Here is a 112956-nt window from a genome sequence, read left to right on the forward strand (position 1 = left end):
TTTCGCCGGCATGCCTGGCGCCTGCTGCTGTCGGCGCTGTTGGTCCTTGTCACCATGCTGGCCGGCGTGGGCTTGCTCGGCGTGTCCGGCAGTTTCCTGACCGCCGCTGCTTTGGCCGGTGTCGCCGGCATGGGCAGCGGCTTCAATTTCTTTTCGCCCTCGGCCGGCATTCGCGCGCTGACCTTCGCGCGTATCGTCTCGCGTTATGGCGAAAAATTGATCGGCCACGACGCCACGCTGCGCATCGCCCGCGATCTGCGCGTGTGGTTCTTCCGCCGCGCGTTGCCGCTGGCGCCGGGCCGCCTGTCGGCCACGCGTACCGGCGATCTGCTGGCGCGGCTGATGTCCGACATCGGCGAGGTCGATGGCGTGAGCGTGCGCGCGTTGGCGCCGTTGAGCGCATTGCTCGGCATCTGGGTGGCCGGCGTGGTGGCAGCGGCGCTGATCTATCCGCCGGCTGGCGTGTTGCTGGTGGTGCTGGGCGTGGTCATCGGCGGTGTGGTGCCGTGGCAGGTGGCGCGCGGCGGTGCGCAGCGCGAACAGCTGCGCGCCCGGCAACGCACCGCCTTGCGCACGCAGGCGTTCGAGGGCCTGGAAGGTGCGGCCGATCTCGCTGCGGTGGATGCGCAAGGTGCCTGGCTGCATCAGGTCGATGCAACGGCGGCGGCGGTGGTCGATGGCGATCGCCTGCAGCGCCGTCGCCTGATCGGCGGCAACCTGCTGCATGCGGTCTGCGGCGGTATCGGTCTGGCCGGCATGTTGTGGCTTGGGTTGAGCGCGGCAGAACGTGGATTGATTGCTGCGGAAATGGCGGCTGGGCTGGTGTTCCTGACCATGGCATTGCTGGAGGTCTGGGCCGGCGCCGGGCTCGCCTTGCAGGCGCTGCAGAGCGCGCGCGTTGCGGCCAGGCGCTTGCAGTCCATCGTCGACCAGGCGCCGTCGGTCGTCGATCCGTCGCAGCCAGTGGATGCGCCACGCAGCGGCACGCTGCGCCTGCAACAGGTCAGTTTTGCGTGGCCGGGCAGTGGACGCCCGCTGCTGCAGGCGCTCGATCTGAGCCTGGCGCCTGGCGAGCGCATCGCCATCAGCGGTGACAGCGGCAGCGGCAAGAGCAGCTTGTCCGCAGTGCTGTTGCGGCTGTGGGACCCGCAGGCCGGGCAGGTGAGCTACGCCGATATCGACCTGCGCCACTTCGCGCAGGCGCAATGGCATCAACGCATCGCCTGGCTGCCGCAGAATGCCCCGGTGTTTGCCGGCACGGTGCGCGACAACCTGCGCATCGGCGATGCCGGCGCAGGCGATGCGGCCATGTGGAACGCGCTGGACCAGGTGCGCCTGCGCGCCTGGGCCACCGCGCAGAACGGTCTGGACACCTGGGTCGGCGAAAACGGCGCCACGCTCTCGGCCGGCCAGGCGCGCCGGCTGGCGCTGGCGCGCGCCTTGCTGCGCGAGGCGCCGATCCTGCTGCTGGACGAACCCACCGACGGCCTGGATGTGGATACCGCACACGCCTTGCTGCTGGATCTAGCTGCCGCGCTGGGCGAGCGCAGCCTTGTGATGATCACCCACGACAGCGTGCCCGATGGCGTGGTGCAGCGACGTTATCGCCTGCGGGCCGGTGCGCTGGAGCCGTTGGCCTGAGGATGCTGTTGCCGGTTCGCACTGACCGGTTGCGCGCATGTATCACGCATGCGCCGCTTACCCCAGCAATGCGTGGAGTGCTGCCAGCAGCGCAGGTTGGCGGCATGCCCAATACAAGGCGGCGACGTTCGCTACGACAGTGATCCAGAACCGCAGCTGGAAGGCCGCCTTGCTGGATTTATGCCGGAACAGCGCCTGCGCCAGCAACGCGCCCGGCCAGCCGCCGAGCAGTGCGATGAGGTGCAGGGTGGCTTCCGGTGTGCGTTGCCGGCCGCGTTGGGCTGCGCTCTTGTCGAGCCGGTAGACCAGCATCGCCAGCAAGCTTGCAGCCGCGTACCACAGCGCCAGCAGCGCCGGCAGGCGGCCTGCAACCACCATGGCAGTCATGCCGATCAGGAACAGCAGGGCGAGCGTCTTGCGCGGCAGGCTCTGCTGCTGGGACGTGCCGCGACGCCGTTGCGCAGGTCTGGAAATCAGCAAGCGTCCAGGAAGTTGCGTACCGCCGGCCCGAAGCGTGCGAAATCGACCAGAAAGGCATCGTGGCCTTGTGGCGAATCCAGCCCGATGAAGTGTGCCTCGGCACCGCCGGCGCGCAGGCCTTCGGCGATCTGTTCCTGTTGCTGCACCGGGAACAGGATGTCGGTGTTGGCACCGATCGCCAGCGCCCGCGCGATGCGGATCTGCGCCAGTCCGGCCAGCACCGTGGCGTCGGTCGAGATGCCTGTATCCGGCCTGGCGGCGACCGCAGCGTTGTCGGCTTGCGTGCCATCGACCCGCGCGTCGATGGACGGGCTGTTGTCGACATACTCGGCCAGATCGAACCAATCCATCGAGCGGCTCAGATACAGATAGCAGTTGGGATCGAAGAAGCGCACGAAGCGGCGCGCATGGCCTTCCAGATAACTTTCGACCTGGAATTCCAGGCCGAACGGATCGTCGGCGGCCTGTTCGGAATCCAGCCGCACGCGGCCGAAGCGGCCGTCCCATTCCAGTGCCGAGCGGTAGGTGATCACGCCGAGTTTGCGCGCCATGCGCATGCCCGATTCCGGGTAATGCGTGTCGTCGTAATGGCCGCCGTTCCAGTGCGGATCCAGGCGGATGGCTTCGCGCTGCAGCGAGCGGATCGCGATCGAGAACGGCAGCGCCTGCGCACTGCCGGAGATATTGATATGGCTGCGCGCGATGCCGGGGTGGCGCAGCAACAACGCCAGTGCGGTCATGCCGCCCATCGAGTTGCCGATCAGGCAGGCCAGTTGTTCGATGCCCAACGCGCGCACCACGTCGGCTGCGGCATCGGCCACATCTTCGATCGACAGTTCCGGGAAACCCAGGCGATACCGCGTGCCGGTGGCAGGGTCGATCGACGCCGGGCCGGTCGAGCCCTTGCAGCTGCCCAACGAATTGACGCAGACCACGAACCAGCGTTCGGTATCGATCGGCTTGCCAGGCCCGAGCATTGCTTCCCACCAGCCCGGCTCGGGATTGGCCGGATTTGCCGCGGCATGCGCATTCGGCGACAGACCGGTGACGATCAACACCGCATTGCTGCGATCGGCTGCCAGCGTGCCCCAGGTTTCGTAGGCGACACGCGCCTGCAGCAGCACACCACCGCGCTTCATCGGAAACGGCGAGGGCAGCGCGTGGAACAGCGTGCCGGGGGGAATGAATTCGGTCATGCGGCAATTCTATCTGCCATGGCAGGTGCCGGGGGCAGGATGGGATTCGGGATTGGGGATTCGGGAATTGGGAATCGGTTTGAGTCGTTGCTCTGTGTGATGCCACTCTGCAGAGCGGCGGATCTGCGGTTTGGTTGCAGGGCCTTTGCCCGCCCACCGTCGCAGGACACGCCGCAAGTACGTCCTTGTAGGCTCTTACGCGGCATCCATGCCGCGTAAGGTCCCGCGACGATGGGCGGGCAAGGACCAGTGGAGATGTTGGGTGTGCATGGTTTTTAACACCGCGGCCGACTCACTCCGATGCGGCGTCATCATTGATTGCGTCGCGTCGACACGTGGCGGGCAATCAGCGACCGATTACCAGCTCCACCGGCGCGGCAGTGGGCAGTTCCACCATCACCGGCACGCTTTCGACGTCATCGGCCTGGCGCATTGCGTTGCCGCTGCGCGATAGCCGTGCCAGCACCTGCACGGTGTCCAGCGACGACAGCCGGCGCGTCGGCATCGGGCTGTCGCCGTCGTCCAGGGTGATGGTCAACGGCAGCTCGCGCAGCGCGTGTTTTTCCACCGCCACCGGCATCGGCGTGTCGGCGGCGCGCGCAATCACGAAGACGCTGGTGTCGCCCGGCAACCCGGCGCGTTTGGCGAACTCGGCATCCAGCGTCACGCGTACCTGGATGCGTTTGCCGCTGGCTGCATCGGCGGCAGGCGTAGCCGGCGTCTGGATCGGCGCCAGCCTGGCTTCCTGGCGCGCGGCGTTGATCTGTTCCAGCAGGCCGGGGCGGGTAGAGGCATCCACCACGCGCAGCAACGGCTCCCAGGTCTCGCTGGCCTTGGCCGGCTGACCGGCCTGGCGCTGCACCACGCCCAGGAACCAGCGTGCGCGTTGATGGTCCGGTTGCACCGCCAGCGCATGTTCCAGCAGGCGCATGGCCTGCGGATCCGGGCGCCCGCTGTCGTCGGCGAGCATGCGCGACTGCGCGGCAGCTACCAGCACATCCGGCTCGTCCGGACGCAGCGCGACCGCGCGCGCAAACGCATCGCGCGCTTCGGCGAATTTCTGTTGGCTGGACAGCGAGCGTCCCAGCAATACCCAGCCTTCGGCCTGATCGGGATTGCGCGCCAATGCGGCGCGCAGTTGCACGATGGCCTCATCCAGCGAGCGTGGCGTGGCCGGCCGCTCGGCCGGCGTCTGAATCGCGCTCGGCGTACCGACCAGCCAGTACAGCGCCGCGCTCGCCGCCAGCAGCAACACCGCGATGCTGGCGGTCAGCCCGCGCGCTTCGCGCCACAGCGGCCGCAGCGCCACGCCGAAGACGAGCAGGGTCAGCACCACCACCGCACTGACGAAGCCGACCATCACCACTCCTGCTCATCGGCGGGCAGGGCGGGCGCAGCCACGCTGCGTCGGCGCACCAGCAGCACAATGGCGCCAGCACCCAGCAGCAACACCAGCAGCGGGCCGAACCACAGCAGCCAGGTGCGCGATTCCACGCGCGGGCGGTACAGCACGAACTCGCCATAGCGCGCGACCAGGAACTGGCGGATCTGCGCATCGCTGCGGCCTGCGTGCATCAGCGCCAGCACTTCGCGGCGCAGGTCCTGGGCGATCTGCGCATTGGAGTCGGCCAGCGACTGGTTCTGGCACTGCACGCAGCGCAGCTCGGCGGTGAGCGCATGGAAGCGCGCTTCTTCTTCGGCCGAGGCATAGCGCAGCGGCGCCGGGTCGCCGACCGGCTGGGCCAGCGCCAGCCAGGGCAACAGCAGCAGCGTCAGCAGCCAGGCGCGCATCATTGCTTGGCGTGCAGGTCCGGAGCGGCACTGGGCGAGCGCTCGATCTTGCTCAGCACCGGAATCAGCTGCGTGTCGATGATGGATTGGGTGAGCATGCCGCTGTACTTCCAGCGCACCACGCCGCGCCCGTCGACCAGAAAGGTCTCCGGTGCCGCAGCGATGCCGAAGTCGATCGCGGTACGGCCGTCTTTGTCGGCGACCACCAGCAGGTAGGGGTTGCCCAGCTGTTCGAGCCAGCGCAGCGCATCGTTGCGCTCGTCCTTCCAGTTGTAGCCGATCACGCGCACGCGCTTGGTCAGCGCAAAGCGGCTCAGCACCGGGTGCTCCTCGCGGCAGGCCGGGCACCAGCTGCCCCACACGTTGATGATGTACGGCGCGCCGCGCAGTTCGCGCGCATGCACCACGATGCTGGGGTCGTGCAGCAGCGGCAGCGCGAACTCCGGCGCCGGCTTGCCGATCAGCGCAGAAGGCAAAGCATCGCGATCGTCCTGACCGGAGCGCACCACCGCATAGACCAGCAGCGCTGCCAGCGCGAGCAGCAGCACGATGGCACCTACCAGAACCGCTGTAGGTAGGCGGGGTGAACGTGACTCAACCATCTTGGATCTCCGGAGAACGACGAAAACGCCGGTCGGCCGCGGTGACCAAGCCGCCAAGCGCCATCAGCAGCGCCCCCAGCCAGATCCAGCGGACGAACGGTTTGAGGTGGACGCGGACCGCCCAGGCCTGATTGCCCAGGGGTTCGCCAAGCGCGACATACAGGTCGCCGAACGGGCCGGGACGGATCGCCGCCTCGGTCAAGGTCTGCCCGCCGCTGGCGTAGCGGCGTTTTTCCGCATGCAGCAGGCCGACCGGCGCATCGTCCTTGAACACCTGCAGATTGGCACGGTCGGAGACGTAATTGGGCCCGCGCAGCTCTTCGACATTATCGAAGTGCAGCGCGTAGCGGCCGATCTGCATCTGCTGCCCGGGCGCCAGTGCGACCTCGCGCTGCAGGCTCAGTGATTCCACCAGCAACGCACCGGCCAGGAACACCGCCACGCCCACGTGCGCCAGCAGCATGCCAAGCATTTCGGCGGTGAGCTTGCGGCCTTTGGCCGCGCGCCGCGTCCACAGGAAGCGCAGCGTGCCCAGCAGCACCCAGGCCGCGCCGGCCACGCCGAGTGCCGCTTTCCACTCGCCCTGCGGCGCGGCGAACCAGGCCAGCACGCCTGCGGCAACCGCCAGACCTGCCCACGGCGCGAGCATCGCCAGCGGGCGCGAGGCCTGCTCGCGCTGCCAGCGGGTCAGCGGGCCGAACGGCAACAGCGCCACCAACGGCGCCATCAGCACCAGGAACAAGGTGCCGAAGTAGGGCGGCCCCACCGACAGCTTGCCCAGGCCCAAGGCGTCGGCCAGCAGCGGATACAGCGTGCCCAGCAACACCATCGCGCAGGCGCAGGCGAGCAGCAGGTTGTTCAATAGCAGCAAGGTTTCGCGCGAGCTGCCGGCGAACGCGCGGCGCGGGTCATCGACCAGCGACAGGCGCGGCGCACGCAGTGCGTACAGCAGCAGCGAACCACCGACCACCGCCAGCAGGAACACCAGGATGAACAGGCCGCGCGACGGGTCGGCCGCAAACGCATGCACGCTGGTCAGCACGCCCGAGCGCACCAGGAAGGTGCCCAGCAACGACAGCGAAAAGGCGGCGATCGCCAGCAGCAAGGTCCAGCTGGCGAAGCTGCCGCGCTTTTCGGTGACCGCCTGCGAATGCAGCAAGGCGGTGCCCACCAGCCACGGCATGAAACTGGCGTTTTCCACCGGGTCCCAGAACCACCAGCCGCCCCAGCCCAGCTCGTAATACGCCCACCAGCTGCCGAGTGCGATGCCGACGGTGAGCATGGCCCAGGCCACATTGGTCCACGGCCGCGTCCAGCGCAGCCAGCGCGCATCCATGCGGCCTTCCAGCAACGCGGCGATGGCGAAGGCGAACGGCACCGCAAAGCCGACATAGCCGCAATACAGCATCGGCGGATGGATGATCAGCCCCGGGTCCTGCAATAGCGGATTCAGATCGGCGCCTTCCAGCGGCACCGGCAACAAGCGCGCGAACGGATTGGAGGTGAACAGCAAAAACGCCAGGAAGCCGATGCTGACCAGCGCCATCACCCCGAGCACGCGCGCCACCACCTGCGCGGGCAACTGCCGCGACCACAGCGCCACCGCCCCGGTCCACAGCGCCAGCACCAGCGTCCACAGCAGCAATGAGCCTTCGTGCGCCCCCCACACCGCCGAGTAGCGATACATCACCGGCAGCAGGCTGTTGGAATTCTCGGCGACATAGCGCACCGAAAAATCCTGCACCAGGAAGGCATGCGTCAGCAGCGCGAAGGCCGCTGCGATCAGGCCCAGCTGCAGCAACGCGGCCGGCCGCGCGACCGCCATCCAGCTGCTGCGCCCACGCTGCGCACCGGCCAGCGGCAGCGCGGCCTGCACCAGGGCCACCAGCAAGGCCAGAATCAGCAGGAAGGTGCCGAGCTCAGGCAGCATCGGGTTGGCGCGTTGGCGGGCAGGCAGTGGTGCGACGCTTGCCGGCGCAATGCAGGGGCGGCCGCCGGGCAGCGTCTGTATGCGCCTGCCCAGGCATCGCGACATCGTCGGCCACGCAGGCAAGCTGCAAGCGATCACAGCGCAGCAAGGCGAACGTTTTGACCCCTGCCATCAACGCAGCGCTCCGGCCTGGTCTGCGGCCGCCGGCACATCGTGCTTGCGGTGCGCGCTGCCCATCTTGTCGGCGACTTCCTTCGGCATGTAGGTCTCGTCGTGCTTGGCCAGCACATCTTCGGCAACGAAGACGCCGTTCTGCATGCGTCCGGTCGCCACCACCGCCTGTCCCTCGCGAAACAGGTCCGGCAGGATGCGGTCGTAGCGCACCGGCAACTGTGCATCGCCATCGGTGACGCGGAACTGCGCTTCCAGCGAACCGGACGCACGTTGGAACGAGCCTTTCTCCACCATGCCGCCGAGCCGGAAGCGCGCATGCTCGCCGGCGTCGCCGCGCAGCACTTCCGACGGTGTGTACAGATAAGCCACATTGCGCTGCAGTGCCATCGCCACCAGCGCGGTCGCCAGGCCACCGGCCAGCACCAGCGCGATCACCAGCCAGATCCGGCGGCGCCGTTGCAGGTTCACCGGATCAGCTCCGCATCGCTGGGCACCGCGCGCTTGCGCTCGCGCAAACGCCGCGCCTGCGCGATCTTCAACGCGCGGCGCAGCTGCCAGCGGCCGGCAATCAGGTCCCACAGCAGCACCAGCACGAATACCGCGTAGGCGGCGATGACGTAGGGCAGGTAGCTCATGCCGCGCGCTCCGGCGCATCGTGCACGATCCAGGCCTTGCCAGCCTCGCGGCGCAGGTTGTCGGCGCGCGCACGCGTCAGCAGCGAACCGGCGAACCAGAACTTGGTGCCGATCACCATCAGCCACAGCGGCAGCAGCATGCTGGCATCGATGCTGGAGGGGCCGAGCAGGCGGATGCTCTGGCCCTGATGCAGCGAATTCCACCACACCACCGAATAGCGGATCACCGGCAGCAGCGCCACGCCGACGATCGCCAGCAAGGCGGCCGCGCGCGCGGCCTGACGGCGATCGTCGATGGCCTGGTACAGACCGATCACGCCCAGATACAGGAACAGCAGGATCAGCTCGGTGGTCAGGCGCGGGTCCCAATCCCACCAGGCGCCCCACATCGGCTTGCCCCAGATGCTGCCGGTCAGCAGGGTGATCACGGTGAACGCCGCGCCGATCGGCGCGCAGGCCATGGCAAGGATTTCGCAGATCTTGATGCGCCAGATCAGCGCGATCGCCGCGTACACCGCCATCAGCCCGAACACGAACAGGCTCATCCACGCGCTCGGCACATGGATATACAGAATGCGGAAGCTATCGCCCTGCTGGTAGTCGGCCGGGACCGCAAACAAGGCCTGCCAGATGCCCACGCCCAGCAACACCGCGGCCAGCGCGTAGCACCACGGCGCCCAGCGCGCAGTGAAACGGTCGAAGATCGGAGGCGAGGCGAGTTGGTGGAACCAGCGGGCGACGACGTTCATGCGATGGCAGCAGCCTTTGGAATGGCATTGGCTCTCGAAACAGCAACAACGCAATGAGTGGAGCGTCTTGTCGACAGCGCATCGACCGCAGGGCTCAACTCAAGGAAATCCGGATTGCGGCAGCCGCAGCCAGCGGTGCCAGCGCCACGCCGATCACCAATCCGGCGCCCAGCAACAACAACGCACCCACCGCATCCTGCCCTTGTCCGCTGGCCGCGACACTGCCGGCACCGAACACCAGCACCGGCACGTACAACGGCAACGCCAGCAACGCCACGAGAATACCAGAGCGTTTCATCGTCACCGTCAGTGCCGCGACCACGGCACCAAGCAGACTCAGAAGCGGTGTGCCCAGCGCCAACGATGCCAGCAGCACCGGTAGTTGGTCATGTGGCAGGTGCAGCAATTCGCCCAGCAGCGGCGTCACCGCGATCAACGGCAGCGCGCTGGTCGCCCAGTGCAGTAGCACGCGCACCGCGATCAGCCACGCCAACGGCACCGGCGCCAGCAGCCATTGCTCCATCGAGCCGTCTTCCACGTCGCTGCGGAACAGCGCATCCAGCGACAGCAGGCCGGCCAGCAGCACCGACAGCCACAGCACCGCCGGTGCGGCCTGCGCCAGCAGGTCCGGGCGACCGCCCAGGCCCAGCGCGAACAACACCACGATCAGCAGGGCGAACAGCGCTGGCTGCAAGGCATCGCTGCGACGGCGCCACAGCAGCTGCAGGTCGCGGCTGAGCAGCGCGCGCGCGGCCTGCCACAGCGAGGGTTGTGGCGAATGCAGGCTCATGCTGCCGCCTCCAGCGTGAGCATGCGCGTGCGTACCGGCGGCGCCGCATAGGCGCCGTGGGTGGTGACCAGCGCCGCGCCACCGCCGCGCAGGTGCGCGGAGATCATCCGGTTGACCAGGGTGATGCCGTCCAGGTCCAGGTTGGCGTAGGGCTCGTCCAGCAGCCACAGCGGGGCCGGCGACAACCACAGCCGCGCCAGCGCCAGGCGCTTGCGCTGGCCGGCCGACAGCTGCCGCACCAACGCATCCTCGTAGCCGGCCAGGCCGACGATGGCCAGCGCACTGCCGGGCATCTGTTTGGCGCGGCGGCCATGCAGGCCGCACAGGAAGTGCAGGTTCTCCAGCGTGCTGAGATCGGCCTTCAGCCCCGGCAAATGGCCCAGATAGGCCATGAAGCGGCTGCGGTCGCCGCGCCGCGCGGTCTTGCCGTCGATCTCGATCTGCCCGCGCTCCACATGCAGCAGCCCGGCCAGCACCCGCAGCAGCGTGGTCTTGCCGGCGCCGTTGTCGCCTTGCACCAGCAGCGCCTCGCCGGCATCGACATGGAAATCCAGCGGGCCGAACACCGGCTCCTCGTTGCGGCTGAAAGCCAGCGCGCGCGCCGCCAGCAGCGGTGGCGCAGTGTGCAGCGGTTCGATCATCGGCGCAGCGGGCTCCCGTCGCAGGACGGCATGGGGTGGGCGAGGCAGGGCGCGCATTGTAGCGACGATGGCGCGCTGCCGGGGGCGCGTTCGGCGGCGTGATGTGTCCGGGAACGCTGTTTTGCATCGCCTCGGCGCAACCGCCTGGCGGCTTTGCGTACACTCGCAGTCCCCCCGTTTGTTGCCCGGACAGGCCCGATGCCCCTCACGACCAAGCTGCCCAAGGTGGGCACCACCATCTTCACCGTTATGTCGCAGCTGGCGGCCGAACACAGTGCGGTGAATCTGGGCCAGGGTTTTCCCGATTTCGCGGTGCCGCAGCGGCTGGTCGATGAACTGGCCAAGGCCATGGCGGCCGGCCACAACCAGTACCCGCCGATGACCGGCGTTGCGGCCTTGCGCCAGGCCATCGCCGGCAAGGCGCAGCGCTGTTACGGCGCGCAGGTCGATGCCGACAGCGAGATCACCGTCACCAGCGGGGCCACCGAGGCGATCTTCAACGCCATCCACGCGGTGGTGCGCGCAGGCGAGGAGGTCATCGTGCTGGACCCAGCCTACGACTGCTACGAGCCGGCGATCGACCTGGCCGGCGCGCGCGCCGTGCACGTGTCGCTGGACCCGCAGACCTTCGCCATCGATTGGCCGGCGCTGCGCGCGGCGATCACGCCGAAGACGCGCCTGCTGATGATCAACTCGCCGCACAATCCCTCCGGCGCGATGCTGTCTGCCGATGACATGCAGCGCTTGACCGAGCTGCTGCGCGGCAGCGACATCTTCCTGCTCTCGGACGAGGTGTACGAACACATCGTGTTCGACGGCCGCCGCCACGAATCGGTGTTGCGCTGGCCGGAACTGCGCGAGCGCGCGTTCGTGATTTCCAGCTTCGGCAAGACCTATCACTGCACCGGCTGGAAGATCGGCTACGCCATCGCGCCGCCGGCACTGAGCGCCGAGTTCCGCAAGGTGCACCAGTACAACACCTTCACCAGCTTCGGTCCGGCCCAGCACGCATTCGCCGCGATGATTCGCGACGAACCCGAACACGACGAACACCTCGGCGCGTTCTACCAGGCCAAGCGCGACCGTTTCCGCGAACAGTTGCTGACCACGCGCCTGAAGCCGTTGCCAGTGCCCGGCGGCTATTTCCAGCTGGTCGACTATTCGGCGATCAGCGACCTGCCCGACACCGAGTTCGTGAAGTGGCTGACGGTGGAAAAGGGCGTGGCCGCGATTCCGCTGTCGCCGTTCTACGAGACCGCGCCACAAGGGCAACGACTGGCGCGGCTGTGCTTCGCCAAGAACGATGCAACCCTGGATGCGGCGATCGCGCGGTTGCAGCAGCTCTGAAGAGCTGGGAATCGGGAATGGGGATTCGGGAATCGTAAAAGCGGTTGGTCGCTTTTCGATCTGAATCTGCACTTGGCCCGATGACATAACGCGCTCACCAAACCGCTGTCCGATTCCCGATTCCCCATTCCCCATTCCCGAGCCTTTAATGCACGACCTGCGCATCTCCCTGATCCAAGGCGACACCCGCTGGCATGACCCGGCCGGCAATCGCGACTATTACGGTGCGTTGCTGGAGCCGTTGGCCGGGCAGACCGATCTGGTGATCCTGCCGGAGACCTTCACCAGCGGGTTCTCCAACGACGCCATCGACAAGGCCGAGGACATGGACGGGCCGACCGTGGCCTGGGTGCGTGCGCAGGCGGCGCGGTTGGGTGCGGCCGTCTCCGGTAGCGTGCAATTGCGCACGCCCGAAGGCGTGTTCAACCGGCTGCTGTGGGCCACGCCGGACGGAGCGCTGCAGTATTACGACAAGCGCCATCTGTTCCGCTTCGGCAACGAGCACCTGCGCTACGCGGCCGGGCGCGATCGCCTGACGGTGGAGTGGAAGGGCTGGCGGATCAATCCGCAGGTCTGCTACGACCTGCGCTTTCCGGTGTTTTGCCGCAATCGCTTCGATGTCGAGCGGCCGGGCCAGCTGGATTTCGATCTGCAACTGTTCGTCGCCAACTGGCCGTCCGCGCGCGCCTATGCCTGGAAGACGTTGCTGCGCGCACGCGCGATCGAGAACCTGTGCTTTGTGGCAGCGGTCAACCGCGTCGGCGTCGACGGTAATCAGCTGCACTACGCCGGCGACAGCGCCGTGATCGATTTCCTCGGCCAGCCGCAGGTGGAAATCCGCGAGCAGCCACAGGTGGTCACCACCACCCTCAGCGCTGCCGCCCTGGCCGAACACCGCGCACGCTTCCCGGCGATGCTGGATGCGGATGAATTTGTGATTAGGGATTAGGGATTAGGGATTAGGGATTGGTGCAAGCAGGCAAGGCACAGCTCTTTGCTTGCCCGCCGTTGCGAATCCCCAATCCCGAATCCCCAATCCCGGCTACTCACCCAACTTGATCTCGTAGATCTTCGGCCACCGCTTGCCGGTGACGAACAGACGATCGTGCTCGGCGTCGTAGGCGATGCCGTTGAGTACATCGTTGCTTGGGTCGCTCAGGGTGTCGGCGTCCGGCACCAGCGCCTTCAAGTCGACCCAGGCGATGACCTTGCCGCTGGCCGGGTCGATGCGTGCGATGCGGGTGGTCAGCCAGACGTTCGCCAACAGCTCGCCGTTGACCCATTCCAGCTCGTTGAGATTGTCCAGCGCCCTGCCGCCGGCAGTGACCTTGATGCTGCCGACCTGCTGCAGCGTCTGCGGATCCAGCCGTCGAATGCGGGCAGTGCCATCGCTCATGTACAGGCTGCTGTCGTCGCGGGTCAGCGCCCAGCCCTCGCCGGAATAACTGAACTGCGTGCGCGGCGTCAGCGTGGCCAGGTCGTAGACAAACCCGCGCTGGTTGCGCCAGGTCAGCTGAATCAGGCGGTCGTGCCAGGCCACGATGCCTTCGCCGAAAAACGGCGCCGGTGTCGAGGCCTGCTGCAGGACGCGGCCGGTCTCCAGCTCGACCTTGCGCACGCTGGACTGGCCCAGTTCGCCGGTGCTCTCGTACAGGTAGCCGTCGAGATAGAACAGGCCTTCGGTAAAGGCGGCGGTGTCGTGCGGATAGGTGCGCACGACGGTATAGCCCTGGGTCGGGATGGTCTCGCCGCAGTGGGCGAGGGTGGGCAGCAGCAGGGCGGCGAAGAGCAGGCTGTAGACGGTGCGTGGCATGCCGCAATCATCCCATGCCGCCATCGCAGACTGTGGCGGCGCAGGCCGCCGGCCGGCGAAATAATGATTCGCTGAACGGTCGCATGCGCGGTGCCGGCATGTTGTCGCGGCTGCCACATCGGCGCTGATAGGCTCGGCGCCACGTTCACCAACCGGAATGCCCGCATGATCAAGTCCCTTTCCCTGTTCGCGCTGCTGGGCGCCGCAACGCTTGCACCGCAGGCGCAGGCCGCCGGTAACATCGACTGCCAGCTGTCGTTCAACCTGTCGGGCTGGTCGGTGTTCTACAAGACCGCCAGCGGCACCGGCACCATCAAGTGCGACAACGGCGCGGTGATCCCGGTCAAGATCTCCAGCAAGGGCGGCGGCCTGACCGTCGGCAAGTCCAAGATTGTCGGCGGCCGCGGCACCTTCTCAGGCGCCTACAGCCTCAATGATCTGTTCGGCACCTACGCGGCGGCCGAAGCGCATGCCGGCGTGGTCAAGTCCAGCACGGCACAGGTGGTCACCAAGGGCGACATTTCGCTGGCCCTGGCCGGCACCGGCGAGGGCGTCGATCTGGGCGTGGCGGTGGGCAACTTCGTCATCGAGCGTCGCAAGTAAGACGCTGTGCATGCAGCGCAGGCGTCGCCAATGGTCGACGCCTGCGTGAACGCGCAGCGCCCCCAGACAGTGGGCTCTGCGCTGTTGCCGTACGAACTCGGTGTCGCTGCTGTTTCCAGCAACTGCGATGCCGGGCGCGAACGGAAACACCAATAAAAAACGGCCCTTTGCAGGGCCGTTTTTTATTGCGCGTGCCGCAGCTTAGCGACCGCGATTACCGCCGCCCGGCGGGCGACCACCCGGTCCACGCGGCGCGCCGCCCGGACCACCGGGACCGCGATTGCCGCCCGGACCACGGTTGCCACCGGGGCCACCCGCACGTGCGCCGGTCGGGCGACCGGCCGCAGGACGTGCCGCGCCATACGGGCTGAAACCCGGGTTGGCGTGATCGGACGGGAAGCTCGGTGCGTTGCCCGGATGGCCGTACGGATGCTTGCGCTGACCCTGGCCCTGCGACTGGCCCTGTCCGCTACCGGCGCCGCCACGTCCCGCGCCGCCCGCGCCAGGGCGTGCATTGCCCGCGCCGCCACCTGGGCGTGCACCGCCCGGACCCTTCTTCGCGTACGGGCGCGCCTGGCCGGTGCCAGGGCCACCGGGGCCGGCATTGCGGTGGCCGCTCGGGCCGGTGCTCACGCCATCGGGCACGTACCAGCTGCGGAACGCGGCCGGGTTGCCGTCCGGAAGGCCGCGGTCGCCCTTGGCGGAGGCGCGTTGCTTGAATGGGCGCTGCTGCGACTGCTTGGCCGCCGCTTCGCCGCTGACGGTGAGGCCGCCGCGGAAACCGCCCGGCTTGCCACGGCCACGGCCGCCGCGATCTTCGCGCGGGTTGTCGAAGCGGCGCAGTTCGCGTCCTTCGTCGGCGCCGGAGGTCTGGCCGTTGACGTAGGCATTGCTTCGGCCATCGCGCGAGACGTGCACGGTGGACTTGGCGGCGCGGCGCTGGCCGATCACCGGCTGCAGCGTCAGCGCCGACGGCGCGCCTTCTTCCAGCTTGAGTTCGGCACGCAGGCTGTCGACCTTGTCCTGCGCCACTTCGATGGACTGCCCACGCAGCAATTCGCGCGGCAGCGAGATCTTGCCGTAGCGGCTGCGCTTGAGGCGACTGACCTGGCAGCCCTGCGACTCCCACAGGCGACGTACTTCGCGGTTGCGGCCTTCCTTGACCACCACGCGGAACCAGTCGTGCGAGTCGGTGCCGCCGATGCGTTCGATCTCGTCGAACTTGGCGCCGCCGTCTTCCAGCAGCACACCGCGCGACAGGCGCTCGATGATGGCGTCGGAGACCTTGTCCTCGCCTTCCGGGGCGCGTACGCGCACCACGTATTCGCGCTCGACCTCGTAGGAGGGATGCATCATCGCGTTGGCCAGCTCACCGTCTGTGGTCAGCAGCAGCAGGCCGGTGGTGTTGATGTCCAGGCGGCCGATGGCGATCCAGCGCGAGCCCTTCAATGCCGGCAGCGACTCGAACACGGTCGGGCGGCCTTCGGGGTCTTCGCGGGTGGTCACTTCGCCTTCGGGCTTGTTGTAGATCAGCACGCGCGAGGGCTCGGTCAGCGCGCTGGCCACGAAACTGCGGCCATCCAGCTCGATCTTGTCGCCGCTGCGCACCGACATGCCGGTCTGCGCGACGGCGCCATTGACCTTGATCAGGCCATCGGCAATGCGCTGTTCCAGCGCGCGGCGCGACCCCAGTCCGGCTTGGGCCAGCACCTTGTGCAGGCGCTCTTCCAGCTTGGGCGCTTCGGGCGCGCTGTCGCGCTTGAGGGAAAGCTTGTTCAACGACAGCTTGCGGGGGGTGTCACTCATGTGTCTGGCTCCGGCCGACGCGTTCTGGGTCGGCCTCTGGGTCGGAATCGGCTTCGTCAACAGCCACGGTCGTCGTCGCGACGGCGTTGTCTTCGTCTTCGTTCACTGCGCCCGCGCGCGTTCCCGGCGCGGTGTCGGGGGCGCCCTCACGGGCGTCATCTGGGTTCAACGGTTTTGGGTCCTGCGCCGAGGCATGCTCGGGGTGTTGCGGTGTGTCGTTACTCGATTCATCGGCGCTGGCCTGGTCATCGACCGCGTCGGCGTGGTGTTCGTGTTCGTCGTCGACTGCAGTGCCTGGGCTGGCGATCTGGTCGCTGTCGTCTACATCAACATCGGTATCGCCATCGCCATCGGCATCAACGGCCAGCTCGGCATCGGCATCGGCGTGCGTTGCGTCGTCGCTGTCGCTGGTTGCGTCGGTGGTGCTGTCCGATGCCGGCAGCACCTCCTCGGCATCGCGCTGTTCCTGCGCGTCGTCGCCCGGGTCGGCATCCACGTCAGCATCTGCATCCGCCGCCGCGTCAGTCCGGGCGGCAATCGCCGCATCGGCGCCGGCGCCGTCTGCATCCGCCCTATCCGGGTCTGGATCCGTATCCGGACCCGCTTCAGCATACTCCGTACCCATCGCCGCCGACGCCGGCACCGCGCCATCAAGTTGGCCGTCGCGGTCCAGCGGCAGCTGCGGTTCCAGCTCGGCAATGTCCTTCAACTCAGACAATGGCGGCAGCTCGTCCAATCGCTTGAGCCCGAAGTAATCCAGAAAGCCCTTGGTGGTACCGAACAGGGCCGGCTTGCCGGGCACGTCGCGGTGGCCGACCACGCGGATCCACTCGCGTTCTTCCAGCGCCTGGATGATGTTGCTGCTGACCGCCACGCCGCGCACCTGCTCGATCTCGCCGCGGGTGATCGGCTGCCGGTAGGCGATCAGCGCCAGGGTTTCCAGCGTTGCGCGGGTGTACTTGGTGCGGCGCTCGGTCCACAGCCGGGAGACCCAGCCATGCACGTCCGCCTTGACCTGGAAGCGGAACCCGGAGGCCACCTCGACCAGCTCCACGCCGCGCTCGGCGCAGCCGTCGCGCAGCAGTTCCAGCGCGCGCTCGACGCTGCCGGGCGGCGCCGGTTCTTCTTCCGGAAACACGCCCTGCAGCTGCGCCAGCGTCAGCGGCTGGCTGCTCGCCAGCAGGGCGGCTTCGATAATGCGGGTGATCAGCGCTTGATCCATTCGGTGATCGGCTTCAGAGGGGTTCGTTGGCGGCATCGCTGTCGTCGAATTCGCTGGAGAATTGCAGCGGCGCATTGGTATTGCCCAAGGCCAGCGACTTCACGTAGATCGGCGCCAGCGGCGCCTCCTGCACGATGTCCAGCAATTGCTCCTTGGCCAGTTCGAGCAGCGCCAGGAAGGTGACCAGCACGCCGAGCTTGCCTTCTTCGGCCGTGAACAGCGATTCGAAACGGTAGAACCTGCCATCGTCCAGGCGGCTCAGCACATCGCCCATGCGCTGGCGCACGCTCAACGCCTCGCGCTTGATCGCATGGCCGGTAAACAGTTCGGCGCGTTTGAGCACGTCGTACAGCGCCATCAGCATTTCTTTCAGTTCCACCGGCGGCGGCAGCTTGACCGCAGCGCGCTCGGGAAGATGCGCCTGCACCGGCGCGCTGTCGCGGCCCATGCGCGGCAGCGTGTCCAGATCCTCGGCAGCCTGCTTGAAGCGTTCGTATTCCTGCAGCCGGCGCACCAGCTCGGCGCGCGGATCGTTTTCTTCGCCTTCCTCGCTGGGCGGGCGCGGCAACAGCATGCGCGACTTGATCTCGGCCAGGATCGCGGCCATCACCAGATATTCCGCCGCCAGTTCGAAGCGCAGCTCCTGCATTACGTTGATGTAATCCACGTACTGCCGGGTGATCTCGGCGACGGGGATATCCAGGATGTCCAGATTCTGCCGGCGGATCAGATACAGCAGCAGGTCCAGCGGACCTTCGAAGGCATCCAGGATGACTTCCAGCGCGTCCGGCGGAATATACAGATCCTGCGGGATCTGCAGCACCGCTTGCCCATGCACCACCGCCAGCCGCATTTCCTGCTGCTGTGGCGGCGCGCTCGTGGCTGGCGGATTCGCGTCGTGCGCGAGTTCGGAATTCATCAGGTCGACATCGGGTCTTACGGTCGCCGGCCACGGTCGGAGCCGCGCCTGCAGGGCTTTGCCTTGAGTTATTGCGATCAATGTCGTGCCCGTGCCGGCACGATCCTACAAATCCACATACAACGTGCGCCGCGTGGCATGCGGCGACGGAACAGCGAGGAGGTCGTCTACGCGGGTCGGCGGTGGGCAGCGAATCGGTCGTCGAGGAGGCGTGGGGCCTGGGCCGACGGGCCGCTGCGTCCGATTGCGTGTGCAGTGGTGGCAAGGGTAATGCGTGCGCGGGGGCGGTGTCCAGCGCCGAGGCGGCTAGAATCCCGGGGCTGTTCTTCACGTCTTGGGCGAGGTGGCCTATGTGGTACGTAATCGAGGGGTATGACCGGGCCGACGCACTGGCGGCCCGGCAGCAGGCGCGACCGGCGCATCTGGCCCGTTTGCAGACGCTGGCGGCGGCAGGGCGCCTGCTGGTGGCCGGGCCATGTCCGGCGATCGATGCCGAGGATCCGGGCCCGGCCGGTTTCAGTGGCAGCGTGGTCATCGCCGAATTCGACGCGCTGAATGACGCCCACGCCTGGGCCGATGCCGATCCGTATGTCGAGGCGGGCGTCTACGTGCGCACCGAGGTGCGTCCGTTCCGCCGGGTGCTGCCATGAGCCGGGTCGAGCGGATCCGCACCGCGCTACAGGCGGCGCTGGCGCCGACCGAGCTGGAGGTGGTGGACGACAGCCATCGCCACGCCGGGCATGCCGGCGCGCGCGACGGCCGTGGACATTTCAATGTGCGCGTGGTCAGCGCCGCCTTCGCCGGCAAGCCGCCGCTGGCGCGGCACCGCGCGGTCTATGCCGCGGTGGGCGAGATGATGCAGACCGATATCCACGCGCTGTCGATCGAGGCGATCGCGCCGGGCGAGGCGGGCTAACAGGCCAATCAAGCCGCCGTCGTAGGAGCGCACCCGGGCGCGACGGATTTATCGGTAAGGCCTGTCGCGCCCGGGTGCGCTCCTACGGGCGGCGATCGTTCCCAGCAGTGCGCCGAACCGCCCCAACCGTGATCGCGGTCGACCTTCATCCGTGGACACATGAGCGGTATTTGTTGCGTCGCAACACATCGCTTCACGTATTCATCACTTGCAGATGCTTGATCTGTAAGCGTTTTCACGGGCGTGAAGACAGGGGTTTACGCCTTCGTATGAAAACGCTTACAGTCCGCGCCAGTTTTGGGAACTCGGTCGCGGAGGGCGACACGAATGGCCAAGGGTGCGGTCACCATCAAAGATGTCGCCAGGGAAGCACAGGTCTCCGTTGCAACGGTGTCGCGTGCGCTCAATGGGCATGACAACGTCGCCGGGCCGGTGCGCCAGCTGGTGCAGGACGTGGCCGCGCGCCTGCGCTACAGCCCGCATGCGGCAGCCCGCAGCCTCAGCAGCCGACGCACCCAGACCCTGGGCGTGGTGCTGCCGGACCTGTATGGCGAATTCTTTTCCGAGCTGATCCGTGGAATCGATGGTGCGGCGCGTGCCGCCGGCCAGCATCTGCTGGTGTCCAGTTACCACGGCGACCCGGAGGCGCAGGGCAGGGCATTGCAGTCCATGCGCGGGCGCGTGGATGGTCTGCTGGTGCTGTCGCCGTATGCCGAGCAGCCCGGGTTCCTCACCGACAACCTGCCGCAGGCGCTGCCCACGGTATTGATCAACGCGCATCTCCCCGGCGACGCCTATCCGGTGCTGAGCATCGACGACCATGCCGGCGCGATGGCGATGACCGAACATCTGTTGTCGGCCGGACATCGGCGCATCGCCTTCATCGGCGGGCCAGCGCTGAATTTCGATGCGCGCGAACGCCTGCGTGGCTTCCGCGATGCGATCGCCGCCCACGGCGATACCGCGCAGGGCATAGAATTCACCGGCGACTTCGACGAGGCCTCAGGCCACCGCGCCGGCCAGGCGATGCTGGCCGGCGGCACGCTGCCCGACGCGGTCTTCGCCGCCAACGACATGACCGCGCTGGGCTGCCTGTACGCGTTTGTCCAGGCCGATGTCTCGGTGCCCGGCGATGTGGCACTGGCCGGTTTCGACGATATTCCGCTGGCCCGTTTCGTCCATCCGGCGCTGACCACGATGCGGGTCAGCATCGCGCGCCTGGGCGAGCAGGCGATGTCCCGGCTGATGCGGCTGGTGGACCAGCCCGGCCGCGACGACGGCATCCGCCAATTGCTCACGCCCGAGCTGGTGATCCGCGCCTCCTGCGGCGCCGGCGAGCCCGGCCCCTGAGGTTTCCTGCCCGCTGACCCTTTTCGCGGACGTTCTGTCCGCTCCCGCTGCCCCCCGCAGCGGTCGTTCCTGCAAGTCGCAACGCCACAACAACAATCTGTACCGATCCCTGGAGGGACCAATGCGCCACCACTACCCCCATTCCGCCAGTCCGGCGCGCAAGCTGCTCAGCTGCGCCCTGGCCAGTTGCCTGTTGCTTGGTGCTGCACCGGCCTTTGCGCAGAGTGCTGCGGCGACCATCCGCGGCCAGGTCACCGTCGACTCGGCGCCTGCCAGCCAGGCCCAGGTCACCGCGACCAATCTCGCCACCGGCCTGACCCGCACCGTGCAGGTCAGCAACGGCGGCTACTCGCTCGGCGGCCTGCCGCCGGGTTCGTACCGCCTGGACGTCACCGCCAACGGCCAGACCACCTCGCAGAACGTCACCGTGCAGGTCGGCCAGACCGCGACCCTGAACCTGGGCGTCGGCGGCGAACCGGCCACGGCTGACGGTGGTAACGCCACCACGCTGGACGCGGTGCAGGTCAAGGCCCCGCCGGTACTGGTGGAAACCCGTACCTCCGAGAACGCCACCTATATCTCCAACGTGCAGATCCAGAACCTGCCGCGTGCCACGCGCAACTTCCTGGAACTGGCCGACACCGTGCCGAACGTGCAGTTCACCCGCGAGGCCAACGGCACCACCAAGGTGCGCTCGGGCGCTACCTCGGCCGAAGGCACCAACGTCTACATCGACGGCGTGAGCCAGAAGAACTACGTGCTGACCGGCGGCGTCAGCGGCCAGGATTCCAGCCGCGGCAATCCGTTCCCGCAGTCGGCGATCGGCGAATACAAGGTCATCACCTCCAACTACAAGGCCGAGTTCGACCAGGTCAGCGGCGCGGCCATCGTGGCCTCGTCCAAGTCCGGTACCAACGATTTCCACGGCAGCTTCTTCTGGGATACCAGCAACGACAGCTGGCGCGAAGAAAGCCCGCTGGAAAAGCGCGCCGGCGTGCGTGACGACTTCGAGGAAACCCAGTACGGCGCCACCTTCAGCGGCCCGATCCTCAAGGACAAGGCGCACTTCTTCGTCGCCTATGAAGCCAAGGAATACACCACCCCGAACGTGGTGATCCCCGGTTCGATCTATTCGGACCGCGTCGATCAGCTGCCCACGCAGTTGCAGCCGCTGGTCGCCACCTACAGCACGCCGTTCAAGGAAGACCTGTACTTCGCCAAGATCGACTGGACCATCGGCGACAACAGCCTGTTCGAGCTGAGCGGCAAGTACCGCAAGGAAGACGAGCTCAACGACGTCGGCGGCACCTCGACCCTCGAGCACGGCAGCATCAACGGCCAGGAAGAAAAGCGCGCCAACCTGCGCTGGCAGTACAGCGGCGCCAACTTCCTCAACGAAGCCAACCTCAGCTACGAGAGCGCGTTCTGGAACCAGGCGCCGATCAACAACGGCAACGGCTACATCCTCAGCTACACGCCCAACCGCGGTAACGAGACCGACGTGCTTGCCGCAGGCGCCGGCAGCAGCTTCCAGCGCAAGGGTCAGAAGGGCTGGACCTTCCAGGACGACCTGACCCTGAACAGCCTGGAATGGCACGGCGCGCACACCGTCAAGATGGGCGTGAAGTTCAAGAGCATCGATCTGGATTCCACCCAGTTCAACCCGGCCAACCCGCAGTACTACTACAACATCCTCAGCGATGTCGAAACGCCGTACCGGGTGCGCTTCGGTGCGCCGCTGGTCGAAGGTGGCGGTTCGGTGGTGTCCAAGAACAAGCAGTACGGCATCTACCTGCAGGACGACTGGGAGGTCAACGAGCACTGGACCCTGAACCTGGGCGTGCGCTACGACTACGAAGAAACCCCGGCGTTCCTGGACTTCGTGACCCCGTCCGACGTCGCCGGTGCGCTGCAGAACTGGACCAACCTGCGCAACGCCAATTACGACATCAACAACTTCATCAGCACCGGCAACAACCGCAAGGCATTCAAGAATGCCTGGCAGCCGCGCCTGGGCGCCTCCTATGACCTGTTCGGCGATCAGGCGCATGTGATCTATGGCGGTGCCGGCCGTGCCTACGACCGCAACATCTTCGATTACCTGGCGCTCGAGCAGCTCAACAACTCATTCAACTCTTACAGCTACTACTTCACCAGCGCCAATAACCCGGCCTGCCTAGGCGACCCGTGTACCGCATGGAATCCGGCCTACAACACCCAGGAAGGCCTGAACACGCTGACAGCCAGCAGCACCGGCGGCGGCGGTCGCGAGGTCTACCTGATCGACAACAACATCAAGACCCCGTACTCGGATCAATTCAGCATCGGCATGCGCAACATGGTGCCGCTGTGGGGCCAGGACTGGTTCACCGACGTGACCCTGAGCCGCATCGAAAGCCATGACGGTTTCGCGTTCGTGCGCGGCAACCGTCTGCCGGATGGGTCGTTCTTCCAGCCGGGCACCACTTCCGGCTCGCCGACCGACGGCCCGGATGGCTACAGCGCCATCGTGCTGGGGACCAACGGCGTGGAAACCCGCAACAACCAGCTCGCCCTGCAGGTCGAGAAGCCGTTCGACGAGGAGTCCGGCTGGGGCCTGACGGTGGCCTACACCTATTCCGATGCCAAGGAGAACCGCCAGTTTGGCGAGCATTACGCCCTGGATCGCGAACGCATCGAGGACTACGGCTGGCGCGAGGCCGGCGGCATTCCGAAGAATCGCCTGGTGGTCACCGGCATCTACGAGCTGCCGTACGAGATCAAGCTGTCCGGCAAGCTGTCGCTGGCCAGCCAGACCGCGCGTTATGGGCAGAACTGCCTGGCCGGCAACGACCAGTGCTACATCGTGCAGTTCAAGCCGGACGGCACGCTGGGCTACAAGGAGTTCAGCATCGCCGCCAATAAAGAGTGGGATACCGGCGCAGGTGTCAAATTCAACGTGCGTGCGGATATCCTCAACGTGTTCAATTGGGTGAACTACGCCAACTTTAACGGCGAGACCGGGACACTCGGAGACTTGAACACGGCTTACGGCACCCCGACCGGTGTGCTGGCGTCGCCGATGCGTACCTTCCGTCTGGCCTTCGGCCTGAACTGGTGAGGTACTCGACCGCCCCGGCAGTTGCCGGGGCGGTCGAACTCGGCGCTTGGATAGGGTAGGTTGGCGTGCGAGATGTAATCGATTACACACGTGGGGGGCGGATGAACAGGGGCAGGACTTCGTATTGGTTGACGATTCCACTATTGCTGGGTGCGCTGGTGCTGGCGTCCTGCAAGCAGGCCGAGGAACCCAAAGTGGCCGAAAAGAAGGCGCCGGTGAAAGTCATCCTGGTGGAAGCGCAGCTGCCACCCAAGCCGGTCAAACCCGCGCTGCCACCGCTGTTCTCGGACATCGAGCGCCGCACCTTCCAGTTTTTCTGGGACACCACCAACGAACTCAATGGGCTGTCGCCGGACCGGTTTCCGTCACGTCCGTTCGCCAGCATCGCCTCGGTGGGGTTCGCGCTGACCGCGTACCCGATCGGCATCGAGAACGGCTGGGTCAGTCGCAATCAGGCGATCGACCGCACCTTGACCACACTCAAATTCTTCCGCGATGCGCCAATGGGGCCGCAGCGGACCGGTAGGGCCGGGTACAAGGGCTTCTACTATCACTTTCTGGACATGCAGCAGGGCAACCGTTACGACAGCTGGGTCGAGCTGTCGAGCGTGGACACCGCGCTGCTGATGATGGGCGTGTTGTTCACCCAGTCGTATTACGACGGCGACGACCCGCGCGAAAAGGAGATCCGGCAGATCGCCGATGCGCTTTACAAGCGCGTGGACTGGCGCTGGCTGCAGCAGCGCGCGCCGCTGATCTCGATGGGCTGGTTCCCCGAGAGCGGCTTCATCGACCACGACTGGATGGGCTACAACGAGGCGATGATGCTGTACATCCTCGCGCTGGGCTCGCCGACCCATGGCGTGGACGTGGATGCCTGGACCAGCTGGACCCGCACCTACAACAATGACTGGGGCGTCTACCAGGGCCAGGAATATCTGTCCTTCGGCCCGCTGTTCGGTCACCAGTACAGCCATGTCTGGATCGATTTCCGCGATATCCAGGACCAGTACATGCGCGAACGCGGTATCGACTATTTCCTCAACAGCCGCCGCGCCACCCTGGCCCAGCGCGACTACGCCATCGACAACCCGATGAAGTGGAAGGACTACGGCGAGAACGTCTGGGGCCTGACCGCCGGCGACGGCCCGCAGAACACCAGCCAGGAATACCGTGGCGAGCAGCGCCAGTTCCGCCACTATTCCTCGCGCGGCGCCGGCCTGCGCGAGAACTTCGACGACGGCACCATCGTGCCGTCGGCGGCGATCTCCTCGATCGTGTTCGCCCCGGAAGTGGTGATCCCGGCCACCGAGGAAATGCACAAGCGCTATGGCGACTTCCTGTATTCCAGCTACGGCTTTCTGGACTCGTTCAATCCCAGCTTCAACTACGACATCCCGCTCAAGACCGGGCGCATGGTGCCGGACCGTGGCTGGGTGGCCAGCGACTACATCGCCATCGACCAGGGCCCGATCCTGGCGATGATCGCCAACTACCAGAACGAATTCGTCTGGACCGTGATGAAGAAGAACCCCTACATCCGGGCCGGTCTGGAACGCGCCGGCTTCACCGGCGGCTGGCTCACCCCCGAAGGCGAGCCGCAGCCGGCGCCACAGAAGGATGAGCAAAAGGCCGCCGCCCGCGCGCTGGGCATGGCCGAGTCGCGTGCCGCCGCCGCCCAGGCCCAGCAAGACCCCTCGCAACGCCAAAAACCCGAGTAATCCGTGCGCCTTTTGAAACTGTTGATGATCTCCGCCGCACTGTGTCTGGGTGTGGCGGGATGCGAACGCTCCGACCCCGGCAAGACCACCGTGCGCTTCTGGGCCATGGGCAAGGAGGCCGAAGTGGTCGCCGAGCTGGTGACCGACTTCGAGAAGCAAAACCCCGACATCCACGTGGATGTGCAGAACATCCCGATGACGGCGGCGCACGAAAAACTGCTGACCGCCTTTGCCGCCGATGGCTTGCCGGACGTGTGCCAGCTCGGCAACACCTGGCTGCCGGAGTTCGCCCTGCTGGACACGCTGGAACCGATGCAGCCGTATGTGGCGCGTTCCAGAATCGTCGACCCGCAGGATTATTTCCCCGGCGTGTGGGACACCAATCTGGTCGACGGCACCCTGTATGGCGTGCCGTGGTATGTGGACACCCGGCTGCTGTTCTATCGCAAGGACCTGCTGCGCGAGGCCGGCTATAGCGAGATGCCCAAGACCTGGGCCGAGATGGAACAGGTGATGGCGGCGATCAAGCGCAAGGTCGGCCCGGACCGCTACGCCATCCTGATGCCGCTCAACGAGTTCGAGCAGCAGCTGTCGTTCGCGCTGCAGCAGGACGACCGCCTGCTGCGCGACCATGACAACTACGGCAACTTCCGCGGCGAGGGCTTCCGCAAGGCGCTGGGCTTCTACGACACCATGTATCAGAAAGGCTGGGCACCGAAGGTCTCCGAGACCCAGGTCTCCAACGTCTGGTACGAGTTCTTCAATGGCTATTACGCGTTCTACCTGTCCGGCCCGTGGAACGTGCGCGAGTTCAAGCTGCGCCAGCCGCCGGGCATGGAAGGCAAGTGGGGCACTGCGCCGCTGCCGGGGCCCAACGGCCTGGGCGCGGGCATTGCCGGCGGTTCCAGCCTGGTGATCTTCAAGTCGTCGCAGCACAAGGACGCCAGCTGGAAGCTGATCGAATACCTGTCGCAGCCGCAGGTGCAGGCGCGCTTCCACGCCATCATCGGCGACCTGCCGCCGCGTCGCAGCACCTGGAAGTTGCCCTCGCTGGCCAACGACGAACTGGCGCATGCCTTCGGCGACCAGCTGGAGCGGGTCAAGGCCACGCCCAAGGTGCTGGAGTGGGAGCGCATCGTGCAGGAAATGCGCCTGGTGACCGAGCGCGTGGTGCGTGGCGGCCAATCACATGAGGCCGCCGTGCAGGAACTGGATAAACGCGTGGACGAGATTCTGGCCAAGCGCCGCTGGATCTTCGAACAGGAGGGCGGGCATGTCGGTCCGGCCGGTGAAACGGCAACGCCTGCGGCGACACCTGCCGCAGCGCCTGCAGCGGGCGAGGGGGCGGCACGATGATGAAGCGTAATTCCGTCGCCGGCTGGGTGTTCGCCGCGCCGTCGATCCTGGTGCTGGGCATGTTCTTCGGCGTGCCGGTGTTCGCCGCGCTGGTGCTCAGCGTCACCGACTTCGATCTGTACGCACTGGCCGACAGCGGCCATTTGCGCTTCGTCGGCCTGGGCAACTACATCGACCTGCTGCAGACGCCCCTGTTCTGGAAGTCGTTGTGGAACACCACGTATTTCGTGCTGCTGGGCGTGCCGATGTCGATCGGGGTGTCGCTGGGCGCCGCATTGCTGCTCAATGCCAAGGCCTCGCGCTTCAAGGCGTTGTTCCGCACCGCCTTGTTCGCCCCGGTGGTGACCACGCTGGTGGCGGTGGCGGTGATCTGGCGCTATCTGTTCCACATCAAGTACGGCTTGGTGAACTTCGGCCTGAGCCATCTGGGCATCGCCCCGATCGACTGGCTGGGCGACCCGCGCTGGGCGATGCCGACCATCATGCTGTTCGCGGTGTGGAAGAACTTCGGCTACAACATGGTGATCTTCCTGGCCGGGCTGCAGGCGATCCCGCAGGACCTGTATGAGGCCGCGCGCATCGATGGCGCCTCGCGCTGGAAGCAGTTCCTGCATATCACCCTGCCGATGCTCGGCCCGGTGCTGATGGTGGTCGGGGTGATCACCATCTCCGGCTATTTCCAGCTGTTCGCCGAGCCCTACGTGATGACCCGCGGTGACCCACTGCAAAGCACCGTGAGCGTGCTGTATTTCATGTTCGAGGAAGGCTTCAAGTGGTGGAACCTCGGCCGCGCGTCGGCGGTGGCGTTCCTGTTGTTCCTGATCATCCTGGCGGTGACCACCGTGATGCTGCGCTTTGGCCGCAAGAGGGATTTGATATGAGTCGTGATGTCGGCCAATCGCGCTGGAACGGCGTGCTGATCAACGGTGGCCTGCTGGTGCTGGCGCTGGTCAGCCTGGCGCCGCTGTTGTGGATGCTGTCGGTGTCGTTCATGCCCACCGGCGAGGCCAGCCGCTTCCCGCCGCCGATGCTGCCCTCGGCGTTCACCACCGCCAACTACCACGAGCTGTTCGCGCGTACCGGCATGGCGCGCAACTTCGCCAACAGCCTGATGGTGTCCGGGCTGATCACGCTCGGCTCGCTGCTGATCAACACCATGGCCGGCTATGCGTTCGCCAAGCTGCAGTTCGTCGGCCGCGAGCGCATCTTCAAGATCCTGATGGCGGCGCTGGTGATCCCGGCGCAGGTGGCGATGCTGCCGCTGTTCCTGTTGATGAAGCAGCTGCATCTGGTCAACAACATCGGCGGGGTGGTGGTGCCGGCGCTGGCGACGGTGTTCGGTATCTTCCTGGTGCGCCAGTACGCGCGCAGCATTCCCGATGAACTGATCGAGGCCGCGCGCATCGACGGCGCCAGCGAAATGCGGATCTTCTTCCAGATCGTGCTGCCGATGCTCAAGCCGGTGCTGGTCACCCTGACCATCTTCACCTTCATGGGCTCGTGGAACGATTTCATGTGGCCGCTGATCGTGCTGACCGACCAGGAGCAGTACACCTTGCCGGTGGCGCTGGCCGCACTGTCGCGCGAGCACATCATGGACGTGGAGCTGATGATGGCCGGCGCAGTGGTGACGGTGATTCCGGTGCTGCTATTGTTCGTCGCGCTGCAGCGCTACTACATCCAAGGTCTTCTGCTGGGGAGTGTGAAGGGGTGAAGCCAATGTTCCTGCGATTGTTTGCCATGACCGCTGTTGCCACCTCTGCGGTCACGGCGCAGGCGCAGGAACGCGTGCTCGACGGCTTCAACGACATCGGCGCCTGGCGCCTGGTGGTGTCCAACCAGGTCAGCGGCTCGCTGCGGCCGGTGGCCACCAGCGCCGGCGGGCATGCGCTGTGCCTGGACTACAACTTCAACGGCGTGTCCGGCTATGTCGGCATCCGTCGCAACCTACCGATCGACTATCCGGACAATTACCGCATCAGCTTTGCGCTGCGCGGCGACTCGCCGTCCAACGACCTGCAGGTCAAGCTGATCGATGCCAGCGGCGACAACGTATGGTGGGTCAACCGGCCCGGCTTCAACTTCCCGAAGAACTGGACCACCGTCGGCTATCGCAAGCGCAACATCGAAAAGGCCTGGGGCCCGGGCCAGGACAAGCAGCTGCGCAGTAGCGCGGATGTCGAGTTCACCATCTACAACAAGGTCGGCGGCAAGGGCACGGTGTGCTTCGACCGCCTGACGCTCACGCCGCTGCCGCCGGAAGACACCTCGCCGTTGAAGGCCGAGGCGATCACCGACACCGCGCCCGCCCTGGAACAACGCCTGGCCGACGGCAAGCCGGAGACCTTCTGGCTCAGCGGCGCGGTCAAGCAACAGACCGTCACGCTGGACCTGGGCAAGGTGCGCGAATTCGGCGGCGCGGTGGTGCAGTGGGTCCCCGGCCTGCAGGCCTCGCAATACGTGGTGCGCGCGTCCAGCGATGGGCGCGGCTGGCGCGACCTGCGCACCGTCACGGCCGGTGCCGGCGGCACCGATTGGCTGGCGCTGCCGGACACCGAGGCGCGTTACCTGCGCTTCGATCTCAAGGACGGCCCCAACTGGCGCTACGGCATCAAGGAAGTGCAGCTGCAGCCGCTGGCGTTTGCGGCGACCCCGAACGACTTCATCAAGTCGCTGGCCGCGCAGATGCCGCGCGGCAGCTATCCGCGCGGTTTCTCCGGCGAGCAGCCGTACTGGACCATCCTGGGTCTGGATGGCGGCACCGAGCAGGGCCTGATCGGCGAGGACGGTGCGGTGGAAGTGGGCAAGGGCGGCTTCAGCATCGAGCCGTTCGTGGTCACCGGCGGCAAGCTGCTGCACTGGTCCGACGTCAGCAGCGAACAGAGCCTGCAGGACGATTACCTGCCGATTCCCAGCGTCGACTGGCACCACGACCTGATGAACCTGCGCGTGACCGCATTCGTGCAGGGCACCCCGGATCAGGCGCAACTGGTCGCACGCTATCAGCTGCACAACACCGGCAAGGAGGCGCGCGACTTCACCCTGGCGTTGGCTGTGCGGCCGTTCCAGGTCAACCCGCCGGCGCAGTTCCTCAATACCCTGGGCGGCGTCAGCCGGATCGAACAACTGGCGGTGGAGGGCGCGCAGGTCAGCGTCAACGGCAAGCCGCGGGTATTTGCCGCACAACGTCCGGATGCCGGCTTTGCCAGCGCCTTCGACAGCGGCATGGATGTCAGCCATCTCACCGCCGCCACGCCGCCGACGATCACCCAGGTCAAGGACGACACCGGCCTGGCCTCGGGCGTGCTGCTGTATCGCTGGAAGCTGGAGCCCGGCCAACAGCGCGAGGTGGCGCTGGTGATTCCGCAGACTGGCACCGCGCAACTACCGGCCGGCTTCGATGCCGACAAGGCGCAGCAGCAGGTGGCCCAGCAGTGGCGCAGCAAGCTCGATCGCGTGCGCATCAGCGTGCCGGCCGAAGGCAAGCCGGTGGTCGACACCCTGCGCACCGCGTTGGCGCATATGTTGATCTCGCGCATCGGCCCGCGCCTGCAGCCGGGCACGCGCTCGTATTCGCGCAGCTGGATCCGCGACGGCGCGATGATTTCCGAAGGCCTGCTGCGGCTCGGCCGCGAAGACGTGGTGCGCGAGTACGTCGACTGGTTCGCCCCGTATCAGTTCGCCGACGGTATGGTGCCGTGCTGCGTGGACGACCGCGGCAGCGACCCGGTGCCCGAGAACGACAGCCATGGCGAGCTGATCTTCAACATCGCCGAGTACTACCGCTACACCGGCGACAAGGCGTTCCTGGAAAAGATGTGGCCGCACGTGACCGGCGCCTACGACTACATGGAAAAGCTGCGCGCCAGCGAACGCACCGAAGACAACTTCATGCGCAATCCGGCCTTCTACGGAATGATGCCGGTGTCGATCAGCCACGAAGGCTATTCGGCCAAGCCGGTGCATTCGTACTGGGACAACTTCTGGGCGCTGCGCGGCTACAAGGATGCGGCGATGCTGGCCGGCGCGCTCGACAAGCCCGACGAGGTCGCCCGCTTCAGCGCCGCACGCGACGAATTCAGTGGCGACCTGGTCGCCTCGCTGGGCGCGGCGGTGCGCCAGCACAGTCTCGATTTCCTGCCCGGCTCGGCCGAGCTGGGCGACTTCGATGCGACCTCGACCACCATCGCGCTGGCCCCGGGCGGCGAGCAGCAACGCCTGCCGCAGGACCTGTTGACCAATACCTTCGAGCGCTACTGGAAGGAGTTTTCCGATCGCCGCGACGGCAAGCGCGCATGGAAGGACTACACACCCTACGAATGGCGCAACGTGGCCGCGTTCGTGCGCCTGGGCTGGCGCGACCGCGCCTGGGACGCCACCGCGTTCTTCTTCAAGGACCGTGCGCCGCAACCCTGGAACCAATGGGCCGAAGTGGTCTCGCGCACGCCGCGTACGCCGTTCTTCGTCGGCGACCTGCCGCATGCCTGGGTTGCCTCTGATTTCGTGCGCTCGGTGCTGGACATGTTCGCCTACGGACGCGAATCCGACGCCAGTCTGGTCATCGCTGCCGGCACGCCGACGCGTTGGTTCGAGGGCAAGGGCATCGGCATTGCCGAGCTGCGCACACCGTACGGGCGCCTCAATTACACCTTGCAGCGCACCGACAAGCAGCTGGTGCTGCAACTGCAGCCGGGCCTGATCCTGCCGCCGGGCGGGGTGGTGCTGCCGTGGCCGTACCAGGGCACGCCGGGCAAGGCCAGCATCAACGGTGAATCTGCCGAATGGCAGAACGGCGAATTGCGGATTCAACAGCTGCCGGCCAACGTGCAGATCGATGTGCCCAGCGCGGTGCGGCGGGCCGAGCGCGCCTCGCAATGAACGACGCGGCTCGACCGACCCGGGCAGCGCCGGCGCGGCGCGGCGGCGGGGGGCCGGTCGTGTGGGTGGCGCTGCTACTGTGCTTTGTCGCTGTACACGCCACGCAGGCCGCGCAACCCGCACAACTCGAGCAGACCGATCAGGCAGCACACGCATCCCCGGCAGTGCAGTCGCCGGGCGCGGCGCAGCGCGAGATGACCCTGGTCACGCTCAACCTGCATCACGACCGCGAAGACTGGCCGGCGCGTCGCGCCTATATCGCCAGACAGCTCAAGCAACTGGCGCCGGACGTGATCGCGCTACAGGAAGTGATCGAGCGCCGCGGCAGCGTGGAGAACCAGGCCGCCTGGTTGGCGCGCAAGCTGGATTACGACTACACCTTCGCCTCGGCAGATCCGGTCGGCGCGCCCAAGCGCTACGGCAACGCGTTGCTGAGCCGGCGCACGGTGCTGGCCCGGCATCAGCGCCTGCTGCAGCCGCTGGACGACTACCGCGTAGCCGCGCATCTGCAGGTCGATGTCGACGGCCAGCCGATCAATGTCTACGTCACCCACCTCAACGAACGTGCCGATGCGCGTGGCACGGCCACACGCACGCGTCAGGTCGCCGACCTGCTGGACTTCATTGCCTCCAACAGCGAGCAGGCCCCGGTCGTGATCGCCGGCGATTTCAACACCGCCGCCGACGCCCTGGATCTGGAAGCGCTACGCAAGGGCTACGGCGACAGCTACGGCAGCGTGCATCGCAACAGCGATGCCACCGTCAGCACCTTGAACCTGCATGTGTTCGACACGCCGGCGCGGATCGACCACGTGTTCTTCCAGCAGAACCGCCTGCTGGCGCGCGAAGCGCGCATCCTGTTCGACACCCCGTATGCCGAAGGGCGCTGGGCATCGGATCACTACGGCGTCTGGGTACGCCTGCAGCTCGCGCCACAGGCGCAGTCCGCGCCGTAGCCGCGCGCAAGCGATCGAATGCCGTAGGAGCGCACCCGGGCGCGATGGGGCATTACCGGTAACGCCCCATCGCGCCCAGGTGCGCTCCTATGAGCAGCAGATTGCAGCGCCGCCACGCTCACCCATGCAGGCGATTGAAGATCTGCACACCGGCCAGCCACACGCCGGCCATGCTGCCGACGTTGGTCAGCAGGAAGGTCAGCACCACGCGCGAGACGCGATTGCGGTACCAGCCGCGCAAGGTCTGCGCATCGTCGCGCAGCGACAGGAAGTCGCCATAGGCCGGCTTGCGCATATGCACTTCGACCAGGGCGGCGAATGCACCGGTCGGCACGCTCAGACGGAATGGCTTGAACGGCGCCACCACCGCCGCGGTGAGGATGCTCAACGGGTGGCTGCCCGCCAGCAGGCAGCCCAGCGCGGCCAGTCCTCCGGTATACATCGCCCACTGCAACAACAGGTCCGCGCCCATGCTCAGGCCGCCGCGCCAGAAGCCGATGCCGATGCCGGTGATGATGATCGCCAGGATGCCCAGCGTGATCCACGGAATGCGCTTGCGCTGCTGCACGAATTCCAGCGATTCGCGCAATGGGCCGGGTGCGGCGGTGTCCTGTTCCAGGTGGCGTGCAAGACCTGCCAGGTGTCCTGCACCGACCACCGCCAGGATCTCGCGCTGATCGGTGGTGGCTTCCTCGCGCAGGCGCGTGGCCATGTACTGGTCGCGCTCGGCAATCACGGTCTCGTACAGCTCCGGGCTTTCGCTGGCAAAGTCGCCGAAGCTCGCCTCCAGCATGTCGCCCTGCTTGAGCTTTTCGATTTCCTCTTCGCCCACCTCGTCAGCCGCGAACAGACCGCCGAGCAGGCCGCCGGCCAGTTTCATCTTGCCGAAGAATCCCAGCCGCCCGGACGCGCGCTTGAAGGTCAGGCCGACCTCGCGATCGATCAGGTGCACCGGCAGGCCTTGCGCGCGCGCCAGGTTCACCGCTTCCTTCAATTCCGCGCCCGGCTCGATACCGAGCTGCTTGGCCAGGCGGCGCTGGTAGGCGGCCAGGGCGAGGTTGGCCGCAAACAAGGCCACCCGGCCCTTGCGAATCACCTGCACCAGGTCCAGGCGGGCGAGGGCATCGGGGTCGCTGAGCGCCTGCAGGCGCTGCGCGTCCAGTTCCACCGCCACCGCATCGTAGCGGCCGCTGCCGATCGCCCGCTGCACCGCAGCCACGCTGGCCAGCGAGACATGCGCGGTGCCGAGCAGGGTATAGCGCACGCCATCGCGTTCAACGATGCGATGCGGCTGGCCGGACAGCGCATCGTCCAGAACGTGGGTGGTTTGCTCAGTCATGGGGTCATTCATCAGAAGGAGGGGCGGTGTCACCGGAGCCGAGCGCGCGTTGCATCTGCACGCCGTCCAGCCAGCGACCATGCTTGCGGCCGATACCGGTGAACACTCCGACCGTGCGAAAACCAAAACGTTCATGCAGCCGTCGCGATGCCAGGTTGTCGGCATCGCCGATCACCGCAATCATCTGTCGATAGCCGCGCTGTTGGCAGCGTGCGATCAGCTCGCCGAGCAAGGCCTTGCCGATGCCGTGGCCCTGCGCGGCGCTGGCGAGATAGATCGAATTCTCGACGGTCCAGCGGTAGCCGGCGCGTGCGCGATAGGCGCCGACGTAGGCATAGCCCACCACCACGCCATCGCGCTCGGCAACAAGATAGGGGTAGCCGGCATCCACGCTCGCGCGCACCCGTGCAGCCATCTCATCGCGCGATGGTGCGCTGTATTCGTAGCTGTTGACCCCGGCAATCTGCTCCGCATAGATCGCGGTGATGGCCGGGATGTCCGCGTCGCGGACTTCGCGCAACTCCACTGGCATGCGGTCAGTCGATGTAGCGCTTGAGCAGGTCGCCATACGCATCGATACGGCGATCGCGCAGGAACGGCCAGATGCGGCGCACGTGTTCGCTACGCTGCAGGTCGACGTCGCAGACCAGCACCGTCGGGTCCTGTCCGGCTTCGGCGATAAATTCGCCCTGCGGCCCCAGCACATGGCTGTTGCCCCAAAACTGGATGCCCGACGCGCCCAACGGCGAGGGCTCATGGCCGACGCGGTTGCACGACAGCACCGGCACCCCGTTGGCGACCGCATGGCCGCGATGGCTGAGCACCCAGGCATCGCGCTGGCGCTCCTGCTCCGGTTGCTGGTCATCCGGATCCCAGCCGATCGCGGTGGGGTAGAGCAGCAGCTCCGCACCGGCCAGCGCCATCAGGCGCGCCGCTTCGGGGTACCACTGGTCCCAGCACACCAGCACGCCGAGGCGGCCGACCGAGGTATCGATCGGCGCAAAGCCCAGATCGCCCGGCGTGAAATAGAACTTTTCATAGAAGCCCGGATCGTCCGGGATATGCATCTTGCGGTACTTGCCGAGCAGGCGGCCGTCCTTTTCGAACACGACCGCGGTGTTGTGATACAGCCCGGCCGCGCGGCGCTCGAACAGCGAGGCCACCAGCACCACGCCGTGCTGCTTGGCCAGCGCGCCCAGCCGCTCGGTGCTGGGGCCGGGGATCGGCTCGGCCAGGTCGAATTCGTCCACCGACTCGTGCTGGCAGAAATACGCACCGTTGTGCAGTTCCTGCAGCAGCACCAGCTTGGCGCCCTGAGCGGCGGCTTCGGCCACGCGCGATTCGATGATGGCCAGATTGGCCGCGGCGTCGCCGTGGTTGCGCTCCTGGATCAGCGCGACGGGAAGGAGATGACGGGTCATGGCGATTCGTCCAGCGAAGTGGCGCACTAAGGTAGCGCGCGATGGTGTAACACCGGCCTGCCGGCCGGAACAGGAGTGACTCAGGCAGCCAGCAGACCGGCGGGCAGCTGCATGGTCAGACAATGCAGGCTGCCGTTCTGCCAGATCAATGGGCGGCACGGCACCGGCACGATGACGTGCTGCGGAAACGCCTCGGCCAGTACCGCCTGCGCGCCCGCATCGGCCTTGTCGCCGTAAGCCGGCATCAGTACCGCACCGTTGACGATCAGGAAATTGGCGTACGAGGCGGCCAGACGCCGGCCCTGGTCCAGGATCGGCTCGGCCCACGGCAACACGAACAGCCGATACGGCTGCCCATCGGCCTTGCGCAACGCAGCCAGTTCGGCGCCCATCGCCTGCAGTTCGGTGTAATGCGAATCGCTGGCCACATCGCAGCCCTGGTAGACGATCGCATCCGGGCCGGCGAAGCGTGCCAGCGTATCGATATGCGCGTCGGTGTCGTCGCCTTCCAGATAGCCGTGATCCAGCCACAGCACGCGGTCCTGCGCCAGCCACGCGGCAAGATCGGCACTCAGCGAATCGCGTGTGCGCTGCGGATGCCGCTCGTGCAGGCACTTCCAGGTGGTCAGCAAGGTGCCCGCACCATCGGTCTCGATCGCGCCGCCTTCCAGCGCGAAGTCCACCGTCTGCACCTGCGAGGGCACAAATACCTGCGCCGCATCTAGCGAGGTGACCAGCTGATCGTCCAGGCTGGCCTCGAACTTGCCGCCCCAGCCGGTGAAGCGGAAATCCATCAGGCGGAAACCGCCGTCCTGGCGCAGTGTGATCGGGCCCGAATCGCGCAGCCAGGTGTCGTTGTAGGCCGCAACCACGAAGCGCACCTGCGCCATGTCCACCCGTGCCGAGCGCAGCCGCGCTTCCGCATAGATCTGCAGGTCGTCATCGGCCACGCACACGATCACCGGCTCGAAGCGGGAAATCGCCGTGACCAGCGCGATATAGGTCTCTTCCACCTCGGCAAGACGCTCGGCCCAATCGGTGCCCGCATGCGGCCACGCAATCAACACGGCGGACTGAGATTCCCACTCTGCAGGAAAGCGAACACTATCGGTCATAACTTGCAACTACCTAATCAATGCCAGGCAACGCCGGGCCGTTAATTCAATCCCCGCACATGGATGTGCGGGCTCTTGCGAGGGACTCGCCTTAAGTTGGCTCTTGCGAGGGACTCGCATCAAGTCGGCTCTTGCGAGGGACTCGCGTTGAATCGGCTCTTGCGAGGAATTCGCGTCGAATCGCCCCTTGCGAAGGACTCGCCTTACCGACTCGCAGCGATCGCTTCCCGCACACCATTGGATCAAATCACTGTTGCAGTCACCCTCCGATGGAACCCGAACAACCCGCGATCACTTGATCGGCGGCTTGGGCCCGATCTCGTTGGCATCGGCCTGGTTGGCCACCACGTCGATCACCCGGCTCTTTTCGAAGTACACGGTGAAGGCCGGATATACCCAGCGATGGATCGTCGGCCACTGGCGCTTCTGGCCACCGCGCGGCGCCAGCTTTTCCTGCGGCGCGCCATAACGGCCTTCGACCTGGCTCATGCTGTCGCCGCGCAAGGGCAGGGCAGCGGCAGGCTTCTGCTGTGCGCGGTCGATCAGCAGCGTATCGGCCGACGCAGCGGCACTGATCCCCATCAGCGCGATCAGCGGCAGGACAAACAAACGGTTGCGCATGTCATCTACTCCCCAGTGGACAAGATTCGGATGGTGATTACAGCAAAACCAGGGCCGGCGTGCTTGCTGATCGGTGGTACCCAACGCCGCGGCGTATGCCTGCCAGCGCAACCGTTACGCGGAGCCGGGCGGGCATCCGCGCAGTCCAGCCTGCATCAGGCAATCGTCGGCGCGAGCATCGGCCAAGAAAAAGCCGCCCGGAGGCGGCTTTCTCGGGTCTTGCACGCGCGGCGAAAGCTTAGCGCTGACGCGCCTTGAAACGCGGGTTCGACTTGCAGATCACGAAGACCTTGCCGCGGCGGCGGACCACCTTGCAGTCGCGGTGACGGGTCTTCGCAGACTTCAGGGAGGACAGGACTTTCATGGCACACCTCGGCGTAAACGGTTGGATTCGATGGAAGAGTGCCCGCAATCGAGGGTGCACCCGGAATTAAGCCGGCAATTCTAACCGGCTTTTCGTCGTGCTTTCAAGTGGTTGCATCGCAATCCCCGCGAGCGGCGCTACACTACCGCCTGATGACCTTCCGGAAACCTGAATGACCGACCTTTCGCCCGTCCTTACCATCGATGGTCCCTCCGGCGCCGGCAAGGGCACCGTGAGCCGGATCGTGGCCGCCCGGCTGGGCTGGCATTACCTCGATTCGGGCGCACTGTATCGCGCGGTGGGCGTGGCAGCGAGCTGGGCCGATCTGGATGTCTCCGATCCGGCTGCGCTGGTGCGCTGCACCTTCGACACCAAGGTGGAGTTCGATGATGCCGGCGAGGCAGGGCTGCGGGTGCTGGTCAATGGCGTGGACGCCACCGGCGAACTGCGCCTGGAGACCACCGGCGCACTTGCCTCGGCGATTGCGGCCATTCCCGAGGTGCGCAGTGCGTTGAAGGAACGCCAACGCGCATTCAGGCAGGCCCCCGGCCTGGTCGCGGACGGGCGCGACATGGGCACGGTGATCTTCCCCGATGCCGCCTTCAAGGTGTTTCTGACCGCCAGTGCCGAAGAACGTGCGGGCCGTCGCCATAAACAGTTGATGGAAAAGGGTGTTTCGGTTATCTTTGACGACCTGCTGCGCGAGATCATGGCTCGAGATGCCCGTGATGCGCAGCGGGTGGTGGCGCCATTGCGGCCGGCCGAAGACGCCGTGCTGATCGATACCAGCGGAATGGGGATCGAGGATGTCGTCCAGCGTGTGGTCGGGTTGTTAGCCGTTCGCACGTCGTCGTAAGCGTTCCGCAAGCGGGCATGTCCCGCCGACCGTAAGGCGTTCCAAGGCTCCGTCGCACATCCCGTGTGGCGGTTCTACTACTACTTAACCGACTCGCTGTCCGGAGTCGACCAACAGGCTGGGCGCTTGGCATCTGTCGCAATCGACGATCAACGCCCGTGTGTTCAACTGAGTAAAATTCAAATGACAGAATCTTTTGCTGAACTGTTCGAAGCCAGTCAAGCCAATCTGGCGAAGCTGAAGCCGGGCTCCATTGTCACCGGTACCGTCGTGGAAGTGCGCGGCGACGTGGTGGTGATCAACGCTGGCCTGAAGTCCGAAGGCATCGTGCCGATCGAGCAGTTCCGTAATGACGCTGGCGAGATCGATGTCGGCGTAGGCGACCAGGTCAAGGTTGCCCTCGATTCCATCGAGAACGGCTTCGGTGAGACCGTGCTGTCGCGCGAGAAGGCCAAGCGCGCAATGGTGTGGGACGAGCTGGAAGAGGCGTTGGAAAAGAACGAAACCATCACCGGCCGCATCAGTGGCAAGGTCAAGGGTGGTTTCACCGTGGACATCAAGGATGTCCGCGCGTTCCTGCCTGGTTCGCTGGTGGATGTGCGCCCGGTGCGCGACCCGGCCTACCTGGAAGGCAAGGAACTCGAGTTCAAGCTGATCAAGTTGGACCGCAAGCGCAACAACGTGGTGGTCTCGCGTCGTGCCGTGGTCGAGAGCGAGCACTCGGAAGAGCGCGAGCAGCTGATGGACAAGCTGCAGGAAGGCGCGATCCTGAAGGGTGTCGTCAAGAACCTGACCGATTACGGCGCGTTCGTGGACCTGGGCGGTATCGACGGCCTGCTGCACATCACCGACATGGCCTGGAAGCGCGTGCGCCATCCGTCCGAAGTCGTCAACGTCGGCGACGAGCTGGACGTGCGCGTGCTGAAGTTCGATCGCGAGCGTAACCGCGTCAGCCTCGGCCTGAAGCAGCTGGGCGAAGATCCGTGGGACAACATCGCACGTCGTTACCCGGCCAACAGCCGCGTGTTCGGCAAGGTCTCCAACGTCACCGACTACGGCGCATTCGTCGAGATCGAGCCGGGCGTCGAAGGTCTGGTGCACGTCTCCGAGATGGATTGGACCAACAAGAACGTCAACCCGTCCAAGGTTGTGCAGGTGGGTGACGAAGTCGAAGTGATGGTGCTGGATGTCGACGAGGAGCGTCGCCGCATCTCGCTGGGCATGAAGCAGGTTGCCGCCAATCCGTGGGAAACCTTCGCTGCCACCCACAAGAAGAACGACAAGGTGTCCGGCCAGATCAAGTCGATCACCGACTTCGGCATCTTCATCGGTCTGGACGGCGGCATCGACGGCCTGGTCCACCTGTCCGACATCAGCTGGAACACCACCGGCGAAGATGTCGTGCGCAACTACAAGAAGGGCGACACGCTGGAAGCCGTTGTGCTGGCAGTCGATCCGGAACGTGAGCGCATCAGCCTGGGCGTCAAGCAGCTGGAGCAGGATCCGTTCGGCCAGTACATGGCGTCCAACCCGAAGGGTTCGAAGGTCGAAGGCGTGGTGCGTGAAGTGGATGCCAAGGGCGCCACGATCGACCTGGCCGACGGCATCGAAGGCTACGTCGCTGCACGCGACATCGCCAACGAGCGTGTGGACGACGCGACCCAGCACCTGAAGGTCGGCGACAAGATCGAAGCCAAGTTTGTGGGCATGGACCGCAAGGGCCGCACCCTGCAGCTGTCGATCAAGGCCAAGGACGATGCCGAAATGCGCGAAACGCTGGAGGAATACCAGTCTTCGGCCGCATCCGGTGGCATGACCCAGCTGGGCGCGCTGCTGCGTGCACAGTTGAACAGCAACAAGTCCGAGTAAGCGCGTAGCGCTCGCAAGAGCGTGATGGATCGGCCCGGGCTTGCCCGGGCCGATTCCGATGTGTCAGTCGAAAAAAGCAAGTCTTCCCATGACCAAGTCCGAATTGATTGAAATCCTGGCGCGACGTCAAGCGCATCTGAAGGCGGACGACGTGGATCTGGCAGTCAAATCGCTGCTGGAAATGATGGGGCAGGCGCTCTCCGATGGTGATCGGATCGAAATCCGCGGGTTTGGCAGCTTCTCGCTGCATTACCGCCCGCCACGTCTTGGCCGTAATCCGAAGACCGGCGAGTCGGTCGCGTTGCCGGGCAAGCATGTTCCGCATTTCAAGCCTGGCAAGGAATTGCGCGAGCGTGTCAGCTCCGTGGTCCCGGTCGATCTGCTGGATGCGGCTGACTGAGGTCATTCTGCCGCTGCGTTTATGTCGGCTCGGTTAAGCTAAGCCTCTTTTGACGGAGTCTGGCCATGAAGGTGTTTCGCTTGCTGGTGATGTTGGCCTTCCTGCTGGTCGGTCTGATCATTGGTGCGGTCAATTCCCAGGACGTCACCCTCGACTTCCTTTTCTCCAGTGTGCACACGACCTCCGGAATCGCGATCATCGTCGCGCTGCTGGTCGGTGTGTTGATCGGCGCCGGCATGGTGCTGGTCAGCGTGGTCATTCCCCTCTATTCCAAACTGCGCCAGGCCAACAAGGCGGTTGCAGTCAGTCGCGCCGACGCCAGGCCCATTGCGCCTGCCGCAGTCGAGCCGCGCCCCTTTGATGGACTGTAAGCGCGTATGGACTTTCTGACCGAGTGGATCTGGTTCTTCCTGTTCGTGCCGTTGGCAGCGCTGGGGGGCTGGGTCGTTGGCCGCCGCGGTGGTCAACGCCACGGCGATACCCAGGTCAGTCGCCTGTCCAGCACCTACTTTCGTGGCCTGAACTATCTGCTCAACGAGCAGCCGGACAAGGCGATCGAGCTGTTTCTGCACATCGCCGAACTGGACAAGGAGACCTTCGAGACCCAGGTTGCGTTGGGGCATTTGTTCCGTCGCCGCGGTGAGGTCGACCGCGCGATCCGGCTGCATCAGGGCCTGGTGCAACGCGCCGACCTGACCGATCAGCAGCGCGTGCAGGCCTTGCTGGCGCTGGGCGAGGACTACATGAAGTCCGGCCTGCTGGATCGCGCCGAGACCGTGTTCACCGAACTGGCGCAACTGGATCAGCGTGCGCCGCAGGCGCTGCGTCACCTGATCGGCATCTATCAGGCCGAGCGCGACTGGGAAAAGGCGATCGACAACGCCACCCGTTACGAAGAAGTCACCGGCGAGCCGATGGGCAAGCTGATTTCGCAATTCGAGTGCGAGCTGGCCGACCGCTATCGTGGCCTGAGCAAGCCCGACGAAGCATTGCAGGCGATCGCGCGCGCCTACCAGGCCGATGGCACCTCGGTGCGCGCCGGCATTCTGGAGGGACGCATCGAAGCCGAGCGCGGACACGACGAAGCGGCAGTGCGCGCGTTCGAGCGCGCTGCGCGGCACGATCCGGAATACCTGCCGGAGATCATTCCCGCATTGATGGCGGCCTATCGCCGGGTCGGCGATATCGCCGGCGCACGTAATTTCCTGTCCGAGATGACCGAGCACTATCGCGGCATCGCCCCGGTGCTGGCATTGACCCAGTTGATGGAAGCCCAGGACGGTGTGGCACCTGCGTTGGCCTACCTGGGCCGCCAGCTCAAGGACCGGCCCTCGGTCCGCGGCGAATCGGCGTTGATCGACCTGACCCTGGCCGAAGGCAGCGACCCGGTCGGCACCTTGCAGGACCTCAAGCACATCACCGACCAGTTGCTGGTGCGCAACCCGAGTTACCGCTGCACCCGCTGCGGCTTCGGCGCCAAGACCCATCACTGGCAATGCCCGAGTTGCAAGGAATGGGGCACGGTCAAGCCGCTGTTGAACTACGCGGTGGTCTGATGCCGCAGGCCTGGCTGTGGTGGTGTCTGTTGCACCTGACGGTCGCGGCACTGGGAACCTGGTTGTTGCGACGTTACGCGCTGCATCGGCGGCTGCTCGATCATCCGGGTGAACGCCGCAGCCATGTGGTCGCGACCCCACGTGGCGGTGGCATGGCAATCGTGGCGGCGCTGCTGTCCGGGTGCGTGGCAGCCGGCGTGATCTGGCCGGCTGCAGGCCCGATTCTTGGTTGGTTCGCGGCGGGGCTGGTGCTGGTGGCCGGCGTGGGTTGGTGGGACGACCATCGTCCGCTCTCGGCCAGGCTGCGTTTTGCGATCCACCTATTGGCGTCGGTCATGCTGGGCTGGCTGGTCAGCCATTACACCGGCACGCTCTGGGATGGCGTGCTCACCGCCATGGCGTCGGTAGTGTTGATCAACGTCTGGAACTTCATGGACGGCATCAACGGCCTGGCCAGCAGCCAGGCGGCCCTGGCCGCGCTGGCCTTTGCTGCGGTCTTGCCTGGTGCCTGGGCGTGGGCCGGTCTTGCGGTCGCCGCGTCCTGCCTGGGATTTTTGCCGTTCAACTTTCCGCGTGCGCGCATCTTTCTGGGTGATGGCGGCAGTGGTGCGTTGGGATATGTGCTGGCTGCGCTGCTGGCGCTGACGGTGGCCAGCGGCCAGGTGAGCTGGTGGATCAGTTGGTTGCCACTGACAGCATTTCTTGTAGACGCCGGCTTCACGCTGCTGTCTCGCATGCTCGCCGGGCAACGGTGGTGGGAGCCACACGCCCAACATCTCTATCAGCGTCTGGCACGCAGGCTTGAGACGCACGTTCCGGTAACCGGTATTTATTTCGCTTTCAGCGTCGCCGTCGTCTGCTTGTATGTGTTACTTCGTCATGATGCAACTTGGCTGCAGGTATCCGGAGCCCTGGTATGGGGACTGGGTGCCACCGCAATCTGGCACTTCCTGCGCGATGGATTGCGCAATTCCTGAGTAACGGACTTTTATGATTTCCTGGCGTGACCGTTTGACCAAGGCCCTGCCGCAAGCAGCGGTGGTGCTGCATGACCTGTTGATGGTGTGGGTGTGCTGGCAGTTGCTGCATGCAGGCCGCTACTCCATGCTGCGCGAGGCTCCCGATCTGCCGTTATGGGATTGGCGCACCGCGGTGGTCCTGGTCGCGCAAGGCCTGGTGTTCTGGAAGATGGGCCTGTATCGCGGGCTGTGGCGGTTCGCCTCGGTGCCGGACTTGTGGAACATCTTCAAGTCGAGTTTTCTCGGCTTGGTCGCGATCGTGCTGGCGCTGTCCTATGACCGCCTGGACGGGGTGCCGTTGTCAGTGCTGGTGGTTTATCCCTTTGCCCTGTCGGCGCTGCTGGGCACGCCGCGGCTGCTGTATCGCGCCTGGAAGGATTACCAGATCGCGCACTCCGGCGATGCTGCGCAACGCGTCTTGATCCTTGGCGCAGGCCGTGCCGCCGAGGGTCTGGTCCGTGATCTGCGCCGCACCGGCGCATTCGTGCCGGTCGGCTATCTGGACGATGCCAACAATCTGCATGGCGCCAAGATCCAGGGCCTGAATGTGCTGGGCAACCTGGACCAGGCTGCAGCCATCGCCAAGGAGACGGCGGCCAAACTGCTGGTCATCGCGATCCCGTCGCTGGATGCCTCGGGCATGCAGCGCGTGGTGGCCATCTGCGAAAGTACCGGGCTGCCGTTCCGCATGGTGCCCAAGCTGATCAACGTGCTGGAAGGGCGCTCGTTGCCCGGCGAGTTGAAGGAGGTCGCGATCGAGGACCTGCTCAACCGCAAGCCGGTTACCCCGGATTGGCGCCTGATTCGCGACTGGTTGACCAACAAGACGGTGATGGTGACCGGCGCGGGTGGTTCGATCGGGTCGGAAGTCTGCCGCCAGTGCGCCCGGCACGGTGCGCGCCGCATCGTGCTGCTGGAAATCGATGAGCTGGCGCTGCTGACCGTCGATTCGGACCTGCGTCGGTTGTTCCCCGATATCGAGGTGGTGCGCGTGCTTGGCGATTGTGGCGACCCGGCGGTGGTCGCGCATGCCTTGAACACCGCGCTGCCGGATGCCGTCTTTCATGCCGCCGCCTACAAGCAGGTGCCGCTGCTGGAAGAGCAGTTGCGCGAGGCGGTACGCAACAACGTGCTGGCCACCGAAAACGTGGCGCGCGCATGCCAGCGCGCACGCATCGAGACCTTCGTCTTCATCTCCACCGACAAGGCAGTCGAGCCGGTCAACGTGCTGGGCGCGAGCAAGCGCTATGCGGAGATGATCTGCCAGAGCCTGGACGCGCGCGATGCGCCAACGCGCTTCATCACCGTGCGTTTCGGCAACGTGCTGGATTCGGCCGGCAGTGTGGTGCCGTTGTTCCGTGAGCAGATCCGCCAGGGCGGCCCGGTCACGGTGACCCATCCGGATGTGACGCGTTACTTCATGACCATTCCGGAAGCCTGCCAGCTGGTGGTGCAGGCCGCGGCCTCTGCCTCGCATGGCGCGATCTATACGCTGGACATGGGCGAGCCGGTGCCGATCCGCCTGCTCGCCGAGCAGATGATCCGTCTTGCCGGCAAGCAGCCCGGCAAGGATGTGGCGATCCTCTATACCGGCCTGCGTCCGGGCGAAAAGCTGCACGAAACCCTGTTCTATTCCGACGAAGACTATCGCCCAACCGCGCATCCCAAGATTCTGGAAGCCGGTGTGCGCGAGTTCTCGCACGAGCAGGTGTTGCAGCTGGTGACGCGCTTGCGTGAGGCGGTTAACCGTTACGACATCAAGGCGATGGAGACTGTGCTGGGCAGTCTGATGCCGGATTTTGCGGCTGCTCGACGGAAAGTCGACGCGCGATCTGATACGGTCGTTCCATTCCCCGCACGTGAGGTCAGAAGACTTTAATGAGCAAGCGTATTCGCAAGGCCGTATTCCCCGTCGCAGGTCTTGGGACCCGCTTTCTTCCGGCAACCAAGACGGTGCCGAAGGAAATGCTGCCAATCATCGACAAACCTTTGATCCAGTACGCCGTCGACGAGGCCATCCAGGCCGGTTGCGACACGCTGATCTTCGTGACCAATCGCTACAAGCACTCGATCGCCGACTACTTCGACAAGGCCTACGAACTGGAGCAAAAGCTCGAGCGCGCCGGCAAGCTTGAACAGCTGGAGCTGGTGCGGCATGCCTTGCCGGAAGGCGTGCGCGCCATTTTCGTGACGCAGGCCGAAGCGCTCGGCCTGGGGCACGCCGTGCTGTGTGCCAAGGCCGTGGTCGGTGACGAGCCGTTTGCGGTGTTGCTGCCGGACGACCTGATCTGGAACCGGGGTGCCGGTGCGCTGACCCAGATGGCCGATGTGGCCGAAGCCTCGGGCGGCAGCGTCATCGCCGTGGAGGATGTGCCGCACGACAAGACCGCCAGCTACGGCATCGTGGCCACGGATGCGTTCGATGGTCGCAAGGGGCGCATCAACGCCATCGTCGAAAAGCCCAAGCCGGAAGTGGCGCCGAGCAATCTGGCCGTGGTCGGCCGGTATGTGCTCAACCCGAAGATCTTCGAACTGCTCGAAGAGACCGGCGCCGGTGCCGGTGGCGAAATCCAGCTGACCGATGCGATTGCCGGACTGCTGCAGCAGGAAACCGTCGACGCCTACCGCTTCGAGGGCCGTCGTTTCGATTGCGGCGCGCATATCGGTCTGATCGAGGCCACCGTGCATTTCGCGCTCGAGCACGAAAAGCATGGCGGGCCGGCCAAGGAAATCCTGCGCACCGCATTGGCCGAGGCCGACGCGCGCGGCTGATTGCCTGGCCATCGCCTGCATCCACGAACGACGCCATCCGGCGTCGTTCGTCGTTTGGGGCCTCGCCGGGCGAGAACGCCGTGCCGCTGGCTGATCGACACGTCAGGCGGCTTTGCCAGCGTGGCACGCTGGTGCAAGTCCGTGGTACGTGCCTGCGGCTAGAATCCTCGGCATGAGCCAGCCTGCCGAATCCAGCGAACTGATCAACGTGGTGGCCTTGCTGGGCGCTGCCGTGGTCGCCATCCCGGTGTTTCGACGTCTGGGCCTGGGTTCGGTACTGGGTTATCTGGCCGCGGGTCTGGCGATCGGTCCGTTTGGCCTGGGCCTGTTCGATGACCCGCAGGCGATCCTGCACGTGGCCGAGTTGGGCGTGGTGATGTTTCTGTTCGTCATCGGGCTGGAAATGCGGCCGTCCCACCTGTGGAGCCTGCGCAAGGAGATCTTCGGCCTGGGGACGCTGCAGATCGCAGTGTGCGCGCTGGTGCTGACCGGCATCGGCCTGTTGCTCGGCTTCACGCCGCCGGTGGCATTCGTGGCCGCATCCGGCTTCGTGCTGACCTCCACGGCGGTGGTGATGCAGTTGCTGGCAGAGCGGGGCGATGTCGCCTTGCCGCCGGGCCAGAAGATCGTGGCGATCCTGTTGTTCGAGGACCTGTTGATCGTGCCGCTGCTGGCGATCGTGGCCTGGATGGGCGCCAGCGGCGACCCGCAGGTGGCCACGCAACGCTGGCAGGACATCGGCATCGGTCTGGCCTGCATCGTCGGCCTGGTGGTGGCGGGGCGCTGGCTGCTCAATCCCTTGTTCCGCATCCTGGCCGCGTCCAAGGCGCGCGAGGTGATGACGGCGGCGGCCTTGCTGGTGGTGCTGGGCGCGGCGCTGTTGATGCAGGTCGGCGGGCTGTCGATGGCGATGGGCGCGTTTCTGGCCGGTGTGCTGCTGTCGGAATCCACCTTCCGGCATCAGATCGAGGCGGATATCGAGCCGTTCCGCGGCATCCTGCTGGGGCTGTTCTTCCTGGGCGTCGGCATGAGCCTGGACCTGCATGTGGTTGCGGCGGACTGGCGGCTGATCGTGGCCGGTGTGCTGGCGCTCATGCTCGGCAAGGGCGTGTGCATCTACGTGGTGGCGCGGCTGATGCGCAGCGACCATCGCCAGGCGCTGGATCGGGGCGTGCTGATGGCGCAGGGCGGCGAGTTCGCCTTCGTGCTGTTCGCGGCAGCATCGGCGTCTGGCGTCATCGACGCGCAGGTCAACGCCAGCCTGACGGCAATCGTGGTGTTGTCGATGGCGCTGACGCCGCTGTTCGTGCTGTTGCAGCGACGGCTGACGCCGGCCGCCCAGCCGTCGCTGGAAGGCGTGGACGCCGTCAGTGGGCAGACCGGCAGCGTGCTGATCATCGGGTTCGGGCGCTTCGGGCAGGTTGCCAGCCAGTCGCTGCTGGCGCGCGATGTGGATGTGACCATCATCGATAACGACATCGAGATGATCCAGAGCGCGGAACAGTTCGGTTTCAAGATCTACTATGGCGACGGCACCCGGCTCGATGTGCTGCACGCCTCCGGGGCGCATAGCGCACGCGCGATCGCGATATGCATCGACAACCGCGGGGCGGCCAATCGCATCGTCGAGCTGGCAAGGCACGAGTTCCCGCACGCCAGGTTGCTGGTGCGCTCGTTCGACCGTGAGCATTCATTGCAGTTGGTCGCTGCCGGGGTGGACTATCAGATTCGCGAGACCTTCGAGTCGGCAGTGGCGTTCGGGCAGGCGGCCCTGGTCGAGCTGGGCGTGGACGAGGACGAGGCGGTCACCATCGCGCGCGAGATCCGGCGGCGCGATGCCGAGCGGTTCGAACTGGAGATTGCGGCCGGCAACACGCGTGCCGGCGCCGTGGCAGGGCTGATGTACGGCAATCTCACGCCGACCGTGCCCAAGCCCACGCCGTTCACCCCGCCGCGGCGGGAGAGCCGCACGCTCAATCCCGATGCGGTGCCGCAGGCCACTCAGCCCGAAGCCGTGACCCGCGACTGAGTCGTATGCGGCTGGCGGGCACCGAAGCGGGTTCGGCGCTGGGATTGCCTCGGCTGGTCGAGAAAAAACCTGGGGTGATAGAGCGGCCGGCACCAAGCTGCCGGCCGGAGCTGACAAGTCGACCGGCTCAGCCGTGCCGGCGTTGAGCGGCCGCGAAGGCTTCCAGTTGCTCGGGCGTGGCGTCTTTCTGGTGCTGCCGTTTCCAGTCGGCAAACGGCATGCCGTACACCGCTTCGCGTGCCTGCTCCTTGCTCATCGGCTGGCCGTGCGCTTCGGCGGCTTCGCGGTACCAGTCGCCCAGGCAGTTGCGGCAGAAGCCGGCCAGGATCATCAGATCGATGTTCTGCACATCCGGGCGCTGCTGGTTGAGATGCTGCAACAGACGGCGAAATGCGGCCGCTTCGATGGACGTGGTGATGGAATCGGGTGTCGAGGTGGTGTCGGTCATGACGGAATCGGGGACAATAGACGGCCTTCGACTCTACACCTGACGCCCCATGACCGTTTCCGCGCCAGCTGCCTCTGCTCCGGCCCGCCTTCTCGATGGTCGCCGCATCGCCGAGGAACTGCTCGACGGGCTGAAGCTGCGCGTGGATGCGCGCCTGGCCGCCGGCAAGACACGCCCCGGGCTGGCGGTGGTGCTGGTCGGCGGGGATCCGGCTTCGTCGGTGTATGTGCGCAACAAGCGGCGTGCCGCGGAAAAGGTTGGCATCGAGGCCTTCGATTACGATTTGCCGCAGGGCACCAGCGAGGCCGAACTGGCGCGGCTGATCGATCAGCTCAATGCCGACCCCAAGATCCACGGCATCCTGATCCAGCTGCCGCTGCCGGGCATCCCCGATGCCAATCGCCTGATCCAACGCATCGATCCGCGCAAGGACGTCGACGGCTTCCATCCGCAGAATGTCGGGCACCTGGCGCTGCGCGAGTTCGGCCTGCGTCCGTGCACGCCGCGCGGCATCGTGACCTTGCTGGGGCACACCGATCAGCCGGTGCGCGGCCGCAACGCGACCATCGTGGGCGTGAGCAATCACGTCGGCCGGCCGATGGGCCTGGAGCTGCTGATCGCCGGTTGCACGGTCACCAGCTGCCACAAGTTCACCCCGCCCGAGGTGCTGGAAGCCAGCGTGCGCAATGCCGACATCCTGGTGGTGGCAGTCGGTCGCCCGGGCCTGATTCCGGGCGAATGGGTCAAGCCGGGCGCAGTGGTGATCGATGTCGGCATCAATCGGCTGGACGACGGCCGCCTGGTTGGCGATGTCGGTTTCGACGCAGCGGTGCAACGTGCGGCCTGGATCACGCCGGTGCCGGGTGGAGTCGGGCCGATGACGGTCGCCACGCTGATGCAGAACACGCTGGAAGCGGCCGACGCGGCTGGCTGAGGCGCGTGTAACGCTGCATTGCAGTCGCGTTGTGTCTTCGTGAAGGCTTTCAGGGTAAAATGCCGCGCTTCCCCAAACTCGGGTCCGCCGATGCTACGCATCCAGGCTGAAGCTCTCACCTACGACGACGTTTCCCTCGTCCCCGCTCATTCGATCGTCCTGCCCAAGGACGTCAGCCTGGAAACCCGGCTGACCCGCGATCTGCGCCTGAAACTGCCGATTCTTTCGGCCGCGATGGACACAGTGACCGAGCACCGGCTGGCGGTGGCCATGGCCCAGCTGGGCGGCATCGGCATCATCCACAAGAATCTGACCCCTGCGCAGCAAGCGGGCGAAGTTGCCCGGGTCAAGAAATTCGAATCCGGCGTGATCACCGAGCCGTTCACGGTGAGCCCGGACACGACCATCGGCGAGGTGCTCAAGCTGACCCGCGCGCGCAACATCTCCGGCGTGCCGGTGGTGGATGGCAGCGAACTGGTCGGCATCGTCACCAGCCGCGACATGCGCTTCGAGAAGAAGCTCGACGATCCGGTCCGCCACATCATGACCAAGAAGGATCGCCTGATCACCGTGCGCGAAGGCGCCAGTGACGAGGAAGTGCTGGAGCTGCTGCACCGCAACCGCATCGAAAAGATCCTGGTGGTCAACGACAGCTTCGAGCTGCGCGGCCTGATCACGGTCAAGGACATCCAGAAGAAGACCGACAACCCCAACGCGGCCAAGGACGGGTCCACGCGCCTGCTGGTCGGCGCGGCGGTCGGCGTGGGCGGCGACACCGAGCAGCGCATCGAACTGCTGGCCGCGGCCGGCGTGGACGTGGTCATCGTCGATACCGCGCACGGCCATTCGCAGGGCGTGATCGATCGCGTGGCCTGGGTCAAGAAGGCGTATCCGCAGCTGCAGGTGATCGGCGGCAACATCGTCACCGGCGATGCCGCGCTGGCACTGATGGACGCCGGTGCCGATGCGGTCAAGGTCGGCGTGGGCCCCGGGTCGATCTGCACCACGCGCGTGGTCGCCGGTGTCGGCGTGCCGCAGATCACCGCGGTGGACATGGTCGCCGAGGCGCTGCAGGACCGTATTCCGCTGATCGCCGATGGCGGCATCCGCTACTCCGGCGACATCGGCAAGGCGCTGGTCGCCGGCGCCTCCACGGTGATGGTCGGCGGCCTGTTCGCCGGCACCGAGGAAGCACCGGGCGAGGTCGAGTTGTTCCAGGGCCGCAGCTACAAGAGCTACCGCGGCATGGGCAGCCTGGGCGCGATGGAGAAGGGGTCCAAGGACCGCTATTTCCAGGATTCTAGCGATGCCGACAAGCTGGTGCCGGAAGGCATCGAAGGGCGCGTGCCGTATCGCGGCCCGGTCGGTGGCATCGTCCATCAGCTGATCGGCGGCCTGCGCGCCACGATGGGCTACGTGGGCTGCGCGACCATCGAGGAAATGCGCACCAAGCCGAAGTTCGTCACCATCACCGGTGCCGGCCAGCGCGAAAGCCATGTTCACGACGTGCAGATCACCAAGGAACCGCCGAATTACCGCATGGGCTGATGCCCGTGCGCGGGATTGGGGATTCGGGATTAGGGACGCGTAGCAGCCCGCCGCATCTCCTTCGGCAGGGCGCATCGCCGCCATCCCGCTGTTGCCAATCTCCAATCCCGAATTCCCAATCCCGGCGCCAATGACCAACATCCACAGCGACAAGATCCTCATCCTCGATTTCGGCGCGCAGTACACCCAGCTGATTGCGCGGCGCATCCGCGAGATCGGGGTGTATTGCGAGATCTGGGCCTGGGATCATGACCCGGCCGAGATCGCCGGTTTCGGCGCCAAGGGCATCATCCTGTCCGGTGGTCCCGAGTCGACCACCTTGCCGGGTGCGCCGGTCGCGCCGCAGGAAGTGTTCGACAGCGGCTTGCCGGTGTTCGGCATCTGCTACGGCATGCAGACGCTGGCAGCGCAGCTGGGTGGTGCGACCGAGGCGGCGGACCAGCGCGAATTCGGTCATGCCGAAGTCGATGTGGTGGCCGCCGATGCCTTGTTCGCAGGGCTGACCGATCATGCCGGCGCGTCGCGTCTCAATGTGTGGATGAGCCACGGCGACCACGTGTCGCAGGTGCCGCCGGGCTTTACCGTCACCGCGGTGACCGACCGCATCCCGGTGGCGGCGATGTCCAACGAGGACAAGCGCTGGTACGGCGTGCAGTTCCATCCCGAGGTCACCCACACGCTGCAGGGCCAGACCTTGCTGCGCCGCTTCGTGGTCGATGTCTGCGGCTGCCAGACGCTGTGGACGGCGGCCAACATCATCGACGACCAGATCGCGCGCGTGCGCGAGCAGGTGGGCGATGACGAAGTGATCCTGGGCCTGTCCGGTGGCGTCGATTCGTCGGTGGTCGCCGCGCTGCTGCACAAGGCGATTGGCGACAAGCTGACCTGCGTGTTCGTCGATACCGGCCTGCTGCGCTGGCAGGAAGGCGACCAGGTGATGGCGATGTTCGCCGAGCACATGGGCGTGAAGGTGATCCGCGTCAACGCGGCCGATCGTTACTTTGCCAAGCTCGAAGGCGTCAGCGACCCGGAAGCCAAGCGCAAGATCATCGGCAACCTGTTCGTGGATATCTTCGACGAGGAATCCAACAAGCTGGCCAACGCCAAGTGGCTGGCGCAGGGCACGATCTATCCGGACGTGATCGAGTCGGCCGGCAGCAAGACCGGCAAGGCGCACGTGATCAAGAGCCACCACAACGTCGGCGGCCTGCCCGAGCACATGAAGCTGGGCCTGGTCGAGCCGTTGCGCGAATTGTTCAAGGACGAAGTACGCCGCCTCGGTGTCGAACTCGGCCTGCCGCGCACGATGGTGTACCGCCATCCGTTCCCGGGCCCGGGCCTGGGCGTGCGCATCCTGGGCGAAGTGAAGCGCGAATACGCCGAATTGCTGGCCAAGGCCGATGCGATCTTCATCGACGAACTGCGCAAGGCCGATCTGTATGACAAGACCAGCCAGGCGTTTGCGGTGTTCCTGCCGGTCAAGTCGGTCGGTGTGGTCGGCGATGCACGCGCCTACGAATGGGTGATCGCACTGCGCGCGGTGGAGACCATCGACTTCATGACCGCGCACTGGGCGCACCTGCCGTACGATTTCCTAGGCACGGTGAGCAACCGCATCATCAACGAACTGCGCGGCGTCTCGCGCGTGGTCTACGACATCTCCGGCAAGCCGCCGGCGACGATCGAGTGGGAGTGACATCAGGTTTTCGGTGACTGTCGCCGGTCGTCGAAAAGATGACGCAAGTATCGATGATGGTGAAATAGTCCGGGTGCGCATGCGCCCGGACCCCGCCGTTGGCGGGGGAGGGTGAGGCGTGCTGCACTCAGCTACGTTCGACCTTCGCGGATGATGGGATGCTGGCCTGCGCTCGTGCCGTTGCTGGATGCCAGGATCACCCTCTAAAGCGCGGGCTGCATTACGCCTTTGCGTCAAACAAGACCGCAGCGGGATACCCTGCGCTCGACGAAGCGTTTCGACCAGAGCCGCAGTCATGCCTGCACGATCAGCACGGCTTCGGCACGCAGGATCGCCATGCACCGCACGCGTCTTGCCCAATGCCTAAACCGCAGCGACACCACCGTCGACGAAAAGCTCATGGCCGGCGACAAAGCTGCTCTCGCTGGAGGCCAGGAAGAGGACTGCCCGTGCTACCTCGTTCGGCTCGGCCAGCCGCCCGAGTGGAACACTCTTGCTCAGCGCCTCTTCAAGTTCGGGCTGCGAATCGAGTTAGCTGCGTATCAGGCGCGTTTGCGTGCCACCAGGCGAGACGACGTTCACGCGGATGCCTCGCTCCTTGAGGTCAGTGGTCCAGCTTCGGGCAAACGAGCGCACCGCGGCCTTGCTGGCGTTGTAAAGAGACTGGCCTGGCAGACCCTTGCTGCCAGCGATGGAGCCGTTGAGGACGATAGCGCTGCCCGCAGTCATCAGCGGTAGCGCTTTTTGCACGGTGAACACCATGCCTTTCACATTGACGTCGAAGGTCGTGTCGAAATGCGTCGCGTCGATCGCGTCGAGGGGGACGACCTCGTAGATGCCCGCATTGGCGAACACGACATCGACCTTGTGGTGATCGCGTTGGATGCGTTCGTAAAGCCGCGCGACGTCGTCGGAATTGGTGACATCGCCTTGCACACCGACTGCTCCGTGGCCGATCTCCTTGACGGCCTCGGTAAGTGCGTCCTGCCGACGCCCGGTGATGTACACGTGCGCGCCTTCCATGGCGAACAGCTTCGCCGTTGCCAGGCCGATGCCGTCGCTGCCCCCGGTGATCACCACCACTTTGTCCTCGAAACGGTTCGTCATTTGCCAGCGCCTTTTTCAAATATGGAGGATTGCTCCACTTATGATATGGAGGTAACCTCCACTTGACAAGAGAGGGAGGAAAACGTGTGAGTGATGAACCTGCCCTTCGGGCTGACGCGCAGAAAAATCGGGAACTCATCCTTTCTGCAGCTGAAGCGCTCTTTCTGGAAAAAGGAGCTGGTGTCCCGCTCGAGGAAGTTGCCAGGCGCGCAGGTGTCGGCATCGGTACGCTGTATCGTCGCTTTCCCACGCGCGAGGCACTGTTAGCCGCGACCAGCAACGAGCGTTTCCTGTCGCTGGCGCAAGCCAGCCGTGCGCGCGACCGAGACCTTGCTCCAGGCGAGGCGGTACGCGCGTACCTGGAAGAACTTGCCAGGAACACGAGCATTTATCAGAGCCTTGCTGCTTCGATCGGGGCTGTTATCCAATGTGGGACGCCCGGCTGTCATGCGATCACCGCGGAAGGGCGACGGCTGCTTCAGCGCGGGCAGGACGCGGGTGCGATCCGTGGCGACGTCACGTATGAGGACTTCATTTGCGTGGTGACTGCCATCTCCCTTGCAGTCGAAAATGACCAATCATCGAAATCGCGTATCGGGCATTTCGTCGACTTGTTCTTGAATGGCATAAGCGTGAAAAGTCTGGATTAGCCAGCGATAATTCAGCTATCTCCGCACGCGTGGGCGCAAAAAAAAACCGCGCAATGCGCGGTTTGATCCTGGATCCACTGCAGTTGCCTGTCAGCGCAGCTTGGCCAGCGCCACGCGCGCATCGGCCATGAACTTCTGTGTTTCCTGCGGCGTGGAGAGGTTGGCGCCCAGCTGATTGAGCACTTGTTCGATGTCGCTCGATGCGTCCCAGGCTTCGTCGCAGAGCATACCCGCGATCGGGCCGAGATAATTCAGCGCGACTTTTTCCAGTGCATCGCGGACGCGCTCGTCGGGTGGGGAGCCAGCGCCTGCAGGTGCTGCGTTCGGTGCGGCGAGCGGCGTTGCTGCGGCCTGTGCCTGGGCCGCTGCAACCGCCGCACCACCCAGATCCTGTTCGAAGCCGCCCATCAACCACTGGCGCGAGTCGTCGCTCAGCAGCGAGGGCTTGCCCATGCCGGCGCCGGGATCGGCCTGGAAGCGGGCCTTGGCCGCATTGACCATGGTGAGGCGTTGCACCGCCTCGTCGTTGCGCAGCATGCGGAACACCACTTCCTCGATCTGCCCGGCGTTGAGGCGGATGATGCAGGAGTGGTTCTCCTCGGTGACGATGAACAGAAAGCCGGACGCCTTCTTCAGTGCCAGCGCCTTGAGCTCGCGCAGGACCTCGATCAGCGGACGGAATTCAGTGGACATGGCGTCTTCCTTGCATCATCTGGTACGGAGTGGGTGCGCGCAGCTCAGCGTTTGCTGAGCCGCTCCATGGCCAGCCGGACACTGTTGGACAGGCGGGAGATGGCGCGCGCCAGGGTACCAATTTCATCCTTGAGGTTGACCTCGTCGATGGTGTGGTTCCACTTGCCCAGGCTCAGCTCTTCGGCCACGGTGGTCAGGTGCTGGATCGGGCGCAACACGCGGCTCCAGATCAACGCCCACTGCAGCCCGAGCAACAGCGCACACACCAGCAGGCCGATGCCGGCGATCCACAGCGACTGGCGCACGATCACGCCATTGACGTCGCTCTTGGGATAAGCCGAAACCAGGGTGAAGCCCCAATCGGGTACTTCCTGCTTGGTGACGACCCAGTCGTTGGGCGTTTCCTTGACGATCCGCTCGATGGTGGCGGTGTCGGTGGTGGCACCGGTGGTGGACTGGAAACGCAGCTTGTTCTTGCTGTCGAACACGGCGATGAAGCCGGAGTCGAGCACGCGACGGCTGCTGACCACGTTTTCCAGCGCCTGGGTGTCGGCTTTGTAGCCCACGTACCAGGCGCCGATCACGCGCTTGTCGTTGCCGGCGAAGATCGGCTCGTAGCCGGTGACGTACGGGTTGCCGAGGATGTCGACCACGCCGTAGAAGCTCTCGCCGTTGCGCAGCTTGGCGGCGGCCTGGCCGTTGGGATCGAGCACGGTGCCGATGGCGCGGCTGCCGTCGTCCTTCTTGACGTTGGTGGAGATGCGCACGAAGTCATCGCCGGTACGCGAGAACAGCGTGGCGGTGCCTTCGTGGATGGCGGTGACCTCGTCGAGCATGTCGAAGACGTTGGCCTGCGCCTTCTGGCCCAGCAGCAGGTCGTTGGCGCTGCGCTCGCCCACGCGCACTTCGTTGCCGACGCTGGCGGCGCCGTGTGCGTTGGCTTCCTTGCGCAGCTGGCGCATGGAGGAATTGACGCGATCGAGCATCATCGCGCGGGTGACCGAGAACAGGGTCTGCAAGGACACCGACTGGCGCTCGATCGCGTCGCCGGTCTCGAACTTGACCCGATTCGCTTCGGTAATGGCCAGAATGACCGTCAGTGCCACCACCACGACCAGCACCAAGGCCAGCACCGGCAACAGCAGGCGCACCCGCAAAGAGTGACGAAGCATCGCAATTCCCCTGAACGCGTTTAGTGATTGGATCGAACGCCGTCGCAGCCCCCCGGCAGCGGTCGGACCTAGCCGTTATCGGCTGTTGCGCATGATGCTGAAGCGGCCCCCACGCCGCTGGCGGTGCATACGATAGCTCAAGCCGATCGATTTGACAGTGCGCGTCGATCGCATCGTGCGCCTTGTGTTCAAGAATGGTGGACCGGGTTACAGAGTTCGGGCTGGCGGGCGCGGTGGGCGGCAAGATCGGCTAGCCCTCCAGGGGCGATCCATCGCGGCGCCGTCGGTGAGCCGGCCGATGCGCGCGGTGGCGTCTTTGTGTCACGCCTGCCGTTGCCGCGCTACCGCGATGACCGGATACAGCGGTGTTTGAAGAGCGCCTTACGCTTGCGATCTGCCTGGTCGCAGGCGGCTCAGGTTTCCAGCGACAGGATTCCCCGGCGCAGGGCAACGGTGACCGCATGGGTGCGATCGCGCACGCCGAGCTTGGCCAGGATGTTCTTCATATGCGCCTTGACCGTCTCTTCGGAGATGCTCAAGGCATTGCCGATCTGCTTGTTGGAGCATCCGGTGGCCACCAGGCTCAGTACCTCCGTCTCGCGGGCGGATAGCGCGTCGTCGAGCACGTGGGCGGCGATGTTTTCGGCCACCGACGCCGGAACATGCCGCCGCTGGCCGCGGCGCACGTCGCGAATGGTGTCGACCAGCTCGCGGCGCAGCGCGCTCTTGAGCAGATAGCCGCAGGCGCCGGCCTGCAGTGCGCGCACCGCACGCACATCGCCCGTATAGGTGGTCAACACGATGACCTTGGCGGCGGGGTCGACACGGCGGATGCGCTGGATGGCTTCGACGCCATCCACGCGCGGCATCTGCAGATCCATCAGCACCACGTCCGGGCGCAGGCTGGCGTAGCAGGCCACGGCCTGTTCGCCGTCTTCGGCTTCGCCGACCACACGCATGTCGTGTTCGGCGGCGAGCATGGCACTGAGACCGTCGCGCAGCAGCGGATGATCGTCTACCACCAGCACGTCGGTCGGTTTGACCATCTCAGCCATTGGAGCTCTCCGTGGATCGTGCAGGTCGAAATCGCCACCACCAGCGCGGTGGCGTCGCATAGGCGGTGCGGGCCGGAAGCGTGATCTGAATTGCGGTGCCGCTGCCTGGACGCGACCACAACTGCATCTTGGCGCCGATGCGTTTGGCGCGTTCCTGCATGCCGGTCAGCCCCCAGTGGCCGGTCCGTGCATGCCCATGTAGCACGTCCGGATCCAGGCCGCAGCCATCGTCGCGGATGCGCAACACGAAGTCACGTGAACCGTAACGCAGTTCCAGCGCGATGCGCGCGGCGCCTGCATGGCGATCGGCATTGGCCAATGCTTCGCGGCCAAGCTGGAACACTTCGTCGGCCACCATCGGACGCAGCGCCACCGGGCGTCCTTCGACCGACACCTGCAGTTCGGCAGACGGCGGTGGCATGGTGGCCTCGCGTGCGCGCTGCAGTGCGGCGGCCAGATCCTGGCGCAGCGAATAACTGTCGCGCAGGCCGTTGACGCGGTCGCGGCCTTCGACCAGCGCATTCTCGGCCAGGTCGACCGCCTGTTCGAGCTCCAGCCGCCGCGGGTCGTCCTGCGGCAACGAGCGGCTGGCGGCATGCAGCCGCAGGATCAGGCCTTGCGTGCCCTGCAACAAGGTGTCGTGCAACTCGCGCGCGATGCGTTCGCGTTCGCGGTAGCGCTCTTCCAGGCGTGCACGCAGGCGTCCGGCAATACGCCGGGTGCGCATGCGCCACAGCATTGCAAGCGTCAGCAGCAGGGCGAGCGCAACGCACACCTTGAATTGCCAGGTTTGCACGAAGGCCGCTTCGATGACGAAATTCAGCGTGTCGCCGCGCGCGTTCCACACGCCATCGTTGTTGGCGGCGGCAATGCGGAAGCGGTAACGGCCGGGCGCGAGGTTGGTATAGAACGCCTCGTTACGGTTGCCGGCGTCCTGCCATTGCGCGTCCACGCCCTCCAGCCGGTAGCGGAAGCGCACGCGTTCGGGCCGGGTCAGGCTCACAGCGTCGTAGCCGATGCGCAGGCGGTGCGTCCACTTGGGCAGGCGCAGCCCGGCGGTGCGCGGGTAGGGACGGTCGTCGGCGACCACGTCGGTGATGAAGACCTCCGGCGCGGTGGGGTTGCGGTAGGTCTGTTCCGGGTCCAGCCAGGCCAGGCCCTGGTTGGTGGTGAACCACAACAGGCCGTCGTCGGCGGCGATGGCCGTGGGGACCGGTGTGGCCTGCTGGGCGACACCGGGCAACCCGTCCATGATGTCGTACAGGCGCAGCGCCGGGCTGACCAAGCCCGATTGCACGCTCTGTAGCAGCGCAAGTTGAGCGATCTGCACCACACCGCGGTTGCCGTTCAACCACAGCGTGCCGTGCCGGTCCTGCACGATGCCGGTGATGCCCTGCAGGAGCGGATTGGTCTGATCGGCCACTTGCCGGAACCGGCCGTCGGCGCCCAGCGCTGCCAGCCCGGTTTCGCCGGCGACCAGCGTGAGCGACGGGCCTTGCCAGATGGCGGTGATCGGCCCCACCGACAGGCCATTTTCTGCGCTGTAACGCGTCACCTGCCGGCCCTGCAGCAGGCGCGCATCGCCCTTGATGGTACCCACCCACAGGCCGCCATCGCGCGTATTGGCGAGCACCGTGCACGGGCTATCCTGCAGATCGGGCAGCGGCTGCCAGGCGTTGCCGTCGAAAGCGTAGGGGCCGCCGGCATCCGGGCAGATCCGGGGATGGTTGCGGTTGTCCACGACGAAGGCGCGGATGGCGCCGGTCGCCAGGCCGAGCGGCAGCGCCACCGGTTGCACGCGGCCGACCTGCAGACGTAGCAAGGCGTGCTCGCCAAGTACCCAGCCATTGGCGGTCGCCGGCACATCCAGGATGTGGTGGGACGCACCACGCTGCAAACCTTCCACGCGATCGCGGCTCAAGGCCAGCAGCCGGCCATCGCGCAGGCTGGCCAGGAGCGGGCGTGCGGCGGTGCCCGGGGCGGGATTGAAGGTCGCCACGGCCATCGCCTGGCCCGGCAGCAAGGACGCCAACGGCAGCAACGCGCGATGTCGGAACCGGTTGAGGCCCAGATTGGTGCCGGCCCACAGATTGCCTTCGCGGTCCTCGAGCAAGGGGCCGGCAGTGGCCGAGGTCAGGCCTTGTACGGTTCCGAAGCGTTCCAGCACCGGCGTGGGCGCTGTGGGCAAGGCGATCCGGAACAGGCCATGCGCCGCGTAGTCGCTGCCCCATAGCGCGCCATCGCGCATGAACCGGATGCGCCGCGCGAACAGCCCGGGAAATTGCAGCCGGGCACGGGCCGTGGCGGGCAGCACGTGGCCCTGCGCATCGGTCAACGCAAACACGCCGCGGTACGGGTCTGCGACCCAGATCGCTCCGCCCGGACTTTCGGCCATGGTGACGTAGAGACCCACCTGCTGGCCGCTGGGTTCGAAGCGTTTGGCGCCAGGCCGCAACGACAGAATCTGGGTACCGTCGCTGACCCAGAGCGTGCCGCGCACATCGCGCAGCAGCCAATGCGCGCGCTCGGCGGTGTAGCCCCAGTCGGCGCCTGCACGCTGCCAGCGTTGCCCATCGAACCAGCACAAACCGCCATCGATGGCGGCCCACCAGCGCCCACTGCCATCGTGCTCAATGCGGAACACCATGCCGGCGGGCACGTCCTTGCCCGGGCTGAAGTGCGTCAGGTGACCGTCGGCAACGCGATCGATGCCGGCATTGAAGTAGCCGATCCAGGCGGTATCGTCCGGCGCCAGCGCAAGCGTGGTCATGTTGTGCGATGCATAGGCCTCGCCATCCGGCGCCGCCTGCCGCGCGAAACGGTCGCCATCGAACTGAAACAGGCCAAATCCGGTCGCCAGCCACAATGGCCCGGCCTCGGCTTGCTGGATATCCCAGATATCGGCCGGTGCGCCGCGCTCGGTGCTCCAGGCGGTGTGGTGGAATTGCAGCAGCCCCGCACGCGTTGCGGCGATGCCTTGGGCGTACACGGGATTGCACGGCCACCCGCAACTACACATCACAACGATCACCGCCACGCACAGGCGCCAGAGCAGGTGGGATCGGTTGGGGGGCTCGCGCGGCATTGCAGCATTGTCGGGCGAGATCGGGGCCAAGCACCACCACCTCTTTCGGGGGAGGCAGGTCGGGCAGGAAATCGGCTACGCATGGACCGGCATGTTGCGTGGGGTGCGTGCGTGTCGCTGCGATGCAGTGTGCCCCGAGCTGGATGCCATCGGTTGGCTGCAGCAGTGATGACGCCGCCTCGTAGCGTGGCATTCGTGCGCTGGCGTCCGCTTGGTTTGCGTGTGGTGCGGGTGTCGGCTTGGACACTGCAAAGCGCGACAGAAACAACGGCGCGGTATCGCCGCTGCATCGGCGTGCATGCGCGGTGCATGCCATGGCGATGCACCCATGCGATCCCATGCGTGCTTGTGGCAGCACGCGTGTCGCTCACCCGAAAGAGTGAGCGATCGGCCTCACCATCAGGGGTGGGGCGATCGGCAGGTTCGCCCCACCATGGCGCCATTCCCCGCCGGAGACGCCACATGGCACGTCTGACTGCCGCCGGTTGCCCCGATCTGCATGCAGGCAACACCAACGCACTGTACGCCCCGCGCGCACGTGCCGTGGCCAGAGCGCTGCAGTACATCGACACGCATCTGTATGAGCCCATCGGCGTGACGCAACTGGCCGGCGCCGCCTGCATGAGCCGCTTCCATTTTGCGCGCGTGTTTCGCGATGCGCTGGGCGCCAGCCCGATGGAGTATCTGCGTCGTCGTCGCCTCGAACGCGCCCAGGCCATGCTGCGCGAGGGCGGCCACACCATCAGCCAGATCGCCACCGATCTGTGCTTCTTCGATCAAAGCCATTTCGTCCGCAGCTTCCGCAACGCCACCGGCTGCACGCCGGCGCGCTTTGCCGCGCAAGTGGCGAACGATCCCTGCGCCGCGCGTGCCCAGCCGCGTGCGCATCGGCACAGCGCCGGTTCTTTTTCATCCTCCCTGGAGCATCACGCATGACCACCGCCACCGCCGTCCCCGGTAAGTCCCTGTTGTCGCCCGGTGATCACGCGCTGATACTGATCGACCATCAATCGCAGATGGCGTTCGCCACGCATACCATCGACATCTCGGCGCTGCGCAACAACGTGTCGCTGATTGCCAAGGGCGCCAAAGGCTTCAAGGTGCCGGTGATCTTGACCACCGTTGCAGAGAAGTCGTTCTCCGGCCCGCTGTTTCCCGAGCTGCCGGAGATCTTTGCCGGCGAATCGGTGCTTGATCGCACCAGCATGAATGCCTGGGAAGACCAGGGTGTGATCGATCGCGTCAACGCCATCGGCAAGCAGCGTCTGGTGATTGCCGGGCTGTGGACCAGCGTCTGCATCGTCGGCCCGACGCTGTCGGCGGTCGAGCAGGGGTTCGAGGTCTACGTCATCACCGATGCCTGCGGCGATGTCAGCGACGAAGCGCACGAGCGCGCGGTGACGCGGATGGTGCAGGCCGGCGCCGCGCCCATCACCAGCGTGCAGTACCTGCTGGAACTGCAGCGCGACTGGGCACGCAGCGACACCTACGACCTCACCACCGGCATCGCGCGTGCGCATGCGGGCGGCTACGGCATCGGCATTCAGTACGCCAAAACCATGTTCGGCGCGCAGGAAGGCGGGCATTGAACGCATCGGCACCACGTGGCAACGCCGGCCTTGCAGCGGCATTGCTGATGCTGCGCATTGCCGGCGGCGGTTTCCTGTTGCCGCATGGCCTGGGCAAGTTGCTGGGATGGTTTGGTGGGCCGGGGCTGGCTGGATTTGCCGCTGAATTACAGCAATTCGGCTTTCCGTCTGCGCAACCGTTGCCGTTGCTGCTGGCTTTGGTGCAGACGCTCTCGGGGCTGGCGGTGTTACTGGGTCTGTGGACGCGCGTCAGTGCTGCACTGGCGGCGGTGTTCATCGCCACCACCGTCGTGGTGGCCGTGCCCAAGGGCTGGTTCTGGATGCACGGCGGGATGGAATACCCGCTGATGTGGCTGCTGGTATTGCTGGGGCTGGTTGCCGCTGGCGGTGGCGCATGGTCGCTGGATGGGCTGCGCAGGCATGGTGCGGCATGAGCGGCGTACGGAATGATCACGATGCCGGGCGGCGCTTGTGGATGCAGGCCGCCGCCGCCGGTCTTGCGTTGGGCGCCTTGCCCGGCGCTTGGTCTGCTTCAAGGAAGTCTCCGATGGTCGATCTGGTCGTTCGCAACGCACGCATCACTACCCTCGATCCACGTCAGCCCAGCGCCACCGCCATTGCAGTGACCGATGGACGCATCGTTGCGGTGGGCGACGATGCGCAGATCATGGCGCTGGCAGCTGGCGCCCGCAGCATCGATGCGCAAGGCCGACGCCTGTTGCCCGGCCTCAATGACAGCCACACCCATCTGATTCGCGGCGGGCTCAACTACAACCTGGAGCTGCGCTGGGATGGCGTGCGCTCGCTTGCCGATGCGATGGCGATGTTGAAGGCGCAGGTCGACCGCACCCCGGCGCCGCAATGGGTGCGTGTGGTCGGCGGATTCACCGCGCATCAGTTCGTCGAAAAACGCTTGCCGACCCTGGACGAGATCAATGCCATCGCACCGGATACACCGGTATTTTTGCTTCATCTGTACGACCGCGCCCTGCTGAACCGCGCGGCCTTGCGCGCCTGTGGCTACGACAAGGCCACTGCCGATCCGCCCGGCGGGCGCATCGAACGCGACAAGCTGGGTAATCCCACAGGCTTGCTGCTGGCCAAGCCCAATGCCCTGATTCTCTACACCAGCCTGGCCAAGGGCCCGCGACTGCCGTTGGAGTATCAGGCCAATTCCACACGCCATTTCATGCGCGAACTCAACCGGCTGGGGATCACCTCGGTGATCGATGCCGGCGGCGGTTTCCAGAATTATCCGGAGGACTACCAAGTCATCGAACAGTTGCACGCGGCCGACCAGTTGAGCGTGCGCATCGCCTACAACCTGTTCACCCAGAACAAGGGCAAGGAAGTCGACGACTTCCGCGGCTGGACCGAGATGCTGCCGGTGCGCAAGGGCGACGATCTGCTGCGGCACAACGGCGCCGGCGAAATGCTGGTGTTTTCGGCGGCGGATTTCGAACAGTTCAGCGAGCCGCGCCCGGAGCTGCCGCCGGAACTGGAGCCCGAGCTGGAGCAGGTGGTGCGGTTGCTGGTCGAAAAGCGTTGGCCATTCCGTATCCATGCCACCTACGACGAAAGCATCGGACGCATTCTCGATGTGTACGAAAAGGTCAATGCCGACATTCCGTTCGATGGCCTGCATTGGTTCGTCGATCACGCCGAAACCATCACGCCACGCAATATCGACCGCATTCGCGCCTTGAGCGGCGGCATCGCCGTGCAGCACCGCATGGCGTATCAGGGCGAAGCGTTTGTCGAGCGCTACGGCGTACAGGCTGCGCGGCACACGCCACCGGTGCGTCGCATGTTAGCCGCCGGCGTGCCGGTGGGCGCCGGCACCGATGCGACGCGCGTGGCCAGTTACAACCCGTGGGTGGCGCTGTCGTGGCTGGTCACCGGACGCACGGTGGGCGGTCTGGCGTTGTACGGCGAAGAGAACCTGCTCGACCGTGAGCAGGCGTTGCGGCTGTGGACGCAGGGCAGCGCGTGGTTCTCCGGCGATGAGGGCCACAAGGGCACGCTGGCGGCGGGGCAACTGGCCGATTTCATAGTGTTGTCCGACGATTACTTCCGCGTCGACGATGCCGCCATTGCCGACATCACCAGCGTGCTGACCGTGCTGGGTGGGCGCGTCGTCCATGGCGACGGCGACTTCGCCGCACTGGCGCCCACCTTGCCGCCGGCGATGCCGGACTGGTCGCCGGTCAACCGGTTCGGCGGCTATCACGTGGGCGGTACGGTCAGCGGGCTTGCCAGTGCCACGCACACGCATGGCCATGGCTGTCGCGCGCACGGGCCGCATGGTCATGCAGCGCAGCATGCTGCGCCCAGCGATGATCTGCGCGGCTTCTGGGGCGCATTGGGTTGCGCGTGTTTCGCGTTCTGAGATCGGCACCACAGCGATGCGCCTGCCGGCGCATCCAGGCCCGTCACCTTGTTTGTTTCACCCCGTCCACTGGAGCCTTGCCGCGATGACTTCTTCTGCCGCACCCGCCGATAGCGGTGCTTGGGCGCCGCTGCGCGAGCCGATCTTTCGTGCCTTATGGCTGGCCATCTTAGGCAGCAACATCGGCACCTGGATCAACGATGTCGCCGCGTCCTGGGTGATGGCCGAACAGACGGGCTCGCCATTGATGGTCGCGGCGGTGCAGTCGGCCACCACCTTGCCGGTGGTGTTGTTCGCACTGGTGGCCGGTACGCTGGCCGACATCGTCGACCGCCGCCGCTACCTGATGCTTACCCAGGGCTGGATGTTGCTGGTGGCCGCAGCCTTGGCCTTGCTATCGCATCTGCAGTTGCTAACCCCGTGGGTACTGGTGGCATTGACCTTTGCAATGGGCATGGGCGCGGCAATGGCGATGCCTGCGCAGGCGGCAATCGTGTCGGAGCTGGTGCCGCGGCCGATGCTGGCCTCGGCGGTAGCGCTCAATTCGATCGGCATGAACATCGCCCGCTCGATCGGCCCAGCGGTTGGCGGTTTGATCGTGGCGCAATTCGGGCCGCCGTGGGCATTTTTGCTCAATGGCGTGACCTTCGGGCTGATGCTGCTGGTGTTGTGGCGTTGGCGTCGCGATGCGCATGTCTCTGCATTGCCGCCGGAGAGCTTCGGCGCGGGCCTGCGTGCCGGTCTGCGCTACGCCGCACGCGCCGGGCGCTTGCAGGCGGTGCTGATCAAGGCCGCCGGGTTCTTCCTGTTCGCCAGCGCGTTGACCGCATTGCTGCCGTTGGTGGTCCGTCGCGACATGCAGTTGGGTGCCGGCAGTTATGGCGTGTTGTTGGGCTGCATCGGCATCGGTGCGATCAGTGGCGCGCTGCTGTTGCCACGCCTGCGTGCGCGCTACGACCGCGACCTACTGGTGTTCGTGGCCACCATCGTGTGCGCAGCCTCATTGCTGGGGCTGGCATTGTCGCGTCAGATCGGAGTGCTGTGCGCGGTGATGGTGGTCAACGGCCTGGCCTGGATCACCGTGCTGTCGTCCTTGCAGATCGCCGCGCAAACGGCGGTGCCTGCCTGGGTGCGCGCACGCGCATTGTCGCTGTACATCGTGGTGTTTTCTGCGGGTATGGCGGCCGGCTCGCTGGTCTGGGGCGCGTTGGCGCAGCGCACCTCGATCGCGACAGCCCTGCAGATTGCCGCCGTTGGCGCGGTGATCGCGGCGCTGCTGGTCAAGCGCGCGCGCATTGCCGGCACCGAACAGCTGGACCTCGCCCCTGGCGGACATTGGCCTGTGCCGGCGCAATCGGATGCGGTCGAACACGATCGCGGCCCGGTGCTGGTGACGGTCGAATACCGCATCGCTGCCCATGCGCGCGTAACTTTCCTGCAGCTGATGACGCAACTGGGCAACGCGCGGCGTCGTGATGGTGCGGTGGTCTGGGGTATCGCCGAAGACGCGGCAACACCCGGCGTGCAACTGGAATACTTCATCGTCGCTTCGTGGCTGGAACATCTGCGTCAGCACGAGCGCGTCACCGGCGACGACCGCCAGCTGCAGGAGCAGATCCGCGCCCTGCATCAAGGCGAGCGCGCGCCGGTGGTCCGCCACTTCGTCGGTGGCGGCGGTGTGGCGGTGCCGCCGCACGCCCATGCCGATATCTGAGAACTTCATCAGCACGACGCTCCCTATCGGCCCGGCGCTGAAATCGATGTCGCTTTCTACTGCCAGGTCGGCCGCGCCTGCCGTGCGTGAGGCCGGTTGCCGGCGCTGGTAACCGGCCTACGCAGACCCAGGGCTGGAGCGCCTTTTGGCCAAGCGGAGCGGGCGCAACCTGCCTGCTGGCTGCGCCCGATCGGCCATACGGTCAGCCAGGGCAGCGCACGTGTCCTTCAGCGGTCGGCGTATCGCTTGCGCTACCGATCGACATTGGCTGCGACTGCCTGACCTGCCATTGCTGGCACCGCCATGGCTGAGCATCGCGTTGCTGGTGGTCGTGCTGCGTGGCGGTTTCTTGCGGGCCCTGGTTGCTGTGCTCACCTGTGGCTGGCCGGTCCATGCCTGAAGCTGGTCCGTTGCGCGGTGTTGCGACCACGCTGCGAAGGCGCACCGTCGCCATCCCGCTTGCTGTTTCGGCATCTTTGCGCGCACGTCGTGGGTCCGCAAGCTCGCCTGCAGTGGGCGCATTGGGGCGCCACTGGCAACAGGCCTATCGACGCTGAGGCCGCCAGCCTGATCACAACGGACCTGCGCGCAGCAAAGCAACGCGCACCAAAAAAAGACCGGCTCTCACGAGCCGGCCTTTGTCTTACGCAGTGAAGCAAGAATCAGCGCTTGGCGAAGGCCAGCAGATCCTTGTTGAACTGATCGGCATGGGTAATGGTCAACCCGTGCGGCGCGCCGGGGTAGATCTTCAGTTCGGCGTTGCTGATGATCTTGGCCGACAACTTGCCCGATGCATCGATCGGCACGATCTGGTCGTCGTCGCCATGCACCACCAGCGCCGGCACGTCGATCTTCTTCAGGTCGGCGGTGTAATCGACCTCGGAGAATTCCTTGATGCAGTCGTACTGACCCTTGTGACCGCCCAGCATGCCCTGCAGCCAGAACGCATCGCGCATGCCCTGGGTGACCTTGTTGCCGTCACGGTTGGCACCGAAGAACGGCGTGGTCAGGTCCTGATAGAACTGCGAACGGTCCTTGGCAACGCCATCGCGGATGCCGTCGAACACGCTCATCGGCAGGCCGCCCGGATTGGTTGGGCTCTTGACCATCTGCGGCGGCACCGCGCCGACCAGTACCACCTTGGCCACACGCTTGCTGCCATGGCGGCCAACGTAATGCGCCACTTCGCCACCGCCGGTGGAATGGCCGACCAGGATCGCGTCCTTCAGGTCCAGCGCGTCGATCACTGCAGCCAGATCGTCCGCATAGGTGTCCATGTCGTTACCGTCCCAGGTCTGCGACGAGCGGCCATGGCTGCGGCGATCGTGTGCGATCACGCGGTAGCCGTGCTGGCCCATGAACAGCATTTGCGGGTCCCAGGCATCGCCGCTGAGCGGCCAACCATGTGCGAAGACGACCGGCTGGCCCTTGCCCCAATCCTTGTAGAAGATATTGGCGCCGTCGGGGCGTTTGACGAAATTGGACATCGGGTTGACTCCGTGAGTGGACGAGTGGGGTGGGGTGGTGGCGCGGGCGCGTGCGGGAGGTGCGGCAGTGGCGAACGCGGGCAGCGACAACGCTGCTACGGCGACCGTGCCGGTGATGAGAAAGCTGCGGCGTCCGGCGTCGGCCGGATGCGCCTCGAACGGATCCATAAACACTCCTGGGGCGAGGGGCATGCAGCCCGGCGATGGCACGATGCGATACGCATCGTGCTTGCATGGGCCCGCGCCACGCGGTGCGACGCAGGCCACGGGCGTGCCGGTGCATGCGAGCAGTAGACCGCCTGCGTCGCAGCGCAGATTGCATCTGCGTGCGCTCTACAGCGGTTATCCCCAGCGTTGCGGATCAGCTCGTTCGCTGCAGTCGATGCGCCGTAATGGATCATCCGGGTATCCAGCTCGCACGAACGCAATGCAGCGCCGATCAACGCTCCTCCGTGCATCCTGCCTGGCTCTGCAGCGCACGCAGCTGCCGCATCGCATCGACCACGCCGGTTGTGCTCGCCACTCACTGCAGCGCGGTGTCCCACAGCAGCTTCAGGTTCAAGCCGACGATCACCGCCGCAATGACCCAGGCGATGCGCACCAGCCACGGCGGTGCCACCAGCGCGCCCATCAACTCACGATCCGACACGAAGCGCACCAGCGGGATCACCGCAAACGGCAGCTGCATCGACAGCACCACCTGGCTGAGCACCAGGAGCCGCGCGGTACCGGCCTCGCCATACAACCAGGTCACGATCACCACCGGCACGATGGCGATGCCACGTGTCAGCAGGCGGCGCAGCCACGGCGGCAAGCGCAGTTGCAGGAAGCCTTCCATCACGATCTGCCCGGCCAGCGTGGCGGTGACGGTGGAATTGACGCCGGAGGCCAGCAACGCCACTGCGAACAGCGTCGAGGCCAGACCCACGCCCAGCATCGGCGCGAGCAGGGCGTGAGCCTGTTCGATTTCCTGCACATCGGTGCGGCCCTGCGTATGGAACACCGCCGCCGCCAGGATCAGGATCGAGGCGTTGATGAACAGCGCGAACATCAACGCCACGGTGCTGTCGGTCACCGCCCAGCGCAGCGCCGACTTGCGGCCCGCATCGGTGCGCGGATACGCACGTGTCTGCACGATCGACGAATGCAGGTACAGGTTGTGCGGCATCACCGTCGCACCGATGATGCCGATCGCCAGATACAGCGCGCGCGGGTCGGTGACCACCTGCGCACGCGGAATGAAGCCGCCCAGCACGGCGGCGATCGGTGGTGCCGCCAGCGCGATCTGGACGCCGAAGCAGACGAAGATGATCAACAGCAGCGCGATCACGAACGCTTCCAGCGCACGGAAACCGCGGTTCATCAGCAACAGCACCAGCACCACGTCCACCGCGGTGATGATGGCGCCCACGGTCAGCGGAATGCCGAACAACAGCTTCAACGCGATGGCGGTGCCGATTACCTCGGCCAGATCGCAGGCGATGATCGCCAGTTCGCAGATGCCCCACAGCGCCAGGTTCACTCCGCGCGGGTAACGCGCCCGGCAGGCCTGCGCCAGGTCCAGCCCGGTCGCGATGCCCAGCCGCGCCGACAGGCTCTGCAGCACGATCGCCATCAGGTTGGACAGCAGGATCACCGACAGCAGCAGATAGCCGAACTGCGAGCCGCCGGCCAGGTCGGTGGCCCAGTTGCCCGGGTCCATGTACCCGACCGACACCATGTAGCCCGGGCCCAGGAACGCCAGCAGCCGGAACCACCAGTGGCCGCCCTTGGGTACGGCGATGCTGGCGTGGTGATCGCCCAACCCGCCATTGGCCGCGGCAGGCAGGGGGAGGGGCGAGGCTGGTTGAGGACGGAGATCGACGGACATGCGGGGCAGGCTGGCTAGGAGTCGTGCCGATGATATAGCAGGGGCTATGCTGTTGAGCATTGGCAATTTAAATCGTAATGATCGGCTGCGTGCTTCAAACTACGCATCCCGGCACTGGCGCCGGACGTGATGACGGGGATGAGGGTGGGCAAGAGCGAAAAGCTGGAAGCAGCCGCGCCGGCGCTGATCGACGCACAGGTGCATATGGAGAGCTTCCGTCAGGTGCGCGAAGCGCGCCGCGCCGAGCTGGTCGAGGACTATGTGGAGCTGATCTCCGACCTGTTGGTCGACGGCGGCGAGGCGCGTCAGGTCGATATCGCCGCGCGCCTGGGCGTGGCGCAGCCGACCGTGGCCAAGATGCTCAAGCGGTTGGTGCGCGACGGCTGGGTGGTGCAGCGCCCGTATCGCGGTGTTTTCCTGACTCCGGCCGGCGAGGCGCTGGCGGCGTCCAGCCGGCAGCGCCATCAGATCGTCGAACGTTTCCTGCTCGCCCTGGGCATCGACGAGGCCACCGCGCGCCGCGACGCCGAAGGCATCGAGCACCATGTCAGCGAAGCCACCGTGGCCGCGTTTGCCGCCTTCCTGGATCGCCAGGGCGGCAGCGCCGCGTGAGCATGCCGGTGGAAACGTCGGTAGACGCGGCGCAGACGCTGATCGACCAACAGTGGATGCAACGCGCCCTGCAACTGGCCGAGCGTGCCGAACGCGACTTTGACGAGATCCCGGTCGGCGCGCTGCTGATCGATGCCGGGGGCACCGTGCTGGGCGAGGGCTGGAACTTCAATATCGCCAGCCACGATCCCAGCGCGCATGCCGAGATCATGGCCCTGCGCGAAGGCGGCCGCCGCCTGGCCAACCACCGGCTGATCGGCTGCACGCTGTATGTCACGTTGGAGCCGTGCGCGATGTGCGCGATGGCGATGATCCACGCGCGCATCGCGCGGGTGGTATTCGCCGCCAGCGACCCCAAGACCGGCGCCTGCGGCAGCGTGTTCGATCTGCCCGCCGACCCGCGCCATAACCACCGCGTGCAGGTCAGCGGTGGCGTGCTGGCCGCCGAGGCCGGCCTGCGCCTGACCAATTACTTCAGGGCCAAGCGCGGCAAGCCGCCCCTCGCGCCCTGAGCGGCGCGGCCGCGGTATGATGCGCGCCCTTCAGCATCCGGCCGGCGACGGCCCTCCACAGGACGGCGATATGGCAGACACCCTTGCAGGCAACGACCGACTGATCTGGATCGATCTGGAAATGACCGGCCTGGATACCGATCGCGATTCCATCATCGAGATCGCCACCATCGTGACCGATGCGCAGTTGAACGTGCTTGCCGAAGGGCCGGAGCTGGCCATCGCCCACCCGCTGGCGACGCTGGAAGCCATGGACGAGTGGAACCGCAATCAGCACCGCCGTTCGGGGCTGTGGCAGCGCGTGCTCGACAGCCAGGTCACCCATGCCCAGGCCGAGGCGCAGACAGTGGCCTTCCTGAGTGAATGGATCCGCGCCGGCGCCTCGCCGATGTGCGGCAATTCGATCTGCCAGGACCGCCGCTTCCTGCACCGCCAGATGTCGCGCCTGGAGCGCTACTTCCACTACCGCAACCTGGACGTGTCCACCATCAAGGAGCTGGCACGGCGTTGGGCGCCGACGGTGGCCAATGGTTTTGCCAAGAGCTCGGCCCACACCGCGTTGAGCGATGTGCGTGATTCGATCGACGAGCTGCGCCACTACCGCCAGTTCATGGGCGCGCTGGGCGGCGATTCCCAGGCCGACGTGCCGGCCTGAGCGCTGGCCACGGCGGCGTTGCGCGCTGTTGGGGTGTTGATTGATGGCGCCTAGTTGCGGACTACGCGCAGGCGTACGTCCGGCAACGTTTGCTGCCGGTCAGGCAGGCAAAAAGCCACATAGTTGCAACGCATCCAACAAAAAAGGCCGCATCGTTCGATGCGGCCTTTCTGCTTTTCCATCACGCCACTGAATGCATCAACGCGCCAGCGGCGGACCCTTGCTCAGGTCGCCGTCGTCGGCGATGCCTTTCAGCAGCAGGTCGGAGATCGGCTTGCCGTCGGCATCGTGGTGATACACGTGCAGGTCGCGCTGCGGATACGGGATGTTGAGCCCGTTTTCCAGCAACTGGTTGCGGATCTGTTCCAGCGTGGTGCTCTTGGCCGCGCCGAAATTGCCGTTGGTCGCATACGCGAACAACATCAGATCCACCGTGCTTTCGCCCAGATTGGTGACCTGCACGAACGGTGCCGGCGACTCCAGGAGGTTCGGATTGTCCTTGGCAATCTGCAGCAACAGCTGCTGGGCTTTCTTCAGATCGTCGCCGTAGCCCACGCCCACGGTCACTTCCAGGCGCCGGTTGGGCAGGGTGCTGTAGTTGACGATCGGCGAGGTGGTGATGGTGCTGTTGGGCAGGGTGATGATGCGCTCGTCGAACGAGCGGATCCGGGTCTGGAAGATCCGGATCTCGTCGACGATGCCTTCCTGGCCGGCAATCACCACATGGTCGCCATCGCGCATCGGCCGCAGCACGATCAGCATCACGCCTGCAGCGATATTGGACAGCGAGTCCTTCAACGCCAGACCGACCGCCAGGCCGGCCGCACCCAGCACCGCGATTAGCGAGGTCGGCGGTACGCCAATCTTGCTCAGTGCACTGACGAAGACCAGCACCAGCAGCAACGCGTACAGCACGTTGCGCAGGAAGTTGGTCAGCGTGATCTCGATGCGCGCGCGGGTCAGCGCACGGTGCAGCCACTGGCTGAGCTGCTTGGCCAGCCACATGCCGACCACCACGATCAGCAGGGCCAGCCCCCAGTTGAGCGCGTATTGCGCCCACGGGATATTGGCCCAGTTGAACGCCGGCTCCGCCGTCTTGGCCGCCACCGGCCTTGCGGCGACTGCTCCCGCAGCCGCCGCCAACACCGCACCCAACATACCCATCAGCTCTCGCTCTTCAACTTGGCCAGACGCAGCCAGGTGTCGACCACGGTGTCAGGATTCAGCGATACCGACTCGATCCCTTCCTGCATCAGCCACTCCGCCAGTTCCGGGTGATCGGACGGCCCCTGGCCGCAGATGCCCACATACTTGCCCTTGGCGCGCGCCGACTTGATCGCCATCGACAGCAGCTTCTTGACCGCCGGGTTCCGCTCGTCGAACAGATGCGCCACGATCGACGAGTCGCGGTCCAGGCCCAGGGTCAGCTGGGTCAGGTCGTTGGAGCCGATCGAGAAACCATCGAAGATCTCCAGGAATTCATCGGCCAGCAGCGCATTGGACGGCAGCTCGCACATCATGATGATCTTCAGGCCGTTCTCGCCCTGCTTGAGCCCGTTCTGCTCCAGCACCTCGATCACCTTGCGGCCTTCTTCCAGCGTGCGCACGAACGGGATCATCACCCAGAGGTTGTCCAGGCCCATCTCGTTGCGCACCTTCAGCACCGCCTTGCACTCCAGCGAGAAGGCCTTGGTGAAGGACGGATCGACATAGCGGCTGGCGCCACGGAAGCCGATCATCGGGTTCTCTTCATGGGGTTCGTAACGCGAGCCGCCGATCAGGTTGGCGTACTCATTGGACTTGAAGTCCGACAGGCGCACGATCACCGTGTTCGGTGCCACCGAGGCGGTCAGCGTTGCGATGCCCTCGGCCAGGCGATTGACGTAGAAGCTCACCGGGTCGCCGTAGCCGGCGGTCTTGGCGTCGATCTTCTTGCGGACGTCAGCGTCCTGCTTGTCGTATTCCAGCAGCGCGTTGGGATGGATGCCGATGTGCGCGGCAATGATCATTTCCAGACGCGCCAGGCCGATGCCGGCATTGGGCAACTGGCCGAAGTCGAACGCGCGCTCCGGGTTGGCCACGTTCATCATGATCTTGAGCGGGGCAGGCGGCATGTTGCCCAGGTCGGTGGTGGTGCGCTCGAACGGCAGCAGGCCGTCGTAGATGAAGCCGGTATCGCCTTCGGCGCAGCTCACCGTCACTTCCTGACCGTCGCTGATCACATCGGTGGCGTTGCCCGAGCCGACCACGGCCGGCACGCCGAGTTCGCGCGCGATGATCGCCGCGTGGCAGGTGCGGCCGCCGCGGTTGGTGACGATGGCCGAGGCTCGCTTCATCACCGGCTCCCAATCGGGATCGGTCATGTCGGCGATCAAGACGTCGCCGGCCTGCACGCGATTCATGTCGTCCAGCGAGCGCACCACGCGTGCCACGCCGCTGCCGATCTTGGCGCCCACCGCACGGCCTTCGACCAGGATCTTGGCGTCCTTGGCTTCCAGCGAGAAACGCTCGATCTGGGTGGCATGGCTGCGCGACTTCACGGTTTCCGGACGCGCCTGCACGATGAACAGCTTGCCGCTGACACCGTCCTTGGCCCACTCGATATCCATCGGGCGGCCGTAATGCTTTTCGATCACCAGCGCCTGCTTGGAAAGCTCCTGCACGTCTTCATCGCTGATCGAGAAGGTGCTGCGCAGTTCCACCGGCGTGTCTTCGGTGCGCACGCGTTCGCCGGGCACATCCGAGTAGACCATGCGGATCGCCTTGCTGCCGAGCGAGCGGCGCAGGATCGCCGGCTTGCCTGCGGTCAGCGTGGGCTTGTAGACGTAGAACTCGTCCGGGTTGACCGCACCTTGCACGACCATCTCGCCCAGACCGAAACTGGAGGTGACGAACACCACGTCGCGGAAGCCCGATTCGGTGTCCAGCGTGAACAGCACGCCGGCCGCACCGACGCCCGAGCGCACCATCAACTGCACGCCGGCCGACAGGAACACGTCTTCGTGCTTGAAGCCATGATGCACGCGGTAAGCGATTGCGCGATCGTTATAGAGGCTGGCGAACACTTCCTTGACCTTGTGTACGACATCGTCGGCACCGGTCACGTTGAGGAAGGTCTCCTGCTGGCCGGCGAACGAGGCATCGGGCAGATCTTCGGCAGTGGCCGACGAACGCACCGCCACGGCCACTTCGCCACCGCCGTTTTCCGCACACAGCTGTGCGTATGCGGTGCGGATATCGCGGTCCAGTTCCGGCTGCAGCGGAGCATCGATCACCCAGCCGCGGATTTCCTTGCCGGCAACGGTGAGGGCGCCAACGTCCTCGACATCCAGCGTCGCCAGCTTGTCGAAGATGCGCTTGGACAGATCGTTATGCGCGATGAAGTCCTTGAAAGCCTCGGCAGTGGTCGCATATCCACCGGGAACCGAAACGCCAAGCCCGGCCAGGTTGCCGATCATCTCGCCGAGCGAGGAATTCTTACCACCTACGCGGGCCAGATCGGCCAGGCGTAGCTCATGCAACCACAGGATATTCTCGTTCAAGCGCGATGCTCCGTATGGCCATCGCCCGAGCGGGCTGGATGGCCGCGTCCGTAGGAAGAAGCCGCTATGATGCAGTGCACAGCGGAATCTGCACAAGCATGAACCCGTAAGTTTTGGACACCAGTTCAAAGAGGTGGTCTTGATGTCAACAATTCGACCGGTGTTCTACGTCTCCGATGGAACCGGTATCACCGCTGAAACGATTGGGCATAGCCTGCTCACGCAGTTCAGTGGATTCAACTTCGTCACCGACCGCATGTCGTTCATTGATGATGCAGAAAAAGCGCGCGATGCGGCGCTGCGGGTGCGCGCGGCAGGTGAGCGGTACCAGGTGCGCCCGGTGGTGGTCAATTCCTGCGTCGATCCCCAGCTGAGCATGATCCTGGCCGAAAGCGGCGCCTTGATGCTGGACGTGTTCGCGCCCTTCATCGAGCCGCTGGAACGCGAACTCAATGCGCCGCGGCATTCGCGCGTGGGCCGTGCGCACGGCATGGTGGACTTCGAGACCTATCACCGCCGCATCAACGCGATGAACTTCGCGCTGAGCCACGATGACGGTATCGCACTCAATTACGACGAGGCCGACGTGATCCTGGTGGCGGTGTCGCGCGCCGGCAAGACGCCGACCTGCATCTACCTGGCATTGCATTACGGCATCCGTGCCGCTAACTACCCGTTGACCGAGGAAGATCTGGAAAACGAGCGCCTGCCTCCGCGCCTGCGCAATTACCGCAGCAAGTTGTTCGGTCTGACCATCGACCCGGAGCGGTTGCAGCAGATCCGCCAGGAGCGGCGCGCCAATTCACGCTACAGCGCGGCAGAGACCTGCCGGCGCGAGGTGGCCACCGCCGAGCGCATGTTCCAGATGGAGCGCATTCCGACCTTGAGCACCACCAATACCTCGATCGAGGAAATTTCCAGCAAGGTGTTGTCCACGCTGGGGCTGCAGCGCGAGATGTTTTGAGGCGGGAATTGGTTGGCGGGATTGGGGATTGGGCCGCGCGTAGCGTATTCACTATCCAGGGCTGCCGTGACGTATCGCGGCCGCTTAGCAAGCGTCAAGGAAATCAAGCGGGCGGAGCAGGGCTCCGCCAAGGTAGGCCTGCCGGTGGCCGGTCGTCAATGCTGCCCGTGCGGCAGCGCAGCGTGTAGGATCGGTTCATGGCGCAAGCACTGAGTAAACTCGAACGCATCCCCAAGTTGAGCCGGTTCGGCTGGCTGATGGGCTTGTACGCAGAAAACTTTCAGCATCTGACCCGGCTGTTCGCACCGGCCGATCTCGCTCCCGGCTCCTATGTCTCGTCGATCGGCGATGGCCTGGACCTGCGTCTGGACGTGATCGAGTGCCACCGCTACACGGTCGAGTTGCGGCTGACCTACGACCTGTGCGATCCCGTCACCGGCGAGCCTGACCCGTCGGCCTACGTGCGCCTGTACCGCGATGCGCGCCAGGCCGAGACCACCCATTGCTATGTCGGCCGTCGCTGGCAGGACGTGATGGGCATGTTCCCGCCGCCAGCCGAGCTGATCAGCCACCGCATGCGCATGAACACGTTCCTGGGCAAGTGGCTGGACTATCTGGCCGAGCGCGGCCATGGCGTGGCTACCTTGCGTCTGGATACCGACTACGTCGCGCCTGCGCGCCCGAGCTCGCAGGCTGCGGTCGGCTGAGGCTGCGCCACGCCGCTTGCACAGCATCGGTCATACTGATGCGCTCGATTCCAGCGCGCCCGCCATGCCCTATACCCCCATCGTCGCCACGCTCGGCTACCTGTTGTCGCCCGACGGCACACAGGTGTTGATGATCCATCGCAATGCCCGCCCCGGCGATCAGCACCTGGGCAAATACAACGGGCTCGGCGGCAAGGTGGAGCCGGACGAGGACGTACTGGCCGGCATGCGCCGCGAGATCCGCGAAGAGGCCGGCGTGGAATGCGGCGACATGCAGCTGCGCGGCACCATCAGCTGGCCGGGCTTCGGCAAGCAGGGCGAGGACTGGCTGGGCTTCGTGTTCCTGATCCGCAGCTTCCAAGGCGAGCCGCAGGCTTCCAACCCGGAAGGCACGCTGGAATGGGTGGCGATCGACCGCATGGACCAGGTACCGATGTGGGAAGGCGACCGCAATTTCCTGCCACTGGTCTTCGATGGCGACCCGCGTCCGTTTCATGGCGTGATGCCGTATCGCGACGGGCGCATGCAGTCGTGGACGTATTCGCGCATCTGAGCGGGATTGAGGAAGTGCGCCGCCGCCCAGGCGAGCGCGGCTGTTACTGCTGGCTGGCGCGGTCAACGCAGTGCCGAAGTTAAGCCTCCGCCGTCCTTAATGGACTTCGATCTGCTGGCGCCAATGCGCATGCGATCGACCTGGCGAGCGCAACCGCAAGCCGGCGCTGCACGCTGTGGCGACCTGCAGCCTGCATTCCGCCTCCACGCACTTCTCCACACCGGTTGTGGATGAATCCTGCGCAAGTCTGTGGACAACTGCGCGCGCGCCTTGCGGCGTAAGGCGGCCACGGAAGCTGGTGAAAATTTCGCCAGCCGTGCTCACTGCGCGGTCCAGCCGCCGTCGATGGCGATCGCCTGCCCGGTGATGTTGCGCGCGGCATGCGACATCAGGAACGCGACCGTGCCGGCGAGTTCGTCGTAGTCGATGAAGGCGCCCTTGGGCATCGGCTTGAGCATCACATCGCGAATCACCGCCTCTTCGGCGATGCCGCGCGTGCGCGCCTGGTCGGCGATCTGGCGCTCCACCAGCGGGGTGCGCACATAGCTCGGGCACAGCGTGTTGACGGTGATGTCGCAGTCGGCGGTTTCCAGGGCGATGACCTTGGCCAGGCCGACCAGGCCGTGCTTGGCGGCGACATACGCGCTCTTGTACGGGCTGGCGACCAGCGAGTGGATGCTGCCGATGTTGACGACGCGCCCGTAGCCGGCCGCGCGCATGCCGGGCAGGAGCGCGCGGCTGAGCCGTGCGGCGCCGGTCAGCATCACATCCACCAGCAAGGCCCAGCGCTGCATCGGAAAGTCTTCCAGCGCGGCAACCTGCTGCAGGCCGGCATTGTTGACCAGCACCTGCGGCGCGCGCGTCACGCGCGCCAAGGCCTGCGCGATGCCGTGGTCATCGGTCACGTCCAGCGCCAGTGCTTCGGCCGAGCCGCCGGTGTCGCGCAGGCGCTGCGCGGTGCGTTCGGCTGCCGCCAGGTCCATATCGCTGACGATCAGATGGTGGCCGCCGGCGGCCAGCTCGGTGGCGATGCCGGCGCCGATGCCGCTGCCTGCGCCGGTGATCAGGATGCTGCGCTTCATGCTGTCCTCGGTGTCGATCGTGCCCGGCCGGAGCGGCCACGCTGATCGCCAGCCTAGCCGATAGCGCGAAACGGTCGCCTGCATGGCGTGCGCGCGTTACCCTTTGCGCCTTGCTCTTCTCAGGTTCCGCATGAAACGCCATTTCTCGATGCTGCGCGATTTCCAACTCGCGGACTGGTTCACCCTGGCCAACGCCTTCTGCGGCACCGGCGCGGTGTTCGCGTCGATGCGCTTCCTGCAGGAAGGCCATCACGGCGACCTGCTGCTGGGCATGGCGCTGATCCCGCTGGCGTTCGTGTTCGATGCGCTGGACGGGCATGTGGCGCGCTGGCGCAAGGCGTCCTCGACCCTGGGCCGCGAGCTGGATTCGCTGGCCGACGTGATCTCGTTCGGGGTGGCGCCGGCGGCGCTGGGCTATGCCTGCGGCATGCGCGGCGGCTGGGATTGGCTGGTGCTGAGCTATTTCGTCTGCTGCGGCGTGAGCCGGCTGGCGCGCTACAACGTGACTGCCGAAGAGATCGCCGGCGAGGCCGACAAGGTGCCGTACTTCGAGGGCACCCCGATCCCCACCAGCCTGCTGCTGGTGATCCTGCTGGCGGTGGCCGCCAGCAGCGGCCATATCGGCCAGACCTTGTGGTGGGGCCAGTGGCAGCTCGGGCCGTGGCAGTTGCACCCGTTGGTGCTGCTGTTTGCGGTGTCCGGCTCGCTGATGATCAGCAAGACGCTGCGCATCCCCAAGCCCTGACCGGTACGGCCGGGCACACGCGGTAGGATGGCTGGTGGACAGTCACGGGAAGGGATCATGGCAACCAGCGGTTCGGACAACGGCAACTTCGAGGACAACGCGCGCCAGTACTGGAGCGCCTGGGGAGATGCCATGCGCCACGGCCAGTCCGGCGCCGCTGCCCAGCCCGGCGCCGTTCCCGGGGCGGGGCCGGGCAGCGACGCACCGCAGGATTGGCGCAAGGCGATGGACTGGTGGTCGCAACTGCTGCCCACCCAGGCCGCACCGCAGGCGCAGGAGGCCATCGACCGCTTCCGTCATCAGGCCGGCGACTGGTTCGGCACCATGCAGCAGGTGGCCGCGCAGTTTGCCGGGCGCGACACCTCGGCCAACGAAGTCTCCGAAGCCTGGCGACGCGCCGTGCAGGGGCAGGGCGAGCAGCTGATGCAGTGGACGCTGGGCTCGCTGCGTGGCGGCAGCCCCGGCGGCTTCGACCCGTGGCTGCAGGACGCTGCGCAGGCGCTGGCGAAGTGGCGGGAAGAAAACGCGCCCTGGCTGGACATGCCGGCATTCGGCGTGAGCCGCAATCACCAGGCACGCCTGCAGACGCTGGCCCGTGCGCAGCAGGAGTACCAAGCGCAATCGCAGGCCTACGGCGAACAACTCAAGTCGGCCATCGAGCAGGCGTTCGGCCTGTTCGCCTCCAAGTTGGGGGAGCACGAAAGCAGCGGCAGTCAGCTGACCAGTGCGCGTGCCTTGTTCGATCTGTGGATCGAGGCCGCCGAAGAGTCGTATGCCGACGTCGCCTTGTCCGACCAGTTTCGCGAGGTGTATGGCGGCTTTGCCAATGCGCATATGCGCCTGCGCGCCGCGTTGCAGGAAGAAGTGGAGCAGTTGAGCGAGCGTTTCGGGATGCCGACGCGTTCGGAGATGGACGCCGCGCACCGCCGCATCGCCGAGCTGGAACGTGCGGTGCGGCGCATGCTGCGCACCGCGGCCAGCCCGGCCAGCCCGGCCGGCAAGCCGGCTGCAGCGGCGGCTGACCCGGTTGCGCCGGCCACGGCCAGGCGCGCGCCGGCATCCAGGGCGGACACTGCGCCCAAGCCGGCAGCGGCGACCAGCCCGGCCAAGAAACCACCAGCGAAAACCGCCCCAGCCAAGAACACGAAGGCGGCCAAAAGCGCCGCCAGGCCATCGGCCGGCACAGCTTCCGGTAAGCCGGCCGCACGCAAGCCACGTGGAGCGTAGACATGAAAGGCCCGTTGGGATTCAGCGCCGAAGACCTGATGCAGGAAACCCTGTCGATGCAGCGCAAGCTGCGCGAGGGGCTCAAGCTGCTGCCCGGCGTGGAAGACGTGGATTACGGCGTGACCGAGCGCGAGGAAATCTGGCGCGATGGCAAGGTGGTGCTGTACCGCTTTGTCGGCGAGCAGGCGCCGGTGGCCAGGACGCCGCTGCTGATCGTCTACGCGCTGGTCAACCGCCCCTACATGGTCGATCTGCAGGCCGACCGCTCGCTGGTCAAGGGCCTACTGGGCCACGGCCAGGACGTCTACGTGCTGGATTGGGGCTACCCGGACCGCTCCGAGCGTTACCTGACGCTGGAGGACTATCTGCTGCGCTATATCGATGGCGCGGTGGATCACCTGCGCGCGCAGTCGGGGCTGGAGGCAGTCGATGTGCTCGGCATCTGCCAGGGCGGCACGTTTGCGCTGTGCTATGCGGCGCTGCAGCGGCCGAAGGTGCGCAACCTGATCACCATGGTCACGCCGGTGGATTTCCACACCCCCGACAACATGCTCTCCAACTGGGCGCGCATGGTCGATGTGGATCTGTTCGTGGACACCATGGGCAACGTGCCGGCGGATCTGATGAACGCCAGTTACCTGATGCTCAAACCGTTCCGGCTGAATCTGCAGAAATACGTCGGCTTGCTCGACATCCTCGACGACAAGCAGGCGCTGGAAGATTTCCTGCGCATGGAAAAGTGGATCTTCGATTCGCCCGATCTGGCCGGCGAGGCGTTCCGCGAGTTCGTCACCCAGTTCTATCAGCGCAATGGGCTGGTGACCGGGCAGGTGCGCATCGGCGGGGAGGCGGTCGACCTGCAGGCGGTGGACATGCCGGTGCTCAACATCTACGCCGAACACGATCATCTGGTGCCGCCCGACGCCTCGCGTGCATTGCGCGGCCTGGTCGGCAGCGACGACTACACCGAGCTGAGTTTCCGCGGCGGGCATATCGGCATCTACGTCTCCGGACGTGCGCAGCGCGAGGTGCCGGTGGCGATCCACCGCTGGTTGCAGGAGCGTGGCGGCAACGCGTGATCCGGCTTCGGGTTGCGCTGTGCCTGCAGCGAGCAGCCGCAGCCGTCACAAGGCGCAGTCGCTGCGCTTTTTAGACTGGGCGACACGTTCGAAGGAGCCTTCCATGGTCACGACCACCACATTGTCCCGTTCCCTCAACGACCGCATGATCGCCGGCGTGGTCGGCGGCATCGCCCGCCGCTTCGGCTGGAGCTCCACGCTGTTGCGGGTGCTGTTCGTAATCGTGTCGATCGCCTCGGCCGCGTTCCCCGGCATCCTGGTCTATCTGATCCTGTGGCTGCTGATCCCCAATCAGGCCGACTGACGCCCGCCCGGCGCCGGTGGTCGTCCGTGCAGGTGCTGGGCGCGTTGTGGACGCTGCCCAATACCTTGCTTGGCCTTGCCATCGGTGCCGCCGGCAGCTGTTTCGGCGCGCGTCCGCGCTGGTCCGGGCAGGAAGTGGCCGTGGTGTTCCATGCCTGGCCATGGGGACCGGGCGGGGCGATGACGCTGGGCAATGTGATCCTGCTCAAGGGCGCCTCACTGGATCTGCAGTGCAGCACGTATGCGCATGCGGCAGGGCGTTGTCAGCACCCGCCGGTGCGCCTGGGCGACCACGAACGTGCGCATGTCTACCAGTACATGCTGCTCGGCCCGCTGTTTTTGCCGGTGTATCTGCTGTGCGGCGGCATCCACGTGCGCAATCCACTTGAACGGGCCGCCGACACGTATGCGCTGCACGGCCACGGCTGGTGGCCGTGGGGATCTCAGCGCAACCGCGAGAAACCGAACAGGTCCGATAACGGGTGAGGCCTGCCTTCCAGTTGCGCGCGCAATAAGCCTGCACCGATCGCGCTGTAGGTGATACCGTTGCCGCCGTACGCCATCGCGAACGACACCCGCGGCCCATGTTGCGGATGCGGGCCGAAGAATGGCAGTCCATCGGCGGTTTCGGCGAAGGTGCCGCCCCAGGCGAACACCGGGCGCAGGCTGATGTCCGGCATCGTCTGGTGGATCTTCTTCAGCAGCGTCTTCAGCTTGCGCATGACACGTGCGTCGCGACGTGCGGGCAGATCGATATTGTCGTCTTCGCCGCCGGCCACCACGCGTCCATCCGGCGTGCTGCGCAGGTAGAGATAGGGACGCGCGGTTTCCCACATCATGGTGTGCTTGAGCGCGCCCATCTCGCCATCGTGCAGCGGATCGGTCACGAATGCGTAGCTGCTGCGGTTGCGTGCCACGCGCTGCGACAGCCACTGCTGGTTTGCGTAGCCTGCGGCCATGATGACGTGCCGGGCGCGCAGCGTGACCCCGTCGCGGGTGCGCAACGCGACATGCCGGTCGTGGGGTGTGAGGGTGGCGATCGCGGTGCGGTCGTAGATGCGCGCGCCGTAATGCTCGCCTTCTGCAAACAGGCGGTAGCACAGCCGATACGGATCGACGCTGGCAGCCAGGCGGCTGAGGATCGCACCCTCGGAGCGTACGCCGTAGTTGTGCCACAACGGCGCGCGCTCGATCCATTCGACCGGAAGAGTGTGGGTTTTTCGCACCTGCAGTTCGCTGCGTAGGTCGTCGAGATCCCGCGACCGGCTGGCGTAGTACAGGCTGTCCTGACGGCTGAAGTCGCAGCCGCCCAGCGTATTGCAGAGGCCTTGCAGGTCGATGATGGCTTGCGCGCACGCAGCGTATGCAAGCGCTGCCGCCGGCATGCCGTAATGCCTGGCCAACTCGATCATCGGTGTGTCGATTTCGTACTGCAGCAAGGCGGTACTGGCCGAGGTACTGCCCCAGCCGATCTCGCGCTGCTCGAGCACCACCACCTCGTGCCCGTGCTTGAGCAGTTCGTGCGCGATCAGCGCGGCGGTGACCCCGCCGCCGATGATGGCCACCTCGCAATCGGTGTCCCGCTCCAGACGCGGATAGGCGCGCATCAACCCATTGCGGATCGACCAGAACGGGTAGCCACTCTTGAGGTCCATGCGGTGTCGTACGTGCGGGTGGAGCGCAATTGGACCGGCAGGCCGGGTGAAGCGGTTGTGCAGACAGGCGAGGGGATCCCGCCGTCACCAAACCGCAAACAGCCGGCGTTAACGTGCGTGGAAAGCTCCTCACGGCACGGTCGTTATGCTCGCGCCACTAACGTAGTCACAGTTGTTAATGAGGGTGTGGGCATGTCGATCGTTCTGTATGTCGGTGGCAGCAAAGATGGCGACAAGGGAGTTGTGCCTTACGGGTTCAGCAAGTCGCGCGCGATGACCGACGCTGGCCCGGAGATCTATGTCGAGCGCATGGTGCCGTTGAAGGACGTCGGCAAGATCCGCGTGATGGCACTGGAATCGCTGCACGAAAGCATCCTGGTTGAGCGCGCGGCCACGCATTACGCAGGTCGCGCCAGCTAAGCGCGGCCGACCGGACGAGTGCGCCCACCGTCAGTGGGCGCCAAGTGCCCACTGCTGCAGGTATCGCAACGGTACTTCAGCGCTTCCGCACCATCGGTAACCACCTGACGATCGCCCGCTAGCGCTTGTCAGCCATCGACGGGCGCGCCGGCATAGGGTTATGGCGATCCTGTCAACGGGTTCCCGCGGCGGGCCAGCACTGCGAAAATGCTTTTTTCAGTGAAGCGGCTCCGGCCGCGCCGCCATGCACGACAGCCAGCTTGCCCAGCAGATCGCTCGCACCATCGCCGACGAGATCGGTGCCCAACCCGCCCAGGCGCGCGCCGCCATTGCCCTTCTCGATGAAGGCGCCAGCGTTCCGTTCATCGCGCGCTACCGCAAGGAAGTCACCGGCGGGCTGGACGATACCCAGCTGCGCAATCTGGAAACGCGCCTGACCTATCTGCGCGAGCTGGAAGAGCGCCGCGCGGCGATCCTGTCCAGCATCGGCGAGCAGGGCAAACTCAGCGACGAATTGCGCGCCGAGATCGTGGCGGCCGACAGCAAGTCGCGGCTGGAAGACCTGTACCTGCCTTACAAGCCCAAGCGCCGCACGCGTGCGCAGATTGCGCGCGAAGCCGGTCTGGAGCCGCTGGCCGATGGCCTGCTGGCCGACCCGAACCAGGCGCCGGAAGTCGCTGCTGCGGCGTACATTGACGCAGAAAAGGGCGTGGCCGATATCAAGGCAGCGCTGGAAGGCGCACGCGCCATCCTGATGGAGCGCTGGGGCGAAGATGCCGCCCTGGTGGGTGAGCTGCGCAGCTGGTTGAACGACAACGGCGTGATTCGCGCGCGCGTTGCCGAGGGCAAGGAAGAGGCCGGTGCCAAGTACCGCGATTACTTCGATCATGCCGAATCGCTGTCCAAGATTCCCTCGCACCGCTTGCTGGCGCTGTTTCGTGCGCGCCGCGAGGAGTTCCTGTACCTGGATCTGGAGCCGGGCAACGATGCCGAGGCCGGCCATCAGTACGCCGAAGGCCGTGTGGCGCGCAATGCCGGCATCTCCAACCAGAACCGTCCGGCCGATCGCTGGTTGCTGGATGCCTGCCGGCTGACCTGGCGCGCCAAGCTGCACATGCATCTGCTGCTGGACCTGTTCAACCAGGCGCGGGAGAAGGCCGAGGCCGAGGCGATCGCCGTGTTCGGCGACAACCTCAAGGACCTGATGCTGGCCGCGCCGGCCGGCCCGCGCGTGGTGCTGGGGCTGGACCCGGGTATCCGTACCGGTTGCAAGATCGCCGTGGTCGATGCCACTGGCAAGCTGGTGGCCACCGAGACGATCTACCCGCACGAGCCCAAGCGGCAATGGGAGCAGTCGCTGCAGACGATCAAGAAGCTGTGCATGCAGCACAACGTGGAGCTGATTGCGATCGGCAATGGCACCGCCAGCCGCGAGACCGACAAGCTCGCTGGTGAGGCGATCGCGCTGTGCGGGGCGAGCAAGCTGCAGAAGATCGTGGTCAGCGAAGCCGGTGCGTCGGTGTATTCGGCGTCCGAGTTTGCTGCCAAGGAGTTTCCCAATCTGGACGTGTCGCTGCGCGGTGCGGTGTCGATTGCGCGGCGCCTGCAGGATCCGCTGGCCGAGCTGGTCAAGATCGAGCCCAAGGCGATCGGCGTGGGCCAGTACCAGCACGACGTGGATCAATATCGTCTGGCCAAGGCGCTGGAGGCGCGCGTGGAAGACTGCGTCAATGCGGTCGGCGTATACGTCAATACCGCGTCGGCGGCGCTGCTGTCGCGCGTATCCGGGCTGTCGAGCACGGTGGCGGAAAACATCGTGCGCCATCGCGACGACAACGGTCCGTTCAAGCGCCGCAAGGACCTGCTCAAGGTGCCGCGTCTGGGCGACAAGACCTTCGAACAATGCGCCGGTTTCCTGCGCATCGCCGATGGCGACGAGCCGCTGGACGTGTCGGCGGTGCATCCGGAAGCCTATCCGGTGGTCGAGCGCATCGTCGGCAGCACCGGCAAGCCGATCAAGGCCCTGCTGGGCGACGGCAGCTTCCTGCGTGGACTCAAGCCGGAGCTGTTCACCGACGAGCAGTTCGGTGTACCGACCGTGCGCGACATCCTCAAGGAGCTGGAAAAACCCGGCCGCGATCCGCGCCCCGAGTTCAAGGCGGCACAGTTCGCCGAAGGCATCGAGGACATCAAGCACCTCAAGCCGGGCATGGTGCTCGAAGGCGTGGTCAGCAACGTCGCCGCTTTCGGTGCGTTCGTCGACATCGGCGTGCATCAGGATGGCCTGGTGCACATCTCCGCGTTGTCGGACACCTTCGTCAAGGATCCGCGCGATGTGGTCAAGGCCGGCGACATCGTCAAGGTCAAGGTGCTGGAAGTGGACGTGGCGCGCAAACGCATCGCGCTGACCTGCCGTCTGTCCGATACGCCACCGCCGGCCGATGCTGCAGCCCAATCGCGCGATCAGCGCGGCAACGGCGGCGCGGGGCAGGGCCGGCGCGAGGGTGGCGGTGGGCGTGGCCCGGCGCAGGGCAACAGCAAGCCGCGCACCACTGCGCCGCCGGCCGACAACGCGCTGGCCGCGGCATTCGCGCGCGCCAAGCGCGGCTGAGCCAGCGTGCCCGGCGGCTGTCCTGGCGTGGCTGGGCCGTGTAGATAGACCCGCTCGCAAGGCGGCGGGTCCGGCTGCGATTGGATCGCGCTTGGGCAGGCTGATCTGCAACTTGGCTGCGGGTCCGTGCACTCCGACCACCGCGGTGCGCCTATGCAGATACGATCAGTCATAAGGCGGCTGACCTGCGGTCTGGCTGCGGGGCCCTTGCCCGCCCACCATCGCAGGACACGCAGCAACTAGGTCCATGTAGGCTCTTACGCGGCATCCATGCCGCGTAAGGTCCCGCGACGGTAGGCGGGCAAGGACCTGTTGGGATGGTCGGTGTGTGTGTGCTGCAAGCAGCACTTGGTTGACGACGCTGTTTTATTGCGTTTCCAGGCGATCTCACGCCTCGCTGCGTACCGCGCGCGTCGGCAAGATCAGGCGTTCGATCAGGTCGACCAGGCCGGGTGGTTCCACCGGCTTGCCCATATGCGCATCGAATCCGGCGACCACAGCGCGGTCGCGGTCTTCTTCGCGCACATAGGCGGTGAGGGCGATCGCAGGGATGTGCCGCGGCAGGTCGGCGCGGCCGGAGCGCACGGTGCGGATCAAGTCGTAGCCGTCGCGCACCGGCATGGCGATATCGCTGACCAGCACGTCGAAGGGCGTCTCTGCCAGGCATTGTTCGGCCGCTTCCACCGAGCCGGCCGCCTGCACCTGCGCGCCGGCAAGCATCAGGAACTGCACTACCGCCTCGCGCGAATCCTGGTCGTCGTCGACCAGCAGCAGGCGCACGCCATCCAGGCGCCCGAGACAATCACTCGGCAGCGGACCGACCTGCAGCGACCCGGCCGACGCGGGACGCAGATCGCTGACCCCGTGCTGGAACGGCAGCACGATGGTGAAGGTCGACCCCTTGCCTTCGCCCGCACTGGAGGCACCCAGGCTGCCGCCGTGCAGATCGACCAACTGGCGCGAGATCGACAAGCCCAGCCCCAGCCCGCCCACGCGCCGCGTGGTGCCGGCATCGGCCTGCCGAAAGCGGTCGAACACATGCGGCAGGAACTCGGCCGCAATCCCGATGCCGGTGTCCTGCACGCACAGTCGCAGCCGTTCGTCCTCGATGTCCAGCGCCACCCGCACCGTTCCGCCGGGTGAGGTGAACTTGAGCGCATTGCTGAGCAGGTTGGACAGCACCTGCTGCAGCCGCCCGGCATCGCCGAAGAACCAAAGCTCGCCCTCGCCGGGTGCATCCAGTTCCAGCGCGATGTCGCGCGCAAGTGCAGACGGCTGCATCAACTCCACCGTACTGCGCATCAGTCCTGCGATATCGAAGTGCTCTGCCTGCAGGCGGATCTTGCCGGACAGGATCGCACTCATGTCGAGCAGGTCGTCGATGATCTGCGTCTGCGCACGCGCACTGCGTTCGATGATGACCAGCCCCTTGCCCAGATTGGCCGGCTCGAACACCTCCGACTGCATCAACCGCGACCAGCCCAGGATGGCATTGAGCGGCGTGCGCAATTCGTGGCTGAGCGTGGCCAGGAACTCGTCCTTGACCCGGTTGGCATGCTCGGCCTGGCTGCGTGCGACAGTCTCGGCCTGCAGCGATTGCTTGAGCTTGGCATCCACGCGCGTACGCTCGATGACGATGCCGGCCAGATGCGATGCAGAGCGCGCCATCGCCTGTTCGCGCAGCGAGGGCAGGTGGACGCGGTCGTAGTAGATGTTGAGCGTGCCCAGCACCTGGCCGTTGCTGTCCAGGATGGGCGTCACGCAGCAGGCGACGATGCCCAGCGCCGCCGAAATCGCGTGGTGGTCGCTGAAGCTGGGGTCGGCCTGGATGTCCTCGCAGATCACCTGCTGACCGAGATAGGCCGAGCGCGCGCACGGCGGTCCGTTCGGCCCGATCGGCGAGGCTTCGAAATGCCCGCGGTACTCGACCGGAAAATGCGGCGCCGAGCCGAAGCTCAGCATCTTGCGTACGTCATCCAGCACCATCACCGCGCAATACAGCGCAATCTCGCCACGCGCTTCCACGCTCGCTGCGATGGCGTCCAGCACTACCGGCAGCGGCGCGCCGGTGGTGATCAGGCTCAGGATGGCGCGATCGGAGGCGGTTTCATCCTCGATCAGCTTGCGTTCGGAGATATCGGTCAGCGAACCGATATGGCCGAGGAAGCGTCCGTCGCTGGCGAAATGCGGCGACGCGGTATCGATGCACCAACGGTATTGCCCGTCGTGACGACGTACGCGGTACTCGGCCAGGAACTCGCCTCGCTGCTCCAAGGCCTGGCCGAATGCGTGGCGCACGCGTTCGGCGTCGTCCGGATGCATCACATCCCACCAGCCCTGGTCCATTGCCTGGTCTTCGGCCTGCCCGGTGAAGTGGTACCAGCGCGGATTCCAGTACACGCAGTCGCCCTGCGCATCGGCCATCCAGATCATTGCCGGCACCGTCTCGCACAAGGCGCGGAAGCGCACTTCGCTTTCGCGCAGCTGTTGCTCGAACGCACGGCGGTCATGGATATCGGTGTAGGTGCCGATCCACTCGCTGATGCTGCCGTCGTCGCCGCGCACGGGCAGGGCACGCGCCAGATGCCAGCGCCGCTGGCCATCGTGGCGTTGCAGCTCGCACTCCATTTCGTAGGCGCGTTCGCCCTCGATGGCCAACGCCCAGGCCTGCGCAGACAGCTGCAGGCCATCGGCGGTGTGTGCCTGATGCCACGCGGCGGTCTGGTGGTCGGCAGGATCCAGTCCGGTGTATTCGTACCAGCGCCGGTTGAAGTAATGCGGCTCACCCTCCGGGTCGGCAATGAAGATGATCTGTGGCAGCGTATCGGCCAGTCGGCGTAGCCGCGCCTCGTTGGCGGCCAGTTGCTGCTGCGCCTTGGCGCGTTGCATGGATTCCCAGCAGCGCGCCGCAACCAGGCGGACCAGCTCGATCTCGGCGGACAGCCAGCGCCGCGGTGCGCGCTGATGCACGCCGATGGCCGCGACCAGGCGGCCGTGTTTGTGCAGCGGAATCGCCAGCGACGCGCGCAGGCCGGAGCGGCGGTACTGCTGCGCCACGTAGTCCGGTGCGCCGGGCGCCATCGCATCGGTGGTGAACCAGGGGCGATTCTCCAGCAGGGCGTCGCGCAGGCCCTGTGCCACTTCCAGCGGAAAATCGCCCTGCAGGCTAGGCATGTCCTGCACATGGTCGCTGATCACGTGCATGGTTCTGCCGTCGGCCGCCGCCAGGCCGAACGCGCAGCGATTGACCTGCAGATGCTCGCCCAGCAAGCGCACGCTGGTATCGATGATCTGACGCGGATCGGAAACGTTTTGCAGCGCGTCTTCGAGCATCAGCAGGAAACTGTCGCGACTTGCCATGCTGCGTTGCTGGGTGACATCGAATCCGTGCACCAGGATCGCGTCAATGCGGCCGTCGCGCTCGCGCATCGGCTGATACAGGAAATCCACGAAGGTCTGATCGAGCGCATTGCCGGGCGTGCGCTGCAGATAGGCGGACATCGACTCGCCGATGAAGGGGCGGCCGCTGCGCCGCACCTCATCGAGCAGCTCAAGATAGCCCTGGTCTGCGACTTCCGGCATCGCCTCGAGCAACGGACGGCCGAGCAATGGTCGCTGGCCGACCAGCTCGTGGAAGCGTTGGTTCGCGCTTTCGATGATGTAGCCGGGTCCCCGCAGCACCGCCATGAAGGCCGGCGACTGGTCGAGCGAAGGCGACACCGCTGCGGGCGCGGACTCGCGACGGGGCGGCCCTGCAGCAGGGGCGGGCGTGCCGGCGACATACAGCATGCCCAGAGGTTTGCCGGCCTGCAGCACCGGGCTGCAGGACCACGTCGACAGCGTCAATGCTGCACGCGCATCGGCATCGCTGTGGTTGGCTTCAGCGCCGTCTGCAAGTTCCGCCAAGGGTTGGCCGAATGCTGCCGGGTGGCGTTCACCCAACAGCGCGGCGCAGGCATCGTTGTAGATGCAGCGCGACTGCTCGCCCCAGACCAGCAACATTGGCGCCTGTGCATGCAGGCACAGCGAAAGCGTCGTGCGCAGCGCTGGGCTGTCGCGTAGCAGCGGGTCGGCGGCGCATGCGGACGATGCCAGCAACAGCCCGGCTGTCTCGCACGTCTCCGGCAACAGACCGGCAAACGGCGACACGGCGATATCCATTGGTGACCTGCCCATCATGCCTGGATGCACGATTCTAGTGGCAAGCGAGCCGTGATCGAGGGGTGTGGCAGCCGGCGCGACCGCGCGATGAGCCTACGTTAAGCGCAGCAGGCGGGCGGTCTGGGTGTGGCTGGCGATGCATGAGGGCATCGGCCGGGCCCGCATGCTGGCGACCCAGGGGCTGGTTGGAGCTTTCAGCTGGCGGCGCCGCTCAGTTGCCGTGCCCTGGCCAAAGCGCTGATCAGTTCGTCTGACAAATAGGGCTTGGTCAGGATCACGCCGCGCTCGAAGCCGCTGGGGATGGTGCCACTGGCAACACCGGTCGCCAGCACGAACGGAATCCCGAGCTCCGACAGCAACCGGGCGACCGGCTCGCTGGTCTCGCCATTGCCGAGGCGGTAGTCGAGCACTGCGATCTCCGGCGCATCGGCCTGAATCAGGGTCAGCGCTTGCGCAACTTCCCCGACCGGACCCAACACGACCGCGCCAGCCTGGACGAGCTGCAGATCGAGCAGCATGGCATTCATCTGGTCGTTTTCGACCACCAGCACCCGAACTCCACGCAACACCGACATTGCTTACTCCTTCACCTAAGTCGGCCAGTATATCGACACTGCTCCACCGCAGCGCTGACGCCATTGCTTGCAGCTGAATTCGTCAGGCGCGTTCTGACACTGTTCGTTTCATGCGCAAGTCGCTATACTGCGCGGCCACGCCGAAGTGGCGGAATCGGTAGACGCAGCGGATTCAAAATCCGCCGCCCTTAAAAGCGTGTGGGTTCGAGTCCCACCTTCGGCACCAGGATGTAGCGGTACAAGCAAAGCCCTTCTGGCGACGGTCAGAGGGGCTTTTCTTTTATGCGCTCAAGAATCGCCGGAACCGGTAAATGTCTGCCGGCTGTTGACCCGTCGCGCTCAGCAGCATTGCGGTCAGAAACGGAGCGATTTGTGGTCGACGTGGTGCAGCAGCTGGTGCAGCGACGTCACGTTCTTCGTTGTATGGCGGCGTGTTCCATTGCCGCGCATCGATGATGCGTGGTCGCTGAAAATTCCGGCGAGATGAGCGTGGGTTGCTGGTACACGCCTGTAGGCACGCAGCCATCACGCGCGATGCGTACCTTGGAAAGCTCTTTTCAAGCAGGTGGCTTCCCATGGATTTCGATTCTTCGCAGCAACTGCGCATCTTGCGCGACATCCATGACACCAGGCCGGTCGCCGACGAAGAGGCCAACTGGGCAGTGCGTGCCGGCTATGCGACCCAGGCCGAAGACGGCGACATCGATCTCACCCACGAAGGCCGCAAGGCGCTGGATGTCGGCCAGACCTGATCCGTCGTTGTGCGGATTCGTTAGACGCGCAACCAAGCTGTGCGCGTTCCACAATCGATGCGCGCGTGTGTGTGGATGGACTGACAGGATGCGCGCGTATCGTGTCGCCACGCCTGCATGCGGTGGAACAGGGTACCGCTGAATTTCAGGCAAAAAAAAGCCCCGGCAGTGCCGAGGCTTTCGGATGATTGGCGTCCCCACGGGGATTCGAACCCCGGTGTCCACCGTGAAAGGGTGGTGTCCTAGGCCTCTAGACGATGGGGACGCGTATCAAAACCTGGTTGTAGATTCCAGACGGCCTATGTCGGGAATTTGGTGGAGCCAGGCGGGATCGAACCGCCGACCTCCTGCATGCCATGCAGGCGCTCTCCCAGCTGAGCTATGGCCCCACGATGCTGCGAGCCGGCGATCATAGCGACATCGATGGCGCTTGGGAAGTGGTGTGTGCAAAAAAGTTTGCACGACCGATTCGCCAGTAGCGGGAGCAGCGTGGCGCATGCCTTCGCGAGCAGTTGATGGGTGCGCGCGTCGCAGGTCGACCGGATGCGATGTCGTCTGTATGGACGATTGTCTGGTCGCGCAGTAAATGAAGGCGTCGTGGTGGTGGCTTCTTTCGTACGTCGGCAAGCTGCAACAGTCTGCGCGGACGACCAATCGACATTGCAAGCGTGTGCGTTCTCCACCATCGACATGTGTGCGGCTGTGCCGGCAACGGCAGGTTGGGGTCGGGCCGCATTGCAATGATGCGAAGCCGCTGCGTAATCGTCTCAGAAGATCGAGATGCCACCACGAGCACCGCATGCAGATGACCGCGCATGCAATCGATGCTGAAAAACACACAAAAAAAAGCCCCGGCAGTGCCGGGGCTTTCAGATGATTGGCGTCCCCACGGGGATTCGAACCCCGGTGTCCACCGTGAAAGGGTGGTGTCCTAGGCCTCTAGACGATGGGGACGCGTATCAAAACCTGAGTTGTCACCCTGACGGCCTAAGTCAGGAGTGGTGGAGCCAGGCGGGATCGAACCGCCGACCTCCTGCATGCCATGCAGGCGCTCTCCCAGCTGAGCTATGGCCCCACGAAACTGAGAACGAAATGATAGCGGCCTGTTAATGTTCGCGCAAGTGCTTTTTCATTTCGCATGAGACGCAGCGTGCGCGGGGCACGCTGCGCATCGGCAACTCAGTTGACGCCGTGCAGGTCGCGCAGCTGCGTCTGTCGAGCACCGAAGTAGGCGGCCAAGTTGGCGATGTCCTGATCGCTCAGTGCAGTGGCCTGCGCCGTCATCAACGGGTGCTGGCGATCGCCGCTGCGGTAGGCCTGCAAGGCGTGCGCAAGATAATCGCCGTACTGGCCGCCGAGCTTGGGATAGCTGGGGTCGATGGGGGCGTTGCCGTCGGCGCCGTGGCAATCGATGCAGCTCTGGCCGGTGGCCTTGCCTTTCGCGTGCGCCAGCTTGTCGCCGGCGTCGGCGCGCCCGGTCGGCAGGCCGGCAGACGAGCCGGAGCCATGTTCACCGCTGGCGTGGCCGGCATCGCCAGCGGAATGGTCGGTGGACTCGACCTGGGATTGGGAGCAGGCCGCCAACATCAGGGCAGCGACCAGGGCGATGGCTAGACGCGGAGCGTGCAGGGCGTTCGGCATGTGGGCGCTTATTTGAGGGTGGACAGGTAGGCGGAGATATCGGCGATGTCCTGCTCGGAAAAGCTCTGCGCCTGCGCTTGCATGGTGGGATGCTTGCGTTTGCCCTGGCGGTACTCGGTCAGCGCCTGGGTCAGATACTGGATGGACTGGCCGCCGATCTTGGGCACGCGATAACTGGGATAGGCGTTCTTGTAGCCGGTGACGCCATGGCAGCCCTGGCAGGTATAGGCCAGCAAGCGGCCGTTGGACGGATTGCCGGTGGGCGCTGCGGGTGTAGCCACTGCCGCGGCGGGCGAAGGGGTGGCGGGTGCGGCTGGCGTGACTGACGGTGTCGCTGATGCGCCCCCAAACGGCAGGAAGACGACCAGAGCGAGACAAGCGGCGAGCGGCTGCGGGCGCATGGTTTCGTATCCGGAAGACTGATTGAACGTCCGCACGTGGGGGCGTGGCGGAACCGGTCCGAGTATGCCTGCGATTTGGCGTGGCGCAAACGGGGTGAATACGCGAACTTGAACAGACCATGACCTTTGGCGCATTGGCGACATGATCGTTCTGGTGGTCTACTTGCCTACAACACCTGTTCACGCATCCACTAGGACACGACGATGTCGCCACTCTCCTTCCTGCCCGGCCGCAGCGGAACCTGCGCCGCTGCATTGTTGATCACCACGAGCCTGTTGCTGGGCGGCTGCAAGGCGGGAGATGGCGAGGCCAAGGCCGCCGAGGAGAAGAAAACCGTCGATGCGGTGCCGGTGGAAATTGCCAAGGCCGCACGCCGTGCGGTGGCGGCCAGCTATACCGGCACCGCCGCCCTGGAGCCGCGTGCCGAAGCGCAGGTGGTGGCCAAGACCTCCGGCGTGGCATTGGCGGTGATGGTGGAAGAGGGCCAGAAGGTGTCCGCGGGTCAGGCCCTGGTTCGCCTGGATCCGGACCGTGCGCATCTGGCGGTGGCGCAAAGCGAAGCGCAGCTGCGCAAACTGGAGAACAGTTACCGCCGTGCCACCCAGTTGGTGGGGCAACAGCTGGTCAGTGCCGCCGATGTCGACCAGCTCAAGTTCGATGTCGAAAACAGCCGCGCGCAGCATCGCCTGGCATCGCTGGAGCTGTCCTACACCACGGTGCAGGCGCCGATTTCCGGGGTGATCGCCTCGCGCTCGATCAAGACCGGCAACTTCGTGCAGATCAATACGCCGATCTTCCGCATCGTCGACGATTCGCAGCTGGAGGCCACGCTCAACGTGCCCGAGCGCGAGCTGGCCACGCTCAAGTCCGGCCAGCCGGTGACCTTGCTGGCCGATGCCTTGCCCGGTCAGCAGTTCATCGGCAAGGTCGACCGCATTGCGCCGGTGGTGGATTCGGGCAGCGGCACTTTCCGGGTGATCTGTGCGTTCGGCCAGGGCGCCGAAGCGCTGCAGCCGGGCATGTTCGGGCGCATCCGCATCGACTACGACCAGCGCAAGGACGCGTTGGTGATCCCGCGCCTGGCGCTGCTGGACGATGGCGAGCCGGCGGTGTTCGTGGTGCGTAAGGGCAAGGCCAGCCGGGTGCCGGTGAAACTCGGTTATGCCGAAGGCCCGTGGCTGGAAGTGCGGCAAGGGCTGAAGGAAGGCGACCAGGTGGTGACCGCCGGCAAGGTGGCACTGCGTGATGGCACTGCGGTGCAGGTCATCGGCCAGCCCGACCGCAAGCCGGTTGCCGCTGCGGCACCGGCAGCCGGCAGCGACGGGAAACGCTCATGAGCGATCACGGCAACCCGCACGCACCCGTGCACGACCCGCATGCCCCCTTGCCCGGCGGCGGCGGTCTGGTGGCCTTCGCCACGCGGCGGCGGGTGACCATCGCGATGATCACCGTGACCATGCTGCTGTTCGGGCTGATCGCGTTGCGCAGTCTCAAGGTCAACCTGTTGCCGGACCTGAGCTACCCCACGCTGACCGTGCGCACCGAATACACCGGCGCGGCGCCGGCGGAAATCGAAACGCTGGTGACCGAGCCGGTGGAAGAAGCGGTCGGCGTGGTCAAGAACCTGCGCAAGCTCAAGTCGATCTCGCGCACCGGGCAGAGCGATGTGGTGCTGGAGTTCGCCTGGGGCACCAACATGGACCAGGCCAGCCTGGAGGTGCGCGACAAGATGGAAGCCCTGTCGCTGCCGCTGGAAACCAAGCCGCCGGTGCTGCTGCGCTTCAATCCATCCACCGAGCCGATCATGCGGCTGGCGCTGTCGCCCAAACAGGCGCCGGCCTCCGACAACGATGCGATCCGCCAGCTCACCGGGCTGCGTCGCTACGCCGATGAAGATCTGAAAAAGAAACTTGAACCGGTGGCCGGCGTGGCCGCGGTCAAGGTCGGCGGCGGGCTGGAAGACGAGATCCAGGTCGATATCGATCAGCAGAAATTGGCGCAGCTCAACCTGCCGATCGACAACGTGATCACCCGGCTCAAGGAGGAGAACGTCAATATCTCCGGCGGCCGGCTGGAGGAAGGCTCGCAGCGGTATCTGGTGCGCACGGTCAACCAGTTCGTGGATCTGGACGAGATCCGCAACATGCTGGTGACCACGCAAAGCAGCAGCGGCAGCGCCGCGGAAGCGGCGATGCAGCAGATGTATGCGATCGCCGCATCCACCGGGTCGCAGGCGGCGCTGGCCGCGGCGGCCGAAGTGCAGAGCACCTCGTCGGCGTCCAGCAGCAGCATCGCCGGCGGCATGCCGGTGCGATTGAAGGATGTGGCCGAGGTCCGCCAGGGCTACAAGGAACGCGAGGCGATCATCCGCCTGGGCGGCAAGGAAGCGGTGGAGCTGGCGATCTACAAGGAAGGCGATGCCAATACCGTGTCCACCGCCGCAGCGCTGCGCAAGCGGCTGGAGCAGTTGAAGGCGACCGTGCCCGGCGATGTGAAAATCACCACCATCGAGGACCAGTCGCACTTCATCGAGCACGCGATCAGCGACGTCAAGAAGGATGCGGTGATCGGCGGCGTGCTGGCGATCCTGATCATCTTCCTGTTCCTGCGCGATGGCTGGAGCACCTTCGTGATCAGCCTGTCGTTGCCGGTGTCGATCATCACCACGTTCTTCTTCATGGGCCAGTTGGGCCTGAGCCTCAACGTGATGTCGCTGGGCGGGCTGGCACTGGCCACCGGGCTGGTGGTGGACGATTCGATCGTGGTGCTGGAAAGCATCGCCAAGGCGCGCGAACGTGGCCTGAGCGTGCTGGATGCGGCAATCGCCGGCACCCGTGAAGTCAGCATGGCGGTGATGGCGTCCACATTGACCACGATCGCGGTGTTCCTGCCGCTGGTGTTCGTCGAGGGCATCGCCGGGCAGCTGTTCCGCGACCAGGCGCTGACCGTGGCGATCGCGATCGCGATCTCGCTGGTGGTGTCGATGACGCTGATTCCGATGCTGAGTTCGCTCAAGGGCACGCCGCCGATGGCGTTCCCGGACGAGCCGAGCCACCCGCAGTGGCAGCCGCAGCAGCGCTGGCTCAAGCCGGTGGCTGCCGGCCGGCGCGGGGCCGGCGCGAGCGTGCGCTACGCGTTCTTCGCGGTGGCGTGGGCGGTGGTCAAGCTGTGGCGCGGCATCGCACGGGTGGTATCGCCGGTGATGCGCAAGGCCAGCGACCTGGCGATGGCGCCGTATGGCCGCGCCGAGCGTGGTTATCTGGCGATGCTGCCGGCGGCATTGCGGCGGCCCGGCCTGGTGCTGGGACTGGCGGCCGCTGCGTTCATCGGCACCGTGTTGCTGGTGCCGATGCTGGGTGCGGATTTGATTCCGCAGCTGGCGCAGGACCGCTTTGAAATGACGGTGAAGCTGCCTTCCGGCACGCCGCTGGCGCAGACCGACGCCCTGGTGCGCGAGTTGCAGCTGGCGCACGACAAGGACCCGGGCATCGCCTCGTTGTATGGGGTGAGCGGCAGCGGTACGCGGCTGGACGCCAACCCCACCGAGAGCGGCGAGAACATCGGCAAGCTCACCGTGGTGATGGCCGGCGGCGGCAGCCCGGAAGTGGAAGCGGCGGCCACCAGGCGGCTGCGCAGCAGCATGGTCGGGCATCCCGGAGCGCAGGTGGATTTTGCGCGGCCGGCATTGTTCAGTTTTTCCACGCCGCTGGAAGTGGAGCTGCGCGGGCAGGATCTGGGCGAGCTGGAACGTGCCGGGCAGAAACTGGCGGCGATGCTGCGGGCCAATGGCCATTACGCCGACGTCAAGTCGACGGTGGAAGAGGGCTTCCCGGAAATCCAGATCCGTTTCGATCAGGAACGCGCCGCTGCGTTGGGGCTGACCACCCGCCAGATCGCCGATGTGATCGTCAAGAAGGTGCGCGGCGATGTGGCCACGCGCTACAGCTTTCGCGATCGCAAGATCGATGTGCTGGTGCGTGCGCAACACAGCGACCGCGCCAGTGTGGATGCGATCCGGCAGTTGATCGTCAACCCGGGCAGCAGCCGGCCGGTGCGTCTGGCGGCGGTGGCCGAGGTGGTGGCGACGACCGGGCCGAGCGAGATCCATCGCGCCGATCAGACCCGCGTGGCGATCGTCTCGGCCAGCCTGCATGACATGGATCTGGGCGGCGCGGTGCGCGAGGTCGAGTCGATGGTGCGCAACGATCCGCTGGCCGCCGGCGTGGGCATGCATATCGGCGGGCAGGGCGAGGAACTGGCGCAATCGGTGAAGTCGCTGTTGTTCGCCTTTGGTCTGGCGATCTTTCTGGTCTATCTGGTGATGGCCTCGCAGTTCGAATCGCTGCTGCATCCGTTCGTCATCCTGTTCACCATTCCGCTGGCAATGGTCGGCGCGGTGCTGGCCTTGCTGATGACCGGCAAGCCGGTGTCGGTGGTGGTGTTCATCGGCTTGATCCTGCTGGTGGGGCTGGTGACCAAGAACGCGATCATCCTGATCGACAAGGTCAACCAGCTGCGCGAGGAAGGCGTGCCCAAGCGCGAGGCCTTGATCGAAGGCGCGCGTTCGCGCTTGCGGCCGATCGTGATGACCACGCTGTGCACCTTGTTCGGCTTCCTGCCGTTGGCGGTGGCGATGGGCGAGGGCGCCGAGGTGCGCGCGCCGATGGCGATCACCGTGATCGGTGGGTTGCTGGTGTCCACGCTGCTGACCCTGCTGGTGATCCCGGTGGTGTACGACCTGCTGGACCGTCGCGCCGATGCGTACTACCTGGAGCGTGGCCGGCGCACGGCCGGCCAACGTGCGCAGGCGACCGGTAACTCCGACGGGCTGGAGGCGCTATGAGCGTTGCCGCCTTCAGCATCCGTCGGCCGGTCACCACCATCATGTGCTTCGTCTCGCTGGTGGTGGTGGGGCTGATTGCCGCGTTCCGGCTGCCGCTGGAGGCGCTGCCGGACATTTCCGCACCGTTCCTGTTCGTGCAACTGCCGTACACCGGGTCCACCCCGGACGAGGTGGAACGCAACCTGGTGCGGCCGGCCGAAGAGGCGCTGGCGACGATGACTGGCATCAAGCGCATGCGCTCGACCGCCACCGCCGACGGCGCCAACATCTTCATCGAGTTCTCCGACTGGGACCGCGACATCGCCATCGCCGCATCGGATGCGCGCGAGCGGCTGGATGCCATCCGCGACGATTTTCCGGAAGATCTGCAGCGCTTCCACATCTACAAATGGTCCAGCAGCGACGAGCCGGTGCTGAAAGTGCGCCTGGCCAGCCAGACCGATCTGACCGGCGCGTACGACATGCTCGACCGCGAGTTCAAGCGGCGCATCGAACGGATTCCCGGCGTGGCCAAGGTGGAGATCTCCGGCGCACCGCCGAACGAAGTGGAGATCGCCATCGCGCCGGACCGGCTCACCGCGCACGACCTCAGCCTCAATGACTTGAGCGAGCGCCTGGGCAAGCTCAATTTTTCGGTGTCGGCAGGGCAGATCGACGACAACGGCCAGCGCATTCGGGTACAGCCAATCGGCGAATTGCGCGACCTGCAGGAACTGCGCGACCTGGTGCTCAATGCCAAGGGGCTAAGGCTCGCCGATATCGCGCAGGTGCGGCTGAAGCCGACGCGGATGAATTACGGCCGCCGCCTGGATGGGCGCCCGGCGATCGGGCTGGATATCTACAAGGAGCGCAGCGCCAACCTGGTGGATGTGTCCAAGGCGGCGTTGAAGGAGGTCGAGGACATCCGCGCCGAACCTGCGATGCGCGATGTGCAGATCAAGGTGATCGACAACCAGGGCAAGGCGGTGACCTCGTCGCTGGCGGAACTGGCCGAAGCCGGCGCGGTGGGCCTGTTGTTGTCGATCACGGTGCTGTTCTTCTTCCTGCGCCACTGGCCATCGACGCTGATGGTGACGCTGGCGATTCCGATCTGCTTTGCGATCACGCTGGGCTTCATGTATTTCGTCGGCGTCACGCTCAACATCCTGACCATGATGGGCCTGCTGCTGGCGGTCGGCATGCTGGTCGACAACGCGGTGGTGGTGGTGGAAAGCATCTACCAGGAACGCGAGCGCATGCCCGGTCAACCGCAGCTGGCGGCCCTGCTCGGCACGCGCAGCGTGGCGATCGCGCTCAGCGCCGGCACCTTGTGCCATTGCATCGTGTTCGTGCCGAACCTGTTCGGCGAGACCAACAACATCAGCATCTTCATGGCGCAGATCGCGATCACCATTTCGGTCTCGCTGCTGGCCTCGTGGCTGGTGGCGATCAGCCTGATTCCGATGTTGTCGGCGCGCATGAAGACACCACCGATGGTGAGCTCCGAGCGCGGCGTGATTGCGCGGCTGCAGCGCCGTTATGCAAAGGTGCTGGCATGGACGCTGGCCCATCGCGGCTGGAGCGTGGCCGGCATCGTGTTGGTCAGTGCGATCAGCCTGGTGCCGATGAAGTTGACCAAGGTCGACATGTTCGGCGGCGATGGCGGCAACGAGGCTTTCATCCAGTATCAGTGGAAAGGCTCGTACACGCATGAGCAGATGGGTGAGGAAGTGGGGCGGGTCGAGCGTTACCTGCAAGCCAATCGCGACAAGTACCACATCACCCAGATCTATTCGTGGTTCAGCGAAGCGGAAGGCGGCAGCACCACCGTGACTTTCGACGCGGGCAAGGTCAAGGAGCTGCCGGCGTTGCTGGAACAGATCCGCAAGGCCTTGCCGCGCTCGGCACGTGCGGACTACAGCATCGGCAATCAGGGCGATGGCGGCAGCGGCAATCAAGGCGTGCAGGTGCAGTTGGTCGGCGATTCGACCCAGGCCTTGCAGGCCCTGGCCGACGATGTGATGCCGCTGCTGGCGCAGCGCAAGGAATTGCGCGATGTGCATGTGGACACCGGCGACCGCACCAGCGAGTTGGCGATCCGGGTCGACCGCGAGCGTGCGGCAGCCTTCGGGTTCAGTGCCGAGCAGGTGGCAAGTTTCGTCGGTCTGGCGTTGCGTGGCACGCCGTTGCGCGAGTTTCGCCGCGGCGACAACGAGGTACCGGTGTGGGTGCGCTTTGCCGGCGCCGAACAGAGCAAGCCGGAAGACCTGGCCAGCTTCACGGTGCGTACCAAGGATGGCCGCAGCGTGCCGTTGCTCAGTCTGGTCGATGTGCAGATTCGCCCGGCCGCCACCCAGATCGGCCGCACCAATCGCCAGACCACGCTGACCATCAAGGCCAATCTGGCCAGCAAGGTCACCGTGCCGGAAGCACGCGCGGCAATGGAAAAGCCGCTCAAGGCGATGAGTTTTCCCGCCGGCTACAGCTATACCTTCGACGGCGGCGATTACCAGGACGACGGCGAAGCGATGGGCCAGATGGTGTTCAACCTGGTGATCGCGCTGGTGATGATCTATGTGGTGATGGCGGCGGTATTCGAATCGCTGCTGTTTCCTGCGGCGATCATGAGCGGCGTGGTGTTTTCGATCTTCGGGGTGTTCTGGCTGTTCTGGATCACCGGCACCTCGTTCGGGATCATGTCCTTCATCGGCATCCTGGTGTTGATGGGCGTGGTGGTGAACAACGGCATCGTGATGATCGAGCACATCAACAACCTGCGCCGCCGCGGCATGGGCCGCACGCAGGCCTTGATCGAAGGCTCACGCGAGCGCTTGCGGCCGATCATGATGACGATGGGCACCGCCATCCTGGCGATGGTGCCGATCTCGCTGACCAGCACCACGATGTTCAGCGATGGCCCGCCGTACTTCCCGATGGCCCGCGCGATCGCCGGCGGACTGGCGTTCTCGACGGTGGTGAGCCTGCTGTTCCTGCCGACGATCTACGCAATTCTCGATGACATGAGCAACGGCGCAGCCGCGCTGGTACGACGTGCGCGCGGCGTGCCGAAGACGCCGCCGACAAGCGTTGCGCTGGAATCGTGAGCCGCCAACCCTGCTGAAGTTTTCCCGGCGTAAGGCATTCACCAGCGCACTGAGGCCCTGAGTGGCAAGGCGCAAAGGCCCTCTCCCGGTGGGGCGAGGCGGCACGGCTTGCGCGCCATGGGCGCGCGTTGGAGCGCCCGCGCCGCAAGCGTGGGCCGGGCGCGGGGCGCGGGGCGCGGGGTTGGGGTGAGAGGGTACGGGTTGTCTGGGTACTGCTCAGTACACGGCTGCCATTCGCTGGCTTCGGTGAGGGCGACAGCGCATCCGTGGACTGGCTCCTCGGCTCGGTCAGACATCCTGTCTGACTCGCCGCCGCGGCACATCCCTGTGCCGCTCTCCGCCAATCCCCGGCCACGCTGCCGCCTCGGCGAGTCGTTGCCATGACCTAGTCAAGCAAGCCGATTCGTCATTTTGTTTTCCAGCGACCTGCACGATTCTCGATGACACCAGCAGAGCCGGGATCTGTTGACGTGTCATGGTGTGGTGCGCCGAAGACGCCATCGCCACGTAGCGCTCGAGTTTTGAATTTTATTAGCCGCCTGAAGCCTCTCTCCCGCCGGGGCGAGGCGGCACGGCTTGCGCGCCATGGGCGCGCGTGCCTTGGAGCGCCCGCGCCGCAAGCGTGGGCCGGGCGCGGGGCGCGGGGTTGGGGTGAGAGGGTACGGGTTGTCTGGGTACTGCTCAGTACACGGCTGCCATTCGCTGGCTTCGGTGAGGGCGACAGCGCGTCCGCGGACTGGCTCCTCGGCTCGGTCAGACATCCTGTCTGACTCGCCGCCGCGGCACATCCCTGTGCCGCTCTCCGCCAATCCCCGGCCACGCTGCCGCTTCGGCGAGTCGTTTCCGCGACGTTGAGCGACGAAAAACGACAGCCGATTCAGTGGTCGATTTTGGTGCAAATCATCCGCCAAGGTCGCCGCACGTCTTCTGGACCTTCGACTTCGTAGCTCTCAGACACACCGCCCAGATGCCAACTACTCAGAAGTGCACGGTTTCCATCGCTCTCAATCCGCTGCCTTCAAGAAGGAGGCGAAGAGGCCTCTGCCCCAATAGCCGAGGCAACGATCGAAACCTAGGTCGAGCATGCCCTGCGGCAATTGTTGCTCTCCGTTCCGCCAACACAGGAACATTCGAGAGTGGTCCGCGGGCGCCGGGGCGGGACCTTACACGACAAGGCGCGTGTAAGAGCCCCCCATGGATAGGTTCACGGCGTGTCCTGCCCCGGCGCCCGCGGGCCGCTCGCACGCATGAAACACGTCGCCTGCCAGCAGCCTTTCCTCAACCAAAATCAAAGCGCCAGCAAATCGGGCTTTCCTCATTCAAAACCAAAGCGCCAACTGATCAGCTGTCCTCAGCTATCCAGCGTTCCCGCCAACCTGGGTTCCAAGCCGCTGGATACGCCTGCCAGAGAATCAGGCCGCACGCACCTGCCGCACGATCGCCGCCGCCTTGGCCGAGCTCTCCTTGACCTTGTCCCACTGGCCCTGCGCCAGCCAGTCCTTGGGCACCATCCACGAGCCGCCGATGCACAGCACGTTCGGCTGCGACAGGAACTCGGCCGCGTTGGCCTCGCTGATGCCGCCGGTGGGGCAGAGCTTGAGTTCGGACAGCGGGCCGGCCAGGCCCTTGAGCATCTGCAAGCCGCCCACGGCGGTGGCCGGGAACAGCTTGCACACGCGGAAGCCCAGGCCCATCAGGGTCAGCAGCTCGGTCGGCGTGGCCGCGCCGGGCACGGCGGGGATCGGCGCATCGGCGAGCAAGCGCGCCAGCGGCGCCGGCGTGCCGGGAGTGACTAGGAAGTCGGCACCGGCATCCACCGACTGACGCAGTTGCAGCTCGCTCAGCACGGTGCCGGCGCCGATCACGATGTTGGGCAGCTCGCGCTTGAGCATGGCCAGCGCTTCGATCGCGACCGGGGTGCGCAGGGTCAGTTCGATCGCGGGCAGGCCGCCTTCGAGCAGCGCATCGGCGACGCGGCGCGCCTGATCCAGCGTGTCCACGGTGACCACCGGCAGGATGCCGGCGTCGCGCAGCAGCTGTTCGGCGGTGTTCTGGGTCTGGGCAATCGTCATTGCAACTCCGTTAGACGGCGACCGCGAGGCGGTCGCGCAGAGGGAAGGGGAATCAGGCGTCCTTGGACTCGTGCGGTGCGGCGGCGGCCGCTGCATCGGCACCGAGTTCGTACTCGGCGTCGTAGCTCCACAGCGCGCCGTCCGGACGGGTCGGGCCGCAGGAAATCGAGATGGCGCCCTGGTCGGCCGGGCCAACCACCTGGCGGTTGATGGCGAACAGGTTGCGCCCCAGGTCGTTGCCCGCCACCGAGGTGTTGGGTGCGACCTCGCGCGATGCCCACTCTTCGGCCGAGACCAGCACTTCCAGCGTGCCGGCTTCACCGTCCAGGCGCACGATGTCGCCTTCGCGCACGCGCCCGATCGGACCGCCGCGTGCGGCTTCGGGCGTCATATGGATCGCCGCCGGGAACTTGCCCGACGCACCGGACAGACGGCCGTCGGTGACCAAGGCCACGCGCCGACCCTGGTTCTGCAGCAAACCCAGCAACGGCGCCATCGAATGCAGTTCCGGCATGCCGTTGGCACGCGGGCCCTGGTAACGCAGCACCACCACGAAATCGTGCGGCAGCACGCCGGCGGCATGCAGCTTGTTGAGCACCTGCGGCGTGTCGATCACCACTGCCGGCGCTTCGATCGTGCGGTGCTGCGGCTTGACTGCCGACAACTTGATCAGCGAGCGGCCCAGGTTGCCGCGCAGCAGGCGCAGGCCGCCCTGCGATTCGAATGCGGCGCTGACCGGCCGCGCCACGCTGTCGTCGGCGGTGGTCGCAGTGCCGGGCACGTAGACGACCTTTCCGTCCTGCAGGCGCGGCTCGTTTGCATAGGCGCGCATGCCGCCTTCGACCACGGTGGGCAGGTCGTCGTGCATCAGCCCGGCGTCCATCAGCTCGCGGAACACGAAGGCAGTGCCGCCCGCGGCCTGGAAGCGGTTCACGTCGGCTTCGCCGTTGGGGTAGATGCGGGTCAGCAGCGGCACGGTCTGCGAGATCAGATCCATGTCGTCCCAGGTCAGCACGATGCCGGCCGCACGCGCCACCGCAATCCAGTGGATGGTGTGATTGGTCGAACCACCGGTGGCCATCAGCGCGACCACGGCATTGACGATGGCACGCTCGTCGATCAGGCGACCGAACGGACGGAAGTCCTGGCCCAGCGCAGAAATTGCCAGCGCACGCGCGGTGCCCTCACGGGTCAGCGCATCGCGCAACTGCAGCTCCGGGTTGACGAACGAGGCACCGGGCAGCTGCACGCCCATCGCCTCGAGCAACACCTGGTTGGAGTTGGCGGTGCCGTAGAAGGTGCAGGTGCCGGGCGAGTGATACGAGGACGACTCGGCTTCCAGCAGTTCGGCGCGGGTGGCTTCGCCGGCGGCGTAGCGCTCGCGCACTTCGGCCTTCTGCTTGTTCGGAATGCCGGGCGTCATCGGGCCGGCCGGCATGAACAGCGCCGGCAGATGCCCGAACGCCAGCGCGCCGATCAGCAGGCCCGGCACGATCTTGTCGCACACGCCCAGGTACACCACGCTGTCGAACATGTCGTGGCTGAGGCCGATCGCCGCGGCCTGGGCGATGTTGTCGCGCGAGAACAGCGACAGCTCCATGCCGGCGCGGCCCTGGGTCACGCCGTCGCACATCGCCGGCACGCCGCCGGCCACCTGCGCGGTGGCACCGAGCGTACGCGCGGTGTCGCGGATCAGCTGCGGGTAATGCTCGAACGGCTGATGTGCCGACAGCATGTCGTTGTAGGCGGTGATGATGCCCAGGTTGGGCGTGGCCGCACCGCGCAGGCGCGACTTGTCGGTCGGCTCGGACGCGGCGAAACCATGCGCCAGGTTGCCGCAGCTCAAACGGCTACGGAACGGACCCTCGCGCAGGGCGGCATCAAGACCGGCCAGATACGCCGCGCGCGACGGCGCGCTGCGCTTGCGGATACGGTCGGTGACAGCTTGAATGTTCGGATGCAGGCTCATTGGCTACCGGCTATGAGAAACGGGGAAGGTAATCACGCTGTTCTTTTCGTAGATACCCGCACAAGGATGTGCGGGCTCTCGCGAAGGACTCGCACAAAATCGGTTGTTGCGAGGGACTCGCACGTTTGAATCCCCGCACAAGGATGTGCGGGCTGTTGCGAGGGACTCGCACCTAGGCACACCAATGAACCCGCAATTTCGGGCCCGGCGGCTGCAGCGCCACGCGGATCGGATACTCGCTGACATCGTCACCGGCCAATGCAGCCTGCAGCACGTCCAGCTTCTGCTTGCCGCGCAACAGCAGCAGGCGGGTCGGGATGGCGGCCAACCCGGCCGGTGTCAGCGTGATCCGCAGCGGCCACTGATTCGAGCCGGGGCAGCCGGTGGCATCCAGCGACGCATACGGTTGCGGGCTGGACAGCGCCTTGCTCAGGTCGGTCGAGCCCGGAAACAGCGAGGCGGTGTGTCCGTCGCCGCCCATGCCCAGCACCGCCAGGCACGCAGGCTCGGCGTGCCTGGCCTGCAGGTTCGCGGTGTGCACGCACTCGGGTAACTGCTTGCCCGGGCGCACCAGCGGGATGAAGGTCGCCGCCGGTGCATGAGTCAGAAAGCTGTGATTGACCAGCCAGGCGTTGCTGTCCTGATCCTGCGGCGAGAGCCAACGCTCATCGACCAGACCCACTTCCACCCGCGACCAGTCCAGCGGACGGTGAGCGAGCGATTCGTACACGGGCGCCGGGGTGGTGCCGCCGGACAGCAGCATGCGCGCCTGGCCGCGGCGCGAAATCTCCTGTTCCAGCAGGTCGGCCATCTCGCTGGCCACCGCCTCGGTCCATTCGGCGGGGTCTTCGTAGCGCACCAGTGTGATGCGCGGATTGTCCTGCAGGTTCATCGCTGCTCCCCTGGATGCTGACGCTGCGCATCCACCGCATAGGCGGCGGCGCCGAGCAGGCCGGCATGCGGATGCATGACCGCCAGCGACGGCACCCGCGACATGATCGCGGAGAAGCGTCCCTTGTGTTCGAAGCGCTGGCGGAAGCCGGAATGCTGCAGCGAATCCAGCACCTTGGGCACCAGCCCGCCGGTGAGGAACACGCCGTCCCAGGCGCCCTGCATCAACACCATATCGCCGGCGATCGCACCGAAGATGGCGCAGAACAGATCGATGGTGCGCGACGAGCGCGGGTCGCCCGCCGCCGCACGCGCAGTGATGTCCTTGGGCTGCAGCGGGCCCGGGTCGACCCCGGCGATCTCGCTGAGCGCGCGATGGATGTTGACCAGGCCCGGGCCGCAGATCAGGCGCTCGTTGGAGACCCGGCCGAACTGCTCGGAAAGGATCTCCAGGATGCGGATCTCCTCCGGCGTGCCGGGCGGAAAGCTGACGTGGCCACCTTCGGTTTCCAGCGGAAAGCAGCGCCCGTTGCGGATGATCAGCCCACCCACGCCCAGCCCGGTGCCCGGGCCGATCACGCCGTAGTTGCGCGGTTGATCGATCGGCGCCGGCCGCCAGCTGGCGCCGCCGACCTGCACCACGTCCTGCGGGCGCAGCAGGCTGATCGCCATGGCCTGCGCGGCGAAGTCGTTGATCAGGTGCAGGGTGCTGAAGCCCAGCATCGCCGCGGTACGCGAGCGCGAGATCACCCACGGATGGTTGGTGATGCGCGCCTCGTCGCCGTCCACGCGGCCGGCCACGGCGAACACGCCCTGGGTGGCCTGCACGCCGATCTGGTCGAGGTAATAGCGCGCGGCTTCGCCGAGCGAGCCGAAATCGACCACCGCAAATTCGCGCGAGGTGTCATCCAGCAGCGGCACCGAGGCGTCGACGTCGGCCAGCGCGAAGCGCGCATTGGTTCCGCCGATATCGGCAACCAGCACCGGCTTGGAAGGAGCGGTCATGCGGTGTGTCCCTGTGCGTCGGTGGCCGGGGGCAGGAAGGGCGCCGCGGCATCGGGGCCCCAGCTGCCGGCCGGGTAGGAATGCAGCGGCAGCTGCGCGTCTTTCCACGCATCGCTGACGCTGTCGATCCACGACCAGGCGGCCTTGACCTCGTCGTCGCGCACGAACAGCGCCGGGTTGCCGTTGAAGGCATCCACGAACAGGCGCTCGTAGGCGATGCGGCGGTGCAGGCCGGTCGGTACCGACAGTTCCAGTTCCAGCGGCTGCAGTTCGATCGCGCCCCATTCCGGGCCGGCCAGGCTACTCATCAGGCCGAGCTCGATGTTTTCCTGCGGCTGCAGTTGGAAGGTCAGGCGGTTGGGCACCGCGTTCTGCCGGTCCGGGCGCTCGAACAGCCAATGCGTCACCGGCTTGAGCGTGACCACGATGCGGGTGGAACGCTCGGCCAGGCGCTTGCCGGTGCACAGGTGGAACGGCACCCCGGCCCAGCGCCAGTTGTCGATATGCGCGGTCACCGCGACGAAGGTTTCCACGTCGCTGCCTTCCGGCGGGTGATAGGCCTGCGCCGGCTGGCCGTTGATGCTGCCGGCGGTGTAGCGGCCACGCACGCTGTCATGGGCGGCATACTCGGCGGTCATCGGGCGCAGGGCGCGCAGCACCTTGACCTTCTCATCGCGGATGCGATCGGCTTCCAGCGAGGCCGGCGGCTCCATCGCCACCAGGCACAACAACTGCAGGATGTGACTCTGCACCATGTCGCGCAGCGCGCCGGAGCGTGCGTAGTAGGCATCGCGCCCATCCACGCCTTCGCTCTCGGCCACCAGGATCTGCACCGATTCGATGTAGGTGCGGTTCCACACCGCTTCCAGCAACGTATTGCCGAAGCGCAGCGCAATCAGGTTCTGCACCGCCGCCTTGCCCAGGTAATGGTCCAGGCGGAACACGCGGTCTTCGTCGATCAGCGCGCCGATCGACTGCAGGATCTCGCGGGCGCTTTCCGAGTCGTGGCCGATCGGCTTTTCCAGCATCAGCCGGTGCGGCGCGGCCAGCGCACCGCCCAGGGCCAGGCCCTGGCAGGTGCTGATGTACAGGCCCGGCGGAATCGCCAGGTAGCTCACGCACTGGCGGCTGGCCAGCTCGCGTACGGCATTGGCCACCGACTCGGCATCGCGCAGATCCACCGAGCGATAGTCGACCCGCTGCAGCAGCGTTTCGATCTGCTCGGGCGTGGCGATCGGCAGCGCGGCGGCCAGGCGCGGGCGCAGGACCTCGCGGAATGCCTCGGTGTCGTGCGGCGACAATGCCAGCGCACGGATACGGAAGTCCTCCGGCAGCAGGCCATCGACGAACAATCGCAGCAGGGACGGGAAGAGATAGCGCTGGGCGAGATCGCCGGTGGCGCCGAACAGGATCAGGGTGTTGTGCATGGACCGAATTTCAGATTCTGGAGACATCGTGATCAGCAGCTGGTCGGAAAGGCGCCGGACAGCCGGCGGTCGGTATGTCTGTTCCTGAGCGACACTGGCGTGCGCGCAGCGGGGATGGACGCGTGCGCCCAATCCCCGATTGTTGCAGCAAGTGGCCGTCAGCGGTTAGCGCCGCGGCGGTAGACCTGCACATGCGTGGCCGAATGGCGGGCCTTGCACGGTAGGCTGCACCGCTTGAGGCAGCGGCTTGGGTCGGTGGCGGCATGGTCCCTCCCGAGATCGATGTTGCCATGTGAAAACGATTACATGTCAGAATAAACCAATGCATTCGTTTGCAGGAAATTTCCTTGCAGGCGCATGCGGCGTCACCGCCGTCGGGAGGGCCGAGGGCAGGGCGCACAACTTACGTTGAGGCCGAAGATGGCGAAAGTGCAGTTGGAAGGTGTCCGCAAGGTCTACGAGAACGGTCAGGTCGCGGTGCAGGGTGCGAGCTTCGAGGTCGCCGATGGCGAATTGATGGTGCTGGTCGGTCCGTCCGGCTGCGGCAAGTCGACCCTGTTGCGCATGATCGCCGGGCTCGAGGACATCAGCGCCGGCACGTTGAAGATCGGCGAGCGCGTGGTCAACGACGTGGCCCCCAAGGACCGCGACATCGCCATGGTGTTCCAGAGCTATGCGCTCTACCCGCACATGACCGTGGCCGAGAACCTGGCCTTCGGGCTCAAGCTGCGCGGCCACCCCAAGCAGGTCATCGCCGAGCGGGTCAACAACGCCGCCGAGCTGCTGGGGCTGACCCCGATGCTCGACAAGCTGCCCAAGGCGATGTCCGGCGGCCAGCGTCAGCGCGTGGCGCTGGGGCGGGCGATGGTGCGCGAGTCGTCGGTGTTCCTGCTCGACGAGCCGCTGTCCAATCTGGATGCCAAGCTGCGCCACAGCGTGCGCACCGAGATCGCGCAGCTGCACCGCAAGCTCGGCACCACGATGATCTACGTCACCCACGATCAGGTCGAGGCGATGACGCTGGGCCAGCGCATCGTGGTGCTCAAGGATGGGGTGATCCAGCAGATCGACAGCCCGATGGCGCTGTACGACCGCCCGGCCAATCTGTTCGTGGCCGGATTCCTCGGCAGCCCGGCGATGAACGTGCTGCAGGGGCGCCTGGATGAGCAGGACGGCCTGCATCTGGTCATGGCCGATGGCTGGCGCGTGCCGCTGGGTGCGGCGCGGGTCGAGCGCAGCTGGTTCGGTCGCGAGGTCATCGTCGGCGTGCGTCCGGAGCATCTGCAGCCGTCAAACGATGCCGCGCTGGGCTTTGACGCGCGTATCGATGTGATCGAGCCGGTCGGCAATGAGATCTTCCTCAACCTCGACCGTGGCGGCCAACCGCTGGTGATCCGGGTCGCGCCGCAGGTCCTGCCGGCGGTGGGGGAGCAGCTGCGGCTGGCGCTGCGCAGCGAGGCGCTGCACTTCTTCGACCCGGCCAGCGGCGAGCGTCTGGCGCTGGCCTAGCGCGCCAGCCCCTGCACGAACGCAAGCGGGCGGGCGGCATGTGCGCCCGCCTGCAGTACGGCGTCTGCCTCCAGGGTCAGCTCCAGCGGCAGCACCGCCAGCGCAAGATCGCCCGCCACGCTGACCAGCGTGCCGACGGTGGCATCGCCCAGCAGCACGGCCTGGCCCGCCTCGACCAGTGCATCGTTGCCAACGGCATCGACCTGCAACAGCTGCAGCGCACGCTTGGCCTTGCCCAGAAAATGCGTCCGCGCCACTATCTCCTGGCCCGGATAGCAGCCCTTTTTGACGCTGAAGGCCTGCAGGCGATCCAGCGCCAGCTGCTGCGGCGTCCACTGCTCACGTTGCACATCGGGCAGGCGCGCCAGCCCCAGTTGCAGGTCCGTACGGCGCCACTCGGCGTCCATGCGCGGTACTTCGATAGGCGTGGCCAATGCCTCATCGTTCGCCAGCAACATCAGCGTGCGCGGCAGGTCAGGGCTACCCAGGTCCAATTCAATACGCTGCGTTCCGATATCGGCCTGCGCGCCCTGGGCACGGGCGGGCGCGGCAAGGCTGCCAAACGCCAAAAGCGCCGCCACGCCGATCTTGAGCTTGCGTCGGAACACAAAACGGCCGAGTTGCGTTGCGATCTCGGCCGCATTGCCATCGGGCAACAGCATCAGCAGGTGGGTGTCGTCCTCACGCAGGAGTGCGAAGATGGCGATCACGCGCCCCTTTGCCGTCAACCACGCATTCCACTGCCACTGCCCGATCGCCAGCGCCTGTACGTCGTTGGCAAATTGCGCATGCGCGAACGCCACTGCATCCGTCCCGATCAAGCGGACGTATTGCATGTCGTGCAGGGAGCCAAAACCCTGTGGAATAAGATTCAGGTTGTCAGCCATGGAAGGGGAGGACTAAAATCGCAATGTTGTGAGACCACTATGATAGGCCATCCAACCCCCACCCCAGCGCAGGATTCCGAGACGCAGCCTTCTCCTCAGGAGCATCTTCCCGAGAAGCAGCCACTGCCCAAGGAGATTGGTGGACGCGACGGCCCCGAGCCAACGCGCTACGGCGACTGGGAAAAAAATGGACGCTGCATCGATTTTTGAGCAGCTTTTAGCCACAGCGGTCTAGTGCCGCCCAGCCGAGAAAACGAGCCCAGCGAATGGCGATCCGCGAACGTCCTCTTTCCCCGCATCTCCAGGTGTACCGCTGGCAGATACAGATGGTGACCTCGATTCTCAATCGAGCCACTGGCATCGTACTGTCCATCGGCGCCCTGGCGATTGCCGCCGCCTTGCTGACATTGATGCTCGGCCCCGACCACTGGAATTGTTTCCGCGAGCACGCAGGCGCCTGGTACGGCCAGGTTTTCCTGTTCGGCTGGACCTGGTGCTTCGCGTTCCACCTGTTCGGTGGACTGCGCCACATCATGCAGGACTTCGGACAGGGCTATGCAGTGCGCTCGTTCGTCAGTCTTGGCTGGTTGTCGCTAATCCTGAGCTTCGTGCTCACCGCTGCGATCTGGGCCTATGTACTGCTGGCCGGAGGTGCCGTATGAACCGCTACCGTACCCCGCTGAAGAACGTGCGTGGCCTGGGTGCCGCCAAGACCGGCACCGAGCACTTCGTGGTGCAGCGCCTGACCGCCACCGCCCTGGTGCCGCTGTCGATCTGGTTCCTGATCTTCGTGCTGAGCCTGATCGGTGCCGATCACGCTGCGGCCAGCGCTGCCGTGGCCAAGCCCTGGAACGCGATCCTGTTGGTCGGCTTCCTGATCGCCTCGTTCTGGCATGCGCAGCTGGGCATGCAGGTGGTGCTGGAAGATTACGTGCACAACTCGCTGCTCGCGCTTGCTGCGCAGACCATCGTGCGCTTCGTCGCCGTGCTGGGCGCCATCGTCAGCGTGTTTGCCGTGGCGCGTATTGCGCTGGGCATCAGCTGAGTCGTCCGCGACCAAACAGGAATCCATAATTCGATGTCCGCTTACAAGATCACAGAACACAAGTACGACATGGTCGTGGTGGGCGCCGGCGGCGCCGGCCTGCGCGCCACGTTCGGCCTGGCCCAGAAGGGCCTGCAGACGGTCTGCCTGACCAAGGTCTTCCCGACCCGCTCGCATACCGTTGCGGCGCAGGGCGGCATTTCCGCCGCGCTGGGCAACATGGGCGAAGACGACTGGCGCTACCACTTCTACGACACCATCAAGGGCTCGGACTGGCTGGGCGACCAGGACGCGATCGAGTACATGTGCCGCGAGGCGATTCCGGCCATTATCGAGCTCGAGCACTACGGCGTGCCGTTCTCGCGGACCGAAGAGGGCAAGATCTACCAGCGCCCGTTCGGCGGCATGACCACCAAGTACGGCGAAGGCCCGTCCGCGCAGCGCACCTGCGCGGCGGCCGACCGTACCGGTCACGCGATGTTGCACACGCTGTATCAGCAATCGCTGGCGCATAACGCGCGCTTCATGATCGAGTACTTCGCACTCGACCTGATCTTCGACGAGGAAGGCGTCTGCCGCGGCGTACTGGCGCTGGACATGGCCGATGGCAGCT

At 65.7% G+C, this 112956-nt stretch carries 95 protein-coding genes, 5 tRNA genes and 3 pseudogenes (2 of these 103 cut by a window edge); 55 read left to right on the top strand and 48 right to left on the bottom strand.

Annotated features, from left to right (window positions below):
- Nucleotides 1-1641, top strand: partial view of a thiol reductant ABC exporter subunit CydC gene (cydC, locus tag AC1KVE_RS04295; protein ID WP_126966090.1) — the 3' portion only. Its footprint begins 36 nt before the window's first position; the window shows 1641 of its 1677 coding nt (coding positions 37-1677); its start codon lies off the left edge, out of view; its stop codon occupies nt 1639-1641.
- 57 nt (nt 1642-1698) lie between these two features.
- On the opposite strand, the gene AC1KVE_RS04300 is transcribed toward cydC, so the two are convergent.
- The 11 genes from AC1KVE_RS04300 to ccmA all read right to left on the bottom strand — a co-directional run bounded on the left by AC1KVE_RS04300 (nt 1699) and on the right by ccmA (nt 10629).
- Nucleotides 1699-2121, bottom strand: a complete 423-nt coding sequence (locus tag AC1KVE_RS04300) for a DUF1294 domain-containing protein (protein ID WP_126966091.1) — start codon at nt 2119-2121, stop codon at nt 1699-1701.
- Complete coding sequence (metX, locus tag AC1KVE_RS04305) at nt 2115-3317, bottom strand: homoserine O-acetyltransferase MetX (protein WP_126966092.1); 1203 nt, start codon at nt 3315-3317, stop codon at nt 2115-2117. The genes AC1KVE_RS04300 and metX overlap by 7 nt, the downstream gene beginning before the upstream one ends.
- Before the next feature lie 346 nt (nt 3318-3663).
- Nucleotides 3664-4677, bottom strand: a complete 1014-nt coding sequence (locus tag AC1KVE_RS04310; RefSeq protein ID WP_481091854.1) for a tetratricopeptide repeat protein — start codon at nt 4675-4677, stop codon at nt 3664-3666.
- Nucleotides 4677-5111: a cytochrome c-type biogenesis protein gene (locus AC1KVE_RS04315; RefSeq protein WP_024939985.1), complete on the bottom strand. Its 435-nt coding sequence runs from the start codon at nt 5109-5111 to the stop codon at nt 4677-4679. Before AC1KVE_RS04315 ends, AC1KVE_RS04310 begins: the two co-directional genes overlap by 1 nt.
- Entirely contained in the window at nt 5108-5710 is a 603-nt protein-coding gene (locus AC1KVE_RS04320) for a DsbE family thiol:disulfide interchange protein (RefSeq protein ID WP_024939984.1), read from the bottom strand. Before AC1KVE_RS04320 ends, AC1KVE_RS04315 begins: the two co-directional genes overlap by 4 nt.
- Nucleotides 5703-7640: a heme lyase CcmF/NrfE family subunit gene (locus AC1KVE_RS04325; protein ID WP_481091853.1), complete on the bottom strand. Its 1938-nt coding sequence runs from the start codon at nt 7638-7640 to the stop codon at nt 5703-5705. Before AC1KVE_RS04325 ends, AC1KVE_RS04320 begins: the two co-directional genes overlap by 8 nt.
- A gap of 171 nt (nt 7641-7811) precedes the next feature.
- A complete protein-coding gene (gene ccmE / locus AC1KVE_RS04330; protein ID WP_024939982.1) occupies nt 7812-8282 on the bottom strand; it encodes a cytochrome c maturation protein CcmE in 471 nt (156 codons plus the stop codon).
- Nucleotides 8279-8449, bottom strand: coding sequence for a heme exporter protein CcmD (locus AC1KVE_RS04335; RefSeq protein WP_024939981.1), 171 nt, complete (start codon nt 8447-8449; stop codon nt 8279-8281). The genes ccmE and AC1KVE_RS04335 overlap by 4 nt, the downstream gene beginning before the upstream one ends.
- Complete coding sequence (gene ccmC, locus AC1KVE_RS04340) at nt 8446-9198, bottom strand: heme ABC transporter permease CcmC (protein WP_481091852.1); 753 nt, start codon at nt 9196-9198, stop codon at nt 8446-8448. Before ccmC ends, AC1KVE_RS04335 begins: the two co-directional genes overlap by 4 nt.
- Nucleotides 9199-9292: 94 nt before the next feature.
- Nucleotides 9293-9988 (bottom strand): heme exporter protein CcmB, encoded by a 696-nt coding sequence (gene ccmB / locus AC1KVE_RS04345; protein WP_166771358.1) that lies wholly within the window; start codon nt 9986-9988, stop codon nt 9293-9295.
- Nucleotides 9985-10629 (bottom strand): heme ABC exporter ATP-binding protein CcmA, encoded by a 645-nt coding sequence (gene ccmA / locus AC1KVE_RS04350; protein ID WP_039527017.1) that lies wholly within the window; start codon nt 10627-10629, stop codon nt 9985-9987. The genes ccmB and ccmA overlap by 4 nt, the downstream gene beginning before the upstream one ends.
- A gap of 198 nt (nt 10630-10827) precedes the next feature.
- Here ccmA and AC1KVE_RS04355 point away from each other — a divergent pair, with 198 nt between their 5' ends.
- Together AC1KVE_RS04355 and AC1KVE_RS04360 are read left to right on the top strand one after the other, a co-directional pair.
- On the top strand, nt 10828-11976 hold the full coding sequence (locus AC1KVE_RS04355) for a pyridoxal phosphate-dependent aminotransferase (RefSeq protein WP_481091851.1): 1149 nt from the start codon (nt 10828-10830) through the stop codon (nt 11974-11976).
- A 148-nt stretch (nt 11977-12124) separates the two neighbouring features.
- Complete coding sequence (locus tag AC1KVE_RS04360; protein ID WP_481091850.1) at nt 12125-12925, top strand: amidohydrolase; 801 nt, start codon at nt 12125-12127, stop codon at nt 12923-12925.
- 93 nt (nt 12926-13018) lie between these two features.
- On the opposite strand, the gene AC1KVE_RS04365 is transcribed toward AC1KVE_RS04360, so the two are convergent.
- Entirely contained in the window at nt 13019-13789 is a 771-nt protein-coding gene (locus AC1KVE_RS04365) for a glutaminyl-peptide cyclotransferase (protein ID WP_481091849.1), read from the bottom strand.
- 165 nt (nt 13790-13954) lie between these two features.
- Between AC1KVE_RS04365 and AC1KVE_RS04370 the strand changes: the two genes are divergently transcribed.
- Complete coding sequence (locus AC1KVE_RS04370) at nt 13955-14392, top strand: hypothetical protein (RefSeq protein ID WP_016904973.1); 438 nt, start codon at nt 13955-13957, stop codon at nt 14390-14392.
- A gap of 201 nt (nt 14393-14593) precedes the next feature.
- On the opposite strand, the gene AC1KVE_RS04375 is transcribed toward AC1KVE_RS04370, so the two are convergent.
- Genes AC1KVE_RS04375 through AC1KVE_RS04385 form a run of 3 tightly spaced genes read right to left on the bottom strand, consistent with a single transcriptional unit; the run spans nt 14594 to nt 18339 of the window.
- The gene (locus AC1KVE_RS04375; RefSeq protein ID WP_481091848.1) at nt 14594-16198 is read right to left on the bottom strand and encodes a pseudouridine synthase; all 1605 of its coding nucleotides are present in this window, start codon (nt 16196-16198) and stop codon (nt 14594-14596) included.
- On the bottom strand, nt 16191-17456 hold the full coding sequence (scpB, locus tag AC1KVE_RS04380) for an SMC-Scp complex subunit ScpB (RefSeq protein WP_481091847.1): 1266 nt from the start codon (nt 17454-17456) through the stop codon (nt 16191-16193). The genes AC1KVE_RS04375 and scpB overlap by 8 nt, the downstream gene beginning before the upstream one ends.
- A complete protein-coding gene (locus AC1KVE_RS04385) occupies nt 17434-18339 on the bottom strand; it encodes a segregation and condensation protein A (protein WP_024940608.1) in 906 nt (301 codons plus the stop codon). The genes scpB and AC1KVE_RS04385 overlap by 23 nt, the downstream gene beginning before the upstream one ends.
- 350 nt (nt 18340-18689) lie before the next feature.
- Here AC1KVE_RS04385 and AC1KVE_RS04390 point away from each other — a divergent pair, with 350 nt between their 5' ends.
- From AC1KVE_RS04390 to AC1KVE_RS04435, 10 genes are all read left to right on the top strand, one after another.
- Complete coding sequence (locus AC1KVE_RS04390; RefSeq protein WP_481091846.1) at nt 18690-18989, top strand: YciI family protein; 300 nt, start codon at nt 18690-18692, stop codon at nt 18987-18989.
- On the top strand, nt 18986-19255 hold the full coding sequence (locus AC1KVE_RS04395; RefSeq protein WP_016904540.1) for a BolA family protein: 270 nt from the start codon (nt 18986-18988) through the stop codon (nt 19253-19255). Before AC1KVE_RS04390 ends, AC1KVE_RS04395 begins: the two co-directional genes overlap by 4 nt.
- Nucleotides 19256-19582: 327 nt before the next feature.
- The gene (locus AC1KVE_RS04400) at nt 19583-20605 is read left to right on the top strand and encodes a LacI family DNA-binding transcriptional regulator (protein ID WP_046342967.1); all 1023 of its coding nucleotides are present in this window, start codon (nt 19583-19585) and stop codon (nt 20603-20605) included.
- Between the two features lie 121 nt (nt 20606-20726).
- Nucleotides 20727-23705: a TonB-dependent receptor gene (locus AC1KVE_RS04405; RefSeq protein ID WP_024940604.1), complete on the top strand. Its 2979-nt coding sequence runs from the start codon at nt 20727-20729 to the stop codon at nt 23703-23705.
- 101 nt (nt 23706-23806) lie between these two features.
- Complete coding sequence (locus AC1KVE_RS04410) at nt 23807-25426, top strand: glucoamylase family protein (RefSeq protein ID WP_039527041.1); 1620 nt, start codon at nt 23807-23809, stop codon at nt 25424-25426.
- Nucleotides 25427-25429: 3 nt separating this feature from the next.
- Nucleotides 25430-26782, top strand: a complete 1353-nt coding sequence (locus tag AC1KVE_RS04415) for a sugar ABC transporter substrate-binding protein (protein WP_102256655.1) — start codon at nt 25430-25432, stop codon at nt 26780-26782.
- Nucleotides 26779-27663: a carbohydrate ABC transporter permease gene (locus tag AC1KVE_RS04420; RefSeq protein WP_024940601.1), complete on the top strand. Its 885-nt coding sequence runs from the start codon at nt 26779-26781 to the stop codon at nt 27661-27663. Before AC1KVE_RS04415 ends, AC1KVE_RS04420 begins: the two co-directional genes overlap by 4 nt.
- The gene (locus AC1KVE_RS04425; protein WP_046342961.1) at nt 27660-28496 is read left to right on the top strand and encodes a carbohydrate ABC transporter permease; all 837 of its coding nucleotides are present in this window, start codon (nt 27660-27662) and stop codon (nt 28494-28496) included. The genes AC1KVE_RS04420 and AC1KVE_RS04425 overlap by 4 nt, the downstream gene beginning before the upstream one ends.
- 26 nt (nt 28497-28522) lie before the next feature.
- Nucleotides 28523-31660: a discoidin domain-containing protein gene (locus AC1KVE_RS04430; RefSeq protein WP_481091845.1), complete on the top strand. Its 3138-nt coding sequence runs from the start codon at nt 28523-28525 to the stop codon at nt 31658-31660.
- Between the two features lie 59 nt (nt 31661-31719).
- Nucleotides 31720-32616: an endonuclease/exonuclease/phosphatase family protein gene (locus AC1KVE_RS04435; protein ID WP_104568388.1), complete on the top strand. Its 897-nt coding sequence runs from the start codon at nt 31720-31722 to the stop codon at nt 32614-32616.
- Nucleotides 32617-32734: 118 nt separating this feature from the next.
- Here AC1KVE_RS04435 and AC1KVE_RS04440 read toward each other — a convergent pair whose 3' ends face one another.
- From AC1KVE_RS04440 to ykgO, 6 genes are all read right to left on the bottom strand, one after another.
- Nucleotides 32735-33967: a TraB/GumN family protein gene (locus tag AC1KVE_RS04440; RefSeq protein WP_167764168.1), complete on the bottom strand. Its 1233-nt coding sequence runs from the start codon at nt 33965-33967 to the stop codon at nt 32735-32737.
- On the bottom strand, nt 33960-34487 hold the full coding sequence (locus tag AC1KVE_RS04445) for a GNAT family N-acetyltransferase (RefSeq protein ID WP_046342957.1): 528 nt from the start codon (nt 34485-34487) through the stop codon (nt 33960-33962). Before AC1KVE_RS04445 ends, AC1KVE_RS04440 begins: the two co-directional genes overlap by 8 nt.
- 4 nt (nt 34488-34491) lie before the next feature.
- Nucleotides 34492-35376 (bottom strand): carbon-nitrogen hydrolase, encoded by an 885-nt coding sequence (locus AC1KVE_RS04450; protein ID WP_016904714.1) that lies wholly within the window; start codon nt 35374-35376, stop codon nt 34492-34494.
- Nucleotides 35377-35456: 80 nt separating this feature from the next.
- Nucleotides 35457-36491 (bottom strand): agmatine deiminase family protein, encoded by a 1035-nt coding sequence (locus AC1KVE_RS04455; RefSeq protein WP_481091844.1) that lies wholly within the window; start codon nt 36489-36491, stop codon nt 35457-35459.
- 291 nt (nt 36492-36782) lie between these two features.
- On the bottom strand, nt 36783-37112 hold the full coding sequence (locus AC1KVE_RS04460) for a hypothetical protein (protein ID WP_039515118.1): 330 nt from the start codon (nt 37110-37112) through the stop codon (nt 36783-36785).
- A 238-nt stretch (nt 37113-37350) separates the two neighbouring features.
- Nucleotides 37351-37476, bottom strand: a complete 126-nt coding sequence (gene ykgO, locus AC1KVE_RS04465; RefSeq protein WP_005913193.1) for a type B 50S ribosomal protein L36 — start codon at nt 37474-37476, stop codon at nt 37351-37353.
- Nucleotides 37477-37648: 172 nt separating this feature from the next.
- On the opposite strand from ykgO, the gene cmk reads away from it, so the two are divergent.
- From cmk to AC1KVE_RS04510, 9 genes are all read left to right on the top strand, one after another.
- The gene (gene cmk / locus AC1KVE_RS04470; protein ID WP_481091843.1) at nt 37649-38332 is read left to right on the top strand and encodes a (d)CMP kinase; all 684 of its coding nucleotides are present in this window, start codon (nt 37649-37651) and stop codon (nt 38330-38332) included.
- A 183-nt stretch (nt 38333-38515) separates the two neighbouring features.
- Complete coding sequence (rpsA, locus tag AC1KVE_RS04475; RefSeq protein ID WP_016903550.1) at nt 38516-40201, top strand: 30S ribosomal protein S1; 1686 nt, start codon at nt 38516-38518, stop codon at nt 40199-40201.
- Nucleotides 40202-40289: 88 nt separating this feature from the next.
- On the top strand, nt 40290-40601 hold the full coding sequence (locus AC1KVE_RS04480) for an integration host factor subunit beta (protein ID WP_016903549.1): 312 nt from the start codon (nt 40290-40292) through the stop codon (nt 40599-40601).
- 65 nt (nt 40602-40666) lie between these two features.
- The gene (locus tag AC1KVE_RS04485) at nt 40667-40972 is read left to right on the top strand and encodes a lipopolysaccharide assembly protein LapA domain-containing protein (RefSeq protein ID WP_024939214.1); all 306 of its coding nucleotides are present in this window, start codon (nt 40667-40669) and stop codon (nt 40970-40972) included.
- 6 nt (nt 40973-40978) lie between these two features.
- A complete protein-coding gene (gene lapB, locus AC1KVE_RS04490) occupies nt 40979-42157 on the top strand; it encodes a lipopolysaccharide assembly protein LapB (RefSeq protein WP_016903547.1) in 1179 nt (392 codons plus the stop codon).
- The gene (locus tag AC1KVE_RS04495) at nt 42157-43134 is read left to right on the top strand and encodes an MraY family glycosyltransferase (RefSeq protein WP_481091842.1); all 978 of its coding nucleotides are present in this window, start codon (nt 42157-42159) and stop codon (nt 43132-43134) included. Before lapB ends, AC1KVE_RS04495 begins: the two co-directional genes overlap by 1 nt.
- A 13-nt stretch (nt 43135-43147) precedes the next feature.
- A complete protein-coding gene (locus tag AC1KVE_RS04500; protein WP_024939212.1) occupies nt 43148-45055 on the top strand; it encodes a polysaccharide biosynthesis protein in 1908 nt (635 codons plus the stop codon).
- Nucleotides 45055-45948: a UTP--glucose-1-phosphate uridylyltransferase GalU gene (gene galU / locus AC1KVE_RS04505; RefSeq protein ID WP_016903544.1), complete on the top strand. Its 894-nt coding sequence runs from the start codon at nt 45055-45057 to the stop codon at nt 45946-45948. Before AC1KVE_RS04500 ends, galU begins: the two co-directional genes overlap by 1 nt.
- Nucleotides 45949-46120: 172 nt before the next feature.
- Nucleotides 46121-47977, top strand: coding sequence for a monovalent cation:proton antiporter-2 (CPA2) family protein (locus tag AC1KVE_RS04510; RefSeq protein WP_184456044.1), 1857 nt, complete (start codon nt 46121-46123; stop codon nt 47975-47977).
- A 127-nt stretch (nt 47978-48104) separates the two neighbouring features.
- Here AC1KVE_RS04510 and AC1KVE_RS04515 read toward each other — a convergent pair whose 3' ends face one another.
- A complete protein-coding gene (locus tag AC1KVE_RS04515) occupies nt 48105-48425 on the bottom strand; it encodes a DUF1244 domain-containing protein (protein WP_046342931.1) in 321 nt (106 codons plus the stop codon).
- A 49-nt stretch (nt 48426-48474) separates the two neighbouring features.
- On the opposite strand from AC1KVE_RS04515, the gene folD reads away from it, so the two are divergent.
- The 3 genes from folD (at nt 48475) to guaA (ending at nt 52603) form a co-directional block, all read left to right on the top strand.
- A complete protein-coding gene (gene folD, locus AC1KVE_RS04520) occupies nt 48475-49359 on the top strand; it encodes a bifunctional methylenetetrahydrofolate dehydrogenase/methenyltetrahydrofolate cyclohydrolase FolD (RefSeq protein ID WP_039521785.1) in 885 nt (294 codons plus the stop codon).
- Between the two features lie 90 nt (nt 49360-49449).
- The gene (gene guaB, locus AC1KVE_RS04525) at nt 49450-50907 is read left to right on the top strand and encodes an IMP dehydrogenase (protein WP_016903541.1); all 1458 of its coding nucleotides are present in this window, start codon (nt 49450-49452) and stop codon (nt 50905-50907) included.
- A gap of 130 nt (nt 50908-51037) precedes the next feature.
- Nucleotides 51038-52603, top strand: coding sequence for a glutamine-hydrolyzing GMP synthase (gene guaA, locus AC1KVE_RS04530; protein WP_039521782.1), 1566 nt, complete (start codon nt 51038-51040; stop codon nt 52601-52603).
- A 363-nt stretch (nt 52604-52966) separates the two neighbouring features.
- On the opposite strand, the pseudogene AC1KVE_RS04535 reads toward guaA, so the two are convergent.
- A pseudogene (locus AC1KVE_RS04535) lies at nt 52967-53710 on the bottom strand (SDR family NAD(P)-dependent oxidoreductase).
- A gap of 86 nt (nt 53711-53796) precedes the next feature.
- Between AC1KVE_RS04535 and AC1KVE_RS04540 the strand changes: the two are divergent.
- Nucleotides 53797-54360, top strand: coding sequence for a TetR/AcrR family transcriptional regulator (locus tag AC1KVE_RS04540; protein ID WP_024939198.1), 564 nt, complete (start codon nt 53797-53799; stop codon nt 54358-54360).
- Between the two features lie 90 nt (nt 54361-54450).
- Here AC1KVE_RS04540 and AC1KVE_RS04545 read toward each other — a convergent pair whose 3' ends face one another.
- The 4 genes from AC1KVE_RS04545 to AC1KVE_RS04560 all read right to left on the bottom strand — a co-directional run bounded on the left by AC1KVE_RS04545 (nt 54451) and on the right by AC1KVE_RS04560 (nt 60365).
- Nucleotides 54451-55053 (bottom strand): DUF8082 domain-containing protein, encoded by a 603-nt coding sequence (locus AC1KVE_RS04545; RefSeq protein WP_065031541.1) that lies wholly within the window; start codon nt 55051-55053, stop codon nt 54451-54453.
- A 44-nt stretch (nt 55054-55097) separates the two neighbouring features.
- Entirely contained in the window at nt 55098-56225 is a 1128-nt protein-coding gene (locus AC1KVE_RS04550) for a Cache 3/Cache 2 fusion domain-containing protein (protein WP_024939196.1), read from the bottom strand.
- 413 nt (nt 56226-56638) lie between these two features.
- On the bottom strand, nt 56639-57280 hold the full coding sequence (locus AC1KVE_RS04555; RefSeq protein ID WP_024939195.1) for a response regulator: 642 nt from the start codon (nt 57278-57280) through the stop codon (nt 56639-56641).
- Nucleotides 57273-60365: a sensor histidine kinase gene (locus tag AC1KVE_RS04560; protein ID WP_481091841.1), complete on the bottom strand. Its 3093-nt coding sequence runs from the start codon at nt 60363-60365 to the stop codon at nt 57273-57275. Before AC1KVE_RS04560 ends, AC1KVE_RS04555 begins: the two co-directional genes overlap by 8 nt.
- 462 nt (nt 60366-60827) lie before the next feature.
- Here AC1KVE_RS04560 and AC1KVE_RS04565 point away from each other — a divergent pair, with 462 nt between their 5' ends.
- The 5 genes from AC1KVE_RS04565 (at nt 60828) to AC1KVE_RS04585 (ending at nt 66057) form a co-directional block, all read left to right on the top strand.
- A complete protein-coding gene (locus AC1KVE_RS04565; RefSeq protein WP_104593319.1) occupies nt 60828-61301 on the top strand; it encodes a helix-turn-helix transcriptional regulator in 474 nt (157 codons plus the stop codon).
- Entirely contained in the window at nt 61298-61954 is a 657-nt protein-coding gene (locus tag AC1KVE_RS04570; protein WP_481091840.1) for a hydrolase, read from the top strand. Before AC1KVE_RS04565 ends, AC1KVE_RS04570 begins: the two co-directional genes overlap by 4 nt.
- A complete protein-coding gene (locus AC1KVE_RS04575) occupies nt 61951-62388 on the top strand; it encodes a DoxX family protein (RefSeq protein ID WP_481091839.1) in 438 nt (145 codons plus the stop codon). Before AC1KVE_RS04570 ends, AC1KVE_RS04575 begins: the two co-directional genes overlap by 4 nt.
- A 113-nt stretch (nt 62389-62501) precedes the next feature.
- A complete protein-coding gene (locus AC1KVE_RS04580; protein WP_184431199.1) occupies nt 62502-64343 on the top strand; it encodes an amidohydrolase in 1842 nt (613 codons plus the stop codon).
- 85 nt (nt 64344-64428) lie between these two features.
- Complete coding sequence (locus AC1KVE_RS04585; protein WP_481091838.1) at nt 64429-66057, top strand: MFS transporter; 1629 nt, start codon at nt 64429-64431, stop codon at nt 66055-66057.
- Between the two features lie 662 nt (nt 66058-66719).
- Here the strand turns inward: AC1KVE_RS04585 and AC1KVE_RS04590 are convergent.
- Together AC1KVE_RS04590 and AC1KVE_RS04595 are read right to left on the bottom strand one after the other, a co-directional pair.
- On the bottom strand, nt 66720-67544 hold the full coding sequence (locus AC1KVE_RS04590) for an alpha/beta fold hydrolase (RefSeq protein ID WP_024939189.1): 825 nt from the start codon (nt 67542-67544) through the stop codon (nt 66720-66722).
- A 523-nt stretch (nt 67545-68067) separates the two neighbouring features.
- Complete coding sequence (locus AC1KVE_RS04595) at nt 68068-69414, bottom strand: Nramp family divalent metal transporter (RefSeq protein WP_481091837.1); 1347 nt, start codon at nt 69412-69414, stop codon at nt 68068-68070.
- 144 nt (nt 69415-69558) lie between these two features.
- On the opposite strand from AC1KVE_RS04595, the gene mntR reads away from it, so the two are divergent.
- The 3 genes from mntR (at nt 69559) to orn (ending at nt 71193) form a co-directional block, all read left to right on the top strand.
- The gene (gene mntR, locus AC1KVE_RS04600) at nt 69559-70026 is read left to right on the top strand and encodes a manganese-binding transcriptional regulator MntR (protein ID WP_024939187.1); all 468 of its coding nucleotides are present in this window, start codon (nt 69559-69561) and stop codon (nt 70024-70026) included.
- 2 nt (nt 70027-70028) lie between these two features.
- Complete coding sequence (gene tadA, locus AC1KVE_RS04605; RefSeq protein ID WP_102256631.1) at nt 70029-70538, top strand: tRNA adenosine(34) deaminase TadA; 510 nt, start codon at nt 70029-70031, stop codon at nt 70536-70538.
- 70 nt (nt 70539-70608) lie between these two features.
- On the top strand, nt 70609-71193 hold the full coding sequence (orn, locus tag AC1KVE_RS04610; RefSeq protein ID WP_024939185.1) for an oligoribonuclease: 585 nt from the start codon (nt 70609-70611) through the stop codon (nt 71191-71193).
- Nucleotides 71194-71391: 198 nt separating this feature from the next.
- On the opposite strand, the gene AC1KVE_RS04615 is transcribed toward orn, so the two are convergent.
- Nucleotides 71392-72357, bottom strand: coding sequence for a mechanosensitive ion channel family protein (locus AC1KVE_RS04615; RefSeq protein WP_435015175.1), 966 nt, complete (start codon nt 72355-72357; stop codon nt 71392-71394).
- On the bottom strand, nt 72357-74735 hold the full coding sequence (ppsA, locus tag AC1KVE_RS04620; protein WP_104593323.1) for a phosphoenolpyruvate synthase: 2379 nt from the start codon (nt 74733-74735) through the stop codon (nt 72357-72359). Before ppsA ends, AC1KVE_RS04615 begins: the two co-directional genes overlap by 1 nt.
- Before the next feature lie 142 nt (nt 74736-74877).
- Between ppsA and ppsR the strand changes: the two genes are divergently transcribed.
- From ppsR to AC1KVE_RS04635, 3 genes are all read left to right on the top strand, one after another.
- Entirely contained in the window at nt 74878-75699 is an 822-nt protein-coding gene (gene ppsR / locus AC1KVE_RS04625) for a posphoenolpyruvate synthetase regulatory kinase/phosphorylase PpsR (RefSeq protein WP_024939184.1), read from the top strand.
- A 197-nt stretch (nt 75700-75896) separates the two neighbouring features.
- Complete coding sequence (locus AC1KVE_RS04630; RefSeq protein WP_481091836.1) at nt 75897-76406, top strand: DUF1249 domain-containing protein; 510 nt, start codon at nt 75897-75899, stop codon at nt 76404-76406.
- Nucleotides 76407-76470: 64 nt separating this feature from the next.
- Nucleotides 76471-76959: an NUDIX hydrolase gene (locus AC1KVE_RS04635; RefSeq protein ID WP_024939182.1), complete on the top strand. Its 489-nt coding sequence runs from the start codon at nt 76471-76473 to the stop codon at nt 76957-76959.
- 320 nt (nt 76960-77279) lie between these two features.
- Here AC1KVE_RS04635 and AC1KVE_RS04640 read toward each other — a convergent pair whose 3' ends face one another.
- The gene (locus tag AC1KVE_RS04640) at nt 77280-78041 is read right to left on the bottom strand and encodes a 3-hydroxybutyrate dehydrogenase (protein WP_481091835.1); all 762 of its coding nucleotides are present in this window, start codon (nt 78039-78041) and stop codon (nt 77280-77282) included.
- Nucleotides 78042-78123: 82 nt separating this feature from the next.
- Here AC1KVE_RS04640 and AC1KVE_RS04645 point away from each other — a divergent pair, with 82 nt between their 5' ends.
- From AC1KVE_RS04645 to AC1KVE_RS04665, 5 genes are all read left to right on the top strand, one after another.
- A complete protein-coding gene (locus tag AC1KVE_RS04645; RefSeq protein ID WP_481091834.1) occupies nt 78124-78786 on the top strand; it encodes a CDP-alcohol phosphatidyltransferase family protein in 663 nt (220 codons plus the stop codon).
- A 54-nt stretch (nt 78787-78840) separates the two neighbouring features.
- The gene (phaE, locus tag AC1KVE_RS04650; protein ID WP_481092052.1) at nt 78841-80013 is read left to right on the top strand and encodes a class III poly(R)-hydroxyalkanoic acid synthase subunit PhaE; all 1173 of its coding nucleotides are present in this window, start codon (nt 78841-78843) and stop codon (nt 80011-80013) included.
- Between the two features lie 2 nt (nt 80014-80015).
- Nucleotides 80016-81092, top strand: a complete 1077-nt coding sequence (locus AC1KVE_RS04655) for a class III poly(R)-hydroxyalkanoic acid synthase subunit PhaC (protein WP_024938704.1) — start codon at nt 80016-80018, stop codon at nt 81090-81092.
- A gap of 103 nt (nt 81093-81195) precedes the next feature.
- The gene (locus tag AC1KVE_RS04660; RefSeq protein ID WP_104574704.1) at nt 81196-81396 is read left to right on the top strand and encodes a PspC domain-containing protein; all 201 of its coding nucleotides are present in this window, start codon (nt 81196-81198) and stop codon (nt 81394-81396) included.
- Nucleotides 81366-81881, top strand: coding sequence for a hypothetical protein (locus tag AC1KVE_RS04665; protein ID WP_349777776.1), 516 nt, complete (start codon nt 81366-81368; stop codon nt 81879-81881). The genes AC1KVE_RS04660 and AC1KVE_RS04665 overlap by 31 nt, the downstream gene beginning before the upstream one ends.
- Here AC1KVE_RS04665 and AC1KVE_RS04670 read toward each other — a convergent pair.
- Nucleotides 81839-83050 (bottom strand): NAD(P)/FAD-dependent oxidoreductase, encoded by a 1212-nt coding sequence (locus AC1KVE_RS04670; protein ID WP_349777777.1) that lies wholly within the window; start codon nt 83048-83050, stop codon nt 81839-81841. The genes AC1KVE_RS04665 and AC1KVE_RS04670 overlap by 43 nt on opposite strands.
- A gap of 192 nt (nt 83051-83242) precedes the next feature.
- On the opposite strand from AC1KVE_RS04670, the gene AC1KVE_RS04675 reads away from it, so the two are divergent.
- Both AC1KVE_RS04675 and AC1KVE_RS04680 read left to right on the top strand, forming a co-directional pair.
- A complete protein-coding gene (locus AC1KVE_RS04675; RefSeq protein ID WP_016904406.1) occupies nt 83243-83470 on the top strand; it encodes a hypothetical protein in 228 nt (75 codons plus the stop codon).
- 244 nt (nt 83471-83714) lie between these two features.
- Complete coding sequence (locus tag AC1KVE_RS04680; RefSeq protein WP_024938700.1) at nt 83715-86081, top strand: Tex family protein; 2367 nt, start codon at nt 83715-83717, stop codon at nt 86079-86081.
- Nucleotides 86082-86468: 387 nt separating this feature from the next.
- On the opposite strand, the pseudogene AC1KVE_RS04685 reads toward AC1KVE_RS04680, so the two are convergent.
- From AC1KVE_RS04685 to AC1KVE_RS04695, 3 genes and pseudogenes are all read right to left on the bottom strand, one after another.
- Nucleotides 86469-89450, bottom strand: a pseudogene (locus AC1KVE_RS04685) (PAS domain S-box protein); the annotation flags it as partial.
- A 6-nt stretch (nt 89451-89456) separates the two neighbouring features.
- A pseudogene (locus AC1KVE_RS04690) lies at nt 89457-90260 on the bottom strand (PAS domain-containing protein); the annotation flags it as partial.
- Nucleotides 90261-90436: 176 nt separating this feature from the next.
- The gene (locus AC1KVE_RS04695) at nt 90437-90817 is read right to left on the bottom strand and encodes a response regulator (protein WP_046342825.1); all 381 of its coding nucleotides are present in this window, start codon (nt 90815-90817) and stop codon (nt 90437-90439) included.
- A gap of 139 nt (nt 90818-90956) precedes the next feature.
- On the opposite strand from AC1KVE_RS04695, the gene AC1KVE_RS04700 reads away from it, so the two are divergent.
- A tRNA-Leu gene (locus AC1KVE_RS04700) sits at nt 90957-91043 on the top strand.
- Nucleotides 91044-91392: 349 nt separating this feature from the next.
- A complete protein-coding gene (locus AC1KVE_RS04705; RefSeq protein WP_166771333.1) occupies nt 91393-91569 on the top strand; it encodes a hypothetical protein in 177 nt (58 codons plus the stop codon).
- Nucleotides 91570-91758: 189 nt separating this feature from the next.
- Here the strand turns inward: AC1KVE_RS04705 and AC1KVE_RS04710 are convergent.
- The 6 genes from AC1KVE_RS04710 to AC1KVE_RS04735 all read right to left on the bottom strand — a co-directional run bounded on the left by AC1KVE_RS04710 (nt 91759) and on the right by AC1KVE_RS04735 (nt 93611).
- Nucleotides 91759-91834, bottom strand: a tRNA-Glu gene (locus AC1KVE_RS04710).
- 48 nt (nt 91835-91882) lie between these two features.
- A tRNA-Ala gene (locus AC1KVE_RS04715) sits at nt 91883-91958 on the bottom strand.
- A 489-nt stretch (nt 91959-92447) separates the two neighbouring features.
- Nucleotides 92448-92523 (bottom strand) — tRNA-Glu (locus AC1KVE_RS04720).
- Nucleotides 92524-92568: 45 nt separating this feature from the next.
- Nucleotides 92569-92644, bottom strand: a tRNA-Ala gene (locus tag AC1KVE_RS04725).
- Between the two features lie 104 nt (nt 92645-92748).
- Complete coding sequence (locus tag AC1KVE_RS04730) at nt 92749-93210, bottom strand: c-type cytochrome (protein ID WP_481091833.1); 462 nt, start codon at nt 93208-93210, stop codon at nt 92749-92751.
- A gap of 8 nt (nt 93211-93218) precedes the next feature.
- Complete coding sequence (locus AC1KVE_RS04735) at nt 93219-93611, bottom strand: c-type cytochrome (RefSeq protein WP_481091832.1); 393 nt, start codon at nt 93609-93611, stop codon at nt 93219-93221.
- Between the two features lie 204 nt (nt 93612-93815).
- Here AC1KVE_RS04735 and AC1KVE_RS04740 point away from each other — a divergent pair, with 204 nt between their 5' ends.
- The 3 genes from AC1KVE_RS04740 to AC1KVE_RS04750 are packed head-to-tail and all read left to right on the top strand — an operon-like array spanning nt 93816 to nt 101538.
- Nucleotides 93816-94949: an efflux RND transporter periplasmic adaptor subunit gene (locus AC1KVE_RS04740; protein WP_024938697.1), complete on the top strand. Its 1134-nt coding sequence runs from the start codon at nt 93816-93818 to the stop codon at nt 94947-94949.
- Nucleotides 94946-98455, top strand: coding sequence for an efflux RND transporter permease subunit (locus AC1KVE_RS04745; protein WP_481091831.1), 3510 nt, complete (start codon nt 94946-94948; stop codon nt 98453-98455). The genes AC1KVE_RS04740 and AC1KVE_RS04745 overlap by 4 nt, the downstream gene beginning before the upstream one ends.
- Complete coding sequence (locus AC1KVE_RS04750) at nt 98452-101538, top strand: efflux RND transporter permease subunit (protein WP_104645779.1); 3087 nt, start codon at nt 98452-98454, stop codon at nt 101536-101538. The genes AC1KVE_RS04745 and AC1KVE_RS04750 overlap by 4 nt, the downstream gene beginning before the upstream one ends.
- Nucleotides 101539-102950: 1412 nt before the next feature.
- Here the strand turns inward: AC1KVE_RS04750 and AC1KVE_RS04755 are convergent.
- The 5 genes from AC1KVE_RS04755 to zwf form a co-directional block, all read right to left on the bottom strand.
- Complete coding sequence (locus AC1KVE_RS04755) at nt 102951-103610, bottom strand: bifunctional 4-hydroxy-2-oxoglutarate aldolase/2-dehydro-3-deoxy-phosphogluconate aldolase (RefSeq protein WP_104574688.1); 660 nt, start codon at nt 103608-103610, stop codon at nt 102951-102953.
- A gap of 52 nt (nt 103611-103662) precedes the next feature.
- Entirely contained in the window at nt 103663-105579 is a 1917-nt protein-coding gene (gene edd, locus AC1KVE_RS04760) for a phosphogluconate dehydratase (protein ID WP_024938694.1), read from the bottom strand.
- 172 nt (nt 105580-105751) lie between these two features.
- A complete protein-coding gene (pgl, locus tag AC1KVE_RS04765) occupies nt 105752-106471 on the bottom strand; it encodes a 6-phosphogluconolactonase (protein WP_102254232.1) in 720 nt (239 codons plus the stop codon).
- On the bottom strand, nt 106468-107475 hold the full coding sequence (gene glk / locus AC1KVE_RS04770; RefSeq protein ID WP_016902597.1) for a glucokinase: 1008 nt from the start codon (nt 107473-107475) through the stop codon (nt 106468-106470). The genes pgl and glk overlap by 4 nt, the downstream gene beginning before the upstream one ends.
- Complete coding sequence (gene zwf, locus AC1KVE_RS04775; protein ID WP_481091830.1) at nt 107472-108902, bottom strand: glucose-6-phosphate dehydrogenase; 1431 nt, start codon at nt 108900-108902, stop codon at nt 107472-107474. The genes glk and zwf overlap by 4 nt, the downstream gene beginning before the upstream one ends.
- 420 nt (nt 108903-109322) lie before the next feature.
- Here zwf and AC1KVE_RS04780 point away from each other — a divergent pair, with 420 nt between their 5' ends.
- Nucleotides 109323-110411: an ABC transporter ATP-binding protein gene (locus AC1KVE_RS04780; protein ID WP_104626727.1), complete on the top strand. Its 1089-nt coding sequence runs from the start codon at nt 109323-109325 to the stop codon at nt 110409-110411.
- On the opposite strand, the gene ygfZ is transcribed toward AC1KVE_RS04780, so the two are convergent.
- Nucleotides 110408-111298 carry a CAF17-like 4Fe-4S cluster assembly/insertion protein YgfZ gene (gene ygfZ, locus AC1KVE_RS04785; RefSeq protein ID WP_481091829.1) on the bottom strand — a complete coding sequence of 297 codons (891 nt, stop codon included), beginning with the start codon at nt 111296-111298 and terminating at the stop codon, nt 110408-110410. The genes AC1KVE_RS04780 and ygfZ overlap by 4 nt on opposite strands.
- Nucleotides 111299-111337: 39 nt before the next feature.
- On the opposite strand from ygfZ, the gene AC1KVE_RS04790 reads away from it, so the two are divergent.
- The 4 genes in view from AC1KVE_RS04790 to sdhA are tightly spaced (at most 56 nt apart) and all read left to right on the top strand, a layout consistent with a single transcriptional unit that may run on beyond the window.
- The gene (locus AC1KVE_RS04790) at nt 111338-111508 is read left to right on the top strand and encodes a DUF1674 domain-containing protein (RefSeq protein ID WP_162839016.1); all 171 of its coding nucleotides are present in this window, start codon (nt 111338-111340) and stop codon (nt 111506-111508) included.
- 56 nt (nt 111509-111564) lie between these two features.
- On the top strand, nt 111565-111960 hold the full coding sequence (gene sdhC, locus AC1KVE_RS04795) for a succinate dehydrogenase, cytochrome b556 subunit (protein ID WP_026064344.1): 396 nt from the start codon (nt 111565-111567) through the stop codon (nt 111958-111960).
- Entirely contained in the window at nt 111957-112343 is a 387-nt protein-coding gene (gene sdhD / locus AC1KVE_RS04800) for a succinate dehydrogenase, hydrophobic membrane anchor protein (RefSeq protein WP_016902592.1), read from the top strand. The genes sdhC and sdhD overlap by 4 nt, the downstream gene beginning before the upstream one ends.
- Before the next feature lie 33 nt (nt 112344-112376).
- Nucleotides 112377-112956, top strand: the 5' end (the start) of a protein-coding gene (sdhA, locus tag AC1KVE_RS04805; protein WP_016902591.1) for a succinate dehydrogenase flavoprotein subunit. The gene runs 1211 nt beyond the window's last position; only the first 580 of its 1791 coding nucleotides appear in the window; its start codon is at nt 112377-112379; its stop codon lies off the right edge, out of view.

It is taken from the genome of Xanthomonas sp. NCPPB 2864 (assembly GCF_056675615.1).

What these genes read in the sequence shown, in the direction of transcription:
- AC1KVE_RS04515 (WP_046342931.1), bottom strand. Translation starts at nt 48,425, where the DNA reads ATGACCGACACCACCTCGACACCCGATTCCATCACCACGTCCATCGAA.
- AC1KVE_RS04780 (WP_104626727.1), top strand. Translation starts at nt 109,323, where the DNA reads ATGGCGAAAGTGCAGTTGGAAGGTGTCCGCAAGGTCTACGAGAACGGT.
- AC1KVE_RS04310 (WP_481091854.1), bottom strand. Translation starts at nt 4,677, where the DNA reads ATGGTCGGCTTCGTCAGTGCGGTGGTGGTGCTGACCCTGCTCGTCTTC.
- AC1KVE_RS04680 (WP_024938700.1), top strand. Translation starts at nt 83,715, where the DNA reads ATGCACGACAGCCAGCTTGCCCAGCAGATCGCTCGCACCATCGCCGAC.
- ccmC (WP_481091852.1), bottom strand. Translation starts at nt 9,198, where the DNA reads ATGAACGTCGTCGCCCGCTGGTTCCACCAACTCGCCTCGCCTCCGATC.
- ykgO (WP_005913193.1), bottom strand. Translation starts at nt 37,476, where the DNA reads ATGAAAGTCCTGTCCTCCCTGAAGTCTGCGAAGACCCGTCACCGCGAC.
- rpsA (WP_016903550.1), top strand. Translation starts at nt 38,516, where the DNA reads ATGACAGAATCTTTTGCTGAACTGTTCGAAGCCAGTCAAGCCAATCTG.
- AC1KVE_RS04445 (WP_046342957.1), bottom strand. Translation starts at nt 34,487, where the DNA reads ATGCCAGTGGAGTTGCGCGAAGTCCGCGACGCGGACATCCCGGCCATC.
- AC1KVE_RS04455 (WP_481091844.1), bottom strand. Translation starts at nt 36,491, where the DNA reads ATGACCGATAGTGTTCGCTTTCCTGCAGAGTGGGAATCTCAGTCCGCC.
- AC1KVE_RS04790 (WP_162839016.1), top strand. Translation starts at nt 111,338, where the DNA reads ATGATAGGCCATCCAACCCCCACCCCAGCGCAGGATTCCGAGACGCAG.
- AC1KVE_RS04730 (WP_481091833.1), bottom strand. Translation starts at nt 93,210, where the DNA reads ATGCCGAACGCCCTGCACGCTCCGCGTCTAGCCATCGCCCTGGTCGCT.
- AC1KVE_RS04635 (WP_024939182.1), top strand. Translation starts at nt 76,471, where the DNA reads ATGCCCTATACCCCCATCGTCGCCACGCTCGGCTACCTGTTGTCGCCC.
- ygfZ (WP_481091829.1), bottom strand. Translation starts at nt 111,298, where the DNA reads ATGGCTGACAACCTGAATCTTATTCCACAGGGTTTTGGCTCCCTGCAC.
- AC1KVE_RS04365 (WP_481091849.1), bottom strand. Translation starts at nt 13,789, where the DNA reads ATGCCACGCACCGTCTACAGCCTGCTCTTCGCCGCCCTGCTGCTGCCC.
- AC1KVE_RS04570 (WP_481091840.1), top strand. Translation starts at nt 61,298, where the DNA reads ATGACCACCGCCACCGCCGTCCCCGGTAAGTCCCTGTTGTCGCCCGGT.
- zwf (WP_481091830.1), bottom strand. Translation starts at nt 108,902, where the DNA reads ATGCACAACACCCTGATCCTGTTCGGCGCCACCGGCGATCTCGCCCAG.
- AC1KVE_RS04595 (WP_481091837.1), bottom strand. Translation starts at nt 69,414, where the DNA reads ATGTCCGTCGATCTCCGTCCTCAACCAGCCTCGCCCCTCCCCCTGCCT.
- AC1KVE_RS04755 (WP_104574688.1), bottom strand. Translation starts at nt 103,610, where the DNA reads ATGACGATTGCCCAGACCCAGAACACCGCCGAACAGCTGCTGCGCGAC.
- AC1KVE_RS04500 (WP_024939212.1), top strand. Translation starts at nt 43,148, where the DNA reads ATGATTTCCTGGCGTGACCGTTTGACCAAGGCCCTGCCGCAAGCAGCG.
- tadA (WP_102256631.1), top strand. Translation starts at nt 70,029, where the DNA reads ATGCCGGTGGAAACGTCGGTAGACGCGGCGCAGACGCTGATCGACCAA.
- AC1KVE_RS04695 (WP_046342825.1), bottom strand. Translation starts at nt 90,817, where the DNA reads ATGTCGGTGTTGCGTGGAGTTCGGGTGCTGGTGGTCGAAAACGACCAG.
- AC1KVE_RS04750 (WP_104645779.1), top strand. Translation starts at nt 98,452, where the DNA reads ATGAGCGTTGCCGCCTTCAGCATCCGTCGGCCGGTCACCACCATCATG.
- AC1KVE_RS04630 (WP_481091836.1), top strand. Translation starts at nt 75,897, where the DNA reads ATGGCGCAAGCACTGAGTAAACTCGAACGCATCCCCAAGTTGAGCCGG.
- AC1KVE_RS04555 (WP_024939195.1), bottom strand. Translation starts at nt 57,280, where the DNA reads ATGGCTGAGATGGTCAAACCGACCGACGTGCTGGTGGTAGACGATCAT.
- sdhD (WP_016902592.1), top strand. Translation starts at nt 111,957, where the DNA reads ATGAACCGCTACCGTACCCCGCTGAAGAACGTGCGTGGCCTGGGTGCC.
- AC1KVE_RS04590 (WP_024939189.1), bottom strand. Translation starts at nt 67,544, where the DNA reads ATGTCCAATTTCGTCAAACGCCCCGACGGCGCCAATATCTTCTACAAG.
- AC1KVE_RS04405 (WP_024940604.1), top strand. Translation starts at nt 20,727, where the DNA reads ATGCGCCACCACTACCCCCATTCCGCCAGTCCGGCGCGCAAGCTGCTC.
- AC1KVE_RS04425 (WP_046342961.1), top strand. Translation starts at nt 27,660, where the DNA reads ATGAGTCGTGATGTCGGCCAATCGCGCTGGAACGGCGTGCTGATCAAC.
- scpB (WP_481091847.1), bottom strand. Translation starts at nt 17,456, where the DNA reads ATGCCGCCAACGAACCCCTCTGAAGCCGATCACCGAATGGATCAAGCG.
- AC1KVE_RS04510 (WP_184456044.1), top strand. Translation starts at nt 46,121, where the DNA reads ATGAGCCAGCCTGCCGAATCCAGCGAACTGATCAACGTGGTGGCCTTG.
- AC1KVE_RS04375 (WP_481091848.1), bottom strand. Translation starts at nt 16,198, where the DNA reads ATGAGTGACACCCCCCGCAAGCTGTCGTTGAACAAGCTTTCCCTCAAG.
- AC1KVE_RS04400 (WP_046342967.1), top strand. Translation starts at nt 19,583, where the DNA reads ATGGCCAAGGGTGCGGTCACCATCAAAGATGTCGCCAGGGAAGCACAG.
- AC1KVE_RS04615 (WP_435015175.1), bottom strand. Translation starts at nt 72,357, where the DNA reads ATGGGTATGTTGGGTGCGGTGTTGGCGGCGGCTGCGGGAGCAGTCGCC.
- AC1KVE_RS04580 (WP_184431199.1), top strand. Translation starts at nt 62,502, where the DNA reads ATGGTCGATCTGGTCGTTCGCAACGCACGCATCACTACCCTCGATCCA.
- AC1KVE_RS04565 (WP_104593319.1), top strand. Translation starts at nt 60,828, where the DNA reads ATGGCACGTCTGACTGCCGCCGGTTGCCCCGATCTGCATGCAGGCAAC.
- glk (WP_016902597.1), bottom strand. Translation starts at nt 107,475, where the DNA reads ATGACCGCTCCTTCCAAGCCGGTGCTGGTTGCCGATATCGGCGGAACC.
- AC1KVE_RS04335 (WP_024939981.1), bottom strand. Translation starts at nt 8,449, where the DNA reads ATGAGCTACCTGCCCTACGTCATCGCCGCCTACGCGGTATTCGTGCTG.
- folD (WP_039521785.1), top strand. Translation starts at nt 48,475, where the DNA reads ATGACCGTTTCCGCGCCAGCTGCCTCTGCTCCGGCCCGCCTTCTCGAT.
- AC1KVE_RS04745 (WP_481091831.1), top strand. Translation starts at nt 94,946, where the DNA reads ATGAGCGATCACGGCAACCCGCACGCACCCGTGCACGACCCGCATGCC.
- AC1KVE_RS04355 (WP_481091851.1), top strand. Translation starts at nt 10,828, where the DNA reads ATGCCCCTCACGACCAAGCTGCCCAAGGTGGGCACCACCATCTTCACC.
- AC1KVE_RS04740 (WP_024938697.1), top strand. Translation starts at nt 93,816, where the DNA reads ATGTCGCCACTCTCCTTCCTGCCCGGCCGCAGCGGAACCTGCGCCGCT.
- AC1KVE_RS04670 (WP_349777777.1), bottom strand. Translation starts at nt 83,050, where the DNA reads ATGGACCTCAAGAGTGGCTACCCGTTCTGGTCGATCCGCAATGGGTTG.
- AC1KVE_RS04675 (WP_016904406.1), top strand. Translation starts at nt 83,243, where the DNA reads ATGTCGATCGTTCTGTATGTCGGTGGCAGCAAAGATGGCGACAAGGGA.
- AC1KVE_RS04480 (WP_016903549.1), top strand. Translation starts at nt 40,290, where the DNA reads ATGACCAAGTCCGAATTGATTGAAATCCTGGCGCGACGTCAAGCGCAT.
- AC1KVE_RS04410 (WP_039527041.1), top strand. Translation starts at nt 23,807, where the DNA reads ATGAACAGGGGCAGGACTTCGTATTGGTTGACGATTCCACTATTGCTG.
- AC1KVE_RS04385 (WP_024940608.1), bottom strand. Translation starts at nt 18,339, where the DNA reads ATGAATTCCGAACTCGCGCACGACGCGAATCCGCCAGCCACGAGCGCG.
- AC1KVE_RS04550 (WP_024939196.1), bottom strand. Translation starts at nt 56,225, where the DNA reads ATGCTTCGTCACTCTTTGCGGGTGCGCCTGCTGTTGCCGGTGCTGGCC.
- AC1KVE_RS04460 (WP_039515118.1), bottom strand. Translation starts at nt 37,112, where the DNA reads ATGCGCAACCGTTTGTTTGTCCTGCCGCTGATCGCGCTGATGGGGATC.
- AC1KVE_RS04705 (WP_166771333.1), top strand. Translation starts at nt 91,393, where the DNA reads ATGGATTTCGATTCTTCGCAGCAACTGCGCATCTTGCGCGACATCCAT.
- AC1KVE_RS04655 (WP_024938704.1), top strand. Translation starts at nt 80,016, where the DNA reads ATGAAAGGCCCGTTGGGATTCAGCGCCGAAGACCTGATGCAGGAAACC.
- AC1KVE_RS04585 (WP_481091838.1), top strand. Translation starts at nt 64,429, where the DNA reads ATGACTTCTTCTGCCGCACCCGCCGATAGCGGTGCTTGGGCGCCGCTG.
- lapB (WP_016903547.1), top strand. Translation starts at nt 40,979, where the DNA reads ATGGACTTTCTGACCGAGTGGATCTGGTTCTTCCTGTTCGTGCCGTTG.
- AC1KVE_RS04495 (WP_481091842.1), top strand. Translation starts at nt 42,157, where the DNA reads ATGCCGCAGGCCTGGCTGTGGTGGTGTCTGTTGCACCTGACGGTCGCG.
- AC1KVE_RS04485 (WP_024939214.1), top strand. Translation starts at nt 40,667, where the DNA reads ATGAAGGTGTTTCGCTTGCTGGTGATGTTGGCCTTCCTGCTGGTCGGT.
- pgl (WP_102254232.1), bottom strand. Translation starts at nt 106,471, where the DNA reads ATGAACCTGCAGGACAATCCGCGCATCACACTGGTGCGCTACGAAGAC.
- ccmB (WP_166771358.1), bottom strand. Translation starts at nt 9,988, where the DNA reads ATGAGCCTGCATTCGCCACAACCCTCGCTGTGGCAGGCCGCGCGCGCG.
- ppsR (WP_024939184.1), top strand. Translation starts at nt 74,878, where the DNA reads ATGTCAACAATTCGACCGGTGTTCTACGTCTCCGATGGAACCGGTATC.
- AC1KVE_RS04735 (WP_481091832.1), bottom strand. Translation starts at nt 93,611, where the DNA reads ATGCGCCCGCAGCCGCTCGCCGCTTGTCTCGCTCTGGTCGTCTTCCTG.
- AC1KVE_RS04660 (WP_104574704.1), top strand. Translation starts at nt 81,196, where the DNA reads ATGGTCACGACCACCACATTGTCCCGTTCCCTCAACGACCGCATGATC.
- AC1KVE_RS04420 (WP_024940601.1), top strand. Translation starts at nt 26,779, where the DNA reads ATGATGAAGCGTAATTCCGTCGCCGGCTGGGTGTTCGCCGCGCCGTCG.
- ccmA (WP_039527017.1), bottom strand. Translation starts at nt 10,629, where the DNA reads ATGATCGAACCGCTGCACACTGCGCCACCGCTGCTGGCGGCGCGCGCG.
- AC1KVE_RS04390 (WP_481091846.1), top strand. Translation starts at nt 18,690, where the DNA reads ATGTGGTACGTAATCGAGGGGTATGACCGGGCCGACGCACTGGCGGCC.
- AC1KVE_RS04395 (WP_016904540.1), top strand. Translation starts at nt 18,986, where the DNA reads ATGAGCCGGGTCGAGCGGATCCGCACCGCGCTACAGGCGGCGCTGGCG.
- AC1KVE_RS04430 (WP_481091845.1), top strand. Translation starts at nt 28,523, where the DNA reads ATGACCGCTGTTGCCACCTCTGCGGTCACGGCGCAGGCGCAGGAACGC.
- AC1KVE_RS04640 (WP_481091835.1), bottom strand. Translation starts at nt 78,041, where the DNA reads ATGAAGCGCAGCATCCTGATCACCGGCGCAGGCAGCGGCATCGGCGCC.
- AC1KVE_RS04370 (WP_016904973.1), top strand. Translation starts at nt 13,955, where the DNA reads ATGATCAAGTCCCTTTCCCTGTTCGCGCTGCTGGGCGCCGCAACGCTT.
- edd (WP_024938694.1), bottom strand. Translation starts at nt 105,579, where the DNA reads ATGAGCCTGCATCCGAACATTCAAGCTGTCACCGACCGTATCCGCAAG.
- cmk (WP_481091843.1), top strand. Translation starts at nt 37,649, where the DNA reads ATGACCGACCTTTCGCCCGTCCTTACCATCGATGGTCCCTCCGGCGCC.
- galU (WP_016903544.1), top strand. Translation starts at nt 45,055, where the DNA reads ATGAGCAAGCGTATTCGCAAGGCCGTATTCCCCGTCGCAGGTCTTGGG.
- AC1KVE_RS04450 (WP_016904714.1), bottom strand. Translation starts at nt 35,376, where the DNA reads ATGACCCGTCATCTCCTTCCCGTCGCGCTGATCCAGGAGCGCAACCAC.
- AC1KVE_RS04440 (WP_167764168.1), bottom strand. Translation starts at nt 33,967, where the DNA reads ATGAATGACCCCATGACTGAGCAAACCACCCACGTTCTGGACGATGCG.
- metX (WP_126966092.1), bottom strand. Translation starts at nt 3,317, where the DNA reads ATGACCGAATTCATTCCCCCCGGCACGCTGTTCCACGCGCTGCCCTCG.
- AC1KVE_RS04320 (WP_024939984.1), bottom strand. Translation starts at nt 5,710, where the DNA reads ATGGTTGAGTCACGTTCACCCCGCCTACCTACAGCGGTTCTGGTAGGT.
- guaB (WP_016903541.1), top strand. Translation starts at nt 49,450, where the DNA reads ATGCTACGCATCCAGGCTGAAGCTCTCACCTACGACGACGTTTCCCTC.
- AC1KVE_RS04545 (WP_065031541.1), bottom strand. Translation starts at nt 55,053, where the DNA reads ATGTCCACTGAATTCCGTCCGCTGATCGAGGTCCTGCGCGAGCTCAAG.
- AC1KVE_RS04560 (WP_481091841.1), bottom strand. Translation starts at nt 60,365, where the DNA reads ATGCCGCGCGAGCCCCCCAACCGATCCCACCTGCTCTGGCGCCTGTGC.
- AC1KVE_RS04645 (WP_481091834.1), top strand. Translation starts at nt 78,124, where the DNA reads ATGGCGTGCGCGCGTTACCCTTTGCGCCTTGCTCTTCTCAGGTTCCGC.
- guaA (WP_039521782.1), top strand. Translation starts at nt 51,038, where the DNA reads ATGACCAACATCCACAGCGACAAGATCCTCATCCTCGATTTCGGCGCG.
- AC1KVE_RS04325 (WP_481091853.1), bottom strand. Translation starts at nt 7,640, where the DNA reads ATGCTGCCTGAGCTCGGCACCTTCCTGCTGATTCTGGCCTTGCTGGTG.
- orn (WP_024939185.1), top strand. Translation starts at nt 70,609, where the DNA reads ATGGCAGACACCCTTGCAGGCAACGACCGACTGATCTGGATCGATCTG.
- AC1KVE_RS04315 (WP_024939985.1), bottom strand. Translation starts at nt 5,111, where the DNA reads ATGATGCGCGCCTGGCTGCTGACGCTGCTGCTGTTGCCCTGGCTGGCG.
- AC1KVE_RS04360 (WP_481091850.1), top strand. Translation starts at nt 12,125, where the DNA reads ATGCACGACCTGCGCATCTCCCTGATCCAAGGCGACACCCGCTGGCAT.
- sdhC (WP_026064344.1), top strand. Translation starts at nt 111,565, where the DNA reads ATGGCGATCCGCGAACGTCCTCTTTCCCCGCATCTCCAGGTGTACCGC.